The following is a 113,853-nucleotide window of genomic DNA, read 5'->3' on the forward strand; positions in this document are numbered from 1 at the left end:
CAGCCACCGGAGGTGTCCCACCGACACCCACCACAACGGTGCCCCGCCCGACCACGAGGTCAGGCGGGGCACCGTGACAAGCCGCCCAGGCTTCCATGCCCCTCGCTCACGGTCATGGCCAGCAAGGATCACGGCCGCGCACAATGGCCGGATCATCGCCGCCGCCGCTTTGCCTGGGCGGGCGGCCCGGGCAGGACTCGCGTGACCGTCACGGCATGCGCCAGGCACACTCTTCGCCACCAGTGATGGCTCTCAGTCGGAAGTTCGGCACCTGCACCAGGACAGCTGCCGCGCATCTGGTCCGCCGTTTGGTGCCGCAGCGTCAGCAAGAACTCGCGGCAGACGCACCCGAGGCCGTGCGGCTCTACGGGAGCGGGCTGACGCTCATGGAGGTTGGGCCGCGGTTCGGTGTCAGTGAGCAGGCGGTAAGAGGGGCGGTGGTCGCGGCGGGCGTCGAGAACGGAGCGGACGATGCCGGCGGCATCGCGACAGGTCGCGCTGTCCCGCTACGACGACTTGTTCGGTACCCGGTCCGCGGCTGCTCTGAGCTGGTCAGCCAGGCTCCTCAGCGCCGGCCGCAGTTCATCGGGTCGGCGGATGATGAAGGGCCATTCCAGTGCGGCCAGCAGGCGGGCCATGCCGTCCAGGCGCTCGGCCCGTGCGTGCAACACGACACCGGCGGCATCCGCCTCGAGCGTCACGGCGGAGCGCGGTAGTCGGCGGGCGACCTCGTCCAACGGCCCGTGGATGAGAACTTCAACGTCCCAGCGGTACGGAACACGAGCAAGCGCCGATGTCAGGTGGGTGACGGGGTCGAAGCCGTCCGGGATCGTGAAGGTTCGTGTACCAGTAGCAAGCACAGCGATCCGGTCGATCCGGAAGGTTCTCAGGCTGTCGTGCCGATGGTCGCGTCCGACCACATACCAGCGGCCGCGATGGAAGACGACACCGTACGGATCGAGGTCGCGTTCGGTCTGCTCCTGTTGCCAGGATCGGTAGCTCATCCGGACGACCGTGCGGGCGCGCGACGCCTGGGCCAGGGCCAACAGCACACCCGTCTCGGGCGCTTGTGCGGTCACCGTGTTGGTGGTGAAGGACAGGGTCTCTCGGATGGCCGCCAGCGGTTCCCGTAGGCCGCGCGGAAGGACCCGTTCGATCTTGGCCAGGGCACCCGAGTGCGCCGGAGTGGTCATGCTCATGCCCAGTCGCTCCGCGGCGAGCAGTCCCACGACAACGGCGAGGGCCTCGTCGTTGGTGAGCACCAGGGGCGGCATCCGATAGCCGCGGGCCAGGCAGTAGCCGCCGTGGCGGCCCCGTTCGGCTGCTACCGGGATCCCGAGATCGCGCAGGTGCGCGGCGTAGCGACGGACAGTTCGAACGTCAGTGCCGAGCTGATCGGCCAACTCCCGACCAGTAAGCCGCGGGTGCGACTGCAGGAGCTCCAGCAGGGTCAGGACGCGGGTCAGCGGATGAGACATAGGTCACTTACCCTATCCGGACGGAAGCTGTCCTGTATTGATCCTACTCTTACGACACCTCAAGTCAGGGAGATCACATGGCTACCTTCGTACTCGTTCCCGGCGCATGGCTCGGCGCATGGGCTTGGCAAGACACCGCCCACGCGCTGGCTGGGCGCGGGCACACGGCGCTTCCGCTGACGCTGACCGGCCTCGGCGAGTACGCCGACCGGGGCACTCCGGCGACGAACCTGGAGACCCACATCGCCGACATAATCGACTTCGTCCAGCGAGGTGACCTGCACGACGTCACCCTGGTCGCCCACAGCTATGCCGGCGCTCCCGTCACCGGAGCGGCTGCACAACTCGATGAACGGCTGAAGCGGGTGGTGTACGTGGACAGCGCTCCGTTCGCCACCGGCATGTGCATGCTCGACCTCATGCCACCGGAGGCTGCCGAGCAGCTGCGCCAGCAGGTCGCAGCGGATGGTGAGGGTTGGCGACTACCGATGCCCCCCTTTGCGGTCCTGGGGCTGTCCAGCAGCCTGGACGGACTCGACCAGAACAAGCGGGAGCTGCTGCGGGCCCGTGCCACCGCCCAACCATTCGGGACCTACGAGCAGCGGCTCGCCGGCCCGGCCGAACCCCGCCACGACGTCGACCGCGTCCTGGTCACGTGCAACGACTTCCGGGACCTGTTGAACGCCGGAGTACCGGCCCTGGCGTCCCTCCACCAGCCGCCATGGCGCCGTTTCGACCTGCACACGGGGCACTGGCCGATGTTGTCTGCCCCGGCGGAACTCGCCGGCGTCCTCGATCTGGCCGTCAGCTGACCGCGGAGCGATGGACGCCTCAGCCGGCGGCCCGCCGGGCACGGGCCCGTAGCGACGTGGGATCGGACCAAAGACACTCCACGCGGATGGAGCGCCGGGAAGAATCAAGGTCAAGAGCCTTGGTCGCCAAGGGGAGGCGGACGGAAGGGGCGGAACGTCATGCCGAAGGAAATCCTGTGCGCGTTCGGCGTCGACCTGGACGCGGTCGCGGGCTGGTTGGGTTCCTACGGTGGCGAGAACGCACCGGATGACATCTCCCGAGGTCTCTTTGCCGGTGAGATCGCCGTACCGCGCTTGCTGAAGCTGTTTCGAAAGTACGGCCTACGGAGCACTTGGTTTGTCCCCGGGCATTCTATCGAAACCTTCCCCGACCAGTGCCGACAACTGGTGGACGCCGGCCACGAGATGAGCATCCACGGTTACAGTCACGAGAACCCGTTGGCGATGAGCCGTGCGCAGGAGGCCGCGGTCCTGGACCGGAGCATCGAGCTGGTCGAGGCCGTGAGCAAGCGGCACCCTACGGGATACGCCGCACCGTGGGGGGCGCTCTCACCAGTCACGCATGAACTGTTGCTGGAACGAGGCATCAAGTACGACCGCACGTTCATGCACAACGACTTCCACCCCTACCGCCTTCGCGTCGGTGACACGTGGACCAAAATCGACTACTCCGCCCGGGCCAGCGAGTGGATGAAGCCGTTGGTACGCGGCAGGGAAACCGATCTCATCGAGATCCCACCAAACTGGTATCTCGACGACCTACCGCCGATGATGTTCATCAAGGCCAACCCCAACAGCCATGGCTGGGTCAACCCGCGACACCTGGAGGAGATGTGGCGCGACCAGTTCGACTGGGTCTACCGGGAGCTGGACTATGCCATATTCCCCATCAATCTCCACCCCGATGTCTCGGGGCATCCACAGGTCCTGCTGATGCTCGAGCGGATTATCGACTACATCAACCAGCATGAGGACATTCGATGGGTCACTTTCGATGAGATTGCCAACGACTTCGCGGTCCGCAATCCCCGCGACGGGGGCACGTGACACCTGCGCTGGGGAAACGGGGTGCAGCATCCGGAAGGCATCGGACGTGCCTGCGGTCACCACGAACGGCATCAGCCGGCGGCCCGCCGGGCACGGGCCCGTCGCTTCCCCTCCTGCATCGCCTGCACCCGAGCCACCGGGATGGTGCGCCCCTCGGCGATCAGGTCAGCCGGGAGCCGTTGCGCCGGGGGCATTCCGTCCGCCCACGGGTCCGCCGCGGCGACCAGGGCGGGCGCGGTCTGAATCGTGAAATCGGTGGGCGTGACCGACGGCAGGAGGTCCCAGGGCACCGGGAACGAAACCGGCACGCCGGGCCGTAGCCGCGGGCTGTAGGCGGACACCACCGTCGCCCCACCAGCTCGGGTGGAGTCGATGAAGACCTTCCCACTCCGGTCCTCCCGGATGAAGGCGGTCGTCGCGAGGTCCGGGTCGAGGCGGGCCGCCCGAAGCGCGAGTGCTCGGGTGGCGGCGGCCAGCTCCTCGGCCGTCGCCTCCGCCGTCACCGGCACGAACACGTGCACCCCCTTGGCACCGCTGGTCTTCACCGCCCCGGCGAGCCCGGCACCGGCGAGAGCCCGGCGGACCAGGAGGGCCGCCGCCACCGCCACCTCGAACGGGGCGCCCTCCGGCGGGTCCAGGTCGAGCACGAGGTGGGTCGGGCACTGCAGGGCGGCGACCGTGGCGAGCGTGGGGTGGAACTCCACCGCCCGCTGGTTGGCGAGCCAGAGCAACGTACGTCGGTCGCCGCAGAGGGCGTACGAGATCTCGCGGTGCGACGCTGCCGCCCACACCCCCGTACGGGGAATCCAGTCCGGGGTGTACTTCGGCAGGTTCTTCTGCATGAAGGGGGGCTGCCCGGGGCGTACCCGCATGACCGACAGCGGCCGTTCCCGCAGGTGCGGCAGGATTCGGTCGCGCACCGCGTCCAGGTAGTTCACCAGGTCGCGCTTTGTCGCGCCCGCCCCATCGAACAGCGGCTGACTCAGGTTGGTCAGTGCGACCCCGTCCCGGGTTTCCTCGACCTTGCCCATCTGATCACCCTGCCGGCAGCCGAGACGGCGGTCAACGCACCCGGCCGTCAACACGAACATGTCGGCCAGCCCCTCGGCCCGGAACCGGCAGCCACCGCCAGAGCACCGCCCAAAGTTCCTTCGACACGGCCAAACGGACCCACCTGCGTGTGGCGAACGCCACTGGTTTGCCTATCAGTCGGCATCTGACCGATCGGTCAGGCATGCTGTTCGAGGAGGTGGGACCGACATGACACGGGCAGCGCCCGAGCGGCACGACGATATTCTCGCGGCGGCGGGGCGACGGTTTGCGCAATCCGGCTACCGAGGCACGTCGTTGCAGGACATCGCGGCAGACGTGGGCTGTTCGAAGGCGGCGGTGCTCTACCACTTCGCCGACAAGAAGGCCATTCTCGCCGAACTGGTGGCCCGGCCGATCGACCAGCTACGGGAACTCGACGAGCGCATCGCCGCCGCGAGCGGCCCGGCGGAGGCGCAACAGATCGCGGCCGAGGGCTTCGTCGACCTGGCGGTCCGGTTCCGCCGCGAGACCGCGTTCCTCCGCGGTGAGTTCCCCGGCCTGTTCCAGCAACCCCCCTTCAGCCACCTACAACACATCCCGGATCGGCTCGCCCAGGCCTTCGCCGGCCACTCCGACCGCCCGGCCGCCCGGGTCGCGGCGCTGGTGATCCTCGCCGGCATCGCCGAGACGTGCGGCGAATTCATCGATCTCCCCGAGACGGAACTACGTCCGGCGCTGCTCGCGCTGGTCCGCCGGGCACTCGAACCGGTCACCTGACCCAACCAATAACGACGGAGGACTCCGACCCATGTCGACCCTGCTCTATCGGCTCGGCCGCGGCGCGATGCGCAGACGACGCCTCGTCGCCGCGATCTGGCTAGTCGTGCTCGTCGGTCTCGGCCTGGCGGCCCTGAACCTGCGTGGCCCAACGGCGAGCGACTTCAGCATGCCCGGCACCGAGTCGCAGCAGGCGAGGGATCTGCTCGAGGAGCAGTTCCCGGCGGCCAGCGGCGCCACCGGCACGATCGCGCTCAAAGCTCCAGAGCCGGGCCTACTCGGCACGCCACAGGGCCAGGCGGTGGCCACCGAGGTCACCAAGGAGGCCGCGACGCTGCCCGGCGTGACCGCCGCAGTGGACCCACTCACGGCCCAGGCCATCAGCCCCGACGGCCAGTTCGGGCTGATCCAGGTCCAGTTCACCGAGGGCGCGGACAAGGTCACCGACGATGAGCGGGAGGCGTACGAGCAGGTCGGCGCCGCGGCCAAGGCGCAGGGCTGGCAGGTAGCCCCCGGCGGTGAGGTGCTCAACGCCGAGCCGCAGGCGGGCTCCTCCGAGGCGATCGGCGTCGCCGTCGCGGCGATCGTCCTGGTCATCACCTTCGGCTCGCTGGTAGCGGCGGGAATGACCATGCTGAACGCGCTGATCGGGGTCGGCGTCGGCATGGCCGGTCTCTACGCGCTCAGCGGCACGGTTGAGTTGACCAGCACCGCGCCGATCCTCGCCCTGATGCTCGGTCTCGCGGTCGGTATCGACTACTCACTCTTCATCACCTCCCGCTACCGGCAGAACCTGCTCGAGGGGCTGCCACCGGACGAGGCGGTCGGCCGGGCGGTCGGCACCGCCGGCTCGGCCGTGCTCTTCGCCGGCGCCACCGTGGTCATTGCGCTGTCCGGTCTGGCGGTGGTGAACATCCCGTTCCTGACCGTCATGGGTCTGGCCGCCGCCGGAACGGTCGTCATCGCCGTGCTGGTCGCCCTCACCCTGCAGCCGGCGCTGCTCGGCTTCGCCGGCCGGCGGGTGCTCCGCCGCAAGCAGCGGCACCAGTACCGAACCACCCCGGCCGAGCTGGGAACCGACGCATCCGAGCCGACCGCGCCGGCCGAGGACCGCTCCACCTTCGGCTTCCGCTGGGCCCGGCTGGTCATCCGGTTCCGGGTGCCGGTGATCCTGGTCGCCCTGCTCGGGCTGGGCGTGCTCGCGCTGCCCACCTCCGACATGCGGCTGGCCCTCCCGGACCAGGGAACCGCACCGCTGGGCTCACCGGCCCGGGTCTCCAACGACCTGATCAGCGAGGGCTTCGGGCCGGGCTTCACCGGTCGGCTGGCGATCGTGGTGGCCGGGGACAGCCCGCAGGCGACGGCGGCAGCCGTACCGCAGGTCGCGGCCCTGGTTCAGGACACCAGCAACGTCCTGGCCGTGGCGCCACCACAGCTGAGTCCGGACGGGCGGACCGCCCTGCTCGGCGTGATCCCGGAGACCGGGCCCACCGACCCGGCGACCGAGCAGGTGGTGGATGACATCCGCGGCTCGGTCGGCGGTATCCAGGGAGCCGACGTGCTGCTCACCGGGGTGACCGCCATCGGTATCGACGTCTCGGAGAAGCTCACCGACGCCCTGCCGATCTATCTGCTCCTGGTGGTCGGGCTGTCGATCGTGCTGTTGATGCTGGTGTTCCGCTCGCTGCTGGTGCCGGTGAAGGCCGCGCTGGGCTTCCTACTCACCGTGGCGGCCACTTTCGGGCTGACCGTCGCGGTCTTCCAGCAGGGCCACCTCGCCGACCTGGTCGGTCTGGACACACCGGGGCCGCTGATCAGCTTCCTGCCGATCCTGCTCATCGGTATCCTCTTCGGACTGGCGATGGACTACGAGGTCTTCCTCGTCTCCCGGATGCGGGAGGACTTCGTCCACGGCGACACCGCCCAGCAGGCCACCATCAACGGAATGGGTCACGGTGCCCGGGTGGTCACCGCGGCCGCGCTCATCATGATCTCCGTCTTCGGTGGCTTCATCTTCATGGAGGACCCGGTCATCAAGTCAATGGGCTTCGCGCTGGCGGTCGGCGTCGCCATCGACGCGTTCGTGGTCCGGATGACGATCGTGCCGGCGGTCATGTCCCTGCTCGGCGACGCCGGTTGGTGGCTGCCGCGCTGGCTGAACCGGGTCCTGCCCAACGTGGACGTGGAGGGTGAGGGACTGCGGAACCACCTGGCGGAACAGGAACCCGCCCGCACCTGAGGTCACCGAAGCGGCCCCCTGTCCAGCGCGTGCTGCGCCGGGCAGGGGGCCCTTCCCGTACTGCGCCGGACCAGGGGCCCCAGCTCGGGCACCGCCCGCTACACCCCGGCCGGGTACGTCTCCAGCTCACCGTGGGTGCCTCGGGTGGGGAGCGGGTCCAGGGCGGTCGCCTCATCGCACCAGACGAACCCGTCGTACCGCTCCCCCAGCCGGGTCGGCTGATAGTTACCCCAGGACTCGAACGAGGGGTTGTAGACCACCCCGATCGCCCGGTGGTCCAACGGCTCGGTCACCCAGCCGGGCTGGTCGGCGCCGCCGAAGATCAGCACTGCCTGTTCCGGCAGCAGCTCGTGTAGCCGCCGTTCCACCGACCCCTCCCGGGCCGGCGGAACGGCCATTCTCTCGGCCGGCGAGCCCCAGTGCGGCGCGGCGACCACCGTGCCCCGATGGCTGCCGAACCCGACCAGGACGACATCGTCCCGGCCGTGCCGCTCCCGGGCCAACTGGCCGAGGCTGACCATGCCATCCGCGACCATGTCGGTTGCCCGCGCGTCCCCGACGTGAGTGTTGTGGGCCCACACCACCCCGCGCGCCCCCGGGCCGTAGCGCTCCAGCAGCCGGTCCAGCGTGTCGGCCATGTGATTGTCCCGGATGTTCCACGACTCCGGCCCACCGCCGATCATGGCGCGGTAGTACCGCTCCGCGCCGGAGACGACCTCCGCGTTCTGCCAGGCCGAGAAGGCGTCCGCACCGTCGGTCGCCGAGTGTTCCCGCATCCGCGCCAGCAGGCAGACCACCTCGTCCTCGCAGCGCGCGGAGACGAACCGGCTCGCCGCGCCGTACTCCTCGATCCGCCGTCCGTACGGCTCGAAGCACCGGTAGGCGTCCTGGGCGGCGTCCAGCGCCCCGGGCGCCTCCTCCCCCAGATAGTCGAAGATGGCCTGCATCGACTCCCACAAGCTGTAGACGTCCAGCCCGTGGAAACCGACCCGTTCCGGCTCGGGCCGTTGCCCGTTCCACTCCCGCAGCCAGCGGCAGAAGCGGGCCACCTCCGCGTTCGCCCACATCCAGGTGGGCCACCGCTCGAACCGTTCGAGGGCGGCCTGCGGTTCGACGGCGGCGTCGGGGGCGGCCGTGACCGAGCGGTGCACCCGGTCGCAGTCCGGCCAGTCCCCCTCCACCGCGACGAACGAGAAGCCGCCCTCGGCGATCAGCCGCCGGGTCAGCTCCCCGCGCAGCCGGTAGTAGTCATGGCTGCCGTGGGTCGCCTCCCCGAGCATCACGATCCGGGCGTCTCGGGCGCGCTCCAGCAATGGGTCGAAATCACTCGGGGCGCCGAGCCGCTGCACCAGCATGCCGGGCGGCTACCCTGCCCAGCGGGTGGGCAAACCGGTATGCCGGCAGGCGGAGCGGGTATCCGTACGCATGACCGTCTCGGACGCACAGTTGCAGGACCACATCGCCACCCTCGACTACCCCGTCTCCCGTGCGAACCTGATCCGGTGGGGCCAGGAGAACGGGCTGAGCACGGAGATGTTGCAGGTACTGCGGCTACTGCCGGAGGCGAGCTTCGACTCCCCGGCCGAGCTGTCCGAGGCGCTGAACCCTCTCGTCTAGGCCGGGTCAGCCGGCACAGGTCGGTACGGGGTTGGGGCTGCCGACACAGTTGGTGGGCCGGTTGCCGACGATGACGACCTTGCCGAGCACCGTGATCGTGCCCCGGTTGTCCACTCCGCCCGGCGCGGTGTTGGCGAGGTTGTCGACAACCCGGGCGTTGGTCAACGTCATGGTGTTGTTCGTACCGTTGTAGATGCCACCACCCGTGGCGCCCGCACTCGTGGCCTGATTGCGGCTGATCGCGGTACGCCGGATGGCTATCTCGTTGCCGCTACCGCCATCATCCTCGATCCAGACGCCGCCGCCGGCCCCGGCCACCGCGGTGTTCTCGACAATCTTGCTGTCCGCGACGGTGACCGTGGAGTCCCCGCCCAGCACCGCGATGCCGCCGCCGGTGCTGCCGGCCGTGTTGCGGCTGATCGTGACGTCGGTCATGGTCCCGCTGACGCCGACGAGGTGGCCAACGCCGCCGCCGGTGTCGCCGGCCTGGTTGCCGGAGACGGCGGTGTGTGAGATCAACGTCGCTCCCGCACAGGCGAAGACGCCGCCGCCGTCGTCAACGGCGTTGTTGCCGTGCACCACACTGTGGGCGATCTTGAGGGCGGTGCCGTCGTTCTCTACTCCCCCGCCGGTGTCACCTGCATGGTTCTTGGCGATCACGGACTTCTGAATGGTCACGCTGCCAGCACCGTCGTTGTGCACCCCCCCGCCGTCGTTCGCGGAGATGTTCTGGGTGATCGTGCTCTGCACGATCGTGCTCTCCCCCTCGTTGGAGATCCCACCGCCGTCGCCGTCGTCGCCGGTGGAGACGTTGTCGGCCATCGTGACGTGGTCCAGTCGGAGTCGACCCCCCGCCGCGACGAAGATCCCGCCACCGTCCCCGTCGCTTTGCCCGCCCTTGATCCGGAGGTCCCGTAACTGCAGGTCACCTCCGACGCCGACGGCGAAGATGCGGAAGGCCTCCGCGCTGGCGGCCCGGACGATGGTGGCGCCGTTTCCACGGATCTTGATCGGCGCGAGGATTTCTGGCAGGCCGTTGCCGTCCAGGTTGATCGTCAGCGTGTACCGACACCGCTCGGCCAGGGAGAGGTGCCCGCCACCGGCGGCGTTCGCCGCCGTGATCGCCGCGATCAACTTGTCCGAGTCACACGGCACGGCGGTGTACTTCTCCTGGGCATGCCCCTGGTCGGTGCGCTTCTTGCTCTCCGCGCCGTCGCGGTGCCAGCCGGGGTCGCCGGCGACTCCCCACTCGCCCGCCCAGGTGCCGTCGCCCTGGTCCGTGTATCGGTCGTTGGCCGGGTCGCTGTGCGGGCGGTCCTGGTCCGGAGCCAGAGCACCGTTTACCGTTGCCGACCCCGGTCCGGACGCCACCGCGGTCGCCACACCCTGCCCCAGGAAGGGAGCCCCGGCCGAACCGGTCAGAGCTGCCGCTCCGATGACCGCCGCGGTCGGCAGCACCCGACGCCACCGAGCCGAGCGGTCCACCGTGGTGTCCCCGCTGCGCGGGCTGCTGTGTGCTCTCATCAGACACCCTCCATTACCCCTACGGGGATAAACGCGACTAGACGAACTTTGCCGCACAGATGCCCGTTAGAGACATGAAACAGATAAATTGCTCGAATCAGGGCTAGGGCCACCCGCAGTCCTAAGGGCTACGAAGACCCCAACAGGCGGAACAGCACCAGCCACTGCTCCGGCCAGACCTGACCGACCGGGGTCGCCGGATCGAGTCGGGTCGCGCGCAGCGCCGCCGCCACCCGCGCCCGCGGATGGTGGCGGGCCAGCGACGCCGCGAGCGAGCCGCCGACGCCGTCGAAGCCCAACTCCACCATCCGCCGGTACGCGGGCAGCGCCGCCACCGGCAGCAGCGGCTCCCAGCGGCGCTCGATGCGCAGAATGCCGGCGTCCACCCGCGGGATCGGACGGAACGCCGTCCTGGGCACCCGCCCGGCCAGCCGCCAGCTGAACTCCGGCCAGCTGCGCACGGTCAACCGCGTCCACCGCCCGTAGTCACCGCTGCGCTTGCGGGCGTACTCGAGTTGGGTGAGCAGGGTGGCCGCGCGTAGGCCCGGCGCGGCCAGGCACCAGCGGACTACGGCGGAGGTCAGCGACCACGGAATGTTGCCGACCACGTCGAACGGCGCCCGCGGCGCCGGGGCGGTCAGGAAGTCGCCCTGCCGACAGGTCACAGTGGGCAGATCCGCGCAGCTTCGGAGCAGCTCGGCAGCGGCGACCGGGTCTACCTCGTAGGCGATGAGGCGACGGCTGCGGGCGGCGAGCAGCCGGGTCAGCTGGCCACGCCCGGCGCCCACCTCCAGCAGGAGGCGGTCCGGGTCGGGCTGGGCCGCCCGGGTCAGCCGGCTGATCGCGGCCGGATCAACGAGAAAGTTCTGGGAGAGTACGCGACGGGACCGGTCGCGTTCGGGTGCTCGGGTACGGCGGGGCGCCATGGATCGTCGTCCTGTCTGTCGCCGGCGGCGACGCAGGACAGGCAGCCGGAATCGGGGCCTGTCCGGGTGGGTCGGGACTCGGACGGCCCTCGGCGCGGGCGCGCGGTGCGCGGTTGGTCAGGCGCGGCGGGCGCCGGCCGGGGCCGGACGCCGAACGCGCGGACGGGCCACCAGCAGCGGCCCGTGGGCGGCCGGCACGGCAGCCCACTCAGTCAGGGTGTACGCGAACATGGCCCGGACTGTAGTCGCCCAGGTCACCCCGCTCAACAGATTTTCGCCGCACCGGCGTCAGTACAGGTCCTCGCCGTACCGGCGCCCGTCGGGACGTGCCGGGCGGCTACGCGGGCACCTCAACGGTGCGGGCCTCGGTGCGGGCCGTCTCCGCCGCGGCCAGGATGGCCACCACCTCACGACCGAACCGGACGTCGAGGCGGTGATCCCGGGTCCCCGAGTCGATCTCCGCCAGGAGCTGGTCGATCGCCGTCCCGAACGCCCCGGCCAGGGTGCCGTTGCCGTGGGGAGCAGCCTCAATGCCGCTCTCGCCGTAGAAGACGACGTCCTCACGGACCACTCCGCTGGGAGCGTCCAGGGTGAGCGACAGCCTGCTGGTGGCGCCGTTGTCGTGGTTGAGCAGCAGGTGCACCAGCCCTCGGGGGCCGTTCATCGCCGCGACCCGGGTGACCCGCCCCATGACCGGCAGGATCAGGGACAGCGCGTGCGGACCGATGTCCCAGAGCCCCCCGTGCTCACGCCGCCAGGTGGAGCCCGCGTACGGGCTGCCCGGCTGGAAGATCGAGCTGAAGAGGGTCGCCTCGGCGTGCTGCCAGCCGCCGTCCGCGGCGGCCGCGGCGAGGAAGTTGGTGACGTTCTGGTGATAGCGCTGGGTGAAGAAGACCAGCGAGGCGACGTCGGCGGCCCGGGCCGTGGCGACCAGGCGGTCGGCGTCAGCGAGGGTCAACGCGAGCGGCTTGTCGAGCAACAGGTGCCGTCCCGCCGCGGCGGCCCGGGTCGCCAGCTCGACCTGCACATCAGGTGGCAGGGCGATCGCCACGGCCTCGCACGCCTCGATCAGCGCGTCAGCGTCGTCGAACGCCGGCACGCCGTACCCCTCGGCGAGCGCGGCGGCCTTCGCCGGATCCCGCCCCCAGACACCGACCAGCTCGGTACGGGGATGGGCGGCCAGGCCCGCTCCGTGCGCCTCGCCCGCCCAGTGCCCGGTACCGAACAACCCAAACTGCACCACGAACCTCCAGCCAGTCGGCGCCGCGACCCACCGCGGTGTCGCAGACAACGCTATCCCGCGGGGCAAGGACGCCACCGGCAGGTGTACTACCCGGATTAGTAGAGTGTGCCGGTGACCGAAGCGAGCGCGACCACCAGCGCTGCTGGCGACCTTCCAGTCGACGGGCTCCTCGCCGCCGTCCCGATCGCGCTCTCCCTCCTCGTCGCAGGTTGGGCCCTCGTGGCGACCCTGCGGCACCGCGCCCCGGACCGGGCGCAGTTCGCCGGCCTCGCCGTCCTGGAAGCGGCGCTGCTCGTGCTCACCGTCGTCACCCTGATCGCCCTCGGTGGGGGCCAGCGGCCGGATGAGCCGGGATCCTTCTTCGGCTACCTGGCCACCCTGGTCTGCCTACCCCCGCTGGCCTGGGTGCTGGCCCGAATGGAGCCCACCCGGTGGGGGTCGGCCATCGTCTGCACGATCTGCCTGGTCACCCCGGTCGTTCTGGTCCGACTCCAGCAGACCTGGACGGTGCTCGGTGGCTGACCGGCAACCCACCGAACGCCCGCAACCCGCCGATCGGACGCGACCCGCCGATCGGACGCGGACCAACTCCGGCCCCGGCCGCCTCCTGATCGCGGTCTACTTGCTCTTCGCCATCGCCGCCACCAGCCGGGCCGGCCTCCAGATCGCCACCCGGTTCGAGGCGGCGCCGATGGCGTACCTCCTCTCCGCCTTCGCCGCGGCGGTCTACATCGTGGCGGCGGTGGGGCTGGGCCGGGCCGGTCGCACCGGCCGCCTGATCGCACTGGCCTGCTGCACGGTCGAGTTGGTCGGGGTGGTGGGTGTCGGTGCGGTCAGCCAGGCCCGGCCGGAGTTGTTCCCGGACGAGACGGTCTGGTCCGGCTTCGGCAGCGGATACGGCTACATCCCGCTGGTGCTGCCGGTGCTCGGTCTGCTCTGGCTCTGGCGTACCCGCCACGACCTCGACCTGGCTGCGGCCAGCCGGCCGAGGCCGTCCCGGGTCGCGCCGGATCAGTCCTTCGGCCCGCCGGCTACGTAGAGGACCTGCCCGGAGACGAACGACGCGCCCGCACTGGCCAGGAACGAGATCGTGTGTGCGATGTCCTCCGGGCGGCCCACCCGACGGACCGGAATCTCCGCCTCCGCGTGTTTCTGCAGCGCCTCGAAGTCGACCTTCATTCGGGCGGCGGTCGCCGCGGTCATGTCGGTGACGATGAAGCCCGGAGCGACCGCGTTGACCGTCACCCCGAACGGGCCCAACTCGATCGCGAGGGTCTTCGTGAAGCCCTGCAGGCCGGCCTTGGCCGCGGCGTAGTTCGCCTGCCCCCGGTTACCGAGCGCGGAGGTGCTGGAGAGGTTGACGATCCGGCCCCACCGCTGCTCGACCATGTGCTGCTGGGTGGCCTGGCTGAACAGGAAGGCACCCCGCAGGTGCACGCCCAGCACCGTGTCCCAGTCAGCGTCGGACATCTTGAACAGCAGATTGTCCCGCAGCACACCGGCGTTGTTCACCAGGACGGTGGGCGCGCCGAGATCGGCGGCGACCCGCTCGACGGCCGCCTCCACCTGGGCCCGGTCCGACACGTCCGCACCGACGCCGAGCGCCCGTCCACCCGCCTCGGCGATGGCGGCGACGGTCGCATCGGTCGCGGACTTGTCGATGTCCACCACCGCTACGGCCAACCCGTCGGCGGCCAACCGTCGAGCGGTGGCCGCTCCGATGCCCCGCGCCGCGCCGGTCACGATCGCGACCCGCTGCTCCGACATGCTACCTCCCAGTAACCTCGATCGATCGAAGGAGCTTAACCCACTCGAGTCGACTCGTTGCCCGCCCGGGAAGCGGTCGCGCTCGAGTGCGCGACCCGCTGTCCGCGGCGCCGCGGTGGGCACGCCGATCCTGGTCGGGCTGCCGAGGGAGAGCAGCCGGCGAGCGGCCCTGGTTTGACGCCGGCAGGAAGCCGACCAGGGCCGCTCGCATCGCTAGCGGCGGAAGGTGAACCAGTTGACGTTGACGAAGTCGTTCGGCTGGCCGCTGGTGAAGGTCAGGTAGACCGTGTGGCGACCGGTGGGGCCGGCGACGTTGCCGGGTACGGAACGCCAGCTCTGCCAGCCGCCCGTGCTGCCGATCGCGAAGCTGCCGATCGGTGGGCTGGTCGGGCTGTCCAGGCGCACCTCGACCAACCCGCTCACCCCACTACCGGCGCCGGAGGCGACCCGAGCGACGAAGTCCCGGGGTCCGGTGGCGCCGAACTCGACGTTGTCGTACCGGGCCCAGTCACCGTTGCGCAGGTAGCCGATGTTCTCCCCGCCCTCAGTGGCGTTCTCCACCTGTACGCCGTACTGGCCGTCGAACGACTCGGCCTCGATCGTCGCGTACGCGTCCCGCGCCCCGCCCGGGGGTGGGGTGGTCGGTGGCGCGGTGGTGGGCGGGGCGGTGGTGGGCGGGGCGGTGCCAGCGCCTCGGCTGTAGACCGCGACGTAGTCAACGAGCATCGGGTGACCCGGCACCGTCGCGGCGGTCGGAGTGGTTCCACCGGCGACACCGTTCGGGAAGGCGCCGCCCATCGCCACGTTGAGCAGCAGGAAGTAGCCGTCGTGACTGGTCATCTGCGACCAGGCCGGCTCACCGACCCGGGTCTGCGTCACCGTGTGGTATTGCTCGCCGTCGACGTACCAGCGCAGCTCCTGCGGGCTGACCGAGGCGTCCCACTCGAACCGGTAGGTGTGGAACGCCGACTGACAGGTGGCTCCCGGGCAGGTTCGGGCGGCACCGATACCGTTGAACTCGTCGCACGGCCCGCCCGGCGCATAGCCGCAGTGCAGCACGCCCCACACGGAGTTGATCCCGTTGACGTTCTCCATCACGTCGAACTCGCCGACGCTCGGCCAGTTCTGGAAGTTACCCCGGTACGGCGAGCCGAGCGCCCAGAACGCCGGCCAGTAGCCGGCCGCCGGAGCACCGGTCACGTTCGGCACCTGGAGCCGGCCCTCGATCGCGAGGACGCCTCCGGCCGGCGGCTTGAAGTCGGTCCGTACGGTCTCGATCCGGGCCGAGGTCCACCCGCCGGCCGAGTCGCGCAAGGGGGTGATTCGTAGGTTGCCCGCACCGTCGTGACTGAGGTTGGCGGTGCTGTCGGTATACGTCTGGATCTCGCCGGTGCCCCAGTTGGGCGGACCACCGGGGTAGCTGGTGCCGAGATCGATGATCCAGTTAGCCGAGGAGGGCAGGGTGCCGGCCGCGCCATCGAAGTCGTCGCTCCAGACCAGACTCCAGCCGGGGGCGGGCGTGGGCACGGCGGCGCTCGCGGTGACCGCGACGCCGGCCAGGGCGGTGGTGGTAAGGGCAGTGAACAGCGCCAACGCCAGTCGCTTCCGGCGTCTCGCGGGCAGGGCGGCAGGCGCCCCGGGTGGGGTGTGCATGAACGGGCCTCTCTGGGGGACGGGTCGAGAGAGCGCTCTCACCGAGTTGTACGTGCCTGCCACGCAGTTGTCAATGTCGATCTCCCCCACCTCCACGCAGCACACTCGGTCTGGGGTCGATCCATGGCAGGATGAGCTGATGGCAGAACGGTTGATCGTCATCGGCGGCGATGCCGCCGGGATGGCCGCGGCATCCCAGGCCCGCCGCCGCCGCGGCCCAGACGACCTGGAGATCATTGCCTTCGAGCGGGGCGGATTCACGTCCTACTCGGCCTGCGGCATTCCGTACTGGATAAGCGGCCTGGTGCCGCAACGCGACCAGCTGGTCGCCCGCGATCCGACGACCTTCCGCGAACGGTTCAACATCGGAGTCCGGCTACGGCACGAGGTCACCGCGGTCGACCTCGACCGGCGCGAGGTAGTCGCCCGGGACCTGGCCAACGGCGGCGAGGTCCGCGAGCGATTCGACACCCTGGTCTACGCCACCGGCGCCCACCCGCTACGGCCCGGCTGGGCACGCACCGGGGTGATGGGCGTCTTCGGCGTGCAGACCCTCGACGACGGCGCCGCCCTGCGGGACTGGCTGGACACCGATCCGCGCCCTCGCCAGGCGGTCGTGGTCGGCGGGGGCTACATCGGAGTCGAGATGGCCGAGGCGCTGATCCAGCGTGGACTGGAGGTCACCCTGGTCGAGAAGGCCAGTCAACCGATGTCGACCGTGGACCCGGACATGGCCAAGCTGGTCAACGACGCCATGCACGGGGTGGGGGTGCAGATCCGCACCGGCCTGGAGGTGACCGGCCTGCAGGAGCGAGACGGGCGGGTCTGCGCGGTGCTCACCTCCGACGGGCCGATCCCCGCCGATCTGGTCGTGCTCGGCCTCGGTGTCCGCCCCAACGTCGCGCTCGCCGAGGCCGCCGGGCTGCCGATCGGGCCCAGCGGGGCCCTACGGGTGGACCGGCGCATGCGGGTACCCGGAGTTGACGACGTGTGGGCCGCCGGGGACTGCGTGGAGTGCCTGCACCGAGTCAGCGGGATGCCCGTACACATCCCACTGGGCACGCACGCCAACAAGCAGGGCCGGGTCGCTGGCGTCAACATCGGTGGCGGGTATGCGACCTTCCCCGGAGTGATCGGCACCGCGGTGATCAAGGTATGTGACCTGGAGGTCGGCCGCACCGGGCTCCGGGAGCAGGACGCCGCGGCGGCGGGTTTCGAGTTCGTCTCGGTGATCACCGAGTCCACCAACCGGGCCGGCTACTTCCCCGGCTCCCGCCCGATGACCGTCAAACTCATCGCCGAACGGCCCACCGGGCGGCTCCTCGGCGCCCAAATCGTGGGCTGGTCGGAGGCGGCGAAGCGGATCGATGCCCTGGCCGTGGCGCTCTGGAACGGCATGACCGTGGATGACATGACCGCCCTCGACCTCGGGTACGCCCCGCCGTACTCCCCCGTCTGGGACCCGGTGCTGATCGCCGCGCGTAAGGCCGTTGACGCCCTCGGGCGGTGACGCGGGTCCGCCTCCCGCTCCGGGCCGGAGCAGCAGGGGACTCCTCCTCCGGAGAGCACCTGCAATGAAACGCTGCAAACAAGCTACCAAACGCAATGATCCGACGGCCAAAGCAACTTCCTACGGTGGATTCTGCTGACCTGCCCCACATACCGTGGAGCAACGGCGCCAGCCCGCGGGCCACGGTGGCCGGGGCGCGCCCAACCCTGGGAGCAGGACAATGCCGATGGACGCCACCCGCCAGCGCTTCCTCATGTGCCGGCCGACACACTTCGCCGTCGACTATGCGATCAATCCGTGGATGGATCCGGCCGCACCAGTCGACGTCGACCTGGCGATCCGGCAGTGGGAACAACTACGCCAGACCTACCGGGACCTCGGCCACACCGTCGAGGAGATCACCCCGCTACCGGGCCTGCCCGACATGGTCTTCGCCGCGAACGGCGGCACGGTCCTCGGCGACCGGGCCATGGCGGTGCAGTTCCGGGACCCACAGCGTGCCGACGAGGCGCCCGCCTACCGGGCCTGGTTCGAAGCCGCCGGCCTTGAGGTACACGATCCGAAGCACGTCAACGAGGGGGAGGGCGACATCCTGCTCGCCGGTGGCTACCTCCTCGCCGGCACCGGGTTCCGGACCGCGCACGCCGCCCACGCGCAGCTGCAGGAGGTGTTTGGCTACCCGGTCCTCACCATGCAGCTGGTGGACCCCCGCTTCTACCACCTGGACACCGCGTTGACCGTGCTGGACGAGCACACCATCGCGTACCTCCCCGAGGCCTTCTCCCCCGGCAGCCGAGCGGTGCTGCGCCGGCTCTTCCCGGACGCCGTAACCGCCAGCATGGCCGACGCCGCGGTCCTGGGCCTCAACGCGGTCAGCGACGGCCAGCACGTCGTCCTGCCGGCGCAGGCCACCGGCTTGGCGGCGAAGCTGCGGGAGCGGGGCTACCAAACGATCGGGATCGACCTGTCCGAGCTGCGTAAGGCCGGCGGTGGCCCGAAGTGCTGCACGTTGCGACTCCGACAGGGAGACGAGTAGATGATCAAAGAAGAGGTACGGACGCCCGCGGCCGTCCGCGACGCGCAACGATGGACAGCGCACAACTACCATCCGCTGCCGGTGGTCATCTCCTCGGCCGAGGGCGCCTGGGTGACCGACGTGGACGGCCGCCGCTACCTGGACTGCCTGGCCGGCTACTCGGCGCTCAACTTCGGACACCGTCACCCGAAGCTGGTCGAGGCCGCCCACGCCCAGCTGGACCGGCTCACCCTGACCAGCCGCGCCTTCATCCACGACCAGTTCGCCGACTTCTGCCGGGAGCTGTCCCAGCTCTGCAACAAGGAGCTGGTGCTGCCGATGAACACCGGGGCCGAGGCCGTCGAGACCGGCATCAAGGTGGCCCGCAAGTGGGGCTACCAGGTCAAGGGAGTCGCGGCGGAGCAGGCGAACATCGTGGTGGCCGAGGGCAACTTCCACGGCCGCACCACCACCATCGTCAGCTTCTCCACCGACGAGGACGCACGCGCCGACTTCGGGCCGTACACCCCGGGCTTCCGCCTCGTCGCCTACGGCGATCTGACCGCGCTGACCGCCGCCATTGACGAGAACACCGTCGCGGTGCTGCTCGAACCGATCCAGGGCGAGCAGGGGGTTATCGTGCCGCCGGCCGGCTACCTGCCCGCCGTACGGCGGGTCTGCACCGACCGGAACGTGCTCCTCCTCGCCGACGAGATCCAGTCCGGCCTCGGCCGTACCGGCACCACGTTCGCCTGCGAACACGAAGCTGTCGTGCCGGACATGTACCTGCTCGGTAAGGCTCTCGGCGGCGGAATCGTGCCGGTCTCGGCCGTCGCGGCGGATGCCGACGTTCTCGGCGTGCTCCAACCAGGCCAGCACGGCTCCACCTTCGGCGGGAACCCCCTCGCCGCCGCGGTCGCCACCGAGGTTGTCCGACTCCTGGCCACCGGCGAGTTCCAGCGCCGCTCCGCCGAACTCGGCGCCCGCTTGCACACCGGGCTCCAGGCGCTGGTCGGCAAGGGCCTGCTCGCGGTCCGAGGCCGCGGGCTCTGGGCCGGCCTGGACATCGACCCGGCCCTGATGAGCGGGCGGGAGGCGAGCGAACGGCTGATGAGCCGCGGTGTCCTCGCCAAGGACACCCACGGCTCCACCCTCCGCCTGGCCCCGCCCCTGGTCATCACCGAGGAAGAGACCGACTACGCGGTGGCGCAGCTCGCGGCGATCCTCACCGAGTAGCCCCTCGTGCCATCGCAGGGGAGCCGGGTCACGGCCCGGCACCCTGCGGTGGCCGGGTCAACGCGGCAGGCGCATTGCCATCGTCGGCGCCTCGGCCATCACCGAGGCCGGGGTGTACGGCGCGCCGGCCGGCAGTTCGTCCGGGCGCCCAACCTGCACGCCCGGGTACAGCTCCACCATCTCCCCCTCGGCCAGCACCCGAGACTGCTGCGGCGCCAGCGGGACACGCTCCGCCTCCACCATCGACCCGTTCGGCCGGATCCCCGAACCGTTGGTGCTCATGTCGGTAACGATGATCTCGCCAACGCGTAACTCCAGTCGCAGGTGGCTGCGGCTGATCCACCGGCGGGCCTCGTCGTTGAGCCACTGGCCGAGGACGATCCCGCCGTCCGCCTCCGGAGCACGCCCGACCAGCACCGGCTCGGAGTCGGTGAGCACGAACCGGCGCCGGATCAAACCACCGACCCGGACCGCCAACACCGCCGACCGAGGACGCGGACCCGCGTCGCTGAGCCGAGCGCCGTGCCGGGGGCAGGTCGGCACTCCGCCGCGCAGGCTGGGCGGCGGCTGCGTCACCGGGCTGCGATCGCTGACCGCGGCCAGATCGGCGAAGGCCCCGCCCCCACCGCCCTGACCGAAGAGCGCGCACGGGGACTCGGGGCACCGCCAGTGCCGCGTCAACAGCTTGTTGCCGGCTACGGAGCGGTCCCCGGCGGAGGGGGCGCCCCCGCCACCGACGTGCGCGACGAAGGTCGGCCCGCTCTGGGCGGGTACCGGGGCGACCACCCGGCCGGGCTGGTCGGCCACCCAGGGGTAGCGTCCCCGCAACCCGTCAAACCGGGCCCGGCTCAGCACCGGAAGCCCGAGCAGGTCGGCGACCTCCAGCATCCGACCACCGGGATTGTCGAGCACCTCCACCAGGCCGTCGTCGGCCCAGCGCCGCACCACCATCCGCTCGTTCGACGTCAGGTCGGCGTCGGAGAGTACGCCCCGGTGCACCACCGCGTAGACCGGGACGCTGTCCTCCTCCAGGTGCCGCGCCAGGGCGTCAATCACCATGCCGAGGCGGAGCAGACTGGCCGGCCGGCCGCCGTCAATATCCTGGTAGCGGATCACCTCGGCCAGGTCGAGCACCGCGCGGGTCAGCCAGGGGTCGGTGGATACCCGGCCCTCAATGGCGTCCAGCACCTTACTGATCTCGAATCTCATCGGATCTCCCCCACGAAGGTCGCCCTCCGCCCGGTGCGCACGTCTGCCATGAGCAGACCCTACCGGCACCACCGACCCGGAGCTGACCAGCGGTGTCGGCACCACCTCACCACCCCGACTCGCTGCTCACCTAACGTAAAGGTTGGCCAACCGCGTGCAGGTGCGCGAGCGCCTGCCGGTACGACTCCACCAGCCCCACCTCGACGTACGGGACACCCCGCTGCGCGCAGTAGGCCCGGACGATCGGTTGGGCCCGGCGCAGGTTCCCCCGCGGCATGCTCGGGAACAGGTGGTGCTCGATCTGCTGGTTCAATCCGCCCAACGCGACATCGACAAGCCGACCTCCTCGTACGTTGCGTGCAGTGACCACCTGCTTACGCAGGAAGTCCAGCTGGTCAGCGGCGGTCGGCATCGGCATGCCCTTGTGATTCGGAGCGAACGAACACCCCATGTACAGCCCCCACAGCCCCTGGTGGACAACCGCGAAGACCAACGCCTTCCCCGGTGACATCACCAGCAGCAGGGCGCCAACGTAGCCGACGGTGTGCGCGGCGATGAGGAACGCCTCGGCACCCCGGTGCCGCATCGGTGTCTGGAACCGCCCGTCCGGCCCCCGCCCAGCGATGGCTCGCAGGCTCGACAGATGCAGGTTCAGCCCTTCCAGCAGCAGCATCGGGAAGAAGAGGAACGCCTGCCGGCGTGCCAGCCACCGAGCGAACCCTCGGGTCGCCCGGGCCTGCTCCACCGACCAGACCAACGCACCCGCCCCCACGTCCGGGTCCTCGTCGGCGTGGTTGGGGTTGGCGTGGTGCCGGTTGTGCTTCTCCACCCACCACCCGTAGCTGAGCCCGACCGCCAGGTTCCCGGCGAGCAGGCCGACCAGTTCGCTCGGTCCCCGCCGCCGAAACATCTGCCGGTGCCCGGCGTCGTGGCCGAGGAAGGCCACCTGGGTGCTGGCGACCGCCATCAGGACCGCGACCGCCGCCTGCCCCCAGGAGTCGCCGACGAGGATGACCAGAGCCCAGACCGCGCCGAAGAACGCGCCGGTTGACGCGATCCGAGCCGCATACCAACCGGGACGGCGTTCCAGAAGTCCCGCCGCCCGAATCCGCCGGGACAACTCGGCGTAGTCACTACCCCGTACCGGCGGATCCGCCACCAGCTGCCGCATCATCGCCCACCCCTCCTCGGCTCCGGTCGCGCCGGTCAGCTCGACCACCGGAACCGAGTCTGCCGAGGTCAGTTGCGCCGAGTAAGCCGGCGGGCCCCCAGGTTGGCGGTGGGGTAGGCCCTACCGGGCGGGTTACGGACGGGTCTGCTCGTGGATCCAGGCGGCGTAGTCGGGGTTGCTCTCCACCCGGTTCACCAGGATCTCCGGTACGTCGTACGGGTGGTTGGCCCGGATCTGCTCGACCAGCGCGCCGACCCGGTCCGGGGCGGTCTTGAACTGCACGGACCATTCGGAGTTGGTCTCGACGCGCTGTTGCCACCAGTACGTGCTGTCCACCTGGCCGCCCAGCTGCGCGCAGGCCGCCAGGCGCGCGGCCACCGCCGCGTCCGCGAGCCCCCCGGCGGCCGAGCGCTCGTCCACCACCGTCGTCACCACACAGATCTCCTCCACAGAGTCACCCTACGGGGACCCGTTCTGATGCTTGGCGATCCATGCGTCCATCCGCCCCCACCAGTCGAAGAGCCAGTCGATCCGCGCCTGCGCACCGACCGGCACCTCCTCCGGGGGCACCGACCAGAACCGCATCACAATTCGTTTGTCCATGGGAAGTTCCCGCCACACGTCGGCAATGGTGACCATCCGGTCCAAGCCGGTGTGGGCGACGAAGATGACGCCCGATTCGGGGGCGGCGTCCAACGCGGCCAGCAGCCCGCCCGGCTGCGGGGCAAGCACGTGGCGCATCCGCTCAGCCCGCGACGCCATCAACTCGTGGCCCAGTTCCCGCAGCCGGATGATCGCCCGCAGGCGACGCTTCGGCGTGAAGTTACCGCCCTCGGGAAAGAGCACGAAGGCGCTGTCATCATCCAGGCCCGCGGCGAGCTGACCGATCTGTTCGGGCAACGCCGCGCGGCCGTCCGGTCCGGGCGCGAGAAATCGATTCGGTAGCCGGTTGAGCAACACGTCAATCGCCGGATCCCACTGCAGGGTGTGCTTGAGCACGATCCGCGGCTCCCGACGGAACCAGTTGACCAGGGCATGGATCAGGATGAACGAGTCGCCCGGGCCGGCGTGCCGACACAACACCAGCTCCGGCCGTCCGGCCAGAGCCGTGTCCGGATCGGCGCCGGCCACCTCAATGGAGAGTCGCAGGGTCCACCGGGCCTGCCAGAACAGCACCCGCAGAAACCAGCCGGCGAGCCGGTAGTGCGCCTGCTCGAACGCCGGGGACCGGACCCGCCAGCCGAAACCGGAGGCGGCCCAGAGCACGAAGAGCGCGATCAGCGCTGCCGCGTCCCACACCAGATAGACCAGACCGATCCAGAGCAGTCGCAGCGGACGCAGCCGACCCGGCACGAACGGCGAGGCGGCCAGGGCGAGCAGGGCCCACACCGGCACTGTCGTCACCACGGTGGCCGCCAGCACAACCACACCCGGAGCCAGGAGCAGCCGGCGCAGCCACCGGGGTGGTAGGCGCATCAGCGGTCCAGCTGGGCCAGGTAGCGCCGCGAGGCCGTGTAGGCCCGGCTGATCCGCCGCCCGACCGCCGCCAGGTCTCGGTACGCCCACGGCGAGTCCTCCCGGGGCTGGATCCCTCCGGTCGGCAGCACGTGCACCTGGACCCCGTCGGGCACGGCGGCCAACTCGCGGGCGAACCGATGTCGGCGGGCGATCTCGAACGCGACTTGGGCAATCTCCCAGGGGCGCCGCGGTGGGCTGAGCTCGCGTTCGATCCGCCCCACCTGAAGCACGAAGATCTGGGTGGCGCCGGCGGCTACCGCCTCGCCGATCGGGATCGAGTTGACCACACCCCCGTCGATGTAGTGCTCGCCATCGATCTGGGCTGGGGGGAGAAGACCCGGCACGGAGGCGCTGGCGAGGACGGCCGGCACCACCGGCCCGGTGTCGAACCAGTGCTCGGCGGCCCGTTCGATATTCGCCGCGCAGCAGCGGAAGGGCACCCGCAGGTCCGCGAAGGTGGTGTCGGCGCCGAGTTCCCGCTCCAACAGTTTGCGCAGGGGCCGCGGTGAGTGCAGATGGGTGCGCGCGGCGAACCGGCGTAGCTGCCGGGCCACCGAGTCGCCGTACACCTCGCTCGCCTCGGGGGAGGCCCAGAGCCGGACCAGTCGGTCGGTGACCGTAGTGGACGGGTCGGCGGCCACCAGCACCCCGTTGACCGCACCAATCGATGTGCCGAACACCAGGTCGGGCTGGATGTCGGCGCGGAACAGAGCGCGCAGCATGCCGACCTCGACCGCACCGAGGATGCCGCCCCCACCGAGCACGAACGCCACCGGACCCCGAGCCATAGCTGCCATCCTGGCATGGCTGTGCTCGCCCGCCCGCCGGCCCGTCACCCACCTCCCCCGCGCGGACTGATCCGGCCGCCGCCCTCAGCGGAAGGTGCTGGGGGCGGGCTCCCGCGCGGGTACCACCGCCGAGACGAACCGCCGCAGCACCGCCTCGTAGCCGTCAACCAGCCTTGTGGTGGAGAAGTTCTCCGCCACGTGCGCGACGCAGAGCGCCGGGTCCAGCTCACCCACCTTTCGCAGCGCCGCCGGCAACTCGTTCCCGGTCGCGCAGATCAGACCGGTACGACCCGGCACGATCAACTCCGGCACGGCACCTCGACGTAGCGCCACCACCGGGGTCCCGGTGGCCATCGCCTCCAGCATGACGATCCCGAACGGCTCCTCCCACTGGATCGGCAGTACCAGACAGCGGGCGTCGAGGAGCAGGCGGAACGAGTCCCGCCGGTCGACATCGAGGATGACGGTGACATCGTCGTCCAGCATCGGCCGGACCACCTCGTCGAAGTAGCGACGTTCGGCTGGCTCGTTGCACTTGCCGGCGAGGATCAGTGGCAGGCCGGCCGCCCGGCACGCCCGGATGGCGAGATCGGGTCCCTTGTCCGGACTGAACCGGGCCAGCCAGAGCACCGGCCCCCGGCCCGGCTGCGACTTGTGCGGGATATCTTCGGTGTCCAGCGCGTTGTGTACCGTGCCGATCCAGGGAAGCCGCAGGTTGAGCCGCCGTTGGGCGTGGGAGATGGCCACCAGACCGACGCCCCGGTCGACCTCCTCAAGGACGGTGCCGTACTCCCCGACCGGGTTGCCGTGCACGGTCGCAATGGTGGGCACTGACCGGCGTCCGGCCAACAGAGGTCCGATCGTGGTGTGGTCATGGACCACGTCGAAGTGTTCCGGCGTGACGCGCTGATTCACCTGAACGAGGTGGGCCAGCTCGGGCAACGCCTCACCCATCCGGTGAAACTTCAGCTCGGCGTCGGTCGAGACGTAACGGGCGGCGGTCCCGGTTTGCTCCCCCGCGCCGAAGAGGGTCACCGGGTGCCCCCGGGCGATCAGCCCATCCACCAGGGCGGCGACGACGTGCTCCAGGCCGCCGTAGCCGGCTGGCGGCACCGACAGCCACGGCGGGACCACCATCGCGATCCGTAGTGGCCGACCGGCCACCCTGCCGTCCCCGCGGTTACGCGCCACGAGTCCCCCCTCCGGCCCCTGGTGGGCATGGGCACCGCCATGCCCACCCCCAGCACGGCACGGCTGCCAGTCGGGGGCGGATTCCCGGTTGCCACCCGAGTAAACCGGACAAGCCGGACACACGCCCCCGCTACCCCGGCCGGTCCTGGTTCACCCAACGGCGCCTGGAGAGGTTGCCGGTGGTTCACCCGCCCGGGGGTGAACCACCGGCACCAAGGACGCGGCGGGTGGTGGAGCCAACCCCCTTGGCTCCACCACCCGCCGCAGGAGGGAGGAGGAAAGTCCCGATCGCAGTGATGCCCTGGATGGGCATCACTTCTTAGGACGCTTCGGCGAGCGTCACGGTTGCCGTCGCTTCAACATTGTTTCGCTTGTACGTCACATCCACCCGGTCGCCCACCTTCCCGGCCTGGACCACCGCGACCAGATCTTCGGAGTCGCCGATCACCTTGTCACCGAACTGGATGATGACGTCGCCCTGCTGGAAGCCCGCCCGGTCGGCAGCACTGTCGGGCGTGACCGCGACCACCAGGGCACCACCGCCCTCAGCGGGGTTGACGCTGACGCCGAGGGTGGGGTGACTGACCTTCTCCCCCCGTTGCAGCTTCTCGGCGACATCCTTTGCCTTGTTGCTGGGGATGGCGAAGCCGACCCCGATGTTGCCGGTGCTGCCTTGGCCGCTGGTGGCGATCGCGGTGTTGATCCCGATCACCTCGCCCCGGGTGTTGACCAGTGCCCCACCGGAATTGCCCGGGTTGATCGGCGCGTCGGTCTGCAGCAGCCCCGAGATCGAAGTGACTCCCGCCGTCGGGTCCCGCTCCGACCCGCCGGCCTGGATGGTGCGCTCCCGCGCGCTGAGGATGCCGGCGGTCACCGACCCCTGCAGGCCCAGGGGACTACCGAGGGCAAGAACCTGATCGCCGACCTGCATCGCGTCGCTGTCGCCGAACTCCGCCGGCGTCAGGTCGCTCACCCCAGCGGCCTTCACCACCGCCAGATCGGTCTTGGGGTCGGTGCCGGTGATCTCCGCCGACACCGTCTCGCCGTCGGCGAAGGTCACCAGCACGGTGCCGCCGCTAGCGGTGGCGATCACGTGGTTGTTGGTCAGCACGTATCCGTCGGCGGTGAGGATCACGCCCGAGCCCCCGCCAGTGTCGGTGCCGATCGACACCACGCTGGGCTGCACCGCGGCGGCGATCCGCGGCAGGTCAGCGCTGTCGATGATCGGGGCCGCGGAGTAGGTGCGCGTGATGCCGGAGCCATCGCTCAGGGCGAGTGCCAGCGCACCACCGGCGACACCGGAGCCGAACATCAGGGCCAGCACCGCGACGCCCGCGCCGATGAACTTCGCGACCCGGCTGCCCGGATTCGGGCCGGTTCGCGGCGCCACCCACGGTGGCATGGGCTGCCCAGCCAGATGCGCTGGCTGACCCGGGTAGAACGGGGCTCCGTACCCGCCCTGCTGCCCCCCGCTCCCGCCGATGGACTGCGGCCCGTACCAGGGAGCGCCGGGGTGTCGTGGCGAGTAGCCGGGTGGATAGGGGTGCCCACCGGGCGGCCCGGTGACGGGCGTGGCACCGAGCCCCGGGGCGAACGGCACAACGGGGTCGGCCGACGGCGGGCTGCCCGAAGCCGAAGTCGGCAGAACGTCCGTGCGGTCAGCCGACGACGAGGAGTCCGGGGCCGAGGGCGGCAACACCTCGGTGCGGTCAGCCGACGACGGAACCTCCGGGACCGAGGCCGGCAACACGTCCGTGCGGTCGGCCGACGACGGAACGTTCGGGGCCGAGGCCGGCAACACCTCAGTGCGGTCGGTCGAGGTGTCGGCGGGCAGTGCGGCGCTACTGTCCGCACCGGGGGTAGCAGCCGAAGAGTCGGACTGGGTGCGCTCGAGGCGGGACAGATCGACCGTGGGGTGCGACGGCTCGGCGTCCCCGGAGGTCTGCCGACGCTGCGGGTCGGACTCGTAGTCGGTCATGGAACCACCTTCTCCCCTACCACTTCGATCTGCCTGAAGCCCAGCTGTGGATTGGCTGAAATTACACCTCGTCACCGTCCGTTGCCGGCGCCAGGGGCAGCCGGACCCGAAACGTCGCGCCTCCACCCGGCGTCTGCGCCACCTCCACCGTGCCCTGATGGGCGGCGACCAGGGCGGCGACGATCGCCAGTCCCAGCCCGGTCCCGGTGTTGCCACTGGCCTGGCGGGTCCGGGCCGCATCCGCCCGGTAGAAGCGCTCGAACACCCGCTCGGCCTGCTCACCGGAGAGCCCCGGTCCGGTGTCGGCGACCTCCACCACCGCCAGTGCACCGGCCTCGGACCGCAGCCGGAGCGTCACCGACGCCCCCGTCGGGGTGTGCGTCAGGGCGTTGGTCATCAGGTTGCCGATCACCTGCCGCAGTCGCGCGTCATCGCCGTACACCACCAGGGGCCCGGAGCCCGGGACGATGTCCAAATCGATCCGTCGGTCCGGTGCCACCGCTCGGGCCGCCGCCACCGCGTCGGTGGCCAGCACCGGCAGCTCGACCGGGGCCGGCGACAGCGGACGCTCCCGGTCCAGCCGGGCGAGCAGCAGCAGATCCTCCACCAGTAGCCCCATCCGGGCCGCCTCGTCCTCGATCCGACGCAGCAGGTCGCCGGTCTGCTCGGGGTCCCGCGCAGCGCCCTGCCGGTACAGCTCGGCGAAGCCCCGGATGGTGGTCAGCGGAGTACGCAGCTCGTGCGAGGCGTCCGCGACGAACTGCCGCATCCGTTCCTCAGAGCTCCGAGCGCGGGACTCGGACGCCTGCGCGTGCGCGGCGGCGTCCCGAGCTGTCGCTTCGGCGGCGCGGGCGGCGGTCTCCGAGGCGGCGCGGGCGGTGAAGGCCGCCTCGATCTGGGTGAGCATCATGTTGAGCGCCCGGGACAGCCGCCCCAGCTCCGAGGTCGGCTGGGGGTTACCCGCCTCGGGATCCGGCACCCGGCGGGTCAGGTCGCCGCCGGCGATCGCGGCGGCGGTCTGCTCGATCTCGTCGAGGGGCTTCAGGCTGGCGCGGACGATGCCCGCGCCGATCGAGGCGAGCAGGAGCAACACCGACGTGCCCACCAACAGGTCGATCCAGACCAGCCGCTTGACGGCCTGGTCCACGTCGGTCAGGTGCTGCCCGATGGCCAGCCACGCTCCACCCGGCAGCTCCGTGTAGAGCATTCGCCAGTGCACATCGTTGCCCTCCGCGCGGACAGTGAACGGCTCACCAGCCAGGCGCCGAAACCCCGCGCCGTCCGCCGGCACCGGGGGCAGGTCCCGACTCTCGAACCGGCCTTTGTCGTACACCACGCCGTCGACCAGCCCGGTTTGGTCGCTCGTCACGACGATCAGGTAGTCCGTCGGGAAGGTCAGCCGAACCGGCACGTGGAAAGCCTCGCCGGCCTTGAGCTGGGAGTCGATCCTGCTGGCCGAGCCCTCCAACCCCTGGTCGACCTGGCCGATGAGGTAGCTCCGGAGGAAAACGGTGGTCATCGTGCTGATCACCAGGAGCGCGACCGCCACCAGGGTGAGGACCGCGGCGATCAGCTTGACCCGGAGCGGTATCCGGCGCAGCCCGGCCTTCGCCTGTGAGACGGCGTTCACGCTGCCGGCTTGCGGAGCACGTACCCGACCCCGCGGAGAGTGTGGATCAACCGGGGCTGGGTGTTGTCGACCTTGCGCCGAAGATACGAGATGTACGACTCAACGATGTTGTCGTCGCCCCGGAAATCGTAGTTCCAGACGTGATCGAGGATCTGCGCCTTGGAGAGCACCCGGTTGGCGTTGAGCATCAGGTACCGCAGCAGCTTGAACTCCGTCGGGGAAAGCTGCACCCGCTGCCCCGCCCGGTGCACCTCGTGGGCCTCCTCGTCGAGTTCGAGGTCGGCGAAGGTGAGCCGGGCCGGGGCCTGCTCACCGCTGGCGCTGCGGCGCAGTACCGCCCGGATCCGCGCGGTCAACTCCTCCAGGCTGAAGGGCTTGGTCACGTAGTCGTCGCCGCCCAGGGTCAGACCGCGGATCTTGTCGTCGGTGGCGTCCCGCGCGGTCAGGAAGACGACCGGAGTGCGGGTACCCCCCTCGCGCAGCAACCGAATGACCTCGAACCCGTCCAGGTCCGGCAGCATGATGTCCAACACGACCAGATCGGGGCGGTGTGCCTTCGCCGCGCTCAGCGCGGCGCTGCCGCTGGTCGCGGTCGCCACGTCGAAGCCCGCGAAGCGCAGGCTCGCGGAGAGCAGCTCGAGAATGTTTGGATCGTCCTCGACGACGAGCAGTCGGGCCTCGGTCTGGGTAGCCGCCATGCGGCCATCATCCGTGTCCCGGCTGCGACGTGCCTGGGGGGTTCCTGAGAAAGCCCTGTGAGCGGAGGATCAGGCCACCCCTGGGCAGCTGCGGCATGACCATGGGAGGCTGCCCGGCGGATCCGGCGACCGGGCCGGCGCCGACCGGAGGAGGACAGCGTGATCATCGACTCGCGGTACAACGGCCCGCCGGGCTCGGCGAACGGCGGGTGGAGCGCGGGTACGTTCGCGGCGGCGGCTCAGGGCACCCCGCTACCGGCACCTGGCACTCGCGCCCCCGACCGCCCTCGACCCGACGTGGAGCCGGTGGAGGTGACCCTGCGCCGGCCGCCGCCGCTGGAGACGCCGTTGACCCTCGAGGCGGGCGCGGTCCGCGACCCAGCTGGCCGCCTCGTCGCCGAGATCGCGACGGTTGCCGCCTTCGACCCGGTGGCGGAGCCGGTGGATCTGGCGACCGCCCGGGCTGCCGCAGCCGACTACCCCGGGCTGGTCAACCACCCGTTCCCCAGCTGCTACGTGTGCGGCCCGGAGCACGCCGACGGGCTGCGGATCTTCCCCGGTCCGCTCTCCGCCGGGCGCACTGCCGCCCCGTTCCGGGTTCCAGCGGAAGCGGACGTGGTCACGACCTGGGCGGCGCTGGACTGCCCCGGGGGCTGGTCGGTGCTCGCCCCCGGTCGGCCATACCTGCTGGGCCGGATCTCCGCCGTGGTGCTGGCCACGCCGCGCCCCAACGACGAGTGCGTGGTGACCGGGATGCTGACCCGCGCCCAGGGCCGCAAAGCCGAGGTGCACAGCAGCCTGTTCGGCCCGGACGGCGACCTCCTCGGCTACGCGCGCGCCACCTGGATCGCCGGTTAACCGACCGGACCGAGCCGGACAGCAGTTCGGCCGCAGGCCGGCTTGCGCCAACCGGCAAAGCTGAGGGCCGTGGTTCCGACACAACTTGGGAAAAGAATGACCGATGGACGGTCGAGCCCCGACACCACCGGCGAGATCCGGGTCTCCGGGCTGACAAAGATCTACGGCAACGTGCGCGCGGTCGACGAACTCTCCTTCCGGGTGGAGCCGGGCCGGGTTACCAGGAGCTGACGGGAGGGGCAGCGATCGGCGGGCTGGCATTTTCTGTGAAACCCCACACGGAGCCGAGTCGGAAACTCCTATCGGTTCGGTACGGCGTAGCCTGGAACCTGACTCGTGTGTCCGGGAGCCCCCGGCGTTCGGCGTAACCCACAAACTTGCGTGAAAGAGGCGATTACCGGCCGTGTCGACCCAGCAGACCTCGCAGGAGAACCCACTGGCGGGTTTCGGCCCAAATGAGTGGATCGTCGAAGAGATGTACCAGCGGTACCTCACCGACCCCACCAGCGTCGACCCGGCCTGGCACGACTTCTTCGCCGACTACCGGCCCACACCGGGCTCGGGAGAGACGCGGGACGGCGAGCCGGCCGCGAAGCCGGAGCCCGACGGCCGGCCGGAGCCCGACGCCGCCCCGCCCGCCGCCACCCCGGAGCACAAATCCGTGTCGACCAAGGCCGCCCCCAGCAAGCCCGCTCCCAGTAAGCCCGCCGCCAAGCCGGCCGCCGCGAAGCCGGCCGCCAAGGCCGCCCCCACGAAGCCGGCCGCCAAGCCCGCCTCATCCGGCCCGCAGACCGCACCGCTACGCGGGGTCGCTGCCAAGATCGTCCAGAACATGGACGCCTCGTTGAGCGTGCCGACCGCGACCAGTGTGCGCGCCGTCCCGGCGAAGCTGCTGGTGGACAACCGCATCGTGATCAACAATCACCTCGCCCGGGGCCGCGGCGGGAAGGTCAGCTTCACCCACCTGGTCGGGTACGCGCTGGTCCGCGCGCTGGTGATGCACCCGGAGATGAACAACTCCTTCGCCGTCGTGGACGGCAAGCCGACGCTGGTCCGCCCCGAGCACATCAACCTCGGAATCGCGATCGACCTGGTCAAGCCGGACGGCAGCCGCAACCTGGTGGTGCCCTCCATCAAGGCCTGCGAGCAGCTGGACTTCCGCCAGTTCTGGCAGGCGTACGAGGACGTGGTCCGGCGGGCTCGGAAGAACGAGCTGACCATGGAGGACTACGGCGGCACCACCATCTCGCTGACCAACCCCGGCGGCATCGGCACCGTGCACTCGATGCCCCGGCTCATGACCGGCCAGAGCGCGATCATCGGCGTCGGCGCGATGGAGTACCCGGCGCCGTACCAGGGCATGAGCGAGGGCACCCTCGCCGAGTTGGCGGTCAGTAAGGTCATCACGCTGACCAGCACCTACGACCACCGGATCATCCAGGGCGCACAGTCCGGCGAGTTCCTCAAGGTGATGCACGAGGTACTCCTCGGCGACCACGGCTTCTACGACGAGATCTTCACCTCGCTCCGCATCCCGTACGAGCCGGTGCGCTGGATGCGCGATGTCGCGATCGACGGCGAGGGTCAGATCAACAAGACTGCCCGGGTCCACGAGCTGATCCACGCCTACCGGGTGCGGGGCCATCTGATGGCCGACACCGACCCGCTGGAGTTCAAGATCCGCAAGCACCCGGATCTGGACGTCCTCCAGCACGGGCTCACCCTGTGGGACCTGGACCGTCAGTTCCCGGTGAACGGTTTCGCCAACCGGCAGCGGATGAAGTTGCGCGATGTCCTCGGCGTGCTCCGCGACACCTACTGCCGTCGGGTCGGCATCGAGTACATGCACATCCAGGACCCGGAGGAGCGGCGCTGGATCCAGCAGCGGGTTGAGCGCAAGTACGAGAAGCCGGCGGTCAACGAGCAGAAGCACGTCCTCAACCGGCTGAACGCCGCGGAGGCCTTCGAGACCTTCCTCCAGACCAAGTACGTCGGCCAGAAGCGCTTCTCGTTGGAGGGGGGCGAGTCGCTGATTCCGCTGCTCGGCGAGGTCCTGGAAGCCTCCGCCGAGGATGGGCTGGACGAGGTCGTCATCGGCATGGCGCACCGGGGCCGGCTGAACGTGTTGGCCAACATCGTCGGCAAGCCGTACGAGAAGATCTTCTCGGAGTTCGAGGGGCACCTGGACCCGCGCTCGACGCAGGGCTCCGGCGACGTGAAGTACCACCTCGGGCAGAACGGCAAGTTCACCACTCCGGACGGCGAGCACTCGGTCAAGGTCTCGGTGGTGGCGAACCCGTCGCACCTGGAGGCCGTTGACCCGGTGCTGGAGGGCATCGTCCGGGCCAAGCAGGACCGGATCGACCTCAAGCTGGAGGGCTACACCGTACTGCCGCTGGCGGTGCACGGGGACGCGGCCTTCGCCGGCCAGGGAGTCGTCGCCGAGACGCTGAACCTGTCCCAGCTACGCGGCTACCGCACTGGCGGCACGGTGCACGTGGTGGTCAACAACCAGGTCGGCTTCACCACCGCACCGGAGTACAGCCGCTCCAGCCTCTACAGCACCGACGTGGCCCGGATGATCCAGGCGCCGATCTTCCACGTCAACGGCGACGACCCGGAGGCCGTGGTACGGGTCGCCCAGCTGGCCTTCGAGTACCGGCAGACGTTCAACAAGGACGTCGTCATCGACCTGGTCTGCTACCGGCGCCGCGGGCACAACGAGGGCGACGACCCGTCGATGTCGAACCCGGAGATGTACCGGATCATCGACTCAAAGCGATCCGTTCGCAAGCTCTACACCGAGGAGCTGATCGGTCGGGGCGACATCACCGTGGAGGACGCGGAGGAGCTGCTGCGCGACTATCAGGCGCAGCTGGAGCGGGTCTTCAAGGCCACCCGAGACGCGGCCACCGCACCCCGCCAGCTCAGCCGCCCGAAGCGGGAGGATGAGCCGGAGCCACCGGTGGAGACCGCCACCGACGCCGATGTCATCCGGACGATCGGCGACGCGCACCGCAACCTGCCGGAGGCCTTCACCCCGCACAAGCGGATCCAGCAGCTGCTCGACCGGCGGGCCAAGATGGCCAGCGAGGGCAACATCGACTGGGGCTTCGGCGAGATCATCGCCTTCGGCGCGTTGCTGCACGACGGGGTCACCATCCGGCTCGCCGGCCAGGACTCGCGCCGCGGCACATTCGTACAGCGGCACGCCTCCGTCGTTGACGCCGAGACCGGCGACGACCACCTGCCCCTGGCGGCACTCACCGTCGGCGGTGAGCGGTCCCGGTTCTTCGTGCACGACTCGCTCCTGTCCGAGTACGCGGCGATGGGCTTCGAGTACGGCTACTCGGTGGAGAACGTCAACGCGCTGGTCTGCTGGGAGGCCCAGTTCGGGGACTTCGTCAACGGCGCCCAGTCGGTGATCGACGAGTTCATCTCCTCCGGCGAGGTGAAGTGGGGTCAGCGCTCCGCGGTCACGCTGCTGCTGCCGCACGGCCACGAGGGCCAGGGCCCGGACCACACCTCCGGCCGCCCGGAACGGTTCCTCCAGCTCTGCGCCGAGGACAACATGCGGGTGGCCATCCCGACGACCCCAGCGAACTACTTCCACCTGCTGCGTCGCCAGGCCCTGTCGCCGAAGCGCAAGCCCCTCATCGTCTTCACGCCGAAGTCCCTGCTGCGGCACCGGCTCTGCGTCTCGCAGGTCGAGGACTTCACCAACGGCACCTTCCAGCCGGTGCTGCCGGACGGGGGCGCCCCCGCCCCGGAGCAGGTGAAGCGGGTCTTGCTCTGCTCGGGCAAGGTCTACTACGACCTGTTCCAGGCCCGGCAAGATCGCGGTATCACCGACACCGCGATCATCCGGGTCGAGCAGCTCTACCCGATGCCGATCGAGGAGATTCGGGCCGCGCTCGCGGCATACCCGAACGCGGTGGACTTCGCCTGGGTCCAGGAGGAGCCGGCCAACCAGGGCGCCTGGTCGTTCGTCGCGCTCAACATGCTGGAACACCTGGACGGGGTACGACTGCGCCGCATCTCCCGCCCAGCGGCCGCCGCCCCAGCGGTCGGCTCGGCCAAGATGCACGACGTCGAGCTCTCCGCCCTGCTTGACGCAGCACTCCCCCGCCCGTAGACACCACCCAGCCCGTACTGGTGGGGGGGGCCGGGACAACCGTCCCGGCCCCCCCCACATCACGACGTGACCGAGGAACGCATGTACTTCACCGACCGAGGGATCGAGGAACTGACCGAGCGCCGCGGCGACGAGCAGGTCAGCATCGAATGGCTCGCCGAGCGCCTACGCGACTTCATCGACCAGAACCCCGATTTCGAGACCCCGATCGAGCGCTTCGCCACCTACCTGGCTCGGCTGGACGACGAGGACGACGAGTAGGACCGGTGAACTCCCGGGGGCGAACACTCGGGCCCCCGGGCCGGATGACCAGGCCGAAGGACCCGGGCGGACCGCCCGGCGAGCTCCTAGAGTGGATCTCGTGGCGCGAAGTGTGTATCTGACCAGCGTGAGTTCCGGCGGCGGCAAGTCCACGGTCGCCCTGGGACTGGCGGAACTGTTGTCCCGGCAGGTTGGCCGGATCGGTGTCTTCCGGCCGTTGGTCCGGGGCGACCAGCCGGACCCGATCCTCGCCCTACTCAGCGAGCGCTACCGGGTCGAACTGCCGATCGAGGACCTGACCGGCACCACCTACACCGAGGCCACCGGGATGGTCGCCGAAGGCCGGCGGGAGCAGCTCGTCTCCCGCATCGTCGAACGGTACCGCGCAGTCGAGCGGCAGTTCTCCGCAGTGGTCGTGGTGGGCAGCGACTTCGCCGATGGCGGCGACGGCGCCGGCCCCCGCGAACTGGCCTTCAATGCCCGGCTCGCGACCGAGTTCGGCAGCGTCGTGGTCCCTGTGGTGGACGGGTACGAGCAGGAGACCGCCACCATCGCGGCGGCGGCCCGGGGGGCGTACCACGACCTGGCGGACCTCGGCGCGACGGTGCTGGCGATCGTCGCGAACCGGGTGACCGGTCCGCTCACCCTTCCCGAGCTGCCGGTACCCGCGTACCTGATCCCCGAGGTGCCCAGCGTGTCGGCGCCGACCGTCGCCGAGGTCGCGGCGGCGCTCGGTGCCACCCAGCTCGGTGGAGACGACGCCGCGCTCAGCCGCGACGTACTCGACTATGTCGTCGGCGCGGCCCACGTGCCCACGCTGCTCGACCACCTGACCGAAGGTGCCTTGGTGATCACGCCGGGCGATCGGGACGATCTCCTGGTCGCCACCAACGCCGCGCACGTGGCGGGGCAGATCGCGCTCTCCGGGCTGGTCCTCACACTCGGCGAAACGCCGGACCCGCGCACAATGCGGCTGGTCGAGCGGCTACGGCCGGGCCTCGCCGTGCTCTCCGTGTCCAGCGACAGCTACGACACGGTGGCCGCCTGCAACCGAATCGAGGGCCGGCTCAGCGCCGGCAACCCGCGCAAGGTGGAGGCCGCACTGGGCGCCTTCGAACGCTGCGTGGACACCGACGACCTCTCCCGTCGACTGCGGGTCACCCGTTCCCAGCGGGTAACCCCACTGATGTTCGAGTACGACCTGATCGACCGTGCCCGGACCCAGCGCCGGCATGTGGTGCTGCCCGAGGGGAACGAGGAGCGGATCCTGCGGGCAGCCGAGATCCTGCTGCGCCGGGGGGTAGCCGAGCTGACCCTGCTCGGCCGGCCCGACGATGTCGCCCGGCGGACCCGGGAGTTGGGCGTCGACATCGCCGGTGCACAGGTTGTCGATCCGTTCACCAGCGAGTGGCGCGACGAGTTCGCTGCCGGGTACGCCCAGCTCCGCGCCCACCGGGGCGTCACCCCGGACCTCGCCCACGACATCGTGCCCCAGCCGAACTACTTCGGCACGATGATGGTGTGGGCCGGGTACGCCGACGGCATGGTCTCCGGCGCCACCCACACCACCGCCGCCACCATCCGTCCCGCCTTCGAAATCATCCGCAATCTGCCCGACGTCTCCATCGCCTCCAGCGTCTTCTTCATGCTGCTCGCCGACCGGGTACTCGTCTACGGCGACTGCGCGGTCAATCCCGACCCGGACGCCGCCCAACTCGCCGACATCGCGATCTCGTCCGCCGACACCGCCGTCCGGTTCGGCATCGAACCGCGGGTGGCGATGCTGTCGTACTCGACCGGCAGCTCGGGCGCCGGCGCCGACGTGGAGAAGGTCGCGGAGGCCACCCGACGGGTTCGGGAGCGCCGACCGGATCTGCTGGTCGAGGGGCCGATCCAGTACGACGCGGCGATCGACCCGACGGTGGCGGCGACGAAGCTGCCGGGCAGTACGGTCGCCGGGCGGGCGACGGTCTTCGTCTTCCCGGACCTGAACACGGGCAACAACACGTACAAGGCGGTGCAGCGGTCTGCCCGGGCAGTGGCGGTCGGGCCGGTTATGCAGGGGCTCCGCCGGCCGGTGAACGACCTTTCCCGGGGCGCGACCGTCCCGGACATCGTCAACACGGTGGCGATCACCGCGATCCAGGCCGGAGAGGCAGGCAAATGAGCCGGGTGCTGGTACTCAACTCTGGGTCGTCGTCGGTCAAGTGGCGGCTCTACGACGGCGACGACGTCCTCGACCGGGGCGCCGTCGAACGGATCGGTGAACCCGGGGGCGGGCCGGCGGACCACGGCACCGCCATCCGGGGGATCCTCGCCGAGCTCGACCTGACCGGACTCACCGCCATCGGCCACCGGGTGGTGCACGGTGGCCGCCGCTTCGGCGAGCCGGTCCTGATCGACGACGCGGTGCTCACCGCGATCCAGGAGCTGGTGCCACTCGCCCCGTTACACAATCCCGCCAACCTGGCCGGCATCGAGGTCGCCCGAGCGGCGCTGCCCGGTGTCCCCCAGGTCGCCGTCTTCGACACCGCCTTCCACACCACGCTGCCCGAGTCCGCCGCCACCTACGCGATCGACCGGGCGACAGCCGACCGGTACGGCATCCGGCGGTACGGCTTCCACGGCACCTCCCACGCGTACGTCTCCCGGCGCACGGCGGAGCTGCTGGGTCGTCCGTACGCCGACACCAACACCATCACCCTGCACCTGGGCAACGGCGCGAGCGCCGCCGCCGTGGCCGGCGGGCGCAGCGTGGCCACCTCGATGGGGATGTCCCCGCTCGAGGGCCTGGTCATGGGCACCCGGAGCGGCGACCTGGACCCAGCGGTGATCTTTCACCTGCGGCGGGAGGGCGGGCTGGCCGTTGACGAGATCGACGACCTACTCAACCACCGCAGCGGCCTGTACGGGCTCACCGGCGCCAATGACATGCGCGAGGTGCTCGCCCGCCGGGCGGACGGCGACCCGGCCGCCCGGCTCGCCTTCGACGTGTACTCCCGCCGGATCACCAGCTACGTCGGGGCGTACTACGCGCTGCTCGGCCGGGTGGACGCGGTGACCTTCACCGCCGGCGTCGGCGAGCACACCGCCGAACTCCGCGCGGTGGCCCTGGCCGGACTGGAGCGCCTCGGGATCACGGTCGATCCGGAGCGCAACGCCGGCAGTGGCGACCGAATCATCTCGCCGGACGGGGGCGAGGTGGCGGTCTGCGTCATCGGCACCGACGAGGAGCGGGAGATCGCCCGGGCCGCCCGGGAGGTGGCGGGCCGGCGCTGACGTCGCTCAGGCGGTGTGGTCGACGACCACCTTGCCGAAGACGTCGCCGGAGTGCAGGCGGGCGAAGGCCTCCTCGACCGCGGTGAACGGCACCACCCGGTCCACCACCGGGCGCAGCCCCCGCTCGGCGCAGAAGGCCAGCAACGCGGCCAGCTCGTCCGGGGTGCCCATTGAGGTGCCGAGGATCTCCAGCTGCATGGCGAAGACCCGGCGCAGGTTGACGGTGGGTTCGTGTCCGGCGGTAGCGCCGGAGACCACGATCCGGGCCATCGGCGCGGCTGACTTCAGCGAGTGGTCGAAGGTCGCGGCACCGACTGTCTCGATCACCAGATCCACCCGCTCCGGCAGCCGGGCGCCCGGTTCGACGGCGGTCGCGCCGAGCGCCGCGACCTGCTCCCGCTTGGCGGCGTCCCGGCTGGTCGCGTAGACCCGCTTACCCATCGCGGCGGCGAGCGCGACAGCCGCGGTGGCCACACCTCCCCCCGCCCCCTGCACCAGCACGGCGCCGGCCTCGTCCACCCGGCCCCGAGTGGTGAGCATCCGCCACGCGGTCAGCCAGGCGGTGGGCAGGCAGGCGGCGTCCGTCGCCGCCAGGCCCGCCGGCAGCGGCAGCAGGTTCGCCCGGGGTACGGCGACCCGTTCGGCCAGCGTGCCCGGGAAGTGCTCGGAGAGGATCGAGACCCGGCGTGGATCGCTCGGCGTGGGGATCACCGGGTAGACGACCACCGGGTTGCCGTCCGGGTCAACGCCGGCCGCGTCGCAGCCCAGGATCATTGGCAGCTGCTCCGCGCGGAGTCCGACGCCGCGCAGCGACCAGAGATCGTGGTGATTGAGCGCGCTGGCGGTGACCTGGACGGTCACCCAGTCGTCGCCGTGGTGCACGGGTTCAGGCCGCTCGCCGACGGTGAGCGCGGCGAGCGGATTGGCGTCGTCGAAGCGGGAGGCGAAGGCAGCACGCATGATCGGCACGGTAACAACCCGGGCGGGTGACCAGAAGGCCCGTTGGCGTGTGCGCGGCGACACGTCGGTTGCACCGGCACGCCGCGCGGACCCCGCCGCCTGGACCCGGCCGTCGCGCCGCGCGGACCCGCCGCCGCGCCTACCGGGTTACGCCGTCGCGCCGCGCGGCCTCGGCGACCGCCGCGGCCACCGCGGGGGCGACCCGCGGGTCGAGCGGTGACGGAACGATCGCCTCGGGTGTGAGCGAGTCGGCCACCACCCCGGCAATCGCGTCCGCCGCGGCCACCTTCATGCCATCGGTGACCCGGGTGGCCCGGGCGTCCAGCGCTCCGCGGAAGACACCGGGGAAGGCGAGCACGTTGTTGATCTGGTTGGGGTGGTCGCTTCGGCCGGTGGCGACCACCGCGACGTGCCGGGCGGCCACCTCCGGCTGCACCTCGGGGGTGGGGTTGGCCAGCGCGAAGACGATCCCGTTCGGAGCCATGCCGGCCACCGCCGCCTCGGGGATCTGGCCACCAGAGACCCCGATCAGCACATCGGCGCCGCGCAGCGCCTCGGCCACGTCACCCCGCCGGCCGTCACCGTTGGTCAGCTCTGCCAGCTCGGCCTTGGCACTGGTGAGACCTTCACGGTGCGGCCCGATGATGCCCCGGGAGTCACAGACCACCACCTGTTCCGGGTTTACTCCGCCGGCGACGAGCATCTTGGTCACCGCCACTCCGGCGGCGCCCGCGCCACTGATCACCACCCGAAGGTCGCCGAGTTTCCGGGTGAGCAACGCCGCCGCATTGCGTAGCGCAGCGAGCACGACGATCGCGGTGCCGTGCTGGTCATCGTGGAAGACTGGGATGTCCAGTGCCTCGTCGAGGCGCCGCTCGACCTCGAAGCAGCGCGGCGCGCTGATGTCCTCCAGGTTGATGCCGCCGAAGGAGGGGGCGAGGGCCCGTACCGCCGCCACGATCTCGTCCACGTCTTGCGTGTTCAGACAGATCGGCACCGCGTCCACCCCGCCGAACTGCTTGAAGAGCACGGCCTTGCCCTCCATGACCGGCAACGCGGCGTGTGGGCCGATGTTGCCGAGCCCCAGCACGGCGGAGCCGTCGGTGACGACCGCGACGGTGTGCCCGGTCCAGGTGTAGTCATCAGCGAGCCCGGAGTCGGCGGCGATGGCCGCACAGACCCGGGCCACCCCGGGGGTGTACGCGAGGGAGAGGTCTTCCCGGCTGGTCAGCGGGACGGTCGAGGCGACGGCAAGCTTGCCGCCCCGATGCAGTCGGAAGACCGGGTCCGCAGGGTCCACAGTGGACGATGACATTGGTGACTCCAGGATCTGTCGATACAGCTGGACCGGCCGGTCCGGGCGCGAGGTGGGCGCTGACCGGCGGCGCGAGGTATGGGGGTCACCCGGGACACCTGCCGAGCATAGTGCGGCGCACGCCGCCCGGATGTGAGTAGGGTCATACTCCACGGCGGCGCAGCAGCCGAGGCCGCGGCCAGTAGCGCGCCACCACCCGCCCCCAGATGTCCGCCCCACCGTACGCCCGTGAGTCGTCAGTGACCAACGGGTTGTCGCCCACGATCCACCAGCCCTCCGGGGTCGGACCGACCGCTCGCTTGACCACCAGCAGGTCGGGGCGGCTCCGAAAGATCGCGACCACCACGTCACCGGCCCGGATTCCGCGGTCCCCCCGGCGCACCAGTACCGCGTCGCCGTGCCGCAGGGTCGGCGCCATCGAGGGACCCGTCACCAGGACGGCGGAGAGCGACCAGCGGGCGCCCGGCGCCGGGCACGGCGGGGGCGGGGGCATGCCGTTCACCTCCACCGGGTACGGCGTCCAAGTAATGTCGTGCTCGATCATCGCAAACTTCCCAGGAGGCTCCTGATGCGACTTCCACGCATCCTCACCCCCCGAGTGACCGCCAGCGCCCACTGCGACCTGCCCTGCGGCGTCTACGACCCGGCACAGGCCCGGATCGAGGCCGAGTCGGTGAAAATGATCTGCGAGAAGTACCAGGCCAACACCGACCCGGAGTTCCGCACCCGGGCCATCCTGATCAAGGAGCAGCGGGCCGAGCTGGTGAAGCACCACCTGTGGGTGCTGTGGACCGACTACTTCAAGCCGGCCCACTTCGAGAAGTACCCGCACCTGCACCAGCTCTTCAACGAGGCCACCAAGCTGGCCGGCGCGGCCGGCGCCAAGGGCGCGACCGACCCGGCGAAGGCCGACGAGTTGCTGCAGAAGATCGACGAGATCTCGAAGATCTTCTGGGAGACCAAGAAGGCGTAGGCGAAACGTCAACGGCGACGGCCGGCGCGTCCGTGGCGGCGCCGGCCGTCGCCGTGGTAGCTGAGTCGGGGGCACCGGGTAGAGTTCCTTGACGGGCCGCCACCCCCGATCCGGGTAGCGGGCGCCCGGGGGGATGACGCGTGACTCCGACGACCAGCCAACCCGCCAGCGACGACGTGGTGCACCTGACCGTGCCCGCAGACGGTGGCTATCTGAGTGTGCTCCGCACAGCCACGGCCGGGCTCGCGGCCCGCCTACAGTTCGCCCTTGACGAGATCGAAGATCTCCGCATCGCGGTTGACGAGGCATGCGCCATGCTGCTTTCGATCGCCCCCCAGCACGCCGAGCTGGAGTGCCGGTTCTCCGTGACCGACGATGCACTCGCCGTTGAGGTCACGGTGCCAACCTCCCGCGGTGCGCGACTGCCGGGCGAGTCCTCCTTTGCCTGGAAGGTACTCACCGCGTTGACCACCTCGGCCGCCGCTACCGCTGAGAACGACCGCGCAACCATCTCCCTGCTTACCCGTCGCGTCGCCGGCTAGGTCGAACCAATCGCGCCCCACCGGTCCGGACCGAAGAGGGCCAACGCCCTCACTCGAAGCCGAGGGCACGGGTCGTCGGCGTACTGAGCAACAGGGCGGTGACGCCGAGGCCAAGCGCCATCAGCGGCCCGCCCAGCCACCCGATCCCGCCCTCGATCATGAACCATCCCATCGGCAACAGCATCAGCTGAAGCACGATCGACGGAGCTCGGGCACCCGCCCGACACCGGGCGAGCGCCCCGCCCAGCGCCCAGAGCACGGCCGCCACACCCGCGGCGAACGCTGTCAGCAGCAGCGCCGACGTCAGGTCGACGGTGGGCGCCACGAGGTTGGCCCAGAGCAGCCAGCCAGCGATCAGACCAACAGCGACCGCCTCACCACGCAGCGTCAGGACGGCCCACCGGAGCGGACCGGGTATCTGGTTGGAGGCGATCGTCACGCGACCACGATACCGGTGTTGCCACGCGGTACAGTGCCGCCCATGCGGGCCGTCCTGGTGGTCAACCCCAAGGCCACCACCACCAGCGAACGCAGCCGGGATGTCCTGGTCCGGGCGCTGCGCAGTGAAGTCGACCTGTCGGTGCGCTACACCCGAAGCCGGGGGCACGCCACCACCTTGGCCCGCCAGGCGGCCGAGGAGGGCGTTGACCTGGTCGTGACGCTCGGTGGCGACGGCACGGTAAACGAGGTCGTTAACGGCCTGATGTCCGCGCTACCGACGACGGGGCCGACCGGGGGAACGCCGGCCGAGCAGCTGCCCGCCCTGGCTACCGTGCCGGGCGGTTCGACGAACGTCTTCGCGCGCGCTCTCGGCCTACCCCGGGAGTGGCCGGACAGCACCAGCATGATCTTGGAAGGGCTGCGGCTGAACCGGCATCGCACCATCGGCCTGGGTCGGGCGGATGAGCGGTACTTCACCTTCTGCGCCGGCTTCGGAGTGGATGCCGCGGTGATCCACCGGGTGGAACGGTCCCGCCGGCGCGGACAGGTCTCCACGCCCAGCCTGTACTTCCGATCAACCCTCGCCCAGTACTTCCTCGCCTCGGACCGTCGACACCCCGCCATCGCCCTCCAGCGACCGGGCCAGCCCACCGAGGAACAGCTCGCCACAGTGATCGTCCAGAACACCGCACCCTGGACGTACCTCGGCGACCGGGAGGTGAACCCGAATCCAGGGGCATCATTCGACCTCGGCTTGGACGCGTTCGCACTACGGCAGCTCCGGGTGACCAGCACAACACGGACGATCACTCAATTCTTCGGCCAAACACCGGGTCCGCACGGCAAACAGGTACTCCGCCTCCACGACGAGGCCGAGTTCACCTTGATCGCCCGCCACCCACAGGCATTCCAGCTCGACGGTGAGTACCTGGGCGAGCGCGAGAAAGTCGAATTCACCGCCGCGCCCGCGGCGGTACGAGTAATCTGCTAGCTCTCGGGCACCCCTCGGTTGAGCCGGCCCGTCCGACAACGATTGGCGCCACGGTGGGGTGAGTGACGGAAATGTCAGCGAAACCAGCGCCGCCGCACTATATTGATCCCCGACTGTGGTACTCCGAGTATCCGGAGACCCGGGCAAATCAGGACAGACAGGTTGTGGGCTTGCTCACCGCGCGGAGTTTTCCGAGCGTCACCCTTGACATCGCGAGAGTTCGTGAAAGTATTCACAAGCGACTTGAGTTTCCGGGACATTGCCTGGACGCGCTCAGCAGAATGAGCGATTCCAGCAGGTCGACGGAGCCAACAGCCTGCTCACGCACTGCCAGCAAGCCGGACGCGAACCGTTACGGCCGGCGCTGCGGATGCATATAGCAAGCCATCTGCCACCCATCCAGAATGAGGAGTGTTGCCGCCATGGACTGGCGTCACCATGCTGTCTGCCGCGACGAGGACCCCGAGCTGTTCTTCCCGATCGGGACGTCCGGTCCGGCCCTCCTGCAGGTGGAGCAGGCCAAAGCCGTCTGCCGGCGCTGCCCGGTGACGGACCAGTGCCTGCAGTGGGCCCTCGAGTCCGGCCAAGACGCAGGCGTCTGGGGCGGGATGAGCGAGGAGGAGCGGCGCGCCGTCAAGCGGCGCGGCGGTCTCCGGGTGCTGCGCGCTCACACCGCCTGACCACCAGCCGAAAAGCGGAACGCCCCGGTCGGCCCAACCACCGGGGCGTTCCGCTGCCCGGCCAGGGTCAACCCGACACCCTGCCACCACCGAGACGACACCACAACGGGTCTAGCCAAAGGCCGCGTCGACCCGGCGGAGGACAAGGTCAACCAGCTCGGGAGCGTCCGAGAGCGGCGCCGCCACCGCCACCGCACCGGCCTGCCGGGCCGACACGGTCACTGCGTCGTGGAACAGCCCGGGCGCCAGGAAGTACGCGGCCACAGCCACCCGCCGCGCGCCCCGTACTCGCAGGCGGGTGACCGCCGTGCCAGCAGCGGGCGGGGCAGCTGAGGCGTAGGAGACCAGGGTCGGAACGGCCAGGGTCGCCCGCAGCGATGCCGCCACCCGCCCCACCGAGGCGCGCGCGACCGGGTCCCGGGTGCCCGCAGCGGCCAGCACCAGCCCGTCGTAGCCCTCCGGCTCTGCCTCGGCCAGACGGCGGCGCAGCCCGGCCAACAACGCCGGATCGACCCCCCGGACGGCGGGACCGAGCACGTCGGTCACCCGTACCGCCAGCTCGGGAACCGTCTGGCGGACCGCCGCAACGGCCGCCGGGATGTCCACCCGCCGGTGGTACGCGGCGGTTAGCAGCAGCGGCACCAGCACCACCCGGGGGAAACCCGCGCCAGCCAACTCCCGCAACGCCTCCGTGGGACCGGGACGGGTGTGATCCAGCCAGCTCGGCACCACCCGCCGGCCAGGCCGAGCGGCGGACACCGCCGCAGCCAGCGCCCGCGTCGCCGCGGCGGCCCGCGGGTCTCGACTGCCGTGCGCGACCAGGAGCACCGGGTCCCCGGGTCCCCCGGTCTCGCTCAGCCGTGCAGGCCGCACTCGGCCTTCTCGAACATCGCCCACCGGCCGGCCCGCGGATCCTCCCCAGCCTTCGTCCGCCGAGTACAGGGCCAGCAGCCGACCGAGCTGTAGGCCTGGTCGAACAACTCGTTGACCGGCACATCCCAGCGGGAGATGTAGCTCTCGACATCGTCCTGCGTCCATGCCGCGATCGGGTTGACCTTCACCTTGCCCCGACGCGCGTCGAAGGTCACCACCGGAGTGTTCGCCCGAGATGGCGACTCGTCCCGGCGCAGCCCCGCGGCCCACGCGTCGTACCCCACCAGGGCCCGCTCCAGCGACTCCACCTTGCGCAGCTGGCAACAGTCATCCGGGGAGCGGTGGAACAGCCGCGGCCCGTACTCGCCGTCCTGCTGGCCGACCGTCAGCCGGGGTCGGATCGAACGGACGTTCACCGGCATCGTGCGGGCGACCTGATCCCGAACCCTGAGCGTCTCCGGGAAGTGCAGCCCGGTGTCCAGGAAGACCACATCAACGCCGGGTGCGACCCGGGAGAAGAGGTGTACGAGCACCGCGTCGGCCATCGAACTGGTGACGCAGAACCGGTCCCCGAACGTCTCGACCGCCCACCGCGCCACCGCCAGCGCGGGTGCGCCCGCCAACTCCCGGCCGGCCGCCTCGGCCAGCCTCCGCAGCTCCTGCCGGTTCGCTTCCGCAGCGGCCGGTTCACCGGCCCCGACCAGGCCGAGGCCGGCCGCCCAGAGCAGACCGCTCACCGGAGCACCGCCTTCGCCAACAGCCCATGCAGCCGGACGGTGAAAACCCGGGCACAGGCGTGGCAATCCCAACTGCCGTGCCCCGCCTCGCTCGGCCGCAGATTTTCCTCCCCGCAGTACGGGCAGTACAGCGGGACGGAACGGGTGTCACTCATCGCAGCTCCCCCTCGTCGGCCCGGATCACCCAGCTGGCGAACGTTTCCCCGTCGGCGCGACCAGCCAGGTAGCGCCGGGCCAGCTGTTCCACGTACTCCGGGAGCTCCGCCGCCGTGACCTTCAGGCCCCGCGGCTTGCGACCGAACCCCGCGGCTCGGCCCTGCGCCATGCCCAGACCACCGCCGAGATGCACCTGGAAGCCCTCCACCTGGCGGCCGTCCGCGCCGACCATCAGCTGACCCCGGAGACCGATGTCAGCAACCTGGGTACGGGCGCACGCGTTCGGGCAGCCGTTGAGGTGGATGGTGATGTCGGCGTCGAAGTCCCGCAGCCGCTCCTCCAGCCGTGCCACCAACTCCGCGCCCCGCGCCTTGGTCTCGACGATGGCTAGCTTGCAGAACTCGAGGCCGGTGCAGGCCATGGCGCCCCGCCGCCACGCCGATGGCCGAGCCGACAAGCCAATCTCACCCAGCGCCTCGACCAGGGACTCCGTCCGGTCCGGCGGCACGTCCAACACCAACAGCTTCTGGTACGGAGTCAGCCGAACGCGTTCGCTGCCGTGCGCCTCGATCACGTCGGCGAGCCGGGTGAGTTGGCTACCCGAGACCCGGCCGACCGTCGCGGCGGCCCCGACGTAGTTGCGCCCGTCGCGCTGCTCGTGCACCCCGATGTGGTCAATCTGCTGTGCCGGCAGCTCGGCCGACGGTCCGTCCCGCAGAGCGCGGCCCAGATACTCCTGCTCCAGCACCTCCCGGAACTTCGCCACCCCCCAGTCGGCGACCAGGAACTTCAGCCGGGCGCGGTGGCGCAGCCGCCGATACCCGTAGTCGCGGAAGATGCCCGCCACCCCCGCCCAGACGTCCGGCACCTCGTGCAGCGGCACCCACACTCCCAGCCGCTGGGCGAGCATCGGGTTCGTCGAGAGGCCGCCACCGACCCAGAGGTCGAAGCCGGGTCCGTGGTCGGGGTGCACCGCCCCGAGGAAGGCGATGTCGTTCGTCTCGTACGGCGTATCCACCAGCCAGGAGATCGAGGACTTGAACTTGCGGGGCAGGTTGGCGTACTGCTTGTCGCCGACGTAGCGACGGACGATCTCGTCGATCGCCGGCGTCGGATCGACCACCTCGTCGCGGGCCACGCCAGCGACCGGGCTACCGAGCACGATCCGGGGGCAGTCCCCGCAGGCCTCCGTGGTCTGCAGGCCGACCGACTCCAGTCGACGCCAGATCTCCGGCATGTCCTCGACCCGGATCCAGTGGTACTGGATGTTCTGCCGGTCGGTGAGGTCGGCGGTGTCCCGGGCGAACTCGCGGGAGATCTCGGCCACCACCCGAAGCTGGGCCACGGAGAGCTGCCCGCCGTCGACCCGCACCCGGAGCATGAAGAACTCGTCCTCAAGCTCGTGCGGCTCCAGCACCGCGGTACGCCCACCGTCGATGCCGGCCTTGCGTTGCGTGTACAGCCCCCACCAACGGAACCGACCCCGCAGGTCCTGTGGATCGATCGAGGCGAAGCCCTGGTGGGCGTAGATGTTCTCGATCCGGGCCCGGACGTTGAGTGGGTCGTCGTCTTTCTTGATCCGCTCGTTGGCGTTGAGCGGCTCGTGGTGGCCGAGGGCCCACTGGCCCTCCCCGCGGGGGCGGCGGGGGGCCCGGGCCGATTGGGGTATCGGGTCCTCGGGCCGGGCCGGGTTGCGCAGCACCATCGTGGCGTCCTCCATTGTCTGCGGTGCCTCGTGGCCGCTGCGCCGAGCGCGGTGGCCGGCCCCGGCACGACGGGCTGGGCTGGGGCGGAGTAGCCGGCGCAGAGCGCCCGAGACAGCTGGGTCGGGCGTCGTCAGTGGGCCGGACAGATCGCGCTGCGCACGCGGCCAAAATCGACGTGGCGACGGGCCACGAAGTAGCGCACAACGGCGGCAGCCATGACGTAATGCTGCCACGGCGTCAGCGAAGCAGCCAAGGTTCGCGTGCGGCATCCCACATCACGGTCGGCGGTGTTCCGGTCCGGCCCCCCGGGGGCCCGGCGCTGTGCGAGGCTCAGCGGCATGGGCACGCGAACCGTGCCGCAGCCGCCGGTGTGGCTGCCGCCGGCGCTGCTGACGCTCGCGGTCACCCTCACCGACGTGGCCGGGGCGCAGCTCTGGCGAGATGAGTTGGCGACGTGGAGCGCCGCCACCCGCCCGCTCGGCGACCTGGTCCGGCTCGCCGGCACGATCGACGCCGCCACTGGGCCGTACTACCTGCTGATGCACCTTTGGGTGGCCGGAGCGGGCGATTCGGTCGCCGCCCTGCGGCTGCCGGCCGTGCTCGCCATGACCACCACCGCGGCCCTGACCGCCCTCCTCGGTGCACGGCTGTACGGTCGGTCCGCCGGACTACTCGCCGGCCTCCTCTTCGCGGTTCTTCCCAGCACCTCCCGGTACGGGCAGGAGGCCCGCCCGTACGCGCTGGCTACCGCCCTCGCTGTCCTGGCGACGCTGTTGCTGGTCGTTGCCCTGGCTCCGGTGCCGGCGGGCCGGCGGGCCGGATCTCGGCTCCGCTGGGCCGGCTACGCCGCCGCGCTGGCCGCGCTGGGCCTCACCCACCTGGTCGCCCTCACCCTGCTCGCGGCCCACGTGGTGGTGGTGCTCGCCGCCCAGCGGCGGCACCCCGACCGACGCCTCGTCGGGTCCTGGCTGCTGGCGCTCGTCCCGGTGGTGCTGTTGGTCGGTCCGCTGCTCTGGGTCGCCCACGGCCAGCACGCCCGCCAACTCGACTGGGTGGACCCGGCCCGCCCCGCCGATCTCGCCGCGTTGGCCGGCGGGGTGACGCAGAGCGGGGTGGTCGGGGGTCTGGTGGTCGGGCTCGCCGCGCTCGGTGCCGCGACACTGGGACGATCGGCGCTACTGCCCGGGGCCGCCGTGCTCCTGCCGGTGCTGCTGGTCTTCGCTGTCGGCGCGGTTGTCCCCCTCTGGGTACCCCGATACCTGGTCTTCGTGGTGCCGTTCGGCTGCCTGCTGGCCGGGGTCGCCCTGGCCCGGGTGCCGTTTCTACCGGCGCTGACCGTCGTGGCCCTGGCCGGGGCGCTTGGCCTGCCGGCCCAGGCGGCGCTACGGCGGACCCACGAGTGGCCCCGTTCGGCGCTGGTCGACTACGCCGGTGCGGCCCAGATCGTGGCGGACGGGCAGCGCCCCACCGACGCGGTCGTCTACTCGCCCCGGGAGGGCTGGCTCTTCCTCGACCTGGGCCTGGCTTATCACCTGGGCGACCACCGCCCCCGGGACGTGCTGCTCACCGCCAGCCCGGCCCGCCGGGGCGACCTGTGGGCCGCCGAGTGCGCCCGCCCGGCCCCGTGCCTGGCTGACACGGATCGGATCTGGCTGGTGCTGGCCGGTCGGCACCACGACCCGCTGGCCGCCGTACCCGGCCCGAAGGGAACGGCGCTACGCGACGGGCGGATGGTCGAGCAGGTCTGGCATCCCCCTGGACTGACCGTCGCCCTGGTCCGCCGGTAGCCGGCGCCGCCCCTCGGATGGTCACAGCCGGTTGAGGGGAAGGACGAGCAGCGCCTCGGTGCCGCCGCTGGCGCTCGTCCGCAGCTCGATCGTGCCACACAGCTCCCCGGTGACCAGCGCACGGACGATCTGCAGGCCGAGGCTACCGCCGCGCTCGGCGTCGAAGCCCGGCGGTAGTCCACCACCGTTGTCGGCGACCGACACGTGCAGGATCTTGCGAAACCGATGCGCCGAGACCACCACCTCGGGGGAGAAGCCCACGGTTCCTAAGTGCTCACCAACCTCGTCATCGGCGGGGAACCCGTGCTCGACGGCGTTCAGCAGAAGCTCATTGAGGACCATCACCAGCGATGTGGCGAGCTCGGCGGTGAGCACGCCGAAGCTGCCCTGACGGCGCATCCGGACGGTCGACTCGGTCGCCGCCACCTCGGTCGCCGCGCTCGCCACCCGGTCCACGATCCCGTCGAACTCGACCACCTCATCGTTGGACATGGAGAGCGTCTCGTGTACCAACGCGATCGAGGCGACCCGGCGGACCGACTCCTCCAGCGCGATCCGCGCCTCCGGCATGGCTACCCGGCGGGCCTGCAGCCGCAGCAGGGCGGCGACCGTCTGGAGGTTGTTCTTCACCCGGTGATGGATCTCCCGAATGGTGGCGTCCTTGGTCATCAACGCCCGGTCCCGGCGCCGGACCTCGGTGACATCGCGGACCAGCACCAGCGCGCCGATCGGCACTCCGGCCGGGATCAGCGGTAGCGCCCGGGTCAGCATCGTCGCCCCACGCGCGTTGATCTCACGTCGGGGCGGTGCCTCGCCCCGAAGTGCGGCGAGCGCCGCGTTGGCCGCGTCGGTCCCCTCGAGCGGGTCATCGGCGAGGCGCCGGTGTAGCGCCGCGAGATCCTCCCCCACCAGGTCCGAGGCGTAGCCGACCCGTCGGTACGCCGACTGCGCGTTCGGGCTCGAATACGTCACCCTGCCGCCCGCATCCAGCCGGACCAGGCCATCGCCGACCCGGGGAGCGGAGGTGGTCTCCCCCGGGTGCCGGGGCGGCGGGAAGGTGCCGTCGGCGAGCATCTGCGCCAGGTCGTCCGCCGTGGTCAGATAGTTCAGCTCCAGCTGGCTGGGGGTCCGAGCGGTCGACAGGTTGGTGTCCCGGCCGACCACGGCGATCACCTCGGCCTGCTCACCGTCGGCGGCCCGCAGCCGCACCGGGATCGCCTCGTGCCGCGCGGGTACGTCCCCGTACCAGACCGGATCGCCCTCCCGCCAGATCCGGCCTCGCCGGTAGGCGACCTCCAGGTGGTCCACTTCCGGCCCACCGGTGATTCGGCCTACCTGGTCATGCTGGTACGCGGTGGGCGCGGTGGTCGGTCGAACCTGGGCCACGCAGAGAAACGTCCCGTCCTCGCCCACCGGTACCCAGAGCAGCAGGTCGGCAAAGGACATGTCAGAGAGCAACTGCCAGTCGCCCGCGATCCGGTGCAGATGATCGATGTCAGCGGGACGTAGCTGGGTGTGCTCGTCGGCGAGGTCGCGCAGCGTGGACACGCCGCCCAGCCTGCCACGCCGGAGCTCACATCGTCGCGGTGACCTTCTTCAGACCCCGGGGCGCGTCCGGGTTCTCGCCTCGGGCCAATGCGAGCGCCAGGGCCAGCCGCTGCAGCGGCAGGATGTCCAGCAGCGGCGCGTACCGCTCGTCAACCTCGGGAACGGCGATTCGCGTTGTGGTGGGCACCTCCGCCGAGCCGACCACCACCACATCGGCGCGGCGCTCGCCGAGCCGTGGCAGCACCTCCCCCATCGCCTGGCCGCCGGGGCCGGAACCGACCACCGCGAGCACCGGCACGTCCGGATCGGTCATGGCGAGCGGACCGTGCAGCAGATCGGCACCGGAGAAGGCGAGCGTCGGTAGGTACGAGGTTTCCATCAGCTTCAGCGCGGCCTCCCGCGCGGTCGGGTACGCGTATCCCCGGCCGGTCGTGACCAGCTGCGCGGCGAACCGGTACCGGGGGGCGAGCTGGGCGGGCGTCGGGTCGGCGAGGGTACGTGCGGCGAGTTCGGGCAGCGTGTCGAGGGCGCTGCGCTCAGTGGCCGGCAGCGCGCCGTCGCCGGCCCGAATGCCCTCCACCAACATGAGCAGGGCGAGCAGCTCGGCCGTGTAGGTCTTGGTGGCGGCCACCGCCCGTTCGTGCCCGGCGGCGATGTCCACGCTCAGCTCCGCCGCCTCGGCGAGTGGCGAGTCCGGCGCGTTGGTGACTGCGAGGGTGAGCGCGCCGGAGTTCCGGGCGGCCCGCAGCACCTCGGTGAGGTCCGGGGAGCCGCCGCTCTGGCTCACCCCGACCACGAGCGCGGCGGAGAGGTCTGGCCGGGCCCCGTACGCGGTTACTGAGCTGGGCGAGGCGAGCCCGGCGGGCAGACCCAACCGGATCTCGGTGAGGTAGGTGCCGTAGAGCGCGGCGTGGTCTGAGGTGCCGCGGGCGGTGAACACCACGTGCCGCGGGCGGTGCTCGGCGATGGCGGCGGCGACCCGAGCGATCGGCCCGGCATGCTCAGCGGAGAGCAGGCGGGCGTATGCCGCCGGCTGCTCGTCAATGTCGGCGGCCATGCCGGCCCCTGGACGCGTCACAGAAACTCCTCCTGGTGCGCGATTCCCGCGCGTTTATGTTCAGTCTTGCACTTTTCAGCGCCCAAGCGCAACATAACGAGCAGCAGCGCTAGACCATCGCTAAAAATCCTCACTATCACCTACGCTGACCGACCGGAGCGCAATCACCACGGCGGGAGAAGAACGTGTCCCCGGACAAGCGAGACCTGCCGGCCGCGGAGGAACTGACCCTGGCCCGGCTAGCGCTCACCGAGGGCGACCTGGCGCACGCCGCCGCCCATATCGCGGGGGCGCTGGCACAGGCACCGACCCTTCCCGAGGCACACGAGTTACTCTCCCGGCTCGCCGCCGTCGCCGGCGACGGACTCGACCTCTTTCCCCTGCACCAGAACGTCTTCGTCGGAACCGTGGTCGCCCGGGCCCACCTACTCGCCGCTGTCGGCCGGCCCGCCGAAGGGTTGGACCTGCTCGTCGCGGCCACTGGCTACGCGCCTGCCGAGCCATGGGCGGAGGTGCCCTGGGTTACCGCGCCCGACCTGGCCGAACGCCTCGGTCCGGAGCGTACCGCTCAGATTCTCATGCAGGTTTGCGCCGCGACCGCCGATCCGACGCCCCGAACTGGCCGGGCCGCCCTCACTCCCTACCTCACGCTGGCGCGCAACGCGGTGACCGCGCACCACGGACACGCGCTGCTGTTCGGAGCCGCCTCCGCATTGGCCCGGCGGCTCGGCGAGGTGGCGCTCGCCGTCCAGTGGGCCGCTCAGGGGTTACGCGCCGAGCCATCCAAGATCGGCGAGGTGTGGCTCGGGTACGCCTATCGAAGCGCGGGGCGAATCCGAGAGGCCCTCGCGGCGCTGGAGCGTGCCGTCGCGCACGACCCGGACGACCTGGCCGTCTACGCCGACATCGCCGGCACCCTCGCCGACCACGGACGGCTGGACGAGGCGCTTGACTGGATCAACCGGGCGCTCGCCCGGGACCCGACGTTTGACTGTGCGGTGCACACCGCCCAGCGGCTGCGCTTCCAGCGCGACGGCGATGTCGCCCACCTGATCGCACTGGCGGACTTCGCCCGGGAGCACCCCGAGGATTCCCACGAGCACACCGACCTCGCCGAGTCCTGCTCCGGCCAACCCTGGCTCGGGCAGATCACTCCGGCCGCCGGCCCCGCTGTTGACGCGCTCCTGGCCAACCATGCCGGCCGTCAGCTGGGAGCCACCGTCCGGTTGGGGTCGCCGGTGCCACCGAGTGCCCTGCACACCCTCACCCGGTCCGTGCCCGGGCTGCGCGTCCAGCTTGCGCCGGGGCCCGGCCCGGACCCGCGGGAACCCCGACGCGCGGTGACCTGGCACCTGTGGCGGCACGACGGCACGCCCGCCGTAGAAGCCCCCTCGCCACTGGCGGCGGAGCACCTCCGGCAGTTCGTGCATCCGGCGTGGCCCCACCCGCCGGCGGCGTACGACGCCGCCGTGGCCCTGGCCACCCTGGACCTGACCGACCTACTCGGTCTGCTGGCCCATCCGCCGGCGACCCCACCGACCGCGCTGGGTCGGGTCCTCAACGAGCAAAACCCGTCCCTCTGGGTCCGCAGTGTTCAGGTGTGGGCCTGCCTCGGGCTGCTGCACCACCGCACCGACGAGCCGTGGCCGACCTCCACCCGCCGGGCCGTGCTGCTGGACCTGGCCTGGGGCGTTGAGGACTGGGCTACCGAGGCCGCACTCTTCGCCCTGGTCACCGTCGCCTGGGTTGACCCGGCGGTTCGCCCCGAGGTCGCCGGGGTGGTCGCCGAACGACTCGCCGATGCGGTCGAGGTGGCGCGAGCCCGTCCGGTCCCGATCGCCCGATCTTTGGCGCAGCTGGCACTGGCCACCCCGGACCTGGCCCCGGAGTCCCGAGCGCTGGCCGAGGCGGTGGCCGGGGGTCGGCCGCCGGCTCCGGCGCCGCCAAACCCGCTTCGCCGCCTCTGGCGACGCATCACGACAACCTTTCGCCGCCCCTGACCTCGCCGGCCGACGCTGGGTCAGCGGTGGGGCTCCGGGCGTCGGCGCTCCGCCTCGCCGGCCGGCACCGGGATGTTCTCGGTCCGCAGCGGAATCTCCCTGATCAGCCAGGCGAGCACCGGTACTACGAGGGTGAACAACAGGGCCCACACGAACACGTGCGAGACCGCGTCGGCGAGACCACCGAGGACCAGCTCCCGGACCGCCTCTGGTAGCTCCCGAAGTTTCGCGAGGTCCATCGCCGCTCCGGCCTCACCACCGCCGAACATCCCGCCACCAGGGGAGCTGGCCAGCCGGCTGGCGAAGACGGCCCCGAAGAGCGAGATGCCGAACGAACCACCGATCGAACGGAAGAAGGTCGCCGCGCCGCTGGCCGCGCCCAGATCACGCTGATCAACGCTGTTCTGCGCAATCAGCATCGTCGTCTGCATCAGGAAGCCCATGCCGACGCCGAGCACGAGTAGGTAGAGCGAGGACTCCGCCACTTCGGTCTGCGCGTCAAGCCGCGTCAGCAGGACCATGCCAACACTCATCACCACACCGCCGACAATCGGGAAGACCCGGTACCGGCCGGTCCTGGTGATCGTCCGCCCCACCACCAACGAGACCACCAGCATGCCGAACATCAACGGCAGCAGAAGCAGCCCGGACTCGGTGGCGGTGGCGCCCTGCACCGTCTGCTGGTAGAGCGGCAGAAAACTCATCGCCCCGTACATCGCGAAGCCGAGCAGGAAGCCAATCACCGAGATCAGCGCGAAGTTTCGGTTGGCGAAGAGGGAAAGCGGCAGGACCGGCTCAACCGCCCGCCGCTCGACGACCCCGAACACGGCGAGCGAAGCCACCGCGAGGACGATCAGGCCAACGATCTGCGGCGAACGCCAGGCGTACTCGTTGCCGCCCCACGTGGTGATCAGCACAATCGCGGTGATGCCGACCGCGAGCAGTGCGGCACCGAGCCAGTCGATCCGGTGCTCGGTGCGATGCCGGGGCAGCCGCAGGGTGGCGACGAGCAGCACCAGCGCGACCCCGCCGAGGGGCAGGTTGACGTAGAAGGCCCAGCGCCAGGAGAGATGGTCAGTGATGAAGCCACCGACCAACGGGCCAGCCACCAGGGCGATCGCCATGATCCCGGCAATCATCCCTTGATAGCGGCCCCGCTCTCGGGGCGGCACCAGATCACCGATGATCGCCAACACACCGACCATCAGGCCGCCCGCGCCGAGGCCCTGCACCGCGCGGAAGGCGATCAGCTCCACCATCCCGTCGTCCGGACCGCCGAGCAGGTCGGAGCCCGCCATGCCGCAGAGCGCGGATCCGACCAGGAAGATCACCACTGAGGTCAGGAAGATCGGCTTCCGGCCGAAGAGATCACCGAGCTTGCCCCAGATCGGAGTGGAGACGGTGGTCCCGAGAACATAGGCGGTCACAACCCAGGTGAAGTGGTTCAGCCCGCCGAACTCACCCACGATCCTCGGCAGTGCGGTGCTGACGATCATGTTGTCCAACATCGCCAGCATCATGGCGATCATCAGGCTGAAGAGCACGATCCGGATATTCGGTCGCGGTGGTGCCGGGGCCGCCTGGGTTGCCTGGGTCATACGTTGTTCCCCTCGGGGGTGATGAGCTTACTTGCCGACCGGCTAGCCAGCTTACTAGCCGTACGGTAAGTTGGGGTGCCGACGACAGTCAAGCGGGTCAGGTGATGAGAGTGCGGGAGAGCACCGGCAGTACACGGGAACGGATCAAGACCGTCGCCCTGGAGCTCTTCACCGAGCAGGGCTACGAGAAGACCTCGCTCCGGGAGATCGCCGAACGGCTCGACGTGACGAAGGCGGCGCTCTACTACCACTTCAAGAGCAAGGACGAAATCGTCAACAGCTTCGTCGAGGACCGCCTCGATCAGCTGGACGACCTCGTCGCCTGGGCCGAGGCCCAACCCGCCACCCTGACCACCCGGCGGGGCGTTATCAGCCGGTACGCGGACACGATGTGCGCCGGGCAACACTCGTCAGTGATGCGCTTCTTCGAGCAGAACCAGACAGCGTTACGGAGTCTCGCCGCCGGCCAGCGGATACGGGAGCGGATGTTCCAGCTGGCCAACCTGCTCTGTGGCGACGACTCCTCCCCCGAGGCCCAACTCCGGGCCACCCTCGCGCTCTTCTCCGTCCACAGCAGTTGGTTCGGGGTACGAGCGCCCGGTCTGACCGACCAGGAGCGCAGGGAGGTCGCCCTGAAGGTGGCCGACGAACTGATCGTCGCCATCGGCCCACCCCCGACCGACGCCCCCCGCTGACCCAGCCCCCAACTCAGGCGGGAAGCGGAAGCCGCAGTCCACGCAGGAGTACACCGGCAACCGGCGACCAGTCCAGCTCCGGCGCCCGAGCGAAACCCCGCCGCTGATAGAGCCGCTGCGCCGAGGCGGCGAGGCCATCCCGAATACAGATCACCAGGGCGGAGCAGCCCAACTCGGTCGCCCGCGCCACGCACGCCTCCACCAGAGCCGCGCCAACTCCCCGCCCCTGCACTGCCGGGTCCACGGCGAGCATCCGGAACTCCGCCTCGCCGGCTCCGGAGAGCTCGGCGTAACGGGTACCGGGCAGGACGAAGAGGACCGAACCGAGCACGGCGTCGGTGCCGGCGTCCACGGCGACCAGCACCTCACCGTGCTCCACCCGAGCCGGGACATCGGCGAGCACAGCCGCGTAGCCGTGCTCCCCCTTGAGCTGCCCGTCCGCCTCGTAGGCGGCGACCGTCAGCCGGGCGACCGCGGCATGGTCAGCCGGCTTGACGGGGCGGACCAGGACACTCAACCGATCACCGCGATCAGGTCGCCGTCCTGCACCACGTCCCCCTCGTTGACCGCCAGCTCCTGCACGACGCCGTCGGACTCGCTGACGACCGGGATCTCCATCTTCATCGACTCCAAGATCACCAATGTGTCCCCCTCGGACACGGTGTCCCCGGCCGACGCGACGACCTTCCAGACGTTCGCCACCATCTCGGCGCGGATCTCCTCGGCCATCTCCACAGCCCTTTCTCTCGCGACTGTCCTGCCGACGTATCCAATCATGAGCCGGGTCGGGGCGGGGCAGCCACGCCAAGACCAGACATCCAGCCTGGCAGGCACCAGTACCACCCGAGCACGCTTCGAGAAGCGGGGCGGGGCCTCGCCGGGCGACGACGCGGGCCGGGCCCGTCCGCCGATGGCAACGGCACTAGGGTCGGACAGGTCCGTTTCCCCGCCGCGGCGATCACACCGCCGGGGCGCCCACCAACGAGGAGGTCACCATGGCCAAGAGGGCCCGGAAGAAGAAGGCCCGTAAGAAGGGCGCGGCCAACCACGGCAAGCGCCCCAACTCCTGAGCCGCCGCCGCGACCTGGCCCAGCCGGCTCGGCCCGCGGAAACGACGGTGGCCCGGACCGAATCGGTCCGGGCCACCGCGGTGTCACCCCGGTCAGTCAGCCAACTCACGCGACTCACTGCTGCCGAAGACCACGAGTTCGGCGAGCTTGCTGCGAAGCCGCTCGCGAAGCTGGTCAGGCGCGGTCTCGTTACCGCAGCAGCGGGCCACGAGCGCCTGGACCTCCTGCTCGATGCCGTATTCGCGCAGGCACGGACCACACTCGTCGAGGTGGTGCCGGATCAGTTTCCGCCGCTCCTCGGCGCACTCCAGGTCCAGATACAGGTAGACCTCCGCCAACACCTCGCGGCAATCCGTCTCGTGCGGCTCTCCACAACTCACGTCATACCCCCCGGCCGGTCGAGCCCTTGGCCGACGACGCAGAGCTGAAGCCCCGCTCGGCCGCGTACTGCTCCAGCAGCTTGCGCAAATTACGACGACCGCGGTGCAGGCGTGACATCACGGTGCCGATCGGCGTACCCATGATCTCGGCTACCTCCTTGTAGGAGAAGCCCTCGACGTCAGTGAGGTAGACAGCCAGCCGGAACTCCTCGGGTAGCTGTTGGAGCGCCTGCTTGATGTCGCTGTCCGGCAGCCGGTCCAACGCCTCCGTCTCAGCGGAGCGCAGCCCGCTGGAGGTGTGCGACTCGGCCTCGGCGAGTTGCCAGTCGGTGATCTCGTCGGTCGGCGCCTGAATTGGCTGCCGCTGCCGCCGGCGGTAGGAGTTGATGTAGGTATTGGTCAGGATTCGGTACAGCCAGGCCTTCAGGTTGGTTCCCTGCTCGAACTGGTGAAAGGCTGCATACGCCTTCAGGTACGTCTCCTGGACCAGATCCTCGGCGTCTGCCGGGTTGCGGGTCATCCGTAGGCCAGCAGCGTAGAGCTGGTCAACGAAGGGCATCGCGTCGCGCTCGAAGCGGGCCCTGCGCTCGTCCGTCTTCTCGGTGGTCAACCGCGCATCCCCTCGGGTCGGATGTTTCCTCGCCGAGGATACGTGTAACACCCCGCCGACAGATTCACTTCCACCCAGGTGCCCGACCGAAACCCGGTCCGCCGGCGCCACCGCTGGCCAGTTCGGCCCCTCCAGCACGCGGTGCCGCCGCCGCGTTTCCCGATCGTCCAGCTCCCGGGCCTGCGTCTCGACCGGCACCGGCCACCCCCCTCGTCGGAAAAGTCGTCCGCGGGGTGTAACGCAGGTCGGCGGGGCGGGAATTCCAGCCATCGGCCCCTATCCTGGTCCCGGCCCAACCTCGGCGGGGGCGGAGCTGGGACCAGGAAGGGCCCGGGAGGACCGGCGCCGCCGCCGGGCTGGGGCAGGCGGCACCATCCAAAGCAACGAAAGTCTTCCACCGCGGTCACGCCCCCTCGGCGCGGTCGGACGATCCCGCCCCACGCAACGGCCGATCCAGAGGGCGGGTCCAGCCGCCGGCGCGCAGCCAGTCGAGGACGACCGCCGCCGCGCCCGCCGGATCCTTGCGCAGCTCATGCCGCTCCCCCGGCCGGACGACGACTCGCACCGTCGGCACCGCGGCCACCGGCACCCCGAACGGGTCCCGGTCACCGTTCACCACCAACGTCGGCACGCTGGCCGGCAGCTCGGCGGCGCGAGACCGCTCCGGCCGGCCCGGTGGATGCAGCGGAAACGCCAGGGCCACCACGCCGGCGGCCCCAACCGCGTCGGCGGTGCGGCAGGCCACCCGGGCGCCGCTGGAACGGCCGCCCGCCACCAGCGGAACTCCGGGACACCGCGCCCGAAGCACGGACAACACCTCCGTCCAGGCCACGTCGAGTTGCCGCGCGGGCGCGGGTGCGCGGCGGCCCGCGAGCCGGTAGGGCTGGGTCACGCGGGCGACAACCAGACCAGCGGTCAACGCAGCCTCCCGGAGCGCGAGCAGGTCCGGCGCATCGACCCCGCCGCCCGCTCCGTGACCGAGCACCAACAGAGCGGCCGGCGGACCGACGGGCCGGTCGAGTTCCACCCCGGCCGGCCCGTGCGGAGTGATGATCTCCTCGGTCGGCGTCACGCCACCATTCTGACCGTCACGCCGATGTGCAGATCACGCCGCCACGCCGGCCGTCAACGGCCGAGCGGCACCGGGGCCAGCCGCCGGCCCCGGACCAGCGGCCGGCCAGCATCGGTTAGTGCTGGCTGAACCTCGCCGCGCCAGGCGACCAGCATGGCCCGGCGCTCGCGCGGGGTGGTGCCACCCCAAACGCCGTAGCAGTCACCGACCTCCAGCGCCCAGGCGAGACAGGCCCCCTGCACGTCGCAGGTGTGACAGAGCGCCACAGCGGCGTCCGCCGGCTCGTTGGGTGCCGGAAAGAAAGTTTCCGGGTCAACGCTTTGACAGAGACCCCTGGTACGCCATGCGTCGTCTCGCTGACGCTCGTGCAGGGCCCGCAACAGGCGCGTGTCACGTCGTGCAGCTGCAACCTCGTGTGGACGGGGCATACGTGCCCTGGTCATCCACCCACCTCCCCCGTGGGACCGGAAATCTCGGGCGCGACTCGCTGCATGCGGATCGACACCCACCACCGGCGCTCTGGTGTATCGCACTTTTTGAAGTCGATACAAGGGGTAGCGGGAAAAAGTTGAATTAACCAAGAAAGTTTTGCTCTTAAAACCGACAAATCACCTGACCTTAAGTCGCGAATACGTCAGAAAAGTGTCTCCTCCCCAGACCCGCTGCCACGCCGGCGCGGCACCGACGCCGCGACCCGTTCGACGAGCCCCGGGCCGTCGTTCCGGACGTTGCCAACTGCCGGCCCAACCGGACGGACCTCCAACCCGGCCAGCCACTCCAGCGACGGCGGGGTGAGCAGGTCCACCGGCCGCTCGGTGGGCCCCAGCCAGGCACCCCACCGCTCGGTGGGCAGCAACAGCGGCATCCGGTCATGTACGTCGGCCAGGTCGCCGCGGGCGGGGGTGGTCACGATGCCGCAGGTGAGCAACGGCTCACCCGGGCCCTCCCACACCGAGCAGATGCCGGCGAAGACGACCGGCGAGCCGTCCCGGGGAGTCAGGTAGTACGCCTGCTTGCCACCCGGGTGACGGACCCACTCGTACCAACCGTCCGCCGGCAGCAGACACCGGTGGCGGGCGAAGGCACGGGCGTACGCCCGGCTCGTGGCCACCGTCTCGGCCCGAGCATTGATCATGCGAGCAGCGCCGGCCGGGGAGCGCGACCAAGCCGGGACAAAGCCCCAGCGCCCCAGCGAAAGCACCCGCTGGCCGGCCGCGGTGGCCTGGACCAACGGCACCGGATCGGTGGGGGCGACGTTGTAGGCCGCGCCGAGCCGGCCACCCGTATCGTCGTACGACTCGAACATCGCGCTCAGGTCCCCCGCGGACCGGGTCGTCGCGTATCTCCCGCACACACCGGACACGCTAGCGCCCCAACCGGTCGCCCGCCGTCCCGCGAAGCGGGCCGGCACCGGGGGTAGCTGACGATGACCGTTGGTGAAGGCGGCAGAATGTAACCGTGGGAAATCTGACCGCTACCCGGCCGCCGCGGCCATGGACCGCCCCGACCGCCTCGGATCCGGTCTCGACGAAGCTGCGCCTGCCCGGCTCCAAGTCACTCACCGCGCGCGCCCTGGTGCTCAGCGGCCTGGCTACCGGCCCATCAACGCTCGCGCGGCCCCTACGAGCCCGCGACACCGAGTTGATGGCCAACGGACTACGGGCGATGGGTGCGCACGTCTCGACCAGCGACGACGAGCGCTGGCTGGTCCGGCCGCACCCGCTGGCCGGGCCGGCGCACATTGATGTCGGCCTCGCCGGCACGGTGATGCGCTTCCTGCCCCCGGTTAGCGGCCTCGCGGACGGTCGCATCACCTTCGACGGCGACCCACAAGCCCGCCAGCGTCCGCTGGGGCCACTCCTGGACGCCCTGCGCCGCCTCGGTGTCCGAATCACCTCACCGACCTCCGGGAGCCTGCCGCTGACCGTGCTCGGTGGCGGCAACATTCGCGGCGGCGAGGTCGTGATCGACGCCAGCGCCTCCAGTCAACTCGTCTCCGGGCTGCTCCTGGCGGCTCCCCGCTTCGACCGAGGGGTGGTCGTTCGACACGTCGGCCCGCCGGTGCCCTCCGCGCCCCACCTGCGGATGACGGTGCAGATGCTGCGAGCCGCCGGTGCCGCCATCGATGACACCACCCCCGATGTCTGGACGGTCGAACCGGGCCCACTGACCGGCCGTGGCTGGGAGATCGAGCCAGACCTCTCCGGCGCGGTTCCGTTCTTCGCCGCCGCGCTGGTCACCGGCGGAGAGGTAACCGTGACCGGCTGGCCGGGCGGCAGCGTCCAGCCAGTCGAGCGGCTCCGCGGGCTGTTGCAGGCGATGGGGGGCGAGGTGTCCCTCTCCACCACCGGGCTGACCGTGCGGGGCACCGGCACCGTCCACGGCCTGACCGCCGACCTCTCCGACGTGAGTGAACTGACCCCGGCGTTGACCGCGCTGGCGATGCTCGCCGACTCCCCCTCCCGGTTTACCGGGATCGCCCACATCCGGGGGCACGAGACCGATCGAATCTCGGCGCTCGCCCGCGAGTTCACCGCTCTCGGCGCCGACCTCACCGAGTCCCAGGACGGGCTGGCGATCCGACCCCGGCCGCTTCGTGGCGGAGTGTTTGAGACCTACCACGACCACCGGATGGCACACGCCGCCGCGATCGCCGGGCTGGCCGTGCCCGGCATCGAGCTGAGCGACGTTGCCTGCACCTCGAAGACGATGCCGGAATTCCCGGCGCTATGGTCAGCGATGGTGACCGGCAAAAGCTGAGGGGAGCTGTCCTGGCAACGAGGCGGCGGGAGTACGACGAGGACGACGTCCGGATTCGGCCCGGCAGATCCTCACGCCCACGTACCCGAAGGCGTCCGCGCCACGCGGACGCGGTCGAGGGGTTCGTCACCGCCGTGGACCGAGGGCGCTACACCTGCATGCTGGAGGGCGCCGAACCGAAGCAGGCGCCGGTGACCGCGATGCGGGCCCGGGAGTTGGGTCGCAAGTCCGTCGTAGTGGGCGACCGGGTTGGGCTGGTTGGCGACACGTCCGGTAGGCCCGGGGCACTGGCCCGGATCGTTCGCATAGCCGACCGCAGCTCGGTGCTGCGACGCACCGCCGAAGATGACGCGACCACCGCCGAAGGGCGACTGGAGCGGGTCGTCGTCGCCAACGCCGACCAGCTCGTGATCGTCAGCGCACTGGCCGATCCGCCGCCCCGGACCGGCTTCATCGACCGCTGCCTGGTCGCCGCGTACGACGCCGACATCGAGCCGCTGCTCTGCCTCACCAAGGCCGACCTCGCCGGGCCGGAGGAGGTGCTCGGGTACTACGCCGACCTGGAGCTGCCCTATGTCCTGATCTGCCCCGACTCGACCCTGGACGCGCTACGCGGCCTCCTCGCTGGACGGATCTCGGTGCTGGTAGGGCACTCCGGGGTAGGTAAGTCGACCTTGGTCAACCGCTTGGTCCCCGCGGCCACCCGAGCAGTTGGCCAGGTCAGCGCGATCGGTCGAGGCCGGCACACGTCAACCAGTGTGGTGGCGTTGCCGCTGCCACCGGTCGCCGACACCGCCGAGGGCTGGATCATTGACACCCCGGGAATCCGCAGCTTCGGGCTGGCCCACGTCTCCGCCGAGAGCCTTTTGCACGGCTTCCCCGACCTCGCCGAGGGGGCGGCCGACTGCCCGGCGAACTGCCCACACACCGTCGGTGAGCCGCTCTGCGGGCTGGGCGCCCGAGTCGCCGCCGGCCAGGCCGACCCACGCCGGCTGGCCTCATACCGGCGGCTCCTCGCCTCACGCACGGGCGAGAGCGAGCCGCGCACCAAGCCCAGTTCCCGAGACCCGAGTAACCCGTCGGCGGGGAGCTGACCAGAGCGGCACTACTGTTCCCTGGATGAAGGGTTACGCCGCCGACATCACCCTCGCCCACCGCCTCGCGGACGCCGCCGACGCAGTCTCTGCCGCACGCTTTCGCGCCGTGGACCTTCGGGTGGAGACGAAGCCTGATCTCACCCCGGTCTCCGACGCCGACACCGCGGTCGAGCAGAAGATTCGGGCCCTGCTCGCCGCCGAGCGCCCCCACGACGGTCTCCTCGGTGAGGAGTACGGCGAGCAGCCCGCCGCCGGCCCGGACGGGCGGCGGTGGGTGATCGACCCGATCGACGGGACGAAGAACTTCATTCGCGGCGTACCAGTGTGGGCCACGCTGATCGCCCTACTCGAGGGGGACCATCCAGTCGCCGGCCTGGTCTCCGCACCGGCTCTGGGGCGGCGCTGGTGGGGGGCGCTCGGCGAGGGGGCGTACGCGGGTCCGGACCAGGCGTCCGGTGCGCCGATCCAGGTATCGGCGGTGGCCGAGCTGACCGATGCCAGCTTCTGCTATTCCTCGCTCAACGGCTGGGCGGAGAGCGGCCGGCTGCCGGCGGTCCTACAGATCATGCGAGACGCCTGGCGCAGTCGGGCCTACGGCGACTTCTACGGCTACATGCTGCTGGCCGAGGGGGCGCTGGACATCATGGTGGAGCCGGAGCTGTCGCTGTGGGACATCGCCGCGCTGGTGCCGATCGTGACCGAGGCGGGCGGAACCTTCACCGACCTGGCGGGCCAGCCCGCTCCGGGGGAAATCGGCTCCGGCGGAATCAGCGCGATCGCCACGAACGGTCCACTACACACCGACGTCCTCGCCCGCCTGGGTTGAGTACCTGCGCGCTGATTTCGGTCAACCTCTATCCTCGCGCTGTGGTTTCCTCCGGTTGGTGCTTCCTCGCGGCAATGATCATCGCCTACGGGATCGCCAACCTGCTCCAGTCGGTCGCGGCGGCCCGCACCACCGTGCACCACTCGTTCGATCCGGGGTTGCTGCTGCGACTGGCCGGACACCGCACCTACCTGCTCGGTCTGGGCTGCCAGGTCGGCGGTTTCGTCCTGGCCTTCCTGGCCCGACGGGACCTTCCGCTCTTCCTGGTGCAGGCCAGCATGGCGGCGGGGCTCGGCGTGACCGCCCTCCTCGGGGTGCTCCTGCTGAGGTGGCGACTACCCCGGGCGGAGATCGTTCTGCTGGTGCTGCTCGTCGCCGGGATCACCGGGCTGGTGCTCTCGGCCCGGCCGGCACCCTCGCGGCAACTCGGCACCGCCGGCCTGGTCACCCTGGCGGCGACCTTCGGCGTGATCGCCCTACTGGGCTTCTTCGCGGTACGGCTGCACGGCGCGCCCGGATCGGTCGCGCTCGGCTCCCTCGCCGGCCTGGCCTTCTCTGCCGCGGCGGTGGCGGCCCGGCCACTTGCCTCGACCCACTCGGTGGAGGGGTTCCTCGGCGATCCGCTGCTCTACCTGTTGGTGGCCCACTCGGTCATCGGCCAGCTCCTCCTCGGCCTGGCTATGCAGCGCGGGTCAACCACGGCCGCCGTAGCCGCGATGGACGCGGCCGGGGCGGTGCCGGCAGCCATCATCGGGCTGCTGCTGCTCGGCGACCAGATCTGGCCGGGTCGGGAGTGGCTGGCCGCGGCCGGCTTCCTGGTCACCCTCGCCGCCGTACTCGGGCTGACCCGGTACGCGGAGCCGCAGCACCAGCACGCCGTGGCCGGTAGCCGGGAACGGGTGCTGGTCAGCGTTGGCCGGTCCAGTTCGGCGCCGCCAGGGCGGGTAGGCGCTCAGGCGGCCTCAACCGGGGCGCGGCAGCGGGCCACCCGCTCGTAGAGCCGTTCCAGGGCAGCGCCGGTCCGCTCCCACGTGTAGCTGCACCGCACCCGGTCCACGGCGGCATGCCCGTAGGCGAACCGCTCGGCGCTGTCGGTCATCAGCCGGCGCAACGTCACCCCCAAGGCGCGTACGTCGCCCGGCGGCACCAGCCGTCCGGTGACCTCGTCCACGACCGCGTCGGCGATTCCACCCATCGCGTACCCGACCACCGGCACGCCGCAGGCCATCGCCTCCAACGACACCCGGCCGGCCGAGGCGTAACCCGACGTACAGGCCACCACGTCCGCCGAGCGGTACCAGGTGGCCAGCTGCTCGTGCGGCACCGCCCCCACCAGAGTCACCTGATCGGCCACCCCGTTGCGTTCGGCCAGTTCCTGAAGCTGGCGTGCCTCGGCGTGCCCGGCGAGCCGATCGCCCGGCGGGCCGCCGACGATCACCAGTTCCGCGTCGCCAGCCATCCGGATCACCCGGATCAAATCCTCCTGGCCATGACCGGGGTCGAGGGTGGTCACGGAGAGGATCCGCGGTCGCGCCTCGCGCGGCGCCGCCTCCCCATCGGGGTGGAACAGCTCCGCATCCACCCCTGGTGGGACCAGCGCCACCGAGGCACGTTGTAGCCCCATCCGGGCCAGTTCGTCCACCTCGTCGTTGGACTGAGCCACCGCGATGTCCACCACGCGCACAAGGGCCCGCTCCAGCGGAATTCGCTCCGCCGGCGCGCGGTAACGCGCGCCGAGGCGGCGCAGTTGTTCCAACCCGAGCGAGTGGAAGGTCTGCACGATCGGGATGTCGGTCTCGCGGACGGCGTGCGCGGCGGCGAGCCCACCGAGCCAGTAGTGCCCGTGCACCATCTCCGGCGCCCAGTCGTCCGCCCACCGGTCGGTCAACCAACGGCCGTACTCGGCGACATGGCCAACCAACTCGGCGGTGGCCACCGCCGCGGCGGGACCGACCGGGACTCGCTCGACCAGGTAGCCGTCCGCTGTCGCCGTCGCCGCCTGGTCCGGGGCGTCGCGGCGCTCGTAGAGCCGGACGTCGTGGCCCCGCCCAGCGAGTTCGGTGGCGACCCGGGCGATGTGCTGGTGGGTCCCAACAGCCGGGCCGCCGGCACGCCGGGACGGGTCAGCGTGCGCGCAGACGAGACCAACGCGCATGGTCACCTCCAGGCATCGTCACAGTGGCGGTCCTCCCGGTCAGAGAGTCCCATTAACCCAGGGTCCAGGAGTCGAAACCTGGCAGATCGGCGGCAGCGGTCGACTGGCGATGGCTGCCGGAGCGACGGTTACGAGACGTGGGGCAGCGGGTAGAGCATCGGCATGCGCGACGACGAGTACCCGACCCCGGTGTCCGACCCGGAGGCGGTGGGCCTGCCCGACACCGCCGACGACGACTCGACCGCGAACGACGACGTCCGGACCGGGCGGGAGGCAGACGGCCCGGACCCCGCGCAGCTGCCCGGGGACCGGATGCCGGTCGCGGTCGACCGGTTCGGGACCACCGCCGACGAGCAGCTCGACGGTGAGTCGCTGAATGCCAAACTCGGCCGGGAACGGTACGAGCGGTCAGCGGATGATCCGTTGGCCGGACCGGTCGACCCGGACATCGCCGCCGAGGCGAACAGCCCGGAGCAGGCCGCTCAGGCCCAGCTCGACGCTGATGTGTTCGAACCGGGACCGTCCTCCGATCCGAACTCCCCGGTCTCCCTCTACGACCACGGCCTGCTCGGAAGCGGGGCCGACGCCCAGGTGGGTCGGCTGGTTGAGCCGGACGAGGGGGCCCATCCCGACCAGGAGACCGACTCGGTCGCGTACGACGCGGGTTCGGCCGGCGGTGGTGCGAGCGCTGAGGAACTGGCGGTCCACGAGACCCGCCCGCCGCCGGCGGTCTGACCCTCAACCTTCGGCATCGATATGGGTAGCGGCTCTGGCGTACGGTGAGAATTGCCACTATTCCGCACCGTGACCCCTGCCGGGAAAGGCCATGACGAACGCAGATCCGGACCTACCGCGCACGGCTGCGCCTCCGGAACCCTGCCTGTTGATCGCCACCGCCTTCGACCAGGGAGAGGTGACCCAACTACGCCACTCGGCCGCCGCCTGCGCCCACGGAGCGGGCCTACGGGGCCAGCGGCTCAACGACTTTGTGCTGGCAATCAACGAGCTGACCACCAACGCGGTTCGGCACGGCGGCGGGCGCGGGTCGCTACGGATGTGGCGGCAGGCCAGAAACCTGGTCTGTGAGGTCTCCGATCATGGGGATGGCCTCAGCAGCCGACTTCTCGTGGACCACCGCCGCCCGGCCCCGGATTCGGTCGGTGGCTGGGGACTCTGGCTGGCGCGCGAGCTGAGCGACACCATGGACGTGGAGTCCGACCGAGCCGGGACGGTCGTCCGCATCACGATCCGGCTGCCGCTCCCACACCCCGCTCCCGACTAGCCAGGGGGCGGGTGGTTCAGCCGAAGAGCGCGCTCACCGTTGTGAATACGGCGAATCGCCTCAGCCAACGCGGGGGCCACCGACAGTACGGTCAGCTTGGGGACCCGCTTCTCGGTGGGGATGGGAACCGTGTTGGTGCAGACGATCTCCCGCACCTCCTCCTGCTCGCTCAACCGCTGCGCGGCTCCGTCCACGAGGAGGCCGTGGGTGCAGGCCAGCCGGATCGAGCGGACCCCCAACTCGCGCAGGTGGCCCATCAGCTCGACCACCGTGCTGCCCTTGACAATCTCGTCGTCCACCACGATCACGTCTCGGCCCTGGACCTCGCCGATGATCGTGCTGATCTCCACCCGGTCGCCCCCGAAACGCTGCTTGGCACCCGCGGCCACCGGCGTGCCGAGCTGCCGGGCGAAGACCGCCGCCTCCTTGACATAGCCCAGGTCGGGCGAGACCACCACGGTGTTGCTCAGATCATGCGCCTGGAAGTGGGCGGCTAGTTCACGTAACGCGTGCAGGTGATCGACCGGGATCCCGAAGAAGCCGTAGACCTGCGGCGAGTGCAGGGTCATCGTGAGGACCCGATCGGCGCCGGCCGCGGTGAGCAGGTCCGCGACCAACCGCCCACCGATCGAGATGCGCGGGGCGTCCTTCTTGTCGGAGCGGGCGTACGCGTAGTGCGGTAGCACCACGCTGATCCGACCGGCCGAGGCCCCGCGGGCCGCGTTAACCATGAACAGCAGCTCGACGAGGTGCTCCTGCACCGGCGGGACCAGCGGCTGGATCAGGAAGACGTCCCGTTCCCGACAGTTGGCCTGTAACTGCACTTCCAGACAGTCGTTGGCGAAGCGGGACACCCGGGTTGGGTACAGGGGCACCCCCAGGTGGGTGCAGATCTCCGCACCGAGCTCAGGATGGGCGCTTCCACTGAAAACGGCGAGCTGGCGCACAGCTACCGATTCTACGACCAGTTCAGCCCCAGCGCTCGCCGGTGAGTTTCTCGTAGACGTCAACGTAGCGGGCTCGGGTGGCGTCAACGACCTCACCCGGTACCTCCGGCGCCGGGCTCTGCTTGTCCCATCCGCTCCTGGTGGCCCAATCCCGTACGTACTGCTTGTCGTACGAGAACTGGGCGCGTCCCGGCTGGTACGACTCGGCCGGCCAGAACCGGGAGGAGTCCGAGGTCAGCAGCTCGTCGCCGATCGTCAGCGTGCCATCGGCAGCCCAACCCAGCTCGATCTTGGTGTCGGCGATCAGAATTCCCCGGTCGGCGGCGAGCTCGGCTCCCCGTCGGTAGACGTCGAGCGTGATCTGGCGCAGCCGCTCGGCGGTCTCCGCGCCGACCTTGTCCACCACCTCACCGAAGGTCATCGGCTGGTCGTGCTCTCCTACCGGCGCCTTGGTGGAGGGGGTGAAGATGGGCTCCGGCAGGGTGGCCGCCTCGACCATGCCGCGCGGCAGTGCGATCCCGGAGACCGCTCCGGTGCGCTGGTACTCGGCGAAGCCGCCGCCAACCAGGTAGCCCCGGGCGACGCACTCCACCGGAACCATCTCCAGTCGCCGGCACCGAATCGCCCGGCCGGCGAACTCCGGCGGCACGTCGGTCGCCGAGAGCACGTGGTTTGGCACCAGCTCGGCGAGTTGGTCGAACCACCACAGCGAGAGCGCCGTGAGAAGTTTGCCCTTCTCCGGGATCGGCGTCGGCAGCACGACGTCGTAGACGGAGACACGGTCCGAGGCGACCAGGATGAGGTCGTCGCCGTCAGCGTAGACATCCCGGACCTTGCCCGAGTGCAGAAGTTCCACGCGGGCTAGTACATCACGCGGCCCGGACCGCCCCGCGGCGGCAGCGGGCGGCCCGCCGCGGCCGAGGACGGCCCGCCGCGGCCGAGGACGGCCCGCAAGACCCGACGTGGAGGGGCGCCGGGAGCGCTGGTCGGCTCAGCGCCGAGGTCCGCGCCGACCGCGGAGGACCCCCCGCAGGACGAGCAACACGATCACGACGACCACGACCAGGCAACAGAAGAACCCGAGGAAGCCGAGGCCCCCGCGGCGGCGCCGGGCGGCCTCGATCGCCAGCTCACCCGGGCCACTGGCCGCCCAAGCCGCCACCGGGACAAAAACCGCCAGTACGACCGCACCGAGGACCGTGCTGAGCCGGCCCCACCACTTCGCGAATGCAGACATGACTCCATCCTCGCCGAGCCACGCAAGCCGGGTACGGCGAAGGCCCTGGAGGAAACCTCCAGGGCCTTCGAACAAGTAGCGGGGACAGGATTTGAACCTGCGACCTCTGGGTTATGAGCCCAGCGAGCTACCGAGCTGCTCCACCCCGCGTCGGCTTCATTACTGTACCCCATCAGACCCGGCCATGATCCGCACCCCCCCGATCCTCGGGTATTTACCAGGTACATCCACGACCGGTGTTGTAGATTCGCGCCGATCCGGAACTGCCTCTGTGGACTGCCCGAAGATCGGAGTCGCTTTGCGCAAGCTCGTCTACTTCGTCGCCGCCACCCTCGACGGTTTCATCGCCGCACCTGACGGATCGTTCGACTTCTTCGCCCTGGAGCCCGATCTAGCGCCCTACCTGGTGGCTGAGTGGCCCCAGACGCTGCCCACCTTCACCCACGCCCAGCTCGGTGTCGCATCCCCGCCAACTGGTCGTTTCGACACCGTGCTGATGGGCCGCGTCACCTACGAGCCGGGCCTCCGGCTCGGGTACACCAGCCCCTACGACCACCTGAAGCAGTACGTCTTCAGCCGCTCACTGGCCCCGGCCAGCTACCCGGACGTGGAGATCGTCTCTGGCGATCCGAGTGCCTTCGTCCGCCAGCTCAAGGCACGGCCGGGCCGCGACATCTGGCTCTGCGGTGGCGGGCAGCTCGCCGGTCAGCTTCTCGACGAGATCGACGAACTGGTACTCAAGCTCAACCCGGTCGTCGCCGGCAGCGGTATCCCGCTGGTTGACCGGGGCTTCGACCCGCACCGCTACGCGCTCACCTCGACGCGCCCGTTTGCCAGTGGTGTGGTCGTGTTGCACTACGCCCGACAAATCGGCGACCCCGGCTAACAAACCTCATCGGGAAAGTCCCGCCGGACTGTTCCGCCATAGGCGAAAGCCCCGGATAAGTCATCCGGGGCTTTCGAAAAGTAGCGGGGACAGGATTTGAACCTGCGACCTCTGGGTTATGAGCCCAGCGAGCTACCGAGCTGCTCCACCCCGCGTCGGCTCGTAAACATTAGCGCACCATCCCCGGCCAACGCAAAACGTCCTCCGCCGCGGGGGGGCACACACAACGACGCCCCCGGAATTTCCGGGGGCGTCGTTGAACGTGCGTACTGGGGAGGGTCAGCCGCCGGGCGACGGTGAGCCGGTCGGCGCCGTGGTCGGCGTGGCAGCGGGGGGCGTCCCCGCCGCCTGCTCGAAGGCCGCGGTCGCATCATCCAACGCCTTCAGCGCCCGGCCGTAGCGCTCGAAGTCGCCGGATTCCTGCGCGGCCCGGAGCTCCACGATCGCCGCCTGAACCCGCTGGGCCGCCTCAGCCACATCGCCCGTGAACGGGGGCGGGGTAGCGCTCGGAGTCGTCGGAGCCGGGGTCGGGGTCGGGGTCGGACTTGGGGGCGTCTCGTCGTCAGCGGGTGGAGGCGCTGGTGCACCGGCCTGTTCACCCTGCTCGACGAGCTGTTTGATGCCGTCGGGGAGGTTGTCGGCCAGGACGACGAACGATCCGCCGTCGCCGTAGGAGAGAAGCACCTTCTGCAACAGGGGATAGGCCTGCTGTTGGTTGCTCTTCACATAGACCGGCTCGACGTAGAGCATGCCGTTGCCGAACGGCAGGGAGAGCAGGTTGCCGTACTGGACCTGCGCCTGGTTCGACGAAAGCAGGTTCAGCTGCTGCCGAATCTGGGCGTTGTTGGTCATCTGCTGGTGCACCTGCACCGGGCCGGAGATTCGAGTGTCTTCCGGCAGTTCGTACACCTCAAGCCGTGGCTTACCGTCCACGTACGAGCCAGAGATCAGCGCCGCGAGGTTCTGCCGTCGGTTCGGCGTCACCGCCGAGGTGAGCTGGAACCGCGGTTCATCCTGCCCGGGCATCTGGGTGAAGAGGTAGTACGGGGGCTGCTTCTGGCCGCTGTCCGGCGCGTCCGGCACGTTCGGCACCTGCCAGAAGTCCTGCCCGGAGTAGAAGTCACCGGGGTTGGTCACGTGGAACCGGGTGTACACGTTCCGCTGCACCTTGAACAGGTCAGCCGGGTAGCGGAAGTGGGCGCTCAGCTCGGTCGGGATCTCCGACTTCGGCTTGATCAGGTCGCCGCCGAAGGCCTTGTTCCACGCCCGGAGGACCGGGTCACCGTCGTCGAACTCATAGAGGGTGACCGTGCCGTCATACGCATCAACCGTCGCCTTGACCGAGTTCCGGATGTAGTTGATGTTCTCCCGGGCCTGCTGGAAGGTGCCCCGGTTGGTGAGTTCGTCGGTGGTCTCGGTTTGGAGATTGATCCGCTCGGCGTAGGGGTAGGTCGCGGCGGTCGTGTAGCCGTCGATGATCCACGTAACCCGGCCATCGATCACCGCCGGGTACGGGTCGCCGTCCACGGTGAGGAACGGGGCGACCTTCTCCACCCGCTCCCGCGGGTTCCGGACGTAGAGTAGCTTCGAATTCTCGTTGACCGCCTCGGAGAGCAGGAAGTTCGACTCCTGTTCCTTGATCGCGTAGAGCAGCCGGCGACCGAACGAGCCGACGTCAACGCCGCCGGAGCCGGTGTAGGTGTAGTAGGACTCGGATCCGTCCTCGCCGACCGGCCGATCGAACTCGGCCGGGCTCGCCTCCGGGTTCGCCTTACCGACGATGGCGTAGTCGCCGGCCTCCATCCGTTCGCCGTAGTAGATCCGCGGCTGGCTGGCCGGGATCTGGTCGACCTGGGCGGCACACCCCTCCTGCGACCGCTCCCCGAGGAAGCCAGAGACGAAGTACGGCTGGCCACCACAGACCACCCGGTTCGCCGGGGCCGCGACCAGGCCGTACCCGTGGGTGTAGACGGTGTGCCGGTTGATCCAGTTGCTCTGCTGCGTGGTCAGCTCGCCATAGTTGATCTCACGGACCCCGACCACGTAGTCCTGGGTCTCCCCGTCAACGGTGTAGCGGTCGATGTCGAGCTTGGGGCCGAAGTCGTAGAAGCCGCGGACCTGCTGGAGCTGCGTGTACGTCTCGCTGACTAGCTGCGGATCCAGCAGTCGGGCGTTCGGCACCACCGCAGTGTCGGTGGCGAGGCTCGCTGGCGGTTGCAGGTTACTCGCCGCGTACCGCGTGGCCTCGGCCTCGCCCAGACTGAAGGCCGCCCGAGTCGCCTCGATGCTGCGCTCGATGTACCGCGCCTCCTTGTCCCGGGCACTCGGCTTCACCTCGAAGGTCTGCACGGCCCACGGGTAGATGCCGCCGATGGCGACCGCGGAGACCCCGAGCAGGGCCAGCGAGATGCCCGGCCAGACCAGGTTCCGCATCCAGGCGTTGGAGAAGACGAGGACCGCGATCGCCACGACGACCGAGATGTAGGCGAGGATCTCCTTCGCCGGCAGCAACGCATTGACATCGGCGTAACCGGCACCGTAGACGTTGGCGCCATCGTTGTACTCCAGCAGCATCGTCCGCCGGTCGAGCACGTACGCGACGGCCTTGAGCAACACGAAGAGCGCGACCAACGTGCTCAGGTGGGCCCGCGCCGCGGTGCTCATCCGGTCCCCCACGCCCTGGAGCCGGATCCCGCCGAAGACGTAGTGCACAGCGAGCGCCCCGAGCAGGGCCAACACCACGGCGGTGAAGGCGACCCCGAGCAGATAGCGCCAGAACGGCAGGTCGAAGACGTAGAAGCCGATGTCCACCCCGAACTCTGGGTCCTTGACGCCGAAGTCCCCGCCGTTGCGGAACAGCAACCACTCGCTCCACCGGCTCTGTGCCGACAGCCCCGCGAAGAGGCCGACCACGACGGCGGCCATCGTGAACCAGATGCCGAGCCGAGGGCTGAGCAGCATCCGGTATCGCTCCAGGGTGGCCTGCTCCGGTGACTGCGGTCGCAGCCGAGGCCGCAGTCGATGCGCCAGCCAGAGGTTGCCGCCGACGATGGCCGCCATGGCCAGCCCGACCGCGACGAAGAGCAGCAGCCGGGTGACGAGCACCCCGCTGAAGACCGCGGTGTAGTCGACCTCGCCGAACCAGAGCCAGTCGGTCCACGCCTGCACACCCCAGCCGAGCAGGGTGAAGAGCACGAACACCCCGACCAGCACACCAATCGTGACGCGTCCGCGTCGGCTCATCCTCGGCATTGGGGCGCTGCTACGCATAACCACTGTTGGCTCCGCACGTTCGGTTGATCGGCTCCGACCAGGCCACCAGAGTACGGGGTATTCCCAAACCTGTCGTCCGCGGTCACACCGAGTGCCGGCAGTTGGCTCAGCAGCGGGTCGGTTCGCCCCCCGTTCGCAACTCCTCAAGGGCCGTCAACGCATCGTCCAGCGTCGCTACCTTGAGCAGCGGAAGGTCGGGCTGGGGATTGCGGACCGCCTCGGCGCAGTTTTCCGCCGGGACCAGGAAGGCGGTGGCACCGGCCTCCTTGGCGCCGACCAGCTTCTGGGGGATTCCGCCGATCGGGCCGACCCGGCCCGTGTCATCGATCGTGCCGGTGCCGGCGAGGATCTGTCCACCGGTCAGATCATCCGGGGTCAGCTTGTCGATGATGCCGAGGGCGAACATGAGCCCGGCGCTCGGGCCACCGATGTCCGCCAGGTCGATCGTCAGCGTGAACGGGTGCGGCTGCTGCTGCTCGATTCCGATCCCGATCCGGGGCTTGCCGTCCCGCTCCTGGGTGGTGATCCGCGCGGTCCCCGGGGTCCCGTCGCGGGTGTAGCCGATCTCCAGGGCGGTGCCGGCCGGCTCGGCCTGGATCAACTCGGTGAGCCGGATGGCCACCGGGACCGGCTCTCCGTTGACGGAGGTCACCACGTCGCCAGGACGGAGCAGACCGGCCGCCGGCCCGTCCCCGACCACCGTCTTGACCTGCACCGTCACCGGGAATCCGAGCTCGCGCAACGCGACCGTCTCCGCGCTGGACTGGGAGGCCTCGAAGTCCTCCGCATTGCGTTCCTCGACCTCCTCACGGCTCTCCCCCGGCGGGTACACCAGTTCCCGCGGTACCACCGCCTCGTCGTCGGAGAACCAACCCTGGATGGCTCCGCGCAGCTTGACCGAGGGCTGCACCCCCACCGTGGTCAACCGCAACTCCCCCGCCGAGGTGGAGGTCTCCCGGCCCTCGACCTGGATGACCTCCTTGCCGTCCTCGGTGCCCAGCGTGTTGACGGTGGGGCCGGGGCCCAGCACCACGTACGGGATGGGCGCCGCGAGCACGCCGATACCAAGCAGGGCAACAAAGATGGCACCGAGCAGGACGGTCATGCCGCGACGTCTCATGCGGCAGAGCGTACCGACCGAGTGCGCTGGGCCCCGCGGACCTGCCAGGACTTCACCGTTGACGCGACGCCAGCCGACGCGACCTGGGGCATGGCGCGCGTACCGTAGACCCCGTGCCTGATATTCCGTTCGGTTTCGCGCTCCCCGGTGGCCAGCCACCAGACCCCAACGACCCCGCGCAGATGCAGCAGTTCATGTCCCAGCTGCAGCACCTGCTCGCCGCGCCCGGCAGTGGGCCGGTGAACTGGGACCTGGCCCGCCAGGTGGCGGCGAGCCAGCTCAGCGCCGGGGGTGATCCGGCTGTCTCGCCGTACGAGCGCAACGCGGTGGAGGAGGCGCTGCGCCTGGCCGACCTCTGGTTGGAGTCCGGCTCGGCGCTCCCGTCGGGCATCCGCGCCTCGGTGGCGTGGAACCGGAATGAGTGGATCTACAAAACCCTCGACGTCTGGCGCAAGTTGTGTGACCCGGTGGCCAGCCGGATGGTCGGCGCCATGGGTGACCTGGTGCCGCCGGAGGCGCGGGCCCAACTCGGCCCGATGCAGTCGATGGTGGCCACCCTCGGCGGGGCCCTCTTCGGGGGCCAACTGGGCCAGGCCCTCGGCTCGCTCGCCGCCGAGGTGCTCTCCGCCGGCGACATCGGGCTGCCGCTCGGCCCGGCCGGCACCGCGGCGCTCGTCCCGGCCAACATCCGGGACTACGGTGCCGGGCTGGAACTGCCGGAGGACGAGGTACGCCTCTACGTGGCCCTGCGCGAGGCCGCTCACCAGCGCCTCTTCGAGCATGTGCCGTGGCTGCGCGGACACGTGCTCAACGCGGTGGAGATGTACGCCTCGGGCATCCGGGTCAACCGCGAGGCGATTGAGGAGGCGATGGGCCGCGTTGACCCGACCGACCCGGAGTCGATGCAGGCGATCGCGCTGGAGGGGATCTTCACCCCCGAGGACAATCCATCCCAGAAGGCGTCGCTGGCCCGGTTGGAGACGGCCCTCGCGCTCGTCGAGGGCTGGGTCTGCCACGTGGTCGACAGCGCGGCCGGGGAGCGACTGCCCAACGTCGTCCGACTCGGGGAGGCGTTCCGGCGGCGGCGGGCCGCCGGAGGTCCAGCCGAGCAGACCTTCGCCGCCCTGGTCGGCCTGGAGCTTCGGCCGCGGCGGCTGCGCGAGGCGGCGGCGCTCTGGGCGGCCCTCACCGAACACCGGGGAATCGCCGGGCGGGACGCGCTCTGGGGTCACCCCGACCTGCTGCCCTCCGACGACGACTTCGCCGACCCGGTTGCCTTCGCCCAGTCCCGGCTCGATGCTGACGAGTTGGAGAGCTTCGACTTCAGCGCGCCGGGTGGCCCCCCGGAGCAGGCCCCCGGCGAGCCCGACGGAGAGAACCCACCCACCGCCAGCTGACTCTCCGGCCCCGCCGGGGTCAGCCGAGGATGCCCGCGCCGGCAAGCAGGGTGCGGGTGGCGTCCCAGCCAGCCAGGGCGGGGTCGAGTCGGGCCAGGTCGGCCGGGCCGCGCAGTCGATGCCACCCCGCGGTGACGGCGAGCTCGCTGGGCCGAGGTGCCGCCGCCCGCACCGCGGTGGGTACCGCCCGGTCCAGGTCCAGCGCCGGTAGCCACTCCGGTAGGGGCAGTCGGGCCGCCGCACCGAGCAGGCCGGTGTCGCCACCGCTGACCGGGGCCACGGCCACCGGTCGGGTGGTGAGCGGCCGGAGCAGCTTGCCGATGGTCAGCCCCGGCAGGTCCGGGGCGTCCCCGGCGACAACCGCCACCTGGTCGTATCCGTGCCCGGGCTCGGGATGGTTGACGCTGGCCGGCTGGCTCGGCTGGGCGGTCCGCCCGCAGCTGGCGAGGACGGCGCCGACGGTGGGCCGCGAAATCTGGTAGACGGTGGTGCCGGGCCAGACCACGGCGTCGGCCAGCCACCGGTCGGCCGCGGTCACCGCAACTGCGGTTTCGACCTCGTTGAGCGTGGCGAGGAGATCAACCACATCCTCGGCGAGCGCCGTCCGCCAGTCGGTGGGGGCGATCTCTGGCGGCGTCCAGGTGACCGGCGCGAGCAGGGCTACCACCAACCGTCGTACCACGCACCGACCCTACGCCCCGCCGGCGTAGATCAGGAGGAGGAGACCGCCGCGATGCCCTCCAGGTAGCCACGGGCCCGCTCGGTCTTCGGGTAGCGGCCCACAAGCCGCCAGAAGCGGGCGTTGTGGTTCGGGACGATGAGGTGGGCCAACTCATGCAACAGGACATAGTCGATCACCCAGTCCGGCATGTCCTGTAGCCGGTGGGAGATGCGAATCGTCCGATCGGCTGGGGTGCAGGAGCCCCAACGACCGTTCTGGTTGGTCACCCAGCGGACGCTTGCCGGAATCGCGTCCGGGCCATGATCGGCCAGGTAGAGGGCGATCAGTCGAGTGGCACGGGCGAGGAGTTCGTCGTCGGATCGGACCAGCCGGCCCTCCCGGGCGGCGAGCCGGGCAAGCATTCGGTCCACCCACTCGCTCTCCTCCGCTCGGGAGAACTGGTCTGGGATCAGGACGACGACCCGCTCGCCGTCGCGGTACGCGGACACCGTCCGGCGGCGGCGCTGGCTGCGCCGTACCTCGACCACCGGCTTCCGCGGTGCTGCCATCAGCCCGCCGCGCCGCCTCGGATTCCTGCCACGAAGAAAAGTTACTTCGTGGTGACTAGGGGTCCGCAAGGGCCAACCCGCGACACGCGCCCGAAAAATAAGTGTTGGTCGCCCGGAGTCCCGAAAATTTTTCTGCGTTAGAGTGCCCGGGAATAACCCGAAGGCAAGCCCGGGCCAGGTGATCACGTTCACTCCCGTCACCTGTGGGCACCCTGCGCCGTTTTTCAGGGCATCCGTCCGGCGTGTCCCCACCAAACTCACTTATCCAAGCTAATTCGCCGTGCACACTCTCGTCGTCAACTTGCTCACAGTGTCGATGAGGAGTTGACATGGAACCCCCCAGACCTGGGTAGGGTCCGCGGACCGGTGGTCACGCCTGTGACCACGACGGAAGGCCTAGCGCCGGCGCCCTCATGGCCCGCCGCTGGAACCCCGCCGGATGAGCGTTCGCCGGCGGACGAGACGAGGAGGCACCCGTGGCCGACCAGGCCCAGACTTACAACGGTTACTGCGTCAAGTGCAAGGAGAAGCGGGACTTCGAGGGACGCGTCGAGGTTTCCAAGACCGGGATGAACATGGCCAAGGGCAAGTGTCCGGTGTGCGGCACAACAGTGAACCGCATTCTGGGTAAAGCGAAGGTCTAACGCCTTTCTGGGTGGTGGAAGGGTCAACCCTTCCACCACCCAGCCAATGTCGGTTGCCGGACAGGCGCGTCGGAGGCCTGTGGAGAACCAGCCGCTTCCTGTGGAAAACCCCGGGCAGGACTCCGCACACCTGTGGACAACGTTCGACGGAAAGCTCTGACGCGACCACCATTCGTGTCCATGAGCCTTACCGCCCTGCCTCGGCCAACCCTGCTCCCCGGCCTCACCCGCCTCTGGCGGGACCGACACACGCTGCAACTGGGTGTCGATCCGAGCCGGGCCGTCCTGCTGGAGCTGGCCAACCCGCGTACCGCCCGGCTCCTGGACCTGCTCGACGGCGCGCATAGCGAGCGGCACGTGCTGGAACAGGCCAACCGAATCGAGGTGGGGCGGGAGGCCGCCCGCACCCTGCTCGAGGCGCTCCGCACCGCCGGCCTGGTCGTACCCGCTCACACCCTCCTACCCCGCGACCTGACCGGGCCGCCACGAACCCGCCTCACCGCCGAGGCCGGCGCGCTCGCCCTGGCCAACCAACGGCCCGCCGGCACGCCCGCACAGGTACTGCGCCGCCGCCGGACAGCGCGGGTGCTGGTGGCCGGCGCCGGGCGCCTGGGCGCTCCCGTCGCCGTCGCCCTGGCCCAGGCCGGGGTTGGGCACGTGCAACCACGCCTGGCCGGCCCGGTCGCGCCGGCGGACCTCGTCGGCACCGGAATCCCCGCCGCCGACCTCGGTCAGCCGCTCACCAGCGCGGTCCGGGAGACCCTCGGCCGCACCGCCCCCGGCACCGCCACTGGTCCACTTCAACCTGGCCGGATCGACCTCGTGATTCAGTGCGGTGCGGACCGCCCGGCTCCCCTACTCGCCGCCGCCCACCGCCAACGCCGGCAGGTACACCTGCTGCTTGACCTCCGGGAGGGCGTGCCGGTCATCGGCCCGTTGGTCCGGCCACCGATCGGTCCCTGTCTGAACTGCCTCGACCTGCACCGAAGGGACCGCGACCCGAGCTGGCCGGCGCTCGCCGCCCAGCTCGCCAGCGGCACGCCGGAGTGGGCCTGCGCGACGACAACACTGCTAGCTGCCGTGGCGTACGGCACCGGCGAAGCCCTGGGCCACCTCGATGGCGGTGACCCGGCCACCGTCAGCGGTTCCATCGAGGTAACCGCCGACGGCCAGCTACGTCGCCGGCACTGGGCGCCCCACCCCTCCTGCACCTGCTCCGGTCGCGGAACGTGAGATCAGTCGGCGGGCCCGGTGAGCCCAGAGCCCGACCGGTCCGCCGCAGCCCCGGGGCGCCCAGCTGTCCGAAGGGGGACCGGCCCAGCCGCACGGCAGCCGCGGGCCCGCCCGGTCGGTCACAATAGCCAGGTGACCGAAATCCCGCGCCGCGCCGTCTCCCGGACCGCCAAGCTCGCCGCCCTGCCGCTCGGCTTCGCCGGCCGGACCGTCCTCGGCGTGGGCAAGCGCGTCACCGGGCTCGCCTCTGACGTGATCTCCACGGAGATCCAGCAACGCACCGCCGAACAGCTCTTCAGCGTCCTTGGGCAGCTCAAGGGCGGCGCGATGAAGTTCGGCCAGGCGTTGTCGGTCTTCGAGGCGGCGCTGCCCGAGGAGATGGCCGCCCCCTACCGACAGGCGCTGACCAAACTCCAGGAGGCCGCACCCCCACTGCCCGCCGCCTCCGTACACCGGGTGCTCGCCGAGCAACTCGGCCCGGACTGGCGGGACCGGTTCGTGGAGTTCGACGACACACCGGTCGCCGCCGCCAGCATCGGGCAGGTACACCGCGGGCAGTGGCGAGAGCCGGGCTACGACGCGGCCGGCGCGCCGAACACCCGCGACGTGGCGATCAAGATTCAGTACCCAGGTGCGGGAGAAGCCCTGCTCACCGACCTCAAACAGCTCTCCCGGCTCGGTGGGATGTTCCGGGCGATCCAGCCGGGGCTGGACATCAAACCGCTCCTCGCCGAGCTACGGGAACGCATCACCGAGGAGCTCGACTACGAGCTGGAGGCCGAGTCGCAGCGCGCCTTCGCCACCGCGTACGCGGACGACCCGGAGATCTACATCCCGGCCGTGGTCGCCGCGTCGCCGCGGGTCCTCGTGACCGGGTGGGTTGAGGGAACTCCACTGTCGCAGATCATCCGGGAGGGCTCCGAACAAGAGCGGGACGAGGCCGGCCGGTTGATGGCCACCCTGCACCTCTCCGCGCCGATGCGGGCCGGGCTGCTCCACGCCGACCCGCATCCGGGCAACTTCCGGCTGCTGCCCGACGGGCGGCTTGGGGTGGTTGACTTCGGTGCGGTGGCCCGGCTCCCTGAGGGGACCCCCGAGCCGATCGGCCGCATCGCCGGACTGGCCTTGCGGGGAGATGCCGAAGAGGTGATGGCCGGCTTGAGTGACGAGGGTTTCGTCAGCAACAGCGAGGCTCTTGACGGACCGGCGCTGCTGGACTTCCTACAGCCGATGCTGGAACCGGTCGCCGCTGAGGAGTTCCGCTTCACCCGGGCTTGGCTACGGGCCGAAGCGACCCGACTGGCCAGCCCTCGCTCGCCCGCGTACCAGCTCAGCCGAAATCTCAACCTGCCCCCGTCGTACCTGCTGATCCACCGGGTCACGCTCGGCTCGATCGGGGTGCTGTGCCAGTTGGAGGCGAAGGCACCGTACCGGGGGATCCTGGAGCGCTGGCTGCCCGGCTTCGCCCCGGTCGCCTGATGCGATGACGGGCGCGTCCGGGGTAACCGAACGCGCCCGTCGCAGCGGTGTTAGCTAACGGGCCCGGTCCCCACCCGAGAGGGGGGATCGGGCCCGCTGCCTAGCCGACTCCCGACTCGCGCGCCGCCCGCCGACGGGCGGCCATCGCGACAGTACGGGCGGAGCGATAAGCCTCAGTGCTCGTGGTGGTGCGACCGGCCTGAGGCCGGGGCATTCGAGCCCTCGACAACACTTCGTTCAGTAATTGCAGTTCAAATTTGTTCGATTGCTGGAACATCCTCGTCAGCTTTCTCGTGGCCGGCGCGAACACCGGCGAAGGGTGGAACGGATCGGGTGGTTGTCAGGCCGCCAGCCGGACCGCGTCGCGCCGGGCCAGTCCACTGGCCTCCAGTCGCGCCTCGGCCTCGACCCGGAGTGTGGCGTCGCGGGCGACATCTTCCTTACGAGGACGGCCTCGGGGCCGCTTACGCGGGACCACCGCGCCACGCTCGAAGATCTCGCCACCCCAGACGCCCCAGGGCTCGGCCCGCTCCACCGCGCCAGCGAGGCACTCGACGCGCAGCGGGCAGTCCCCGCAGAGCGACTTGGCCACCTCAAGCTCGGGGGGCGAGTCAGAGAACCACAGGTCGGGGTCGAACTTCCGGCAGGGCAGGTTCGCCTCCAGCTCGACACTCAGGTCGAGTGGGACCAACGCCAGACTCATCGCCCGGTCACCTCTCTCTCACTTCGATCTTTTGGATCGCATTTCCGACATACTTCGACGGGACAAAAACGAAGGCCGCGGATCCCGGTATGCGGGTTCCGCGGCCTCGAGGTGAGCCGGTGGTCTGGATCAGACCGGTCTACCTCGAGGTGGAACACCGCGGACGTCCGTGCGCCGCTTGGCGCTATCAACGCCCTTGCCCGTGAAACCACTGGTCCCTTGAGTTCCGAATGGCGCCAGCGCGAGAATCAGCTCGGTCTGAGTCTCGACCTGGTACGCCTGCGGAACCGACGGTCGCGCAGCGGTGAGGGCCAGCTGGACGGCCGGCAGGGAAGCCATGGCAGCAGGCAGCACCAACGGACGTGCATTGCTGTGATTCTTCATTGGGGCCACCTCCCTAACTTTCCCTCGTGCCGACTGGATCACGCCCGTGAGCAGCCTGAATGCCGCCGCTCGCGAGGTATGCCCCGAGGCTATGCCGCACCCGGGGGCGAGGGCAAACGAATTTACGGCAAGATTTCGGAAGTTCTCTCCGGGCAGACCTCGTCCACCGTCGCACCGGCTACCAAGGCCAGCACCGCCTCCCCGTACAGCCCCAGCTTGCGGGCCCCGATCCCGGCGATCGCGGTGAGGTCCCGGGGCTGCTGTGGGCGCCGCTCCGCCAACGCGACCAGAGTCGCGTCGGTGAAGACCACATAGTCCGGTACCCGCTGGCCACTGGCCACCCGACGCCGCCACTCACCCAGCCGCCCGTGCAACTCCTGGTCCAGGTCAGACGGACAGGCGGTGCACCGGCCCAGCTTGCGCTCCGCACCAGCGAGCAGCGTCGTACCGCAGACCCGGCAGGAGACGAGTTGGGTACGCCGACGCTCGGTCCGCCGTACCCCGCTCGCACCGGCCCGCCCTCTGGAACCGGAGGAGTCCAGCCGGGGCAGGAAGCGACAGGGCCGCCGGGGACGCCCACCCGGTGAGCGGGCTGAGGCGTACGACAGCCAAAGCCACTCCCGAGCCCGGGTGATGCCCACGTAGAGCAGCCGGCGCTCCTCCTCCACCTGCTCCGGTGTTTTGGCATAGGTGGTGGGCAGGGTGCCCTCGGCGAGGCCGACCAGGAAGACGGCATCCCACTCCAGACCCTTCGCCGAGTGCAGGGATGCGAGTGTCACGCCCTCGACCGTCGGCACGTGCTGGGCGGCGGCACGCCGAGCCAGCTCGTCGGTGAAGTCGGCCAGCGTGGCCGGCCGCTCGACCGCGGCAGCCGGTCCGATCGGCAGCACCGGGGTGCTGGCCGCGTACTCCTCGGCGAGTTGGACCAGGGCGGCGAGGGCCGCCCACCGTTCCCGGGCGGCGCCACCGGCTGGTGGGGTGTCCGGTGCCCACCCCACCGCGGCCAGCGCCTCGATCACGGCCGCCCGCAGCGGGGTGTCACCAGGAAGGGAGCGGGTGGCGGCGCGCAGCGCGACCATCGCCTGCCGTACCTCGACGCGCTCGAAGAACCGCTCCGCACCCTGCACCTGGTACGGCACCTCGGCCTCGGTCAGCGCCTCCTCGTACGCCTCGGACTGCGCATTGGTCCGAAACAGCACGGCGATCTCCCGGGCCGGCGTGCCGGCGTCCACCAGAGCACGGCAGCGGGCGGCGACGGCGGCGGCTTCGGCCGGCTCGTCGGTGAAGATCCTCAACTCGGGCTCGGGGCCGGTCGGGCGCTGGCCGACCAACTCCAGCCGAAGCCGCGCCTCAGCGCCCCGGGCCGGCGCGATGACCGAGTTGGCCAGCCCGACCACCTGGGGGGTGGAGCGGTAGTCGCGCACCAGGCGGACCACCGTCGCGCCGCGGTGCCGGCGGGGGAAGTCAACCAGGTAGGACGAGGTCGCGCCGGTGAACGAGTAGATCGTCTGACTCGCGTCACCCACCACCGTCAGGTCGTCTCCACCACCGAGCCACGCCTCCAACAGCCGCTGTTGGAGCGGGTTGACGTCCTGGTACTCGTCAACGACGAAGTGCCGGTACTGGGCGCGTACTTGGTCGGCGACGTCCGGGTGCTCTTCGATTCCCCAGATCGCGGCGCGCAGCATGTCCTCGAAATCAATCACCCCGCCGGCGCGTTTGGCCTTCTCGTACGCGGCGAAGACGTCGGCCACCTTCGCCGGCTCGTACTGGGTGTCCCGCAGCGCCCGAGCGGCCGCGACCACGTACTCCCCGGGCTCGACCAGGGACGACTTCGCCCACTCGATCTCGCCCGCGAGGTCCCGGACGCCGGCCCGGTCGGAGCGGATCCCGACCCTCGCCGCGGCGAGGGTGACCAGCCGGACCTTACTGTCCAGCAGCTCGGGCATCGCCCGACCGGCGAGCAGCCGGGGCGCGAAGTAACGCACCTGACGCAGCGCCGCGGCGTGGAAGGTGCGCGCCTGCACGCCCGGCACCCCGAGCGTGGCGAGTCGGCTGCGCAGCTCGGCGGCGGCCCGTGCGGTGAAGGTGACCGCGAGCAGGTGCCGGGCCAGAATTTCCCCGGTCAACGTTCGGTGAGCGATCCTGGAGGTGACCGCCCGGGTCTTCCCTGTGCCGGCGCCGGCCAGGACGCAGACCGGGCCAGCCGGGGCGGTTACCGCCGCCCGCTGCTCTGGGTCGAGGCCGGCGAGCACCCGGTCGGAGGCTGAGTGGGACACCACAGCGAGGAATTGTTCCAGCCGCTCCCGATGTTGGGGTAGTTAGCCTGGCTCGAATCACGACCAACCCCCTTGGAGGTCTTCCGATGTTGACGATGTACTCCACGCCTTGGTGCGGCTACTGCCACCGGCTGAAGTCACAGCTGGACCGGGAGGGCATCGGGTACGAGGTGGTCGACATCGAGCAGGAGCCGGCGGCCGCCGAGTTCGTGATGAGCGTCAACGGCGGCAACCAGACCGTGCCGACGCTGCGCTTCGCGGACGGCAGCGCGCTGACCAACCCCACCATCCGGCAGGTCAAGGAGCACCTGTCGGAGATCTCCGCCTGACCGGTACGGGCCCGACGGGCGCCGGCTGGGCCGGCGGGCTCAGCCGGCGCCCACCCCAGAGGTAGCTACTCGCCAGCAGGGTGACCAGGCCCACCACCACGAAGAGCAGCCGGTAGTCGAAGACGCCGACGAGCAGTGCACCGCCCCCGACCGACGCGGCCCGCGGACCGCTGACCACCGCATCGGCGCCGGCGGCGACCCGCCCGATGAGCGGTGCCGGCGTACGCCGCTGGATCAGCGTGTGCAGGCCGACCATGGTGAGCGGCAGGGACACCCCGGCCAGCAGGAGCGCCGCGCAGCCCAGCCAGAGGTTGGGGTAGGAGAGCGTCAGCGCTGCCGACCCGAACAGCGCCACCCCCACCGCGAGTGCGCCGACCTCTCCCACCCGCCGGATCATGCCGGCGGAGAGCAGCCCACCGGCGAGGCCACCGACCCCCTGCACGGTCACGAGCACACCCACGAACGCCGCGTCGCGGCGAAGCCCGTGGTCAACGTAGGCAAAGATCAACGACTCGCTGAAGCCCATCACCAGCGAGCCGAGACCGTAGCCGAGGAGTGCCCGGCGCAGCGCCGGCTCGTCGGCCAGGTACCGCAGGCCAGCACCGAGCTCGGTCGACCAGCGCGACGTACGGCGCGGTCGCCCTGCCGAGCTGGACGGCCGGGTGCGGCCCCTCCGCCAGCGGCCGCGGCCCGCTGGTCGCGGCCGGGGCGGCTCGGTGACCCGGAGCAGGCCCACCAGCACCGCCGCGGCCACGAAGCCGACAATCGCCACGCCCGCCAACGGTCCGCCGCCAACGGCGGTGTAGAGAGCGGCCCCCGCCAGCGGACCGACCAACCGCAGCCCCTGCCGCACCGTCTGTAACACGCCGTTCGCGTCGGCCAGCAACTCCGCTGGCACCAGGTGCCGCAGGAGGCCGCTGAGCCCTGCGCTGAGGGTGATGTACGACAGGCCGTAGAAGATCGCGACCAGGTAGATAAGCCAGAGGTCGGTCCGATCTCTGACCGCGAACAACGGGGTGAGCAGGGCGGCCGTGACCAGGTTGGCGGCCACGAACAGGGGCCGGCGCGGATATCGGTCAACGATCCAGCCGACCAGTGGTGCCAGCGTCATCGGGGCGATGATCGCGAAGATGGTGGCCCCGGCCAGTCCACTCGACCCGGTCAGCTCCTTGACCCAGATGGCGAGCGCGAGCAGCAGGATCGACTCGGCGGTCATGCTGGCCACCAGGCCACCGAAGAGCAGCCGGAAGTCCGGACGGCGCAGGACGGTACGCATCTACCCTCCGTCGGAAGTGGTACACGGTGTGCCGCCTTTGGTCGAGACACGCCCCCGCCAGAACCTCCGGCGCCGGCCGCGTCGTTCCATACTGAGGGTTAGGGGCGAATTCAGAGAGTTACCGTCGCATCTACGACGGTCTACGGAAAAGAGGACACGTGCCTCCAGTCGCACCCAGCCCTATCCTGCGGCGCCGCAGGTTGGGCACCGAACTGCGTCGGCTGCGCGAGACCACCGGCCTCACCGGGGACCAGGTGGTCGAGCGGGTCGGCTGGGCCTCCGCTTCCAAACTGTCTCGCCTGGAGAATGGTCGTAGCCGGCCGGACCCGCAGGATGTCCGCGCGCTGCTCGATCTCTACCGGGTGGACGTGACGCTGCGGGACGAGCTGCTGACCATCACCGGGGAGGCCGGCGACATCCGTGGCTGGCTTCGGAACTACCCGATCATGACCCCGCAGCAGCGCGGCTTCGCCGAGTTGGAGGCGGGCTGCGTGGAGATCTCGGAGTATCACCCGCTGCTCGTACCGGGGCTACTCCAGACGCCCGGTTACGCCCGCATCCGAATCGCCTCCGCTCGGGATGTCGACGAAGCGGCCGGCGAGCCGGATGGCACCGAGGATATCGAGACCGAGGTGGGCGCGCGGCTGGCTCGCCAGTCGTTGCTTACCCGGGGAGCGGACGCACCCCGATACACCGCCGTACTCGAGGAGACCGCGCTCGGGGGCCGGGCCGGGCCGGCCGATGTGCTACGGGAGCAGCTCACGCAGCTCTACGAGTTGGCGAAACTGCCCAACGTCACGCTGCATGTGCTGCCGCGGGACACCCAGGCGAGCGGTTGGTACCTGCCACCGACGGCGTTCTCCCTCTACCGGTTCACCGACCCGCAGGATCCCGAGACTCTCGCGATCGAAAGCGCGTTCTTGAACACCATGTCAACCGAGGTAAAAATCCTAAATCGCTATAAAGTGGTCTTTGAGTGGTTATGCGCGGCAGCACTCCCTGCATCGGACACTCTCTCCTGGCTGGATCAGGCCAGGGGACGACCATTCGATGCAGCACCCTCGTCGGCAGCGGCGGTCGGGGCGGCAACACCGCCGGTCCAGCGTCGCCGGCGCCCCGGGCGATTGACGGAGCGCTGACCCACCGGCACCCAGCGTCGGTCCGTGCGGGCACTACTCGTCCATCGGCCGGTTCACACAGGAGCGCAACACCATGAACGAGATCATTGATACGCCGACCGTCTTCCCCGAGCTGGCGCGAGCGGCATGGCGGAAGAGCACCCGCAGCCAGACCTCAAACTGCGTCGAGGTAGCACCGATGCCAGCGACGGTGGCCCTCCGGGACAGCAAGGACCGGGGCGGTCCGGTGCTGCTGTTCGCCCGCGGCGAGTGGCGGAACTTCCTGGCCGCGACCAAGGAAGGCCAGCTCGACCGAGTCTGACGCGCAGCTTCGTCGGGGCCGCCGGTGCGTAGGCACACCGGCGGCCCCGCATCGTCTTCGAACGCCAGGCGGCGGTGGTTCGGGCACCCGGCCCGGGCACCCTCGCCCGATCGGCCACTCTGCCGGCCGATCGCGGCATTTCGGTTGCCAGGCCTGCTACGCGGCGTAGCATGACCCAAAGTGACGTGGAACTTCCACTCCGTTCCCGATCGTCGCGGCACCCATCCGGAGACCGATATGCGGTTCCTGATCGTTCGCACCGATGTCCGCACGGCAGCTGACGTGGACCTCACCGCCGCCTGGGCCCACGGGGGCCGGCTGCGCGACGAGACCGTCGCGCCCGAGCCACGCCGGCAGGTCGTCCACGCCGACGACCGCGAAGCCGCACTCCTGCTCGCTCGTGCCCTCGCCGCGGTCGGCGCGGTCCGTGCCGGCCGGCAACGGGTCAAGGTGCTCCCGCTCGACGAACCCCCGTCCGCCTGGCCGAGCTGGCCGGACGACCGGGGTAGCTGAGCGGCTACCCGTCCGTCGGAACCGGCCCGGCCACCCCGCCGCGCTCCTCGCCCCAAGCCGGTCTCGGCGGCACGGTCCCCGGCCCGTGACCGTCGCGGCAACGGCGGTCGCGGGCCGGGACCACGTTCGGGTCCGTCCGCCGGCACCCGCCCTCAACAGTGGCCGTCGAGCCAGTAGCGCAGCAGGAAGGACGCGATCGAAGAGGGCGGCGGCAGGACCAGCCGAGCACCCTGGACGGCAACGCTCTCCCCGGCCAGCGCCGCGCCGATCTCAGCCCGGGTGAACCACCGGGCCGACGCGATCTCCGCTGGATCGACCCGCACCGGACGCCGCGGGTCCGCCACCGCCTGGAAGCCCAACATCAACGAACCGGGGAACGGCCAGGCCTGGCTACCCACGTACGTGATGTCCGTGACCGGGACGTCAACCTCCTCGCGTACCTCACGCAGCACCGCCGCCTCGGCCGACTCCCCGGGCTCCACATAGCCGGCGAGGCAGGAGAAGCGCAGCTCACCCGGGACCCGCGGCCAGGCGGCGTTGTTGCCCAACAGGCAGCGCCCGTCCCGACCGGACCCCCCGTCGTGCACCAGGACGATCATCGCCGGATCGGTCCGCGGCCACATCCGCTCCCCCGCCGGGGCGACCCGGGACCAACCGGCCTCATCCATCGTGGTGGCTTGCCCGGTACGCGGGGAGTACCGGTGCCCACGGTGCCAGTTGAGCAGGGCCAGCCCGGTGGTGAGCAGGCCCGCGTCCCGATCGGTGAGCAGGTGACCGATCTCCAACGGGTGCGCCGCACGGGTGCCGGAGAGCACCGGCAGGGGCGCGTCCACCGTAAACACCGGGACGCCATCGGGCTCGACGCCGAGAAACACCGCCCGCGGGGTGGCCCTCTCCGGCACCTCCTCCGGGCCGACCAACACCAACGCCGGCGGCTCCGGTCCGGCTGAGACCAGCGCCCACCCCCCGTCACCGCTGTCCAACACGAGCAGCCGGCACCGCTCCCAGGCCTGCCCCAACCAGTCGGGATCGGTACGCCGGTGCGCGGCCCGGTCCAGGGTAGAGCGAGCCAACGTGGGGGCCGGTCCGCCGTCCGTCACGGACCCGCCGGTTCGGTCACAACCTCGGCGAGCGTCCCCAACTGCCCGGCGACCCGCTGGGCATCCCCCAGCACGACGGTGACCGCCCGGGCCGGGGCGAGGTACCGGGCCGCCGCGGCAGCGACATCAGTCACCGTCGCCTTCGCCAGCCGTGCCGCGTGTTCGGCCAAGAAATCCAGGCGCAGGCCACTGCCCGCGTACGCGCTGGTCAGCGCCGCCAGCCCGGCCTGGGTGGAGATGCCGAGTTGGAGCGTGCCGAGAGCGTACTGGCGGGCCTGCTCCAGCTCCTCCGCCTCCGGTGCCACACAGGCCAGCCGACCCAACTCATACTGGGTCTCCAGCAACGCCGCCCCGGTCACGTCAGTGGCTACCTCGGCGGCGGCGAGCAAGACCGACCCGGCAACCGAGTGCTCGACCAACGAGTACGGTCCGTACGTGTAACCCTTATCCTCGCGAATATTCTCCACCCAGCGGGACGAGAAGTAACCTCCGAAGATCAGGTTCGCGAGTTGCAGGGCGGCATGGTCGGGGTCGGTGCGCGGCACCGCCGGCAGCGCCATCCGCAGCGACGACTGCACCGAACCGGGGCGATCAACGAGGAGCAGCGGCCCCGGCTCCAACGGTGGCGTGGCCGGTAGCTCGACAACCCGACCGGCGCCGTTCCAGCCGCCGAGTGCCTGCTCGGCCGCGTCCAACGCCCGTTCCGGCTGGACATCCCCGACCAGCACCAGGACCGCACCCGTCGGATGCACCCGCTCGTCATGCAGCTTCCGCAGGACGCTCGGACGCACCGCGCGGACCTGCTCGGGGGTCGGCGTCTGCACCGCGTACGGGTGCCGGCCGTAGATCCGCTTGAGCAGGGCGGTACGGGCCAGGTGCCCGGGCTGGCACTGGGCCAGCTGGATCCGGTCAACCAGCCGGTCCCGCTCGGTGGCGACCTCGTCGGCCGGGTAGGCCGCCGAGGTCAGCACCCCGGCCAGCAGCTCCAGCATCCGGTCCAGGCCAGTCACCAAGCCCGCGCCGGAGAGCATCAGCCGGTCTGGGTCGACCCCGGCGGAGAGCCCACCGCCGACCTTCTGCAACTCCGCGGCGATCTGCACCCCGGTCAGCGTCGTCGTACCGGAGAGCAGGGTCTGTGCGAGCATCGCGGCCCGGGCCGGGTGCACCCGCCCGAACGGCATCCCGAGCCGCAGCTCAACCAGGGGGACCGCCGGCCGACGGACCGCGATCACGGTGAGACCGTTGCCGAGCGTACGCTCGGCCTGCTTCGGCAGGTTCAGTTTCCGGGTCGGACCGAGCGGCGGCAGGATGCGCGACGCGGTCGTCATCGCGCCGCTCACTGCTCCGCCCCCGCGAGCACCTCGATGGTGGCCCGGCGCTGTGGGCGCAGGGTGGCGGCGGCGGCGCGGACCGACTCCTCGGTGACCTCGCCGACCAGGCGGGGCAGATCGTTGAGCAGGCCGGGCTCGCCGCGTTGCTGCTCCAGGACGGCCATCCGTAGGGCCCGGCCGAGCACCGCGTCCGTGTCGCGCAACAGGTGCGTGGCCATCCGGGCCTGGGTACGGGCCAGCTCACCGTCGGTCAGCCCGTCGGTGGCCAGCCGGTCCAGCTCCTCATCCACCGTCTGCAGCACCTTGTCCACGTCCCCGTCGGGTGGCAGGTGCGCCTGGAGCAGGAGGGCCGTCGGGTCGCGGACATCGAACGGGTCCCCCATGAAGCCCAGGTAGCCGCCGACGCTGGTGACCGACCTGTCCCGCTGGACCAGCCGCTCGACCAGCCGGGCGGCGTCCCCGTCGGTGAGCACCTCGGCGAGCACCGCGTACGGAAGGTAGCCGGCGAAGTCGCCGATCGGGTCCGGCACCCGCCACGCCGAGGCGACCGCCGGCAGTGGGGCCAACCGGTCGGTGTACGACACCCTCCGCTCGGCGGCCAGGTCCGGCTCGGCGAAGCTCGGCCGGACCGGGGCCGGACGGGCCGGCACGTCGCCGAAGTGCCGCTCGACCAGCTCAACCGCCTCGGCTACGTCGATGTCGCCGCTGACCGCCAGTACCGCGTTACCGCTGGCGTAGTAGTGCTGGAAAAAGTCGGCGGCGTCGGCCACCGTCGCCGACTCGAGGTCGGTGAAGGACCCGTAGCCGTCGTGCGCGTTGGGGAAGGTGTCGAAGAGCACCGGTGGCAGGGTGAGCCAGGGAAACCCGCCGTACGGGCGGTTGAGCACGTTGACCCGGATCTCCTCCTTGACCACGTCGACCTGGTTGCGCAGGTTCTCCTCGGTCAGCCGAGGGCCGCGCATCCGGTCCGCCTCAAGGAAGAGAGCCCGTTCGAGGGCGTTGGCCGGCAACGTCTCGTAGTAGTCGGTGTAGTCCAGGTGGGTGGAGCCGTTGAAGGTGCCGCCCGCCCCCTGTACGTGCCGGAAGTGGGCCAGCTTCTCCAGGTTCTCTGAGCCCTGGAACATCAGGTGTTCGAAGAGGTGCGCGAATCCGGTGCGCCCCTCGGGCTCGGAGCGGATGCCGACGTCGTAGACGACTGCCACCCCGATCACCGGGGCGCTGCGGTCCGGGGTGAGCACCACCCGCAGGCCGTTGTCGAGTGTGAGTCGCTCGACGGGGTAACTCGTTGCTGGAATCGTCGCTCTGCGCGTGGTCGACACGCGTTCGACCCTAACCCGTCCGCGCTGACGCACCGACGGCCTCCCGCCGGACTCAGCCCACGGTCGCTGTCGGTTCCGGACTGCGCAGCTCAACCGGGGCCGCCGGCGCGGCCTTGTCCGGCACGGCGTGCCAGGGGCTGAAGACGACGATCAGGGCGAGCAGCACCCCGACCACGGCGACCGCCGCAACCAACAGCAGTTCCCGTACCGCGTCCAGGCCGCTTTGCCCCGTCATTCATACCCCTCCCACACCGAACGGACGGCCGGTGTTATCCCCTCGGGCCCAGCCTCACCGGCCCGGCTGCCGGATACAGTCACCATTCAGACCCATCCAACGCTAATTGCTGACTCAGCCAACGGTGGTCTCCTCAGCCCCACGTTCTTCCGGAACCGCGGCGATCAGCGCGGTGAGGCCCACCGCGTCGAGCAGGTCCACCGGCCGCACCGTCGCCCCGTCCGGGACGTAGTGGAACGCCGCCCCCACCTGGGCAACCGGAACTCCCGCCAGCTCCGCCCAGGCCAGTCGATAGACGGCGAGCTGCACCGCTGCCGCGGCAGCGGCAGCTCCGCTGGGCTGCCGGCCGGTCTTCCAGTCCACCACGTCGAACCGGCCGCCGGGCCGGCCGAAGACCGCGTCCATCCGGCCCCGGACGACCACCCCGCCGATCACCGTCGCGAACGGCACCTCGACCTCAACCGGCGTCCGATCCGCCCACTCACTGGCCAGGAAGCGCTCCTGGAGCTCGGCAAGCGCCTCGTCCGGCGCGGCGTCCGCATCCGCGGCGCCGGGTAGCTCGTCCACGTCGAGCAGCCGGCCAGCCCCGTACCGCTGTTCCAGCCAAGTATGGAAGGCGGTACCCCGACGGGCGTACGGGTTCGGCTCGGTGGGTAGGGGCCGGCGCAGTGACCGGGCCAGGGCCGCCGGGTCCCGCCGCAACGCCACCAGTTGGGTAACCGAGAGCGCAGCGGGCAGCGCGACCTCGATGGGACCAGCCTGCCGGGTCAGCTCGGCCCGCTCGGCGAGCAGCAGATCGGCCTCCCGGCGCCAACGCGCCACCTCCGGGTCGTCGCCACCCGGATCGTCCGCAGCCAGCTCGTCCACATTCGGCACCGGGGGGCCGGCCACCGCCCCGCCGCCGGGTGCCGGACGGGTCGGCACCCCATCCGTCAGATAGCGCCGGACCAGTGCGGCTGCCTCGGTGAGCACCGGTCTACGGGCACCCAACGGGTCAGCCGGCCACTCCGCCCGAAGCACCACCTCGGTCGTGGGATTCACCGCGTCCGGGGCGGGCTCCGTGGCCCACTCGTCAACCAACTGCCCAGCACCCCCGTCCCGGCATGCCTGATGCAGGTCACGCAGGAACGCGGAGGGGCCGCGCGGGCGTTTGGTGCCCTCCCCCCACCAATGCCCGGAGCAGAGCAGCAGCCGGCGGGGACGAGTCACTGCGACGTACGCCAACCGCCGCTCCTCCCGCTCGTCGTGCGCCCGCCACGCGGCGGTGAAGTCCGCCAGGGCCTGCGCCACCCCGCGCTGCTCCTCCGCCTCGGCCAGGGCCAACACCGGCAACCCGTCAGCGTCGCCGCGCAGCGGGAACGGCAGCACCCCCAGCCCGCCCAGCCAGTGATCGGAGTTGCGTACCGGACCCGGCCACACCCCACGGCTCAGCCCCGCCACCGCCACGATGTCCCACTCCAGGCCCTTGGCCGCGTGCGCGGTGAGAACCTGCACCGCCCCCTCGACCACCTCCACCTCACCGGGGGCGAGCCCACGCTCCTCGTCCTCCGCCGCCGCCAGGTAGGCCAAGAAGGCCGAGAGCGTGGCACCCGGCGTCTCCCCGCTAAACCGGGCCGCGACATCACCGAGCGCATCCAGGTGCCCCCGGGCCAGTCCAGCATCGCCGGCCCCGTCCCGGCCGGCCCGCACCGCCACCTCCACGTCCAGGCCGATCGTCCGCTCGACGTCCGCGATCAGGTCTGGCAGCGACTGGTCCAGCCGGTAACGCAGCAGGCCCAGTTCCTGGGCGGCGGCGCGGAGCCGGGCATAGCCCTCCGCCGAGTACGCCGGCGCCGGCCCCAGATCGGCCAGGGCCTCCACCAGAGTCGCCTCGTCCAGCACATCCGGGACAATCTCCGGCTCGTCATCCGCCGCGAGCTGCCGGCGGGCGGCGGCGATGGCCCGCGCCCGACGGTGCAGGGCCACCAGGTCCCGGGGCCCAATCCGCCACCGGGCACCAGTCAGCAACCGAAGCAGCGCCGCCCCGTCGGTCGGGTCGGCCAGCACCCGCAGGGTGCAGACCACGTCCCGCACCTCCGGCGTGTCCAGCAGGCCGCCCAGCCCCACCACGTCAACCGGCAGGCCTCGGGCCCGCAGCGCCGACTCGATCGCCGGAATCTGGCTGCGCAGCCGGACCAGCACCGCGGTGGTGGGGCGTGCCACGACCGGGAGGTGCTCGGGCAACGCGCCGGGCATCCCCGCCGCTCCCTGCCACGCGCGCAGCAGGCCGTCGGCGATCCAGTTCGCCTCGTCCGCGTAGGTGTCCAACAACGCGCAGTGGACAGTGCCGGCAGCGACCCCGCGGGGGGTGCGGTGCGGGATCGGCTCCTTGACGCTGAGCGCGGCGCGCAGCTCCGGTACCTGGGCGCCGGCGGCGCGGAGCGGGGTGGCGAGGGCGTTCGCCACCCCCAGGATCTCCGGTCGGTTGCGCCAGCTGGTGGTCAGGGTGCAAACCTGGGCCGGAGCGCCATCGGCCTGGGCGAATTCGGTGCGGAACCGGTCGAGGGTGCCCGCACTCGCCCCACGCCAGCCGTAGATCGACTGACAGGGGTCACCGACGGCGGTCACCGGGTGCCCGCCACCGAAGAGCGCGTTCAGCAGCACCACCTGGGCGTGGCTGGTGTCCTGGTATTCGTCGAGTAGCACCACCCGGTAGCGGTCCCGCTCGATCTCACCGACCACCGGGTGGTCCCGGGCGACCCGGGCCGCCCGGGCCAACTGGTCGGCGAAGTCCATCGCCTCGTAATCCTCCTTGCGCCGGGCGTACGCCCGGACCAGCGGTAGCAGCTTCAACCGGACCTGCGCGAGGGTGAGCGCCCGACGAACGTCGGCGTAGACGCGGCCGGGGCGGGACTGCACGTCGGCGAAGAACCGCCCGGTCCAGGCCGCCAGGTGGTCCGGCTCAACCAGGTGCTCGTCCAACTCGCCGGCGAGGGCCAGCACCGCATCGGTGATCGTGCTCGGCATCCGGTCCACTTCGGACATATCGCCGTCGTAGGTACGCACGATCAGGTCGACGAGCTGCCAGCGAGATGCCTCGGTGAGCAGCCGGGTGGCGGGCTCGTACCCGGCGCGCAGCCCGTGTTCAGTCACCACCCGCCCGGCATACGAGTGGTAGGTGGCGACCGTCGGCTCGCCGGCCAACGGATCGTCGAGCGGGGTTCGCCCGCTCCGGCCGAGCCGGCGAACGAGCTGACCGAGCCGGGTTCGGACGCGGTGCGCCAACTCCCCGGCGGCCTTGCGGGTGAACGTCAGGCCGAGCACCTGCTCCGGTTGGACATACGAATTGGCCACCAGCCAGACCACCCGGGCGGCCATCGTCTCGGTCTTGCCGGAACCGGCGCCCGCGACGACGAGCAACGGCTCCACCGGGGCGGCGATGATGGCCGCCTGTTCCCGGGTAGGCGCCGGGAGTCGCAGCAGCTTCGCCAACTCGACCGGGGTGTACCGGGGCCCGGCATCGGCCCTCCGGGGAGTCGGGGCCGCCGCGCTGAACAGGGTCGGCTGGGTCACGGGCCCTCCGGTGGGCGAGTGTTCGAGGGTTCGACGACCTGGCGCCCCTGCCCGGACACCGGGCAACTGGTGCGCACCGGGCAGACCCGACACTTCGAGTTGGCGACCGCGGCGAAGGTGGCGGCGGCCATCGTATCGGCGGTACGCCGTACCAGCGCGGTCGCCCAGCCGGCCGCCGGCCCCTCGCCGGCCGGCGGTTGGGCCTGTTCCCGGGCTTCCTTGGTGCCGGTGCCGAGCTGTACCAGGGAGGCTCCCCCGGACTCGGTCCCGAACTCGGCGAACGCGCCCGCCTCGACCGCCGCCTGGTACGCGCCCAGCTGCGGATGCTCGGCGAGGTCCGCTGCGGTCACCGCGGTCGACTTGCCGGTCTTGAGGTCAACCACCACGAGCCGGCCGTCCGGGTCGACCTCCAGCCGGTCGACCCGGCCGACCAGGTCGACCGGGTGCTGTGGATCATCCAGTCGAACGGCGAACTCGTGCTCGATGGCGAGCAGCCGACGCGGGTTGGTGGCCAGCCAGCGCAGCAGCTTGTCCACCATCGCCTCGGCGCGGGCCTGCTCCGGGCCGACCATCCACCGGGCCGCCAGCTCGATCGCGTCGAACCGGGCCGCCACGTAGTCGAGCAGGGCCCCCCGGTCCGAGCGGGCGTTCTCGGCCAGCATCGCGGCGGCGTGCACCAGATTTCCCACCCCCTGCGCCGCGCTGGCCGGTGCGCCCCCGCCGTGGCGTTCGAGCAGCCAGCGCAGGCTGCACCGCAGGGCGCTCTCCATCCCGGACGGGGTGACCCGCACCGGCTCGCCGTCGGCGACCAACGGCCGTTCGTCGGAGAGCGGACGCAGCCCCCACCAGTCATCCGGGTGCGCCCCGGCGACCCCCTCAGCCGCGAGCCGGGCCAGCTCGGCCGCGGCCGCCCGCCGCCGGAGCACCGACGTACTCGGGTCGGTCACCGCGGTGCGTAGCTCCGCCACCAGTGACGCCAGTGTGAGCGCCCGGGGCGGCCGGCTGAGCGGCAACGTGGCCGTCCCCGCGTCGCCCGCTCCCGCACCCTCGGCTCGTCCCGCACCCTCGTCCGGTCCCGCACCCTCCCCCGGTTCCGCACCCCCGTCCGGCGGCGGGTCGGCCACGCCGAGTTCGTGCAGGAACCGGCTCGGCTGCTCGTCGTGGTCGTCGCCACCGACAGTGGCGCTGGCGACAGCGCTGACCATCAGCCGACGTCGCGCCCGGGTCACCGCGACGTGGAAGAGCCGCCGCTCCTCGTCCAACAGGGCCGAGGTCTGGCCAACAACGGAGACCCGCGGCCCCTCGCCGGCCGAGCGGCCGGCGAGCACATCCACGAGGCGCTCCGACCCGAGCAGACTGCCCCGCAGCCGCAGGTCCGGCCAGACGCCCTCCTGCACTCCGACAACGGCGACCAGATCCCACTCCAGCCCCTTCGCGGCGTGCGCGGTGAGTAGCCGGACCGCGTCGCCCCGGTCCGCGGTCGGGGCGATGGTGTCGGCGGGCAGATCCTGCCCGAGCACGTGGTCGAGGAAGACCTCGACCCGCGCCCCGGGCAGCCGGTCGGTGAACCGGGCGGCGGCGTCGAAGAGCACCAACACCGCGTCCAGGTCCCGGTCGGCCGCCTCGGCGCGACGACGCCGGGCGATCTCCCCCTCTCCCGCCGCCGCCGGGGTTCGGGCCAGCGCCGCGGACCAAAGGTCGGCGAGGCCGCTGGCCCGCCAGACCGCCCAGAGCACCTCCTCGGCGGTGGCACCCGGCCGGGCGGCCCCCTCCCGGGCAACCGCCAACAGACCGGCCACCGTCTGCGCCGGCTCCGCCCACCGGCGGTCGATGCCGGCCAGCTCGGCCGGGTCCCGCAGCACCTCGACGATCAGCTCGCCGGAGGGTCGGCGGTCGCCGGCGGCGAGAGCCATCACCCGCAGCCCCTGCCGCAGCCGCCGTTCCGCCAGTGGATCCGCCCCGCCCAACGGTGAGTGCAGCAGGGCGACGGCCGCCTCCTCGTCGAGCCGGTCCGGGGCGAGCGCACAGCGCAACAGCAGCAACAGCGGGGCGACCGCCGGTTGCAGGTGCAGCGGCAGGTCCTCACCGTGTACAACAGTGGGCACCCCGGCGGCGTGCAGGGCGCGCCGCAGCGAGGGCAGCGCTCGGCCGGTGGAGCGCACCACCACGGCCATCTCCGACCAGGGCACCCCGTCGAGCAGATGCGCCGCCCGCAACGCGTGCGCCAGCCAGGCCGCCTCGCTGGCGGCCGAGCGGAACGTACGGACCTCCGCCACGCCCGCCGCCGCCGCGGGTGACGCCCGGATCCGCCGGTGGGTAGCCGGGCCGCGCAGCCGGCGGGCCAGCCGCGCGTGCGCCGCCAGCAGTCGGGGACCGGCCCGGTACGACGTGGTGAGCACGACCTGCGCGGCCGGTGCCCCGGAGGCGGTCCGGAATCGGTGCGGGAAGGTCACCACACCGCCCGGTTCGGCACCGCGGAAGCCGTAGGTGGAGGAGTCGGGATCGGCGAGGACGACCAGCGCCTTGCCGCCTCCCGCCACGGTCGCCAGCAGCTCCTGCTGGGCAGGGTCGGTATCGGCGTACTCGTCCACGTAGACGTGCACCAGCCGGCGCCGCTCCGCGGCCAGCAGCGCCGGATCGTCGAGCAGCATGCCGGTGGCGGCGCGGACCAGCTCGGCCGGATCGTAGGCGATCGAACCGCGGTTGCCGACATCGCGCAGCGCGAGCACGGCGACATACTCCCGGAGGAACCGGGCGGCGGCCGGCCAGTCGGCCCGGCCGAGCCGCTCACCCAACCGGGCCAGCTCCACCGGACCGACGCCCCGCTCGGCGGCCCGCATCAGCAGGTCCCGCAGCTGGCTGGCGAAGGCGCGGGTACGCAGGGCCGGGCGCAGGTCCTCCGGCCAGCCCACCGGATCGGCGTCCGGCTCCTCGCCCACCAGGTCCAGCAACTCCCGAATGATCAGATCCTGTTCGGGGCCGGTGAGCAGCCGGGGCGACGGCTCGCCGCGTTCCGCGGCGGCCCGGCGCAACAGCCCGAACGCGTACGCCGGAAAGGTGCGCACCAATGGCTCCCGCAGCACCCGGGGGCCGGCGCCGGCGATCCGGGCCTCAATGCGTTGGCGCAGGCCGGCGGCTTGCCGGCGACTGAAGGTGAGCACCAGGATGCGCTCGGGATCCGCCCCCTCGGCTACCCGCGCGGCGACCGCCTCGACCAGGGTGGTGGTCTTGCCGGTGCCCGGTCCACCGAGCACCAGCATCGGCCCGACGGTGTGGTCGATCACCTCCGCCTGCCGGGGGTCGTCGATCCGCTCGCCCAACAGAGCGTGCTCGCCCAACCGACTCTGCTCGCCCAACAGAGCGGCCTCGCCCGCCGGAGTGGGCGCCTCCGCCGGCCCGCCGGACCGGCGCACCAGCCGGTATGCCTGCATCCCCCCATCCCACCAGACCCGGCCGACAGATCCACATCCGCCCACGCCCACCGGGTCGCCCTGACTACCGCGCGACGCCAGCCGGGGCGGTCCTGCCGGCTGCCGCCGGGCCAGACCCGTGCGGCGGCGTTCAGCTCAGCCGGGACTCCAGGAGGTCGAGGGCCGCGGGGACGGTCGCCACGACGGAAAGTAGCTCCAGGCCCGCCGGCTTCAGGAAGGTCTGCCCAGCGAGGCCCCCCAGCCAGTCGAGCAGCGGACGGTAGAAGCCATCGGAATCCACCAGCACCATCGGCTTGCTGTGCAGCGTCAGCGTGGCGGTCGTCCAGACCTCGAAGAGCTCGTCCAGCGTGCCGAGGCCACCGGGGAGGGTGAGGAAGGCATCCGACTTGTCGATCATTATGGTCTTACGGTCGGCCATCGACTCGGTGACCAGGAGTTCGTCGGAGGCGAGGTCAGCGACCTCCAGATCAACCAGGGACTGCGGGATAACGCCCAGCGTCCGCCCGCCGGCGGCCCGCGCGCCGGCCGCCACCGCCCCCATCATCCCGACCCGGCCACCACCGCTGACGAGCGTGTGACCGCGGCGGGCCAGCTCCGCGCCGGTCTCGGTCGCCAGGTCCAGAAAGCGTTGGTCAAGCGTGCGGGAAGACGCGCAGAAAACACAGATCGCCGCCACGGTCAGCCCCGACCCCCCTCGTCCGCCGCGGCCCGCTGCTCGGCCGCGGTGACGGCGACGGACTCCTCGCGGATCGCCTCCTGCTCGGCGGAGAGCACCGCCTCCGCCTCGACGATGTGCCGCACGGCGGTGTTCACGTCGTCGGTGAGGCAGATCAGATCAAGATCAACCTCCCCGATCTTGCCCCCGGCCGCCATCGTGTCCCGCAGCCAGTCGAGCAGCCCGCGCCAGTAGTCGGCGCCCATCAGCACCACCGGGAACCGGGTCACCTTGCCGGTCTGCACCAGGGTGAGGGCCTCGAACAGCTCGTCCATCGTGCCGAAACCACCCGGAAGCACCACGAACGCCTGGGCGTACTTGACGAACATGGTCTTCCGCGCAAAGAAGTACCGAAACTCGATCGCCACGTCGACCCAGTCGTTGATGCCCTGCTCGAAGGGGAGCTCGATGCCCAGGCCGACGGAGAGCCCGCCGGCCTCGCTGGCCCCCCGGTTGGCCGCCTGCATCACCCCCGGACCGCCACCGGTGATGACCGCGTAGCCGGCCCGGGCCAGCGCCCCGCCCAGCTCCTCGGCCAGCCGGCACTCCGGGCTGTCCGGCAGGCTCCGCGCCGAACCGAAGACACTCACCGCTGGTTGCAGGTCGGAGAGGGTGTCGAAGCCCTCGACGAACTCGGAGAGGATCCGCAGCGCCCGCCAGGCATCCCGGGTCTTCCAGTCACTGCGCTGGTGGGAGTCGAGCAGCCGCTGATCGGCGGTGCTGCCACCGATCACTGACCGACGTGGTGTCCCGGCGCCCCGGTGCTGGTCCCGCCGGGCCGCACCGGCTGCCTCCCGTCCGTTGCTCTCGCTCATGCAGGCAACCGTAGTGGAGAGGCGCCGGCGGGCGGGGCGCGCAGGGCCGTTCAGGCGACCGAGAGCCAGCGACGCAGCACCGCCGCACCGTCGCGGATCTTGCTGATCTCGACGTGTTCGTCCGGGTGGTGGGCGAGGTTGGGGTCCCCGGGGCCGAAATTCAGCGCCGGCGTGCCCAACGCCGCGAAGCGGGCGACATCCGTCCAGCCCAGCTTGCCGATCGGCGCGGTACCGACGGCGGCCAGGAACTCCTGCGCCGGCGCGGCCTCCAGCCCCGGCATCGCGCCGGCCGCCAGGTCGGTGATCGCCACCTCGAAGTCGGCGAACACCTCCCGCACATGCGCCTCGGCCTGCTCCGGGCTCCGGTCCGGCGCGAACCGGTAGTTGACCTCGACCGTGCAGCGGTCGGGCACCACGTTGCCAGCGACCCCGCCGTTGATGCGCACCGCGTTCATCCCCTCGCGGTACTCGCAACCATCGACCGTCACCCGGCGGGCCTCGTACGCCTCGAGCCGGCGCAGCACCTCCCCAGCGGCGTGGATCGCGTTAACGCCGTGCCAGGAGCGCGCCGAGTGCGCCCGTACGCCGCTGGTGGAGACGGTTGCCCGCAGGGTGCCCTGGCAGCCCGCCTCGACGATCCCGTGTGTCGGCTCCAGCAGCAGCGCGAAGTCAGCCGTGAGCCACTCCGGGTGCGCCTCGGAGACGAGGAAGAGACCGTTGAATGTCGACTCGATCTCCTCGGCCTCGTAGAAGAAGTACGTCACGTCGTACCGCGGCTCGGCCAGCGTTACCGCGAGGTGCAACGCGTACGCGACCCCGCTCTTCATGTCGGAGGTGCCGCAGCCGTACATCAGGTCGCCGCGCACCGTGGCCGGAAAGTTGTTGTTGATCGGGACCGTGTCGAGGTGGCCGGCGAGCACCACCCGCTGGTCCCGGCCGAGGTCGGTGCGGGCCATCACGGTGTTGCCGTACCGATAGGTGGTCAGGTGCGGCACACCGCGCAGCACATCCTCGACACAATCCGCGATCGCCTTCTCGTTCCGGGAGACGGACTCGATGTCGACCAGGGCACGGGTCAGGGCCACCGGATCAGCGAGGACCTCGGGGGTCAACGGGTTCTTCATAATCCGCACGGTACCGTCACAGAGGTGACCACTACGCAGTCTGCCTGGGGCATCGGCCTGGCCACCGTAACCGCTGACGACCAGGTGCTCGATACCTGGTACCCGACCGGAAAGCTGGGCCTCGGCGAGCTGCCGCTGGTCCCGGGCGAGGATGAGGCGGATGTCCTCGACCTGCCGCCGGGAGCGGTCGGCGACCGGGCGCTGCCGGGTCTGCGGACCGTCCAGCTGGTGACCGTTCTCGGCTCGCTGGCCGACCCGATCAAGGACGCCGCGGACGCGTACCTCCGGCTGCACCTCCTCTCGCACCGGCTGGTGCGGCCCAACGAGCTCAACCTCGACGGCATCTTCGGCAAGCTGGCCAACGTCGCCTGGACCTCGGCCGGGCCCTGCCCGCCGGAGCGGGTGGACGAGCTGCGGGTCATCGAGCGGTCCGCCGGCCGCCACCTCACCGTGTACGGGGTGGACAAGTTCCCCCGAATGACCGACTACGTGGTGCCCTCCGGCGTCCGGATCGCCGACGCGGACCGGGTCCGGATCGGCGCCCACCTCGCCTCCGGCACGACGGTGATGCACGAGGGCTTCGTGAACTTCAACGCCGGGACGCTCGGCGCCTCCATGGTCGAGGGGCGCATCACGCAGGGCGTGTTGATCGGGGACGGCTCCGACATCGGTGGCGGCGCCTCGATCATGGGCACCCTCTCCGGGGGCGGCACCGAGAAGGTCCGCATCGGCGAGCGGAGCCTGATCGGCGCGAACGCGGGCGTGGGCATCTCGCTCGGCGACGACTGCGTGGTCGAGGCGGGCTGCTACATCACGGCCAGCTCCAAGCTCACGCTGCCGGACGGTCGGGTGGTGAAGGCGCGCGAGCTGACCGGCGTCAACGGTCTGCTCTTCTGGCGCAACTCGGTCACCGGCGGACTCGAGGCGAAGCCGCGCTCCGGGCAGGGCATCGCGTTGAACGCCGCGCTGCACGCCAACGACTGACCGGGTGACCGGTGGTTCCGCGGCGCTACCGCGGAACCACCGGGGTGACTCACTTCAGGCGGTACGCCTGCAGGATTCGCGTGCTCACCGTGTTGCCCTCGGTGTCCCGGGCGTGGGCCCGCAGCGACACGTGTCCCGAGGCGTCGTCGGGGTGCCGGACCAGGGCGGTCCAGCCGCCACCCGTACGCCGTACGGGCACCTTCCGCCAGGTCTTCCCACCGTCGTACGAGGAGTCAACGGTCAGCTTCGCGACGGTCGCGGTGCCCGCACCGGTTTGGCGCCGCACCTCGACCGGGATCGGCAGCAGCCGACCGGCGCGGGCACTGTTGTCGGCGGCCAGCGGCGGGTTGAACCGGATCGACGACAGCGGTAACCGGACCGGCTCCGGACCGGCCTCGTGTGTCGAACGGAAGGTCCAGGTGGATTCCACCTCAGTGCTGAGGTCGGTGAAGTCGCGGGTCGCCTCGACGGTAAGCCGATAGTCCGCCTCGGCCGGCGGCACCGAGAACTCGCCCAAACGGGCCAGCTCCGACTCGCCGATCAGCTCCCCGTCACGCCACAGCCGCATCCGCTCGGTCTCTTCCAGGGAGTTACCGCGGTGACCGGCGGCGTCGCTGAAGACCGGGATACCGGCGTGAATGGTGTCGCCCAACCGGCTCACGTGAATGAAGTCCGCCGGGTCGTCCACGGTCAGCACGGGGAAAGACGGCCCGAGCGGTGCCCTGTTCCAGACTTCCCGGGTGCTCCGGCCGGCCCGGTACGCGGTCGGCTCGGACGCCAGCCAGGCCGTCGGCTCCTGCCACGCCACCTTCAGGTCCGGTGCGGCAAAATTGATCACACTGCTCCAGCGGACCCCCCTGGTGTTGTAATACTCGACCCGTTGGCCGGGCACCGTGGTGGGCAGCCTGACAATTGCCCCGAAGATGGGATGCTCCAGCGTGGCCAAGACATACCGCTCCGCGGCCATCCCCTCGTAGCCACCGTGGAACCGGTGCTTCACGGTGGCGAGGTCGCTCTTGCGGTAGTCCCGGACGAAGCCGGTGGGCGCCCGTCCCGGAATCGCCTCACTGAGCGCGTACAGGTACGGGCTGTGGGCTGCCTCCAGATCGGCCCACTGACTACTGATGGTGGCGACGAATACCTCGTCGGAGACGCTACCGTTCCCGATCTGACCGACGGTGATGTCGTCGAAGTTGGCCGCCCACAGGGAGAGGTTGTAGGACCCGCCGTCGGTACTGTAGAAGGATGAGCCGATGTCGACTACAGCCGATGTCGCATCCCGCTGGGGGACGGTGACCCGGATCGGCTCCGCGGTTCGCGCGTCCACAGTGATAGCTCGTTCACGGTCGATCACCAGCTCCGGCGCGGCCAGATCGCTGACGCCGACGGATCCCTCCCCGGCTGGCTCGAAAATCGTCGACTTTAGCCCGTACCGGCCCTTTGGAAGCCGCACCTCCACCGTCCCGTCGGCGTCGTAGGCGCGCCATACCTGAAACGAATCCAGCCCGACCAGGCCGGTCCAGTATTCCGCCGCGGCCGCTCCCGTCCGATCCCGGTGGGTCAGGGTGACGTCGTAGCTCTCCACCTCACGGTTCACCGCCAAGGGAGTGACCGCCACAGTGTCGCCGGAGCGAGCCACCACCCGACCGGTCCAGTAGCCGTCGGCCTCCCCCAGCCGGGTGTCCACGGTGACGGTGGTCTCGGCCCGGCCGCCGGCCGGGATGGTGACCTGGTCCGCGCCGAGGGTGAACATGCCGACGGGCGCCGCCTCGCCGTCGGGGCCGGCCGCCTCGACCGTGAGGTCGAGCGCGACCGGGCTGGACCCCGAGTTCCGCCAGGAGACGGCACGGGTGACCGGCTGGTCGTCGTCGTGCGGCCAGCGGACCACGCCGAAGGAGACGCTGACCGGGTCGCTGGTCACCATCTGCCCGATCGCCCGGGTCAGATCGACCCGCCCGGCCCCCTGCTGGTACGCGGTCTGCGCCGGATGCGGCCGGGCGGCCGCCATCAGGGTCGACTTGAGCTGCTCCGCCGCCCAGTCCGGATGCTGTTGGGCAAGCAGCGCCGCCGCACCGGCCACGTGCGGGGCCGCCATTGAGGTACCGGAGAGCCGGGTGTAGTACTCCCCTACCGGTTCACCGATAAAACCGTCGGCCGACCGGGCGGCGACGATGTCCACCCCGGGGGCAGTGATGTCGGGCTTCAGCGCGTCGTCACCGACCCGCGGTCCCCGGCTACTGAAGTCGGCGAGTTCGTCCTCACGGTCGACCGCCCCGACGGCCAGGGCGGCGTCCGCGCTGGCCGGAGAGCCCACCGTACCGTCTCGGCCGGCGTTGCCGGCCGAGATCACGAAGAGCGCGCCGGTCTGCGCGGTCAACGCTTCGACCGCCTCCTCCAGCGGGTCGATCTCTGGGCTGTCCGGCCCGCCCAGGCTCATGTTGACCACGTCAGCTCGGTGGTCGACCGCGGCCCACTGCATACCGGCCAGGATCGCCGACTCGGGGCAGCCGACGTCGTCGCAGACCTTGCCGTCGAGTAGCGTCGCCTCGGGCGCCACGCCCTGGTACCGGCCCTCGGATGCGACACCGCTGCCGGCGATGGTCGAAGCGACGTGGGTCCCGTGCCCGACGGTGTCGCTGGCATCGGGCGTCCCAGTGAAGTTGCGCGCCTCGGCGATCCTGCCGGTCATGTCCGGATGGGTGGCATCGATGCCGGTGTCCAGCACCGCCACGGTTACCCCCGATCCGGTGAGGCCCGCCGACCAGGCGGCGGGGGCCCCGATCTGACCGACGCTGTGGTCGAGATTGATCGTGCGACGACCGTCGAGCCAGAGCCGCTCGACGCCCTCCTCCGCGCCGAACCGGACGCCGGTCATGCCCACGCTGAGAGCGGACCAGATCGCGGCGACATCGGACTTGCCGGCGGTCACCGCGGCACCATTGATCGCCGGGAGGTCGCGGGTCACCCCCGCGCCAGCCAGCGCCCCCGCACCACGGCTACCCGGGTCATCCGAGTACGACACGAGCAATGGCAGCGTGTCCCGACGGGCATCGTCGTAGCCGCCGTCGATAAGCCCGGTGATGTCGAAGAGCCGACGGTCGACCCGACCGGCCTGGATCAGCGCGACCGCGTCCTGTGGCACGACGGAGAGCTGGCCGTCGCGCTCGTGGTCGATCAGGAAGCGCATGTCCTTTCGGCCCGGGCCGGGACGCACCTCGGCGTTGCCGGTGGCGGTCACCGTGACCCGGTCCCCGGTGATCAAGGTAACTGTGTGCAACCTGTCGGACTCGACCTTCGCGGCCCCTGCTGTGGCGGCGGAAGCGGCGGTCGGCGCAGCGGAAGCGGCGGTCGGCGCGGTCAACGCCAGCGTGAGCACGAGGCCGATGACGGCCGTTGTTCTTCTCCGGTGCAACGGGGCCTCCTCGTCGAGGATTACATCTACGGGAGTCGCATTGACGAGGGGCAGAATTTCACTCCCAAGCGCACGCTCCGGCATCCGGCAGATAACGTTCCATCTACACTTACGAACTCGTCACAAGCACTGATGCCATCGCCGGATAGGCATGCTTTAACGACGACTCGCAGGTCAACAACGGGAAACGACGAGCGGCCGGCCCACCAGACCGCAGTCGTACGGCGACTTAGCCCGGTGGTGGCTCGGCGAGGCGCACCACCAGGTCGGCCCGGTGCGCCGTGCTCGCCACCAGCGCGGCGTTCACCTCGTCGGTGCCGCCCGCCCAGGCCCGGGCCTGGGCGGGCGAGCGCCCGTACGCCTCGTGCCGGGCGGTGAGCCGGCACCGCCGCTGCTCCGCATCGAGATCCAGGAACCACGCCTCGTGCAGCAGCGGCCGGATCTCCTCCCACGGCCAGTCCGGCAACAGCAGGTAGTTACCCTCGGTAACTACCAGCCGGACTGACGGCGGCACCTCGACCATCCCGGCCACCGGCTCTTCCAGCTCCCGCCGGAACTCCGGCGCGTAGACCGAGGTGGGCTCCGGGCGCCGCAGCCGGCGCAGCAGCGAGACGTAGCCGTTGGCATCGAACGTGTCCGGGGCACCCTTCCGCTCTGCCCGGCCCAATCGGACAAGCTCGGCCTGCGCAAGGTGAAACCCGTCCATCGACACCAGCCGGGCCGCCGGCCCCACCGCGGCGACGATCTGCGCGGCCAGGGTGGACTTGCCCGCGCCGGGAGCACCGGTGATGCCCAGCAGCTGGCGCGAGCCGGTGTCGGCGAGCGCGCGGGCCCGCGCCACCAACTCGGCAACAGGCACCACGCGGGCCGGCCCCATCAGCTGAGGACCGGCTCGCTGATCGTGAACCGCGCCTGCACCGCCGCCTGCACCGACTGGGGTTGCGGGTCCAGATCGAGCTCGGGCACCCTTTCGGCAGTGGCCGAGTAGGACCGGGCCGCCAACATCGTTGGTCGATCGACGCCAGCGTCGGCGAGCTCGACCAGCGCGGTCACCCGGGCGCCGAGCGCCTCCGCGTACTCGTGGGCCCGCCGCAGCGCGTCGGCGATCGCCGCCTGCCGAGCTTCGCGATAAACCGGGCTGTCCGGACGCAGCGACCACCACGGCCCGGACACCTCGACCTGGTCCTGGTCAGCCAGGCGCAGCATCATCTCGCCCAGGGTGGTGAAGTCGGTAACCGTGACGGTGGTGCGCACGCTGCCGTGATAGGCACGCACCCGCTCCCCCGAGCGGCGTAGCTCCGGGAAGACCCGCAGTTCGCCGGTCTCCCGCCGCTCAATCATCGGGCCGTAGCCGTCAAGGAGCACCCGGACGGCCGCCGCCCGCTCGGCCAGCCGGCTCAGCGTGGTCTCCCGGTCCCGATCCCGGGCCAGCACGGCCACGGCGAACCGGGCCCGCTCCGGCGCGATCTCCCGAAAGGACTCCCCACGAACCGCCACCACCGGTCCAGCCACCATGTGCACACCCTAGCGGCGGTTAACCGCGCCGGCAGGCCCGTCGGGGCGGGCGTCCCGCCCCACCGGGCCACACGTCACGCCCGGCTGGGCCGCGGCAGCCCGGCGGTGTAGCGGACCCGGCCCTCGCGCACCTGGCAGCCACCCAGATAACCGCCGGCCGCGCCCACCTCCCGAAGCCAGCCGAGCTCCGCGGTGTGGTCCGCACCGACTGGGAATTCGCGGACCTGGGTGGTGTACGCCCGGTCGGACAGCAGACGCCGGTTCGCCCCCGCCTCGTCGTAGCGCGCGACAAGCCGCTCCCGGTCATCGGAGCGCAGGGCATCGACCAACTCGTCCAGGTAGGCCCGCACCCCGGTCAGCTCCCGCAGCACCTCGTCCCGGTTGCCGAGCAGCAGGTTGGCCGTCCGCGCCGCCGGGGTGGCCGCGACCCGGGTGCCGTCGCGGAAGCTGCCGGCGGCGAGGGCGAGAACGGCATCCGGTGCGGCTGCCCGTCCGCTCGCCCCGGCCAGCGCCCCGGCGAGCAGGTGCGGCACGTGCGACGCGAGGGCGGCGGCCCGGTCGTGCTCCGCCGCGGCCAGCGGCACCACCCGAGCCCCGAACACGGCCAGGATCAGCCCGGTGAGCCAGCGGAACGGGGCCGTCGCCGGCCCCGGGCACAGCACCCACGCGGCGCCGTCGAGGAGCGTCGGCCCGGCCGCCGCGAGCCCGGCGAACTCGGCCCCCGCCATCGGGTGCCCCGGCACGAACCGGTGCAGCAGACCATGCTGGGCCGCCGCCGCGGCCACCTCGGCCTTGGTACTACCCACGTCGGTTAGGACGCAGTCGGGCCCGCTGGCCGCGGCGACAACCGGCAGGGTCGCCGGCAGGGTCGGTAGCGGCCCGCACAGGAACACCAGCTCCCGTCCGGCGACCGCCGCCTCGACGGTCTCCGGGACCGGCACTCCCCGCTCGCGGGCCTGGCCCCGGGTCGTCGGGTCCGGGTCCCAGCCGGTGACGTCCAGCCCGGCTGCACGGAGCCGCAGCAGGATGGACCCCCCGATCAGACCGGTCCCCACGACCGCGGCCCGGACCCCGCGGTACGCCGCCCCGGCCGCGGCGCTCCCAGCATCGGTCACGGTCGGCACCCGCCGCTCTCAGCCGGCCAACCGGTCGGCGACCGCCGCCACGTGCTGGTCGGACGCGGTCAGCGCCACGCGGACGTGGCGAGCTCCGGTGGGCCCGTAGAGGGCGCCCGCCGCCACCAGGATGCCCCGCCGGGCCAGCCAGTCGACCGTCGCCCAGCAGTCCTCGTCCCGGGTCAGCCACAGGTAGAGGCCGGCCTCCGAGTGCTCGACGGTGAACCCGGCGGCGGTGAACGCGGCGCGCAGCACGGCCCGTCGAGCCCGGTAGCGCTCCCGCTGCTCGGCGGCGTCCCGCTCGTCCGCGAGTGCGGTCACCATCGCGGCCTGCACCGGCGCCGGCATGATCATCCCGGCGTGCTTACGCACCTTGAGCAGCTCGGCGACGAGCGCCGAATCGCCAGCGACGAAGCCGGCCCGATAGCCGGCGAGGTTGGACCGCTTGGACAGCGAGTGCACCGCCAGGACACTGTCGTACGAATCGCCGCAGACCTGCGGCGACAGCACCGAGACCGGCTCGGCCTCCCAGCCCAGCGGCAGGTAACACTCGTCACTGGCGACGACCGCACCGCGCTCCCGGGCCCAGTCGACGACCTTGCGCAGATGGGGTGCGGGCAGCACCCGCCCCGTCGGGTTCCCGGGCGAGTTCACCCAGACCAGGCGGACCCGGGGGGTCGGGCCGAGGGCAGTCAACGAATCAGCCCGCACGACGGTCGCGCCGGCGAGCCGAGCCCCGTCCTCGTAGGTCGGATACGCGACCGACGGCACCACGACCACGTCCTGCGGCCCGATCCCGAGCAGCGTGGGCAACCAGGCGACCAACTCCTTCGACCCGACCACCGGAAGCACGCCGAGCCCTTCCGGGTGGGCACCGCAGGCACGCGCCGCCCAGGCCACCATCGCGGCCCGCAACGCCGGCGAGCCGGCGGTCAGCGGGTACCCGGGGGCGTCCGCGGCGTCCGCCAGCGCCTGCCGGATCGACGGTGGCACCGGGTCAACCGGCGTACCGATGGAGAGGTTGATCAGGCCCCCCGGGTGCGCCGCGGCCAGAGCGGCCGCGGCCTCCAAGGCGTCCCAGGTGAACTCCGGCAGCCGAGCCGAGACCGGCGTGGGCCGGTTCAGTTCGCCTCTCCACGCGGCGCCTGCGCCGCGACGAAGGTGGCGTCCTTCTCCACCTTGCCGATCTTGGAGGCTCCGCCGGGCGAACCCAGGTCCTCGAAGAACTCGTAGTTGGCCGCGGTGTAGTCCTTCCACTGCTCCGGCACGTCGTCCTCGTAGAAGATCGCCTCGACCGGACACACCGGCTCACAGGCACCACAGTCGACGCACTCGTCGGGGTGGATGTAGAGCATCCGGTTGCCCTCGTAAATGCAGTCGACCGGGCACTCCTCGATGCATGCCTTGTCGAGCACATCCACGCACGGCTCGGCGATGATGTAGGTCACCGATCTTCTCCTCCGCAGACACGCCGCGATCATCCGCGACGGGTATGAGCCTAGTATCTCCTCGGGGAGGAGGTCGATCGTGCTCCAACCAGAGGATGTGGGACAGCGGGTCGTGGTCCGCCGAATTGTGGGGATTCGCGCAGGCCGGCCCCGCTTCTCCGATGCCCTGGGCGAGTTGACTGAGCTGAGCGAGAGCCATCTCACCCTCGTCACCGCGCAGGGTCGGCTCGAGGTGCCGAGGGCCGAGGTCCACCGAGCGCGACGAGTACCCCCTTCCCGACGGCCGGCAGCTGCCGCGGTGGCGGCGCTGGAGCACGCGGCCGACGCGGCCTGGCCCGCACCGACCCGGGCCCACCTGGGCGACTGGCTGCTGCGCAGCGCCGACGGCTGGACCGGACGCGCCAACTCGGCGTTACCCGTCGGCGACCCGGACCGCCCGCTGCCCGTCGCGATCGACACGGTGCAGCGCTGGTACGCCGACCTCGGTCAACCAGCCCTGATCAACACACCGCTTCCGCTCGCCGCGCCGGTCAGCGCGGAGCTCGATGCCCGGGGTTGGCACGGTGGCTCGCCGGTGCTCGTCCAGACGGCACCCTTGGCCGCGCTGCCGCCCGCCCAGCCCGACCTCGCCGACACCCCGCCGGTCGAGCTGACCGCCGCGCCGTCGGCGGACTGGCTGGCGCTCGCCGCCAACCGCAAGGGCGACCTGTCAGCCGCCGCCCGGCACGTGCTCACCGCCGTACCCCAGATCCGCTTCGCCCAGGTACGCAGCGACGGCCGGCTGGTCGCCATCGGCCGGGGAACGGTCACCGGGGCGAGCCGCTGGCTCGGCCTCAGTCTGATCGAGGTGGCACCCGAGGCACGCCGGCGAGGACTGGCCCGGCAGGTGGTTCACGCCCTGGCCGAGTGGGGTACGGCGATCGGCGCGACGAACGCCTTCCTCCAAGTCGAACGGGATAACGCGGAGGCGGTGCCGCTCTATCGAGCGCTCGGCTTCACCACCCATCACACCTACCGGACGCGAACGGCACCGGCCGACTGAACCGGGTCAGCGACGAACCGGCTTCTGCGGCTTCGCCGTCTTCGACTCGGCGTACCGCTTCAGCACCTGGGAACGGTGGTCCAGGCCGAGCGCGACGGCCAGCAGATAGCCCAGCAGCACCCCGATGCCGGCGACTGCGGCGTAGAGCCAGATCTGCGCGAAGAAGGTCCCCGCACCGCCACCAAACGGGTTCTTCCCCACCAGCAGCGGCCCGACCAGCACGGTCAACGCCAGCGCGACACCGACCGCGGCGGCGATGTCCGCCCCCCACTCGGCGGCCGGCCGGCTTCGGCTCCAGCCGAAAGCGACCACGGCCAGGCCCACCCCGATCACCACGAACATCCCGAGTGACACCCGGTCGGCCGCGGTCGTGTCCGCGTCGTCGAACCCCACCCGGATGATCAACCGAGCGACCACGTTGACCACGAACAACGCACCCGCCAGCGCTCCGGCCACCCGCCACCGCTGCCTCATCGCACCCTCCCGACATACCGCCCGCCACCACTCGTACGGGTCGTCCTGGCAGGAATGTCTACCACCGGAGGGCGGCTGCCGTCAGGTCCTGGGCCGGGTAGCCGGCGGGGCGGCCAGGATCTGCCGGAACCCCAGCACCGCGAAGGTCATTGCGCCGGCCACGACGAGCAGCAGGTCCACCCAGGTGCCGGCCAGCAGCACGTCCCCCTCCGAGGTGCGGATCCCGGCGACCGCGACCAGGAAGAACCACGGCACGGCGGGCAGCGCCACCGCCCACCGACGCCCGACAGTGGTCAGGGCGAACCAGCTCAGGGCCACGTTCAACCCGACCGCGACCAGCACGGTCACACCGATCAGATGGCCGCCGACCCGCAACGAGGCGAGCAGGAGCTCCAGCACCGCGCTGAGGGCCCCGCCGGCGACGGCCAACACGCCGCCGCTGACCCGCAACGCCCGACTGGCGAGCCGAGCGTTGCCCCGGGCTGGGAGCGGAGCGCTCTCGTCGGGCACGACCGACACCGGCACGGCGGGAAGACTCACCACTGACCGGTCGCACCGACCGGGGCCCGGTTGGCGCCGTCGGAGAGAGTCTGGTCCGAGCCCTCCGCGACCGAGGTCCGGTCCGAACCCTCCGCGACCGGCAGCCCGGCGAAGAGATCGTCCTCCCACCCGTATGGGCCGAAGCCGGGACCCTTGTCACCGCTGGCGAGGGTGTAGTACTCCACCCCCATGAACTCGCTGCCGAAGTTGCCGGCGATCGAGTACAGCCAGGAGTTGTCCGGAATCTGGGTGGCGTGCGCGCGCATCGCCGCCTCCTTCGCGGCGTGCTGCCCGCTCGCGTCGATCCGGGCGGCGATGCGCTCATCCGGCGTACAGAACGGCAACTCCACCGCCTCCTGGATGCCCGCGAACGGGTTGTCCGACGAGCCGGCGAAGTGCGTCATTCCGGCCTCCAGCACGCTGCGCGGCATCGCCGTCCAGTAGACCTTCGCCGGAGCGAACCCTTCAGCGGCGGCCAGCTCGTGTGCCCGCATCGCCACCCGGTGGGCCTGGATGTGATCCGGATGGCCGTAGAACCCGTTGCCGTCGTAAGTGACCATGACCTGGGGTCGGAGCTCCCGCATGAGCTCTACCAGCTGCCCGGCGGCCACATCGAGATCGGCCTGCCAGAAGGCGCGCGGGTGCTCGTTGGTGGCCAGGCCCATCATCCCGGAGTCGCGATAGCGGCCGGCGCCGCCGAGGAACCGGTGGTCGGTGACCCCGAGCGCGCGGCAGGCGGCCGCCAGCTCCGCGATCCGGTAGCCGCCGAGTTGGTCAGCTTCGGCCGCGGCGAGCTGCGCCAGCTCCGGCACGTGCACCTCACCCTCCTCGCCCAGGGTGCAGGTGACCAGCGTGACGTGGGCGCCGGTGGCCGCATAGTGGGCCATCGTCGCGCCGGTGCCGATGGCTTCGTCGTCGGGGTGCGCATGGACCAGCAGGAGCCGGCGATCGGGCAGTGTCGTCACGTCCGTCACTCTATCCGGCGGTTCTCGCCGCCGACCCGGATGCGTCCGAGCAGGTCCGCCACATCACCCACGGCACCGCCCTACGATCCGACGTGTGGACTTTCCGGAGCTGGCCGCACGGACCCGTCGGTTCCGCCACGGAGCGCCGCGGGCGATCTCGGTGGCCGACGACGGCTCCCGGGTGCTCTTCCTTCGCTCCGGCGGGCCGACGGACCCCACCGAAGGGCTCTGGCTCCTCGATGTCGACACCGGGCAGGAGCGGCTCGTCGCCGATCCGGCGGCGCTCCTGTCAGAGGATGCCGACCAGCTCAGCCCGGGAGAGCGCACGCTGCGGGAGCGGCTGCGGCTGAGCGCCGCCGGCATCGGCTCGTACGCCCTCGACTCGGCTGGCCGGGTGGCGATCTTCGCCCTCGGTGGCCGGCTCTTCCGGGCCGACCTGATCCACGGGGACGTGGTCGAGGTG

At 70.9% G+C, this 113,853-nt stretch carries 106 protein-coding genes, 2 tRNA genes and 1 pseudogene (1 of these 109 running past the window's edge); 42 read left to right on the forward strand and 67 right to left on the reverse strand.

Translation table 11 applies throughout. The features are described from left to right. Positions 1–506: 506 nt before the first annotated feature. On the reverse strand, positions 507–1,478 hold the full coding sequence (locus SALPAC4_RS0104115; RefSeq protein ID WP_019869271.1) for a helix-turn-helix transcriptional regulator: 972 nt from the start codon (positions 1,476–1,478) through the stop codon (positions 507–509). Positions 1,479–1,555: 77 nt separating this feature from the next. On the opposite strand from SALPAC4_RS0104115, the gene SALPAC4_RS0104120 reads away from it, so the two are divergent. Together SALPAC4_RS0104120 and SALPAC4_RS0104125 are read left to right on the forward strand one after the other, a co-directional pair. Further along, positions 1,556–2,290, forward strand: coding sequence for an alpha/beta fold hydrolase (locus SALPAC4_RS0104120; RefSeq protein ID WP_019869272.1), 735 nt, complete (start codon positions 1,556–1,558; stop codon positions 2,288–2,290). A gap of 159 nt (positions 2,291–2,449) precedes the next feature. Next, positions 2,450–3,337 carry a polysaccharide deacetylase family protein gene (locus tag SALPAC4_RS0104125; protein WP_019869273.1) on the forward strand — a complete coding sequence of 296 codons (888 nt, stop codon included), beginning with the start codon at positions 2,450–2,452 and terminating at the stop codon, positions 3,335–3,337. A gap of 71 nt (positions 3,338–3,408) precedes the next feature. Here the strand turns inward: SALPAC4_RS0104125 and SALPAC4_RS0104130 are convergent, their stop codons facing one another. Continuing rightward, a complete protein-coding gene (locus SALPAC4_RS0104130) occupies positions 3,409–4,368 on the reverse strand; it encodes a non-homologous end-joining DNA ligase LigD (RefSeq protein ID WP_223874689.1) in 960 nt (319 codons plus the stop codon). A 229-nt stretch (positions 4,369–4,597) separates the two neighbouring features. Here SALPAC4_RS0104130 and SALPAC4_RS0104135 point away from each other — a divergent pair, with 229 nt between their 5' ends. Then, the gene (locus SALPAC4_RS0104135; protein ID WP_019869275.1) at positions 4,598–5,146 is read left to right on the forward strand and encodes a TetR/AcrR family transcriptional regulator; all 549 of its coding nucleotides are present in this window, start codon (positions 4,598–4,600) and stop codon (positions 5,144–5,146) included. Between the two features lie 31 nt (positions 5,147–5,177). Next, the gene (locus tag SALPAC4_RS0104140) at positions 5,178–7,385 is read left to right on the forward strand and encodes an MMPL family transporter (protein ID WP_019869276.1); all 2,208 of its coding nucleotides are present in this window, start codon (positions 5,178–5,180) and stop codon (positions 7,383–7,385) included. Positions 7,386–7,483: 98 nt separating this feature from the next. On the opposite strand, the gene SALPAC4_RS0104145 is transcribed toward SALPAC4_RS0104140, so the two are convergent. Next, positions 7,484–8,740, reverse strand: a complete 1,257-nt coding sequence (locus tag SALPAC4_RS0104145; RefSeq protein WP_019869277.1) for an erythromycin esterase family protein — start codon at positions 8,738–8,740, stop codon at positions 7,484–7,486. Positions 8,741–8,810: 70 nt separating this feature from the next. On the opposite strand from SALPAC4_RS0104145, the gene SALPAC4_RS0104150 reads away from it, so the two are divergent. Then, positions 8,811–9,002, forward strand: coding sequence for a DUF2795 domain-containing protein (locus tag SALPAC4_RS0104150; protein WP_018744064.1), 192 nt, complete (start codon positions 8,811–8,813; stop codon positions 9,000–9,002). Positions 9,003–9,008: 6 nt separating this feature from the next. Here the strand turns inward: SALPAC4_RS0104150 and SALPAC4_RS0104155 are convergent, their stop codons facing one another. The 3 genes from SALPAC4_RS0104155 to SALPAC4_RS0104170 all read right to left on the reverse strand — a co-directional run bounded on the left by SALPAC4_RS0104155 (position 9,009) and on the right by SALPAC4_RS0104170 (position 12,695). Then, a complete protein-coding gene (locus SALPAC4_RS0104155; protein WP_397537951.1) occupies positions 9,009–10,526 on the reverse strand; it encodes a right-handed parallel beta-helix repeat-containing protein in 1,518 nt (505 codons plus the stop codon). Positions 10,527–10,654: 128 nt separating this feature from the next. Continuing rightward, on the reverse strand, positions 10,655–11,452 hold the full coding sequence (gene erm, locus SALPAC4_RS0104160; RefSeq protein ID WP_019869279.1) for an ErmE/ErmH/ErmO/ErmR family 23S rRNA (adenine(2058)-N(6))-methyltransferase: 798 nt from the start codon (positions 11,450–11,452) through the stop codon (positions 10,655–10,657). Between the two features lie 337 nt (positions 11,453–11,789). Then, on the reverse strand, positions 11,790–12,695 hold the full coding sequence (locus SALPAC4_RS0104170) for a Gfo/Idh/MocA family protein (RefSeq protein ID WP_019869280.1): 906 nt from the start codon (positions 12,693–12,695) through the stop codon (positions 11,790–11,792). Between the two features lie 105 nt (positions 12,696–12,800). On the opposite strand from SALPAC4_RS0104170, the gene SALPAC4_RS0104175 reads away from it, so the two are divergent. Beyond that, complete coding sequence (locus SALPAC4_RS0104175) at positions 12,801–13,217, forward strand: hypothetical protein (protein WP_027644421.1); 417 nt, start codon at positions 12,801–12,803, stop codon at positions 13,215–13,217. Further along, the gene (locus SALPAC4_RS0104180) at positions 13,210–13,734 is read left to right on the forward strand and encodes a hypothetical protein (protein WP_019869282.1); all 525 of its coding nucleotides are present in this window, start codon (positions 13,210–13,212) and stop codon (positions 13,732–13,734) included. The genes SALPAC4_RS0104175 and SALPAC4_RS0104180 overlap by 8 nt, the downstream gene beginning before the upstream one ends. On the opposite strand, the gene fabG is transcribed toward SALPAC4_RS0104180, so the two are convergent. Together fabG and SALPAC4_RS0104190 are read right to left on the reverse strand one after the other, a co-directional pair. Then, a complete protein-coding gene (gene fabG, locus SALPAC4_RS0104185; protein ID WP_018729345.1) occupies positions 13,707–14,462 on the reverse strand; it encodes a 3-oxoacyl-ACP reductase FabG in 756 nt (251 codons plus the stop codon). The two genes, SALPAC4_RS0104180 and fabG, sit on opposite strands and share 28 nt — an antisense overlap. Positions 14,463–14,675: 213 nt before the next feature. Then, positions 14,676–16,115 (reverse strand): carbohydrate-binding protein, encoded by a 1,440-nt coding sequence (locus SALPAC4_RS0104190; RefSeq protein WP_027644420.1) that lies wholly within the window; start codon positions 16,113–16,115, stop codon positions 14,676–14,678. Positions 16,116–16,254: 139 nt separating this feature from the next. Here SALPAC4_RS0104190 and SALPAC4_RS0104195 point away from each other — a divergent pair, with 139 nt between their 5' ends. The 3 genes from SALPAC4_RS0104195 (at position 16,255) to rocD (ending at position 19,876) form a co-directional block, all read left to right on the forward strand. Then, positions 16,255–17,625, forward strand: a complete 1,371-nt coding sequence (locus SALPAC4_RS0104195; RefSeq protein ID WP_019869284.1) for an FAD-dependent oxidoreductase — start codon at positions 16,255–16,257, stop codon at positions 17,623–17,625. A gap of 226 nt (positions 17,626–17,851) precedes the next feature. Beyond that, positions 17,852–18,661: a dimethylargininase gene (gene ddaH, locus SALPAC4_RS0104200; RefSeq protein ID WP_027644419.1), complete on the forward strand. Its 810-nt coding sequence runs from the start codon at positions 17,852–17,854 to the stop codon at positions 18,659–18,661. Beyond that, positions 18,662–19,876, forward strand: coding sequence for an ornithine--oxo-acid transaminase (gene rocD / locus SALPAC4_RS0104205; protein ID WP_019869286.1), 1,215 nt, complete (start codon positions 18,662–18,664; stop codon positions 19,874–19,876). It abuts the gene before it with no gap. A gap of 57 nt (positions 19,877–19,933) precedes the next feature. Here rocD and SALPAC4_RS0104210 read toward each other — a convergent pair whose 3' ends face one another. The 9 genes from SALPAC4_RS0104210 to SALPAC4_RS0104250 form a co-directional block, all read right to left on the reverse strand. Next, positions 19,934–21,085 (reverse strand): FHA domain-containing protein, encoded by a 1,152-nt coding sequence (locus SALPAC4_RS0104210; RefSeq protein ID WP_019869287.1) that lies wholly within the window; start codon positions 21,083–21,085, stop codon positions 19,934–19,936. Between the two features lie 130 nt (positions 21,086–21,215). Then, positions 21,216–22,259 carry a fatty acid desaturase family protein gene (locus SALPAC4_RS0104215; RefSeq protein ID WP_027644418.1) on the reverse strand — a complete coding sequence of 348 codons (1,044 nt, stop codon included), beginning with the start codon at positions 22,257–22,259 and terminating at the stop codon, positions 21,216–21,218. A gap of 129 nt (positions 22,260–22,388) precedes the next feature. Continuing rightward, positions 22,389–22,706 carry a divalent-cation tolerance protein CutA gene (gene cutA, locus SALPAC4_RS0104220; protein WP_019869289.1) on the reverse strand — a complete coding sequence of 106 codons (318 nt, stop codon included), beginning with the start codon at positions 22,704–22,706 and terminating at the stop codon, positions 22,389–22,391. Between the two features lie 9 nt (positions 22,707–22,715). Beyond that, a complete protein-coding gene (locus SALPAC4_RS0104225; protein WP_019869290.1) occupies positions 22,716–23,732 on the reverse strand; it encodes a 1-acyl-sn-glycerol-3-phosphate acyltransferase in 1,017 nt (338 codons plus the stop codon). After that, on the reverse strand, positions 23,732–24,562 hold the full coding sequence (locus tag SALPAC4_RS0104230; RefSeq protein ID WP_019869291.1) for a patatin-like phospholipase family protein: 831 nt from the start codon (positions 24,560–24,562) through the stop codon (positions 23,732–23,734). The genes SALPAC4_RS0104225 and SALPAC4_RS0104230 overlap by 1 nt, the downstream gene beginning before the upstream one ends. Before the next feature lie 84 nt (positions 24,563–24,646). Continuing rightward, complete coding sequence (locus SALPAC4_RS0104235; RefSeq protein WP_027644417.1) at positions 24,647–25,753, reverse strand: glycosyltransferase family 4 protein; 1,107 nt, start codon at positions 25,751–25,753, stop codon at positions 24,647–24,649. A gap of 319 nt (positions 25,754–26,072) precedes the next feature. Next, complete coding sequence (locus tag SALPAC4_RS0104240; protein ID WP_019869293.1) at positions 26,073–27,731, reverse strand: S1C family serine protease; 1,659 nt, start codon at positions 27,729–27,731, stop codon at positions 26,073–26,075. 61 nt (positions 27,732–27,792) lie between these two features. Further along, positions 27,793–29,361 (reverse strand): sensor histidine kinase, encoded by a 1,569-nt coding sequence (locus tag SALPAC4_RS0104245; RefSeq protein ID WP_019869294.1) that lies wholly within the window; start codon positions 29,359–29,361, stop codon positions 27,793–27,795. Further along, positions 29,358–30,059, reverse strand: a complete 702-nt coding sequence (locus SALPAC4_RS0104250) for a response regulator transcription factor (RefSeq protein ID WP_018744083.1) — start codon at positions 30,057–30,059, stop codon at positions 29,358–29,360. The genes SALPAC4_RS0104245 and SALPAC4_RS0104250 overlap by 4 nt, the downstream gene beginning before the upstream one ends. A gap of 159 nt (positions 30,060–30,218) precedes the next feature. Here SALPAC4_RS0104250 and SALPAC4_RS0104255 point away from each other — a divergent pair, with 159 nt between their 5' ends. From SALPAC4_RS0104255 to SALPAC4_RS0104280, 6 genes and pseudogenes are all read left to right on the forward strand, one after another. Next, the gene (locus tag SALPAC4_RS0104255; protein ID WP_019869295.1) at positions 30,219–30,917 is read left to right on the forward strand and encodes a hypothetical protein; all 699 of its coding nucleotides are present in this window, start codon (positions 30,219–30,221) and stop codon (positions 30,915–30,917) included. A gap of 96 nt (positions 30,918–31,013) precedes the next feature. Further along, positions 31,014–31,139, forward strand: a pseudogene (locus SALPAC4_RS27315) (ABC transporter ATP-binding protein); the annotation flags it as partial. A 181-nt stretch (positions 31,140–31,320) separates the two neighbouring features. Next, complete coding sequence (locus SALPAC4_RS0104265) at positions 31,321–35,052, forward strand: multifunctional oxoglutarate decarboxylase/oxoglutarate dehydrogenase thiamine pyrophosphate-binding subunit/dihydrolipoyllysine-residue succinyltransferase subunit (RefSeq protein WP_019869297.1); 3,732 nt, start codon at positions 31,321–31,323, stop codon at positions 35,050–35,052. A 66-nt stretch (positions 35,053–35,118) separates the two neighbouring features. After that, positions 35,119–35,313: a DUF6104 family protein gene (locus SALPAC4_RS0104270; protein WP_019869298.1), complete on the forward strand. Its 195-nt coding sequence runs from the start codon at positions 35,119–35,121 to the stop codon at positions 35,311–35,313. A 91-nt stretch (positions 35,314–35,404) separates the two neighbouring features. Next, the gene (pta, locus tag SALPAC4_RS0104275) at positions 35,405–37,480 is read left to right on the forward strand and encodes a phosphate acetyltransferase (RefSeq protein WP_019869299.1); all 2,076 of its coding nucleotides are present in this window, start codon (positions 35,405–35,407) and stop codon (positions 37,478–37,480) included. Further along, positions 37,477–38,592 (forward strand): acetate/propionate family kinase, encoded by a 1,116-nt coding sequence (locus SALPAC4_RS0104280; RefSeq protein ID WP_018735775.1) that lies wholly within the window; start codon positions 37,477–37,479, stop codon positions 38,590–38,592. Before pta ends, SALPAC4_RS0104280 begins: the two co-directional genes overlap by 4 nt. A 6-nt stretch (positions 38,593–38,598) precedes the next feature. Here SALPAC4_RS0104280 and SALPAC4_RS0104285 read toward each other — a convergent pair whose 3' ends face one another. The 3 genes from SALPAC4_RS0104285 to SALPAC4_RS0104295 all read right to left on the reverse strand — a co-directional run bounded on the left by SALPAC4_RS0104285 (position 38,599) and on the right by SALPAC4_RS0104295 (position 41,411). Continuing rightward, positions 38,599–39,561, reverse strand: coding sequence for a zinc-binding dehydrogenase (locus tag SALPAC4_RS0104285; protein WP_027644416.1), 963 nt, complete (start codon positions 39,559–39,561; stop codon positions 38,599–38,601). 130 nt (positions 39,562–39,691) lie between these two features. Further along, on the reverse strand, positions 39,692–40,867 hold the full coding sequence (locus SALPAC4_RS0104290; protein WP_027644415.1) for an NAD(P)-dependent malic enzyme: 1,176 nt from the start codon (positions 40,865–40,867) through the stop codon (positions 39,692–39,694). Between the two features lie 142 nt (positions 40,868–41,009). After that, on the reverse strand, positions 41,010–41,411 hold the full coding sequence (locus tag SALPAC4_RS0104295) for a S24 family peptidase (protein ID WP_033664855.1): 402 nt from the start codon (positions 41,409–41,411) through the stop codon (positions 41,010–41,012). 24 nt (positions 41,412–41,435) lie between these two features. Here SALPAC4_RS0104295 and sodN point away from each other — a divergent pair, with 24 nt between their 5' ends. Then, complete coding sequence (gene sodN / locus SALPAC4_RS0104300) at positions 41,436–41,840, forward strand: superoxide dismutase, Ni (protein WP_018216841.1); 405 nt, start codon at positions 41,436–41,438, stop codon at positions 41,838–41,840. 140 nt (positions 41,841–41,980) lie between these two features. Further along, positions 41,981–42,382 carry an ATP-binding protein gene (locus tag SALPAC4_RS0104305; RefSeq protein ID WP_019869303.1) on the forward strand — a complete coding sequence of 134 codons (402 nt, stop codon included), beginning with the start codon at positions 41,981–41,983 and terminating at the stop codon, positions 42,380–42,382. Between the two features lie 49 nt (positions 42,383–42,431). Here the strand turns inward: SALPAC4_RS0104305 and SALPAC4_RS0104310 are convergent, their stop codons facing one another. Further along, positions 42,432–42,821, reverse strand: a complete 390-nt coding sequence (locus tag SALPAC4_RS0104310; RefSeq protein ID WP_019869304.1) for a hypothetical protein — start codon at positions 42,819–42,821, stop codon at positions 42,432–42,434. 42 nt (positions 42,822–42,863) lie between these two features. Here SALPAC4_RS0104310 and SALPAC4_RS0104315 point away from each other — a divergent pair, with 42 nt between their 5' ends. Then, positions 42,864–43,814: a diacylglycerol/lipid kinase family protein gene (locus SALPAC4_RS0104315; protein WP_019869305.1), complete on the forward strand. Its 951-nt coding sequence runs from the start codon at positions 42,864–42,866 to the stop codon at positions 43,812–43,814. 422 nt (positions 43,815–44,236) lie between these two features. Further along, positions 44,237–44,494, forward strand: a complete 258-nt coding sequence (locus tag SALPAC4_RS0104320) for a WhiB family transcriptional regulator (protein WP_025616811.1) — start codon at positions 44,237–44,239, stop codon at positions 44,492–44,494. Positions 44,495–44,605: 111 nt separating this feature from the next. Here the strand turns inward: SALPAC4_RS0104320 and SALPAC4_RS0104325 are convergent, their stop codons facing one another. Genes SALPAC4_RS0104325 through SALPAC4_RS0104340 form a run of 4 tightly spaced genes read right to left on the reverse strand, consistent with a single transcriptional unit; the run spans position 44,606 to position 47,980 of the window. Next, positions 44,606–45,367 carry a sirohydrochlorin chelatase gene (locus SALPAC4_RS0104325; protein WP_019869306.1) on the reverse strand — a complete coding sequence of 254 codons (762 nt, stop codon included), beginning with the start codon at positions 45,365–45,367 and terminating at the stop codon, positions 44,606–44,608. Further along, complete coding sequence (locus SALPAC4_RS0104330) at positions 45,349–46,104, reverse strand: phosphoadenylyl-sulfate reductase (RefSeq protein WP_019869307.1); 756 nt, start codon at positions 46,102–46,104, stop codon at positions 45,349–45,351. Before SALPAC4_RS0104330 ends, SALPAC4_RS0104325 begins: the two co-directional genes overlap by 19 nt. After that, complete coding sequence (locus tag SALPAC4_RS27690) at positions 46,101–46,259, reverse strand: hypothetical protein (protein ID WP_019869308.1); 159 nt, start codon at positions 46,257–46,259, stop codon at positions 46,101–46,103. Before SALPAC4_RS27690 ends, SALPAC4_RS0104330 begins: the two co-directional genes overlap by 4 nt. Beyond that, positions 46,256–47,980, reverse strand: coding sequence for a nitrite/sulfite reductase (locus SALPAC4_RS0104340; protein ID WP_019869309.1), 1,725 nt, complete (start codon positions 47,978–47,980; stop codon positions 46,256–46,258). The genes SALPAC4_RS27690 and SALPAC4_RS0104340 overlap by 4 nt, the downstream gene beginning before the upstream one ends. Before the next feature lie 324 nt (positions 47,981–48,304). On the opposite strand from SALPAC4_RS0104340, the gene SALPAC4_RS0104345 reads away from it, so the two are divergent. Then, positions 48,305–49,753 (forward strand): glycosyltransferase family 39 protein, encoded by a 1,449-nt coding sequence (locus SALPAC4_RS0104345; RefSeq protein WP_019869310.1) that lies wholly within the window; start codon positions 48,305–48,307, stop codon positions 49,751–49,753. A gap of 21 nt (positions 49,754–49,774) precedes the next feature. Here SALPAC4_RS0104345 and SALPAC4_RS0104350 read toward each other — a convergent pair whose 3' ends face one another. Further along, complete coding sequence (locus SALPAC4_RS0104350) at positions 49,775–51,301, reverse strand: sensor histidine kinase (RefSeq protein ID WP_019869311.1); 1,527 nt, start codon at positions 51,299–51,301, stop codon at positions 49,775–49,777. 25 nt (positions 51,302–51,326) lie between these two features. After that, entirely contained in the window at positions 51,327–52,358 is a 1,032-nt protein-coding gene (locus SALPAC4_RS0104355; RefSeq protein WP_019869312.1) for an SIS domain-containing protein, read from the reverse strand. A 185-nt stretch (positions 52,359–52,543) separates the two neighbouring features. On the opposite strand from SALPAC4_RS0104355, the gene SALPAC4_RS0104360 reads away from it, so the two are divergent. After that, entirely contained in the window at positions 52,544–54,358 is a 1,815-nt protein-coding gene (locus SALPAC4_RS0104360; protein WP_019869313.1) for a tetratricopeptide repeat protein, read from the forward strand. A 20-nt stretch (positions 54,359–54,378) separates the two neighbouring features. Here SALPAC4_RS0104360 and SALPAC4_RS0104365 read toward each other — a convergent pair whose 3' ends face one another. Continuing rightward, positions 54,379–55,956 (reverse strand): MDR family MFS transporter, encoded by a 1,578-nt coding sequence (locus SALPAC4_RS0104365; protein WP_019869314.1) that lies wholly within the window; start codon positions 55,954–55,956, stop codon positions 54,379–54,381. Positions 55,957–56,066: 110 nt separating this feature from the next. Here SALPAC4_RS0104365 and SALPAC4_RS0104370 point away from each other — a divergent pair, with 110 nt between their 5' ends. Continuing rightward, positions 56,067–56,651, forward strand: coding sequence for a TetR/AcrR family transcriptional regulator (locus SALPAC4_RS0104370; protein ID WP_019869315.1), 585 nt, complete (start codon positions 56,067–56,069; stop codon positions 56,649–56,651). A 13-nt stretch (positions 56,652–56,664) separates the two neighbouring features. Here the strand turns inward: SALPAC4_RS0104370 and SALPAC4_RS0104375 are convergent, their stop codons facing one another. After that, positions 56,665–57,168 (reverse strand): GNAT family N-acetyltransferase, encoded by a 504-nt coding sequence (locus SALPAC4_RS0104375; RefSeq protein ID WP_019869316.1) that lies wholly within the window; start codon positions 57,166–57,168, stop codon positions 56,665–56,667. Beyond that, the gene (locus SALPAC4_RS0104380) at positions 57,165–57,386 is read right to left on the reverse strand and encodes a biotin/lipoyl-binding carrier protein (protein ID WP_018216856.1); all 222 of its coding nucleotides are present in this window, start codon (positions 57,384–57,386) and stop codon (positions 57,165–57,167) included. The genes SALPAC4_RS0104375 and SALPAC4_RS0104380 overlap by 4 nt, the downstream gene beginning before the upstream one ends. Before the next feature lie 260 nt (positions 57,387–57,646). On the opposite strand from SALPAC4_RS0104380, the gene SALPAC4_RS29085 reads away from it, so the two are divergent. Beyond that, complete coding sequence (locus SALPAC4_RS29085; protein ID WP_372492465.1) at positions 57,647–57,721, forward strand: 50S ribosomal protein bL37; 75 nt, start codon at positions 57,647–57,649, stop codon at positions 57,719–57,721. A 92-nt stretch (positions 57,722–57,813) separates the two neighbouring features. Here the strand turns inward: SALPAC4_RS29085 and rsrA are convergent, their stop codons facing one another. The 5 genes from rsrA to SALPAC4_RS0104410 form a co-directional block, all read right to left on the reverse strand. Beyond that, entirely contained in the window at positions 57,814–58,101 is a 288-nt protein-coding gene (gene rsrA / locus SALPAC4_RS0104390) for a mycothiol system anti-sigma-R factor (RefSeq protein WP_025616801.1), read from the reverse strand. Between the two features lies 1 nt (position 58,102). Next, a complete protein-coding gene (locus tag SALPAC4_RS0104395) occupies positions 58,103–58,909 on the reverse strand; it encodes a sigma-70 family RNA polymerase sigma factor (RefSeq protein ID WP_019869318.1) in 807 nt (268 codons plus the stop codon). A gap of 205 nt (positions 58,910–59,114) precedes the next feature. After that, a complete protein-coding gene (locus SALPAC4_RS0104400) occupies positions 59,115–59,783 on the reverse strand; it encodes an alpha/beta hydrolase family protein (protein ID WP_019869319.1) in 669 nt (222 codons plus the stop codon). A 53-nt stretch (positions 59,784–59,836) separates the two neighbouring features. Then, positions 59,837–60,226: a WhiB family transcriptional regulator gene (locus SALPAC4_RS0104405; protein WP_027644414.1), complete on the reverse strand. Its 390-nt coding sequence runs from the start codon at positions 60,224–60,226 to the stop codon at positions 59,837–59,839. 191 nt (positions 60,227–60,417) lie between these two features. Beyond that, positions 60,418–61,137: an SOS response-associated peptidase gene (locus SALPAC4_RS0104410; protein WP_033664851.1), complete on the reverse strand. Its 720-nt coding sequence runs from the start codon at positions 61,135–61,137 to the stop codon at positions 60,418–60,420. Between the two features lie 104 nt (positions 61,138–61,241). On the opposite strand from SALPAC4_RS0104410, the gene aroA reads away from it, so the two are divergent. From aroA to SALPAC4_RS0104430, 4 genes are all read left to right on the forward strand, one after another. Beyond that, a complete protein-coding gene (gene aroA, locus SALPAC4_RS0104415) occupies positions 61,242–62,543 on the forward strand; it encodes a 3-phosphoshikimate 1-carboxyvinyltransferase (RefSeq protein WP_018729303.1) in 1,302 nt (433 codons plus the stop codon). Continuing rightward, positions 62,513–63,637 carry a ribosome small subunit-dependent GTPase A gene (gene rsgA, locus SALPAC4_RS0104420; RefSeq protein ID WP_033664849.1) on the forward strand — a complete coding sequence of 375 codons (1,125 nt, stop codon included), beginning with the start codon at positions 62,513–62,515 and terminating at the stop codon, positions 63,635–63,637. Before aroA ends, rsgA begins: the two co-directional genes overlap by 31 nt. A gap of 25 nt (positions 63,638–63,662) precedes the next feature. Beyond that, the gene (gene hisN / locus SALPAC4_RS0104425) at positions 63,663–64,466 is read left to right on the forward strand and encodes a histidinol-phosphatase (RefSeq protein ID WP_019869323.1); all 804 of its coding nucleotides are present in this window, start codon (positions 63,663–63,665) and stop codon (positions 64,464–64,466) included. A 74-nt stretch (positions 64,467–64,540) separates the two neighbouring features. Then, a complete protein-coding gene (locus tag SALPAC4_RS0104430) occupies positions 64,541–65,464 on the forward strand; it encodes a hypothetical protein (protein WP_018729300.1) in 924 nt (307 codons plus the stop codon). Here SALPAC4_RS0104430 and SALPAC4_RS0104435 read toward each other — a convergent pair. Further along, positions 65,419–66,621, reverse strand: a complete 1,203-nt coding sequence (locus SALPAC4_RS0104435) for a glycosyltransferase (protein WP_019869324.1) — start codon at positions 66,619–66,621, stop codon at positions 65,419–65,421. The two genes, SALPAC4_RS0104430 and SALPAC4_RS0104435, sit on opposite strands and share 46 nt — an antisense overlap. 162 nt (positions 66,622–66,783) lie before the next feature. On the opposite strand from SALPAC4_RS0104435, the gene SALPAC4_RS0104440 reads away from it, so the two are divergent. After that, entirely contained in the window at positions 66,784–67,356 is a 573-nt protein-coding gene (locus SALPAC4_RS0104440; protein ID WP_019869325.1) for a DUF5709 domain-containing protein, read from the forward strand. Between the two features lie 91 nt (positions 67,357–67,447). Continuing rightward, entirely contained in the window at positions 67,448–67,903 is a 456-nt protein-coding gene (locus SALPAC4_RS0104445) for an ATP-binding protein (protein ID WP_019869326.1), read from the forward strand. On the opposite strand, the gene SALPAC4_RS0104450 is transcribed toward SALPAC4_RS0104445, so the two are convergent. The 4 genes from SALPAC4_RS0104450 to SALPAC4_RS0104465 form a co-directional block, all read right to left on the reverse strand. Beyond that, complete coding sequence (locus SALPAC4_RS0104450; protein ID WP_019869327.1) at positions 67,900–68,850, reverse strand: ribose-phosphate diphosphokinase; 951 nt, start codon at positions 68,848–68,850, stop codon at positions 67,900–67,902. The genes SALPAC4_RS0104445 and SALPAC4_RS0104450 overlap by 4 nt on opposite strands. Before the next feature lie 22 nt (positions 68,851–68,872). Then, positions 68,873–69,706: a phosphoribosylaminoimidazolesuccinocarboxamide synthase gene (locus SALPAC4_RS0104455; protein ID WP_019869328.1), complete on the reverse strand. Its 834-nt coding sequence runs from the start codon at positions 69,704–69,706 to the stop codon at positions 68,873–68,875. Between the two features lie 135 nt (positions 69,707–69,841). Continuing rightward, positions 69,842–70,087 (reverse strand): hypothetical protein, encoded by a 246-nt coding sequence (locus SALPAC4_RS0104460; protein WP_019869329.1) that lies wholly within the window; start codon positions 70,085–70,087, stop codon positions 69,842–69,844. Between the two features lie 76 nt (positions 70,088–70,163). Next, positions 70,164–70,237: transfer RNA gene (locus SALPAC4_RS0104465), tRNA-Met, on the reverse strand. Positions 70,238–70,358: 121 nt separating this feature from the next. Here SALPAC4_RS0104465 and SALPAC4_RS0104470 point away from each other — a divergent pair. Then, on the forward strand, positions 70,359–70,973 hold the full coding sequence (locus tag SALPAC4_RS0104470) for a dihydrofolate reductase family protein (RefSeq protein ID WP_019869330.1): 615 nt from the start codon (positions 70,359–70,361) through the stop codon (positions 70,971–70,973). 81 nt (positions 70,974–71,054) lie between these two features. Here SALPAC4_RS0104470 and SALPAC4_RS0104475 read toward each other — a convergent pair. From SALPAC4_RS0104475 to SALPAC4_RS0104485, 3 genes are all read right to left on the reverse strand, one after another. After that, positions 71,055–71,128: transfer RNA gene (locus SALPAC4_RS0104475), tRNA-Met, on the reverse strand. A 124-nt stretch (positions 71,129–71,252) separates the two neighbouring features. Next, a complete protein-coding gene (locus SALPAC4_RS0104480) occupies positions 71,253–74,243 on the reverse strand; it encodes a UPF0182 family membrane protein (RefSeq protein ID WP_188116842.1) in 2,991 nt (996 codons plus the stop codon). A 109-nt stretch (positions 74,244–74,352) separates the two neighbouring features. Further along, positions 74,353–75,366 carry a YlbL family protein gene (locus tag SALPAC4_RS0104485; RefSeq protein ID WP_026323182.1) on the reverse strand — a complete coding sequence of 338 codons (1,014 nt, stop codon included), beginning with the start codon at positions 75,364–75,366 and terminating at the stop codon, positions 74,353–74,355. A gap of 182 nt (positions 75,367–75,548) precedes the next feature. Between SALPAC4_RS0104485 and SALPAC4_RS25060 the strand changes: the two genes are divergently transcribed. Beyond that, positions 75,549–76,763, forward strand: coding sequence for a zinc-dependent metalloprotease (locus tag SALPAC4_RS25060; RefSeq protein ID WP_019869332.1), 1,215 nt, complete (start codon positions 75,549–75,551; stop codon positions 76,761–76,763). A 19-nt stretch (positions 76,764–76,782) separates the two neighbouring features. Here the strand turns inward: SALPAC4_RS25060 and SALPAC4_RS0104495 are convergent, their stop codons facing one another. Beyond that, positions 76,783–77,445, reverse strand: coding sequence for a hypothetical protein (locus SALPAC4_RS0104495; RefSeq protein ID WP_019869333.1), 663 nt, complete (start codon positions 77,443–77,445; stop codon positions 76,783–76,785). A 29-nt stretch (positions 77,446–77,474) separates the two neighbouring features. Further along, positions 77,475–77,993: a M48 metallopeptidase family protein gene (locus tag SALPAC4_RS0104500; RefSeq protein ID WP_027644411.1), complete on the reverse strand. Its 519-nt coding sequence runs from the start codon at positions 77,991–77,993 to the stop codon at positions 77,475–77,477. 476 nt (positions 77,994–78,469) lie between these two features. Between SALPAC4_RS0104500 and SALPAC4_RS27895 the strand changes: the two genes are divergently transcribed. The 3 genes from SALPAC4_RS27895 to SALPAC4_RS0104515 all read left to right on the forward strand — a co-directional run bounded on the left by SALPAC4_RS27895 (position 78,470) and on the right by SALPAC4_RS0104515 (position 81,349). Continuing rightward, on the forward strand, positions 78,470–78,637 hold the full coding sequence (locus tag SALPAC4_RS27895; protein ID WP_012014940.1) for a DUF5679 domain-containing protein: 168 nt from the start codon (positions 78,470–78,472) through the stop codon (positions 78,635–78,637). Between the two features lie 180 nt (positions 78,638–78,817). Then, complete coding sequence (locus SALPAC4_RS0104510; RefSeq protein ID WP_019869335.1) at positions 78,818–79,870, forward strand: hypothetical protein; 1,053 nt, start codon at positions 78,818–78,820, stop codon at positions 79,868–79,870. 132 nt (positions 79,871–80,002) lie between these two features. Beyond that, a complete protein-coding gene (locus SALPAC4_RS0104515; RefSeq protein WP_019869336.1) occupies positions 80,003–81,349 on the forward strand; it encodes an ABC1 kinase family protein in 1,347 nt (448 codons plus the stop codon). Positions 81,350–81,689: 340 nt separating this feature from the next. Here the strand turns inward: SALPAC4_RS0104515 and SALPAC4_RS0104520 are convergent, their stop codons facing one another. The 3 genes from SALPAC4_RS0104520 to SALPAC4_RS0104530 form a co-directional block, all read right to left on the reverse strand. After that, a complete protein-coding gene (locus SALPAC4_RS0104520; protein ID WP_018744128.1) occupies positions 81,690–82,052 on the reverse strand; it encodes a WhiB family transcriptional regulator in 363 nt (120 codons plus the stop codon). A gap of 129 nt (positions 82,053–82,181) precedes the next feature. After that, positions 82,182–82,436 carry a hypothetical protein gene (locus SALPAC4_RS26050; RefSeq protein WP_027644410.1) on the reverse strand — a complete coding sequence of 85 codons (255 nt, stop codon included), beginning with the start codon at positions 82,434–82,436 and terminating at the stop codon, positions 82,182–82,184. A 122-nt stretch (positions 82,437–82,558) separates the two neighbouring features. Further along, positions 82,559–84,718, reverse strand: a complete 2,160-nt coding sequence (locus tag SALPAC4_RS0104530; protein ID WP_019869337.1) for an ATP-dependent DNA helicase UvrD2 — start codon at positions 84,716–84,718, stop codon at positions 82,559–82,561. Between the two features lie 83 nt (positions 84,719–84,801). Between SALPAC4_RS0104530 and SALPAC4_RS0104535 the strand changes: the two genes are divergently transcribed. Further along, complete coding sequence (locus tag SALPAC4_RS0104535; protein ID WP_018222747.1) at positions 84,802–85,044, forward strand: mycoredoxin; 243 nt, start codon at positions 84,802–84,804, stop codon at positions 85,042–85,044. Here the strand turns inward: SALPAC4_RS0104535 and SALPAC4_RS0104540 are convergent. Further along, positions 85,013–86,320 carry an MFS transporter gene (locus SALPAC4_RS0104540; protein WP_019869338.1) on the reverse strand — a complete coding sequence of 436 codons (1,308 nt, stop codon included), beginning with the start codon at positions 86,318–86,320 and terminating at the stop codon, positions 85,013–85,015. The two genes, SALPAC4_RS0104535 and SALPAC4_RS0104540, sit on opposite strands and share 32 nt — an antisense overlap. 158 nt (positions 86,321–86,478) lie before the next feature. Here SALPAC4_RS0104540 and SALPAC4_RS0104545 point away from each other — a divergent pair, with 158 nt between their 5' ends. The 3 genes from SALPAC4_RS0104545 to SALPAC4_RS0104555 all read left to right on the forward strand — a co-directional run bounded on the left by SALPAC4_RS0104545 (position 86,479) and on the right by SALPAC4_RS0104555 (position 88,273). Beyond that, a complete protein-coding gene (locus SALPAC4_RS0104545) occupies positions 86,479–87,459 on the forward strand; it encodes a helix-turn-helix domain-containing protein (protein WP_027644409.1) in 981 nt (326 codons plus the stop codon). A 73-nt stretch (positions 87,460–87,532) separates the two neighbouring features. Continuing rightward, complete coding sequence (locus SALPAC4_RS0104550) at positions 87,533–87,760, forward strand: DUF397 domain-containing protein (protein ID WP_019869340.1); 228 nt, start codon at positions 87,533–87,535, stop codon at positions 87,758–87,760. 237 nt (positions 87,761–87,997) lie between these two features. Continuing rightward, a complete protein-coding gene (locus SALPAC4_RS0104555) occupies positions 87,998–88,273 on the forward strand; it encodes a hypothetical protein (RefSeq protein ID WP_018729278.1) in 276 nt (91 codons plus the stop codon). 152 nt (positions 88,274–88,425) lie between these two features. Here SALPAC4_RS0104555 and nudC read toward each other — a convergent pair whose 3' ends face one another. The 9 genes from nudC to dapE all read right to left on the reverse strand — a co-directional run bounded on the left by nudC (position 88,426) and on the right by dapE (position 101,895). Next, complete coding sequence (gene nudC, locus SALPAC4_RS0104560; protein ID WP_019869341.1) at positions 88,426–89,373, reverse strand: NAD(+) diphosphatase; 948 nt, start codon at positions 89,371–89,373, stop codon at positions 88,426–88,428. Continuing rightward, on the reverse strand, positions 89,370–90,713 hold the full coding sequence (locus SALPAC4_RS0104565; protein ID WP_019869342.1) for a M16 family metallopeptidase: 1,344 nt from the start codon (positions 90,711–90,713) through the stop codon (positions 89,370–89,372). The genes nudC and SALPAC4_RS0104565 overlap by 4 nt, the downstream gene beginning before the upstream one ends. Further along, complete coding sequence (locus tag SALPAC4_RS0104570; RefSeq protein ID WP_019869343.1) at positions 90,710–92,023, reverse strand: M16 family metallopeptidase; 1,314 nt, start codon at positions 92,021–92,023, stop codon at positions 90,710–90,712. Before SALPAC4_RS0104570 ends, SALPAC4_RS0104565 begins: the two co-directional genes overlap by 4 nt. A 52-nt stretch (positions 92,024–92,075) precedes the next feature. Next, complete coding sequence (locus tag SALPAC4_RS0104575) at positions 92,076–92,258, reverse strand: hypothetical protein (protein ID WP_018729274.1); 183 nt, start codon at positions 92,256–92,258, stop codon at positions 92,076–92,078. A 114-nt stretch (positions 92,259–92,372) separates the two neighbouring features. Beyond that, positions 92,373–95,810: an ATP-dependent helicase gene (locus tag SALPAC4_RS0104580; RefSeq protein ID WP_019869344.1), complete on the reverse strand. Its 3,438-nt coding sequence runs from the start codon at positions 95,808–95,810 to the stop codon at positions 92,373–92,375. Next, positions 95,807–99,241 (reverse strand): ATP-dependent helicase, encoded by a 3,435-nt coding sequence (locus SALPAC4_RS0104585; protein WP_019869345.1) that lies wholly within the window; start codon positions 99,239–99,241, stop codon positions 95,807–95,809. The genes SALPAC4_RS0104580 and SALPAC4_RS0104585 overlap by 4 nt, the downstream gene beginning before the upstream one ends. Positions 99,242–99,371: 130 nt before the next feature. Next, positions 99,372–99,917 carry an LOG family protein gene (locus SALPAC4_RS0104590; RefSeq protein ID WP_019869346.1) on the reverse strand — a complete coding sequence of 182 codons (546 nt, stop codon included), beginning with the start codon at positions 99,915–99,917 and terminating at the stop codon, positions 99,372–99,374. A 2-nt stretch (positions 99,918–99,919) separates the two neighbouring features. After that, positions 99,920–100,771, reverse strand: coding sequence for an LOG family protein (locus tag SALPAC4_RS0104595; RefSeq protein ID WP_020113455.1), 852 nt, complete (start codon positions 100,769–100,771; stop codon positions 99,920–99,922). 50 nt (positions 100,772–100,821) lie between these two features. Next, positions 100,822–101,895 (reverse strand): succinyl-diaminopimelate desuccinylase, encoded by a 1,074-nt coding sequence (gene dapE, locus SALPAC4_RS0104600; protein ID WP_019869348.1) that lies wholly within the window; start codon positions 101,893–101,895, stop codon positions 100,822–100,824. Between the two features lie 24 nt (positions 101,896–101,919). Between dapE and dapD the strand changes: the two genes are divergently transcribed. Beyond that, positions 101,920–102,879 (forward strand): 2,3,4,5-tetrahydropyridine-2,6-dicarboxylate N-succinyltransferase, encoded by a 960-nt coding sequence (dapD, locus tag SALPAC4_RS0104605; RefSeq protein ID WP_019869349.1) that lies wholly within the window; start codon positions 101,920–101,922, stop codon positions 102,877–102,879. A 49-nt stretch (positions 102,880–102,928) separates the two neighbouring features. On the opposite strand, the gene SALPAC4_RS0104610 is transcribed toward dapD, so the two are convergent. The 6 genes from SALPAC4_RS0104610 to fdxA all read right to left on the reverse strand — a co-directional run bounded on the left by SALPAC4_RS0104610 (position 102,929) and on the right by fdxA (position 110,369). After that, on the reverse strand, positions 102,929–106,255 hold the full coding sequence (locus SALPAC4_RS0104610; protein ID WP_019869350.1) for a S8 family serine peptidase: 3,327 nt from the start codon (positions 106,253–106,255) through the stop codon (positions 102,929–102,931). A gap of 265 nt (positions 106,256–106,520) precedes the next feature. Beyond that, positions 106,521–107,168, reverse strand: coding sequence for a nucleoside/nucleotide kinase family protein (locus SALPAC4_RS0104615; RefSeq protein WP_018729266.1), 648 nt, complete (start codon positions 107,166–107,168; stop codon positions 106,521–106,523). Further along, positions 107,168–107,806: an SIMPL domain-containing protein gene (locus SALPAC4_RS0104620; RefSeq protein WP_019869351.1), complete on the reverse strand. Its 639-nt coding sequence runs from the start codon at positions 107,804–107,806 to the stop codon at positions 107,168–107,170. The genes SALPAC4_RS0104615 and SALPAC4_RS0104620 overlap by 1 nt, the downstream gene beginning before the upstream one ends. Before the next feature lie 74 nt (positions 107,807–107,880). After that, positions 107,881–108,921 (reverse strand): prephenate dehydrogenase, encoded by a 1,041-nt coding sequence (locus tag SALPAC4_RS0104625; protein ID WP_027644408.1) that lies wholly within the window; start codon positions 108,919–108,921, stop codon positions 107,881–107,883. An 18-nt stretch (positions 108,922–108,939) separates the two neighbouring features. After that, complete coding sequence (gene dapC / locus SALPAC4_RS0104630; protein ID WP_275402193.1) at positions 108,940–110,046, reverse strand: succinyldiaminopimelate transaminase; 1,107 nt, start codon at positions 110,044–110,046, stop codon at positions 108,940–108,942. Next, positions 110,043–110,369, reverse strand: coding sequence for a ferredoxin (fdxA, locus tag SALPAC4_RS0104635; RefSeq protein ID WP_018216902.1), 327 nt, complete (start codon positions 110,367–110,369; stop codon positions 110,043–110,045). The genes dapC and fdxA overlap by 4 nt, the downstream gene beginning before the upstream one ends. 79 nt (positions 110,370–110,448) lie before the next feature. On the opposite strand from fdxA, the gene SALPAC4_RS0104640 reads away from it, so the two are divergent. After that, a complete protein-coding gene (locus SALPAC4_RS0104640) occupies positions 110,449–111,411 on the forward strand; it encodes a GNAT family N-acetyltransferase (protein WP_027644407.1) in 963 nt (320 codons plus the stop codon). 6 nt (positions 111,412–111,417) lie between these two features. Here the strand turns inward: SALPAC4_RS0104640 and SALPAC4_RS0104645 are convergent, their stop codons facing one another. From SALPAC4_RS0104645 to mshB, 3 genes are all read right to left on the reverse strand, one after another. Further along, positions 111,418–111,885 (reverse strand): hypothetical protein, encoded by a 468-nt coding sequence (locus SALPAC4_RS0104645; RefSeq protein WP_027644406.1) that lies wholly within the window; start codon positions 111,883–111,885, stop codon positions 111,418–111,420. An 81-nt stretch (positions 111,886–111,966) separates the two neighbouring features. Beyond that, on the reverse strand, positions 111,967–112,410 hold the full coding sequence (locus SALPAC4_RS0104650) for a hypothetical protein (RefSeq protein WP_019869355.1): 444 nt from the start codon (positions 112,408–112,410) through the stop codon (positions 111,967–111,969). A gap of 11 nt (positions 112,411–112,421) precedes the next feature. Beyond that, complete coding sequence (gene mshB, locus SALPAC4_RS0104655) at positions 112,422–113,399, reverse strand: N-acetyl-1-D-myo-inositol-2-amino-2-deoxy-alpha-D-glucopyranoside deacetylase (protein WP_019869356.1); 978 nt, start codon at positions 113,397–113,399, stop codon at positions 112,422–112,424. A gap of 85 nt (positions 113,400–113,484) precedes the next feature. On the opposite strand from mshB, the gene SALPAC4_RS0104660 reads away from it, so the two are divergent. Beyond that, positions 113,485–113,853, forward strand: the start of a protein-coding gene (locus tag SALPAC4_RS0104660; protein WP_019869357.1) for a S9 family peptidase. The gene runs 1,764 nt beyond the window's last position; only the first 369 of its 2,133 coding nucleotides appear in the window; the start codon lies at positions 113,485–113,487; its stop codon lies off the right edge, out of view.

It is taken from the genome of Salinispora oceanensis (assembly GCF_000383575.1).
Lineage (GTDB): Bacteria > Actinomycetota > Actinomycetes > Mycobacteriales > Micromonosporaceae > Micromonospora > Micromonospora oceanensis.

Coding starts and splice junctions, on each gene's coding strand:
- SALPAC4_RS0104190 (WP_027644420.1), bottom strand. CDS start 16,115: ATGCACACCCCACCCGGGGCGCCTGCCGCCCTGCCCGCGAGACGCCGG.
- SALPAC4_RS0104405 (WP_027644414.1), bottom strand. CDS start 60,226: ATGACCAGGGCACGTATGCCCCGTCCACACGAGGTTGCAGCTGCACGA.
- SALPAC4_RS0104480 (WP_188116842.1), bottom strand. CDS start 74,243: ATGCGTAGCAGCGCCCCAATGCCGAGGATGAGCCGACGCGGACGCGTC.
- SALPAC4_RS0104145 (WP_019869277.1), bottom strand. CDS start 8,740: ATGCTGGTGCAGCGGCTCGGCGCCCCGAGTGATTTCGACCCATTGCTG.
- SALPAC4_RS0104595 (WP_020113455.1), bottom strand. CDS start 100,771: ATGAGCGAGAGCAACGGACGGGAGGCAGCCGGTGCGGCCCGGCGGGAC.
- hisN (WP_019869323.1), top strand. CDS start 63,663: ATGAAGGGTTACGCCGCCGACATCACCCTCGCCCACCGCCTCGCGGAC.
- SALPAC4_RS0104290 (WP_027644415.1), bottom strand. CDS start 40,867: ATGTCATCGTCCACTGTGGACCCTGCGGACCCGGTCTTCCGACTGCAT.
- SALPAC4_RS0104315 (WP_019869305.1), top strand. CDS start 42,864: ATGCGGGCCGTCCTGGTGGTCAACCCCAAGGCCACCACCACCAGCGAA.
- SALPAC4_RS0104115 (WP_019869271.1), bottom strand. CDS start 1,478: ATGTCTCATCCGCTGACCCGCGTCCTGACCCTGCTGGAGCTCCTGCAG.
- SALPAC4_RS0104550 (WP_019869340.1), top strand. CDS start 87,533: ATGAACGAGATCATTGATACGCCGACCGTCTTCCCCGAGCTGGCGCGA.
- SALPAC4_RS0104195 (WP_019869284.1), top strand. CDS start 16,255: ATGGCAGAACGGTTGATCGTCATCGGCGGCGATGCCGCCGGGATGGCC.
- fabG (WP_018729345.1), bottom strand. CDS start 14,462: ATGTCGGAGCAGCGGGTCGCGATCGTGACCGGCGCGGCGCGGGGCATC.
- rocD (WP_019869286.1), top strand. CDS start 18,662: ATGATCAAAGAAGAGGTACGGACGCCCGCGGCCGTCCGCGACGCGCAA.
- SALPAC4_RS0104230 (WP_019869291.1), bottom strand. CDS start 24,562: ATGGCTCGGGGTCCGGTGGCGTTCGTGCTCGGTGGGGGCGGCATCCTC.
- SALPAC4_RS0104365 (WP_019869314.1), bottom strand. CDS start 55,956: ATGACCCAGGCAACCCAGGCGGCCCCGGCACCACCGCGACCGAATATC.
- SALPAC4_RS0104440 (WP_019869325.1), top strand. CDS start 66,784: ATGCGCGACGACGAGTACCCGACCCCGGTGTCCGACCCGGAGGCGGTG.
- SALPAC4_RS0104150 (WP_018744064.1), top strand. CDS start 8,811: ATGACCGTCTCGGACGCACAGTTGCAGGACCACATCGCCACCCTCGAC.
- erm (WP_019869279.1), bottom strand. CDS start 11,452: ATGGCGCCCCGCCGTACCCGAGCACCCGAACGCGACCGGTCCCGTCGC.
- SALPAC4_RS0104555 (WP_018729278.1), top strand. CDS start 87,998: ATGCGGTTCCTGATCGTTCGCACCGATGTCCGCACGGCAGCTGACGTG.
- SALPAC4_RS0104585 (WP_019869345.1), bottom strand. CDS start 99,241: ATGCAGGCATACCGGCTGGTGCGCCGGTCCGGCGGGCCGGCGGAGGCG.
- SALPAC4_RS0104645 (WP_027644406.1), bottom strand. CDS start 111,885: ATGAGGCAGCGGTGGCGGGTGGCCGGAGCGCTGGCGGGTGCGTTGTTC.
- SALPAC4_RS0104620 (WP_019869351.1), bottom strand. CDS start 107,806: ATGGTGGCTGGACCGGTGGTGGCGGTTCGTGGGGAGTCCTTTCGGGAG.
- SALPAC4_RS0104215 (WP_027644418.1), bottom strand. CDS start 22,259: ATGATGCGGCAGCTGGTGGCGGATCCGCCGGTACGGGGTAGTGACTAC.
- SALPAC4_RS0104250 (WP_018744083.1), bottom strand. CDS start 30,059: ATGGCGGCTACCCAGACCGAGGCCCGACTGCTCGTCGTCGAGGACGAT.
- SALPAC4_RS0104500 (WP_027644411.1), bottom strand. CDS start 77,993: ATGGCAGCACCGCGGAAGCCGGTGGTCGAGGTACGGCGCAGCCAGCGC.
- sodN (WP_018216841.1), top strand. CDS start 41,436: ATGCGACTTCCACGCATCCTCACCCCCCGAGTGACCGCCAGCGCCCAC.
- SALPAC4_RS0104445 (WP_019869326.1), top strand. CDS start 67,448: ATGACGAACGCAGATCCGGACCTACCGCGCACGGCTGCGCCTCCGGAA.
- SALPAC4_RS0104120 (WP_019869272.1), top strand. CDS start 1,556: ATGGCTACCTTCGTACTCGTTCCCGGCGCATGGCTCGGCGCATGGGCT.
- SALPAC4_RS0104435 (WP_019869324.1), bottom strand. CDS start 66,621: ATGCGCGTTGGTCTCGTCTGCGCGCACGCTGACCCGTCCCGGCGTGCC.
- SALPAC4_RS0104340 (WP_019869309.1), bottom strand. CDS start 47,980: ATGGAGGACGCCACGATGGTGCTGCGCAACCCGGCCCGGCCCGAGGAC.
- SALPAC4_RS0104520 (WP_018744128.1), bottom strand. CDS start 82,052: ATGAGTCTGGCGTTGGTCCCACTCGACCTGAGTGTCGAGCTGGAGGCG.
- SALPAC4_RS0104355 (WP_019869312.1), bottom strand. CDS start 52,358: ATGGCCGCCGACATTGACGAGCAGCCGGCGGCATACGCCCGCCTGCTC.
- SALPAC4_RS25060 (WP_019869332.1), top strand. CDS start 75,549: ATGCAGCAGTTCATGTCCCAGCTGCAGCACCTGCTCGCCGCGCCCGGC.
- SALPAC4_RS0104575 (WP_018729274.1), bottom strand. CDS start 92,258: ATGACGGGGCAAAGCGGCCTGGACGCGGTACGGGAACTGCTGTTGGTT.
- SALPAC4_RS0104240 (WP_019869293.1), bottom strand. CDS start 27,731: ATGACCGACTACGAGTCCGACCCGCAGCGTCGGCAGACCTCCGGGGAC.
- SALPAC4_RS0104125 (WP_019869273.1), top strand. CDS start 2,450: ATGCCGAAGGAAATCCTGTGCGCGTTCGGCGTCGACCTGGACGCGGTC.
- SALPAC4_RS0104135 (WP_019869275.1), top strand. CDS start 4,598: ATGACACGGGCAGCGCCCGAGCGGCACGACGATATTCTCGCGGCGGCG.
- SALPAC4_RS0104485 (WP_026323182.1), bottom strand. CDS start 75,366: ATGAGACGTCGCGGCATGACCGTCCTGCTCGGTGCCATCTTTGTTGCC.
- SALPAC4_RS0104320 (WP_025616811.1), top strand. CDS start 44,237: ATGGACTGGCGTCACCATGCTGTCTGCCGCGACGAGGACCCCGAGCTG.
- SALPAC4_RS0104510 (WP_019869335.1), top strand. CDS start 78,818: ATGAGCCTTACCGCCCTGCCTCGGCCAACCCTGCTCCCCGGCCTCACC.
- SALPAC4_RS0104225 (WP_019869290.1), bottom strand. CDS start 23,732: ATGCGCCTACCACCCCGGTGGCTGCGCCGGCTGCTCCTGGCTCCGGGT.
- SALPAC4_RS26050 (WP_027644410.1), bottom strand. CDS start 82,436: ATGAAGAATCACAGCAATGCACGTCCGTTGGTGCTGCCTGCTGCCATG.
- SALPAC4_RS0104130 (WP_223874689.1), bottom strand. CDS start 4,368: ATGGGCAAGGTCGAGGAAACCCGGGACGGGGTCGCACTGACCAACCTG.
- SALPAC4_RS0104345 (WP_019869310.1), top strand. CDS start 48,305: ATGGGCACGCGAACCGTGCCGCAGCCGCCGGTGTGGCTGCCGCCGGCG.
- SALPAC4_RS0104210 (WP_019869287.1), bottom strand. CDS start 21,085: ATGAGATTCGAGATCAGTAAGGTGCTGGACGCCATTGAGGGCCGGGTA.
- SALPAC4_RS0104460 (WP_019869329.1), bottom strand. CDS start 70,087: ATGTCTGCATTCGCGAAGTGGTGGGGCCGGCTCAGCACGGTCCTCGGT.
- SALPAC4_RS0104540 (WP_019869338.1), bottom strand. CDS start 86,320: ATGCGTACCGTCCTGCGCCGTCCGGACTTCCGGCTGCTCTTCGGTGGC.
- SALPAC4_RS0104295 (WP_033664855.1), bottom strand. CDS start 41,411: ATGATCGAGCACGACATTACTTGGACGCCGTACCCGGTGGAGGTGAAC.
- dapE (WP_019869348.1), bottom strand. CDS start 101,895: ATGAAGAACCCGTTGACCCCCGAGGTCCTCGCTGATCCGGTGGCCCTG.
- SALPAC4_RS0104430 (WP_018729300.1), top strand. CDS start 64,541: ATGATCATCGCCTACGGGATCGCCAACCTGCTCCAGTCGGTCGCGGCG.
- rsgA (WP_033664849.1), top strand. CDS start 62,513: ATGGTCAGCGATGGTGACCGGCAAAAGCTGAGGGGAGCTGTCCTGGCA.
- SALPAC4_RS0104280 (WP_018735775.1), top strand. CDS start 37,477: ATGAGCCGGGTGCTGGTACTCAACTCTGGGTCGTCGTCGGTCAAGTGG.
- SALPAC4_RS0104615 (WP_018729266.1), bottom strand. CDS start 107,168: ATGGGGCCGGCCCGCGTGGTGCCTGTTGCCGAGTTGGTGGCGCGGGCC.
- SALPAC4_RS0104155 (WP_397537951.1), bottom strand. CDS start 10,526: ATGAGAGCACACAGCAGCCCGCGCAGCGGGGACACCACGGTGGACCGC.
- SALPAC4_RS0104535 (WP_018222747.1), top strand. CDS start 84,802: ATGTTGACGATGTACTCCACGCCTTGGTGCGGCTACTGCCACCGGCTG.
- ddaH (WP_027644419.1), top strand. CDS start 17,852: ATGGACGCCACCCGCCAGCGCTTCCTCATGTGCCGGCCGACACACTTC.
- SALPAC4_RS27690 (WP_019869308.1), bottom strand. CDS start 46,259: ATGAGTGACACCCGTTCCGTCCCGCTGTACTGCCCGTACTGCGGGGAG.
- SALPAC4_RS0104140 (WP_019869276.1), top strand. CDS start 5,178: ATGTCGACCCTGCTCTATCGGCTCGGCCGCGGCGCGATGCGCAGACGA.